Annotated in this window: 101 protein-coding genes, 1 riboswitch and 1 other annotated feature (1 of these 103 running past the window's edge); of the genes, 83 read left to right on the top strand and 18 right to left on the bottom strand. The window is 40.1% G+C overall.

Features of this window, described 5'->3' with window-relative positions; genetic code table 11:
- The first annotated feature begins 200 nt into the window (after window positions 1–200).
- The 5 genes from CPRO_RS13005 (at window position 201) to CPRO_RS12985 (ending at window position 5,942) form a co-directional block, all read left to right on the top strand.
- Window positions 201–1,199, top strand: a complete 999-nt coding sequence (locus tag CPRO_RS13005; protein WP_066052708.1) for a peptidyl-prolyl cis-trans isomerase — start codon at window positions 201–203, stop codon at window positions 1,197–1,199.
- 141 nt (window positions 1,200–1,340) lie between these two features.
- On the top strand, window positions 1,341–2,162 hold the full coding sequence (locus CPRO_RS13000; protein ID WP_066052704.1) for a 4Fe-4S binding protein: 822 nt from the start codon (window positions 1,341–1,343) through the stop codon (window positions 2,160–2,162).
- Window positions 2,163–2,357: 195 nt separating this feature from the next.
- Complete coding sequence (locus CPRO_RS12995) at window positions 2,358–3,257, top strand: LysR family transcriptional regulator (RefSeq protein ID WP_066052701.1); 900 nt, start codon at window positions 2,358–2,360, stop codon at window positions 3,255–3,257.
- A gap of 79 nt (window positions 3,258–3,336) precedes the next feature.
- The gene (locus tag CPRO_RS12990; protein WP_066052699.1) at window positions 3,337–3,684 is read left to right on the top strand and encodes an ArsR/SmtB family transcription factor; all 348 of its coding nucleotides are present in this window, start codon (window positions 3,337–3,339) and stop codon (window positions 3,682–3,684) included.
- Between the two features lie 95 nt (window positions 3,685–3,779).
- A complete protein-coding gene (locus tag CPRO_RS12985) occupies window positions 3,780–5,942 on the top strand; it encodes a heavy metal translocating P-type ATPase (RefSeq protein ID WP_066052697.1) in 2,163 nt (720 codons plus the stop codon).
- A 306-nt stretch (window positions 5,943–6,248) separates the two neighbouring features.
- On the opposite strand, the gene CPRO_RS12980 is transcribed toward CPRO_RS12985, so the two are convergent.
- The 5 genes from CPRO_RS12980 to CPRO_RS12960 form a co-directional block, all read right to left on the bottom strand.
- Window positions 6,249–6,596, bottom strand: a complete 348-nt coding sequence (locus tag CPRO_RS12980) for a hypothetical protein (RefSeq protein WP_066052694.1) — start codon at window positions 6,594–6,596, stop codon at window positions 6,249–6,251.
- A 219-nt stretch (window positions 6,597–6,815) separates the two neighbouring features.
- Window positions 6,816–7,568 (bottom strand): YdcF family protein, encoded by a 753-nt coding sequence (locus CPRO_RS12975; RefSeq protein ID WP_066052692.1) that lies wholly within the window; start codon window positions 7,566–7,568, stop codon window positions 6,816–6,818.
- Window positions 7,569–7,791: 223 nt separating this feature from the next.
- On the bottom strand, window positions 7,792–7,986 hold the full coding sequence (locus CPRO_RS12970) for a DUF951 domain-containing protein (protein ID WP_066052689.1): 195 nt from the start codon (window positions 7,984–7,986) through the stop codon (window positions 7,792–7,794).
- A 2-nt stretch (window positions 7,987–7,988) separates the two neighbouring features.
- Window positions 7,989–8,849, bottom strand: a complete 861-nt coding sequence (locus CPRO_RS12965) for a mechanosensitive ion channel family protein (RefSeq protein ID WP_066052686.1) — start codon at window positions 8,847–8,849, stop codon at window positions 7,989–7,991.
- A complete protein-coding gene (locus CPRO_RS12960) occupies window positions 8,824–9,549 on the bottom strand; it encodes a gamma-glutamyl-gamma-aminobutyrate hydrolase family protein (protein WP_066052681.1) in 726 nt (241 codons plus the stop codon). Before CPRO_RS12960 ends, CPRO_RS12965 begins: the two co-directional genes overlap by 26 nt.
- A 184-nt stretch (window positions 9,550–9,733) precedes the next feature.
- Here CPRO_RS12960 and CPRO_RS12955 point away from each other — a divergent pair, with 184 nt between their 5' ends.
- From CPRO_RS12955 to CPRO_RS12875, 17 genes are all read left to right on the top strand, one after another.
- Window positions 9,734–10,432 (top strand): 5'-methylthioadenosine/adenosylhomocysteine nucleosidase, encoded by a 699-nt coding sequence (locus tag CPRO_RS12955; protein ID WP_066052679.1) that lies wholly within the window; start codon window positions 9,734–9,736, stop codon window positions 10,430–10,432.
- Between the two features lie 245 nt (window positions 10,433–10,677).
- Entirely contained in the window at window positions 10,678–11,133 is a 456-nt protein-coding gene (locus CPRO_RS12950; RefSeq protein ID WP_066052674.1) for a hypothetical protein, read from the top strand.
- A gap of 185 nt (window positions 11,134–11,318) precedes the next feature.
- Entirely contained in the window at window positions 11,319–11,873 is a 555-nt protein-coding gene (locus CPRO_RS12945) for a hypothetical protein (RefSeq protein WP_066052670.1), read from the top strand.
- Between the two features lie 11 nt (window positions 11,874–11,884).
- Complete coding sequence (locus CPRO_RS12940; protein ID WP_066052667.1) at window positions 11,885–12,676, top strand: HAD family hydrolase; 792 nt, start codon at window positions 11,885–11,887, stop codon at window positions 12,674–12,676.
- Window positions 12,677–12,700: 24 nt separating this feature from the next.
- Window positions 12,701–13,999 carry a tRNA (N(6)-L-threonylcarbamoyladenosine(37)-C(2))-methylthiotransferase MtaB gene (mtaB, locus tag CPRO_RS12935; protein ID WP_066052664.1) on the top strand — a complete coding sequence of 433 codons (1,299 nt, stop codon included), beginning with the start codon at window positions 12,701–12,703 and terminating at the stop codon, window positions 13,997–13,999.
- A gap of 104 nt (window positions 14,000–14,103) precedes the next feature.
- On the top strand, window positions 14,104–14,364 hold the full coding sequence (locus CPRO_RS12930; RefSeq protein ID WP_066052659.1) for an IreB family regulatory phosphoprotein: 261 nt from the start codon (window positions 14,104–14,106) through the stop codon (window positions 14,362–14,364).
- A gap of 15 nt (window positions 14,365–14,379) precedes the next feature.
- Complete coding sequence (gene ruvX, locus CPRO_RS12925) at window positions 14,380–14,808, top strand: Holliday junction resolvase RuvX (RefSeq protein WP_066052656.1); 429 nt, start codon at window positions 14,380–14,382, stop codon at window positions 14,806–14,808.
- A gap of 36 nt (window positions 14,809–14,844) precedes the next feature.
- Window positions 14,845–15,147, top strand: a complete 303-nt coding sequence (locus CPRO_RS12920) for a DUF1292 domain-containing protein (protein WP_082754366.1) — start codon at window positions 14,845–14,847, stop codon at window positions 15,145–15,147.
- Window positions 15,148–15,846: 699 nt separating this feature from the next.
- On the top strand, window positions 15,847–17,529 hold the full coding sequence (locus CPRO_RS12915) for a ribonuclease J (RefSeq protein WP_066052650.1): 1,683 nt from the start codon (window positions 15,847–15,849) through the stop codon (window positions 17,527–17,529).
- Between the two features lie 364 nt (window positions 17,530–17,893).
- Window positions 17,894–18,205: a DUF1622 domain-containing protein gene (locus CPRO_RS12910; protein WP_066052647.1), complete on the top strand. Its 312-nt coding sequence runs from the start codon at window positions 17,894–17,896 to the stop codon at window positions 18,203–18,205.
- A gap of 636 nt (window positions 18,206–18,841) precedes the next feature.
- Complete coding sequence (locus CPRO_RS12905; protein WP_066052644.1) at window positions 18,842–19,963, top strand: ribonuclease HII; 1,122 nt, start codon at window positions 18,842–18,844, stop codon at window positions 19,961–19,963.
- A gap of 10 nt (window positions 19,964–19,973) precedes the next feature.
- Window positions 19,974–20,783, top strand: a complete 810-nt coding sequence (gene pgeF / locus CPRO_RS12900) for a peptidoglycan editing factor PgeF (protein WP_066052642.1) — start codon at window positions 19,974–19,976, stop codon at window positions 20,781–20,783.
- Between the two features lie 132 nt (window positions 20,784–20,915).
- Window positions 20,916–22,241 carry a ribosome biogenesis GTPase Der gene (der, locus tag CPRO_RS12895; protein WP_066052640.1) on the top strand — a complete coding sequence of 442 codons (1,326 nt, stop codon included), beginning with the start codon at window positions 20,916–20,918 and terminating at the stop codon, window positions 22,239–22,241.
- Window position 22,242: 1 nt separating this feature from the next.
- Complete coding sequence (plsY, locus tag CPRO_RS12890) at window positions 22,243–22,857, top strand: glycerol-3-phosphate 1-O-acyltransferase PlsY (RefSeq protein ID WP_066052637.1); 615 nt, start codon at window positions 22,243–22,245, stop codon at window positions 22,855–22,857.
- A gap of 22 nt (window positions 22,858–22,879) precedes the next feature.
- Window positions 22,880–23,869 carry an NAD(P)H-dependent glycerol-3-phosphate dehydrogenase gene (locus CPRO_RS12885; RefSeq protein ID WP_096348658.1) on the top strand — a complete coding sequence of 330 codons (990 nt, stop codon included), beginning with the start codon at window positions 22,880–22,882 and terminating at the stop codon, window positions 23,867–23,869.
- A 301-nt stretch (window positions 23,870–24,170) separates the two neighbouring features.
- The gene (spoVT, locus tag CPRO_RS12880; protein ID WP_066052632.1) at window positions 24,171–24,716 is read left to right on the top strand and encodes a stage V sporulation protein T; all 546 of its coding nucleotides are present in this window, start codon (window positions 24,171–24,173) and stop codon (window positions 24,714–24,716) included.
- A gap of 433 nt (window positions 24,717–25,149) precedes the next feature.
- Window positions 25,150–25,365, top strand: a complete 216-nt coding sequence (locus tag CPRO_RS12875) for a DUF1653 domain-containing protein (protein WP_066052629.1) — start codon at window positions 25,150–25,152, stop codon at window positions 25,363–25,365.
- Window positions 25,366–25,421: 56 nt separating this feature from the next.
- Here CPRO_RS12875 and CPRO_RS12870 read toward each other — a convergent pair whose 3' ends face one another.
- Together CPRO_RS12870 and CPRO_RS12865 are read right to left on the bottom strand one after the other, a co-directional pair.
- Window positions 25,422–26,309: a type II CAAX endopeptidase family protein gene (locus CPRO_RS12870; protein WP_066052626.1), complete on the bottom strand. Its 888-nt coding sequence runs from the start codon at window positions 26,307–26,309 to the stop codon at window positions 25,422–25,424.
- A gap of 65 nt (window positions 26,310–26,374) precedes the next feature.
- A complete protein-coding gene (locus CPRO_RS12865) occupies window positions 26,375–27,595 on the bottom strand; it encodes an AI-2E family transporter (RefSeq protein WP_066052623.1) in 1,221 nt (406 codons plus the stop codon).
- Window positions 27,596–27,970: 375 nt separating this feature from the next.
- Here CPRO_RS12865 and CPRO_RS12860 point away from each other — a divergent pair, with 375 nt between their 5' ends.
- From CPRO_RS12860 to mgtE, 7 genes are all read left to right on the top strand, one after another.
- Complete coding sequence (locus tag CPRO_RS12860; protein WP_066052620.1) at window positions 27,971–28,936, top strand: AAA family ATPase; 966 nt, start codon at window positions 27,971–27,973, stop codon at window positions 28,934–28,936.
- The gene (locus tag CPRO_RS12855) at window positions 28,933–29,790 is read left to right on the top strand and encodes a DUF58 domain-containing protein (protein ID WP_066052617.1); all 858 of its coding nucleotides are present in this window, start codon (window positions 28,933–28,935) and stop codon (window positions 29,788–29,790) included. Before CPRO_RS12860 ends, CPRO_RS12855 begins: the two co-directional genes overlap by 4 nt.
- A gap of 270 nt (window positions 29,791–30,060) precedes the next feature.
- Window positions 30,061–30,369, top strand: coding sequence for a MazG-like family protein (locus CPRO_RS12850; RefSeq protein WP_066052613.1), 309 nt, complete (start codon window positions 30,061–30,063; stop codon window positions 30,367–30,369).
- Between the two features lie 30 nt (window positions 30,370–30,399).
- Window positions 30,400–32,370, top strand: a complete 1,971-nt coding sequence (locus CPRO_RS12845) for a DHH family phosphoesterase (protein WP_066052610.1) — start codon at window positions 30,400–30,402, stop codon at window positions 32,368–32,370.
- 1 nt (window position 32,371) lies between these two features.
- The gene (gene rplI / locus CPRO_RS12840) at window positions 32,372–32,818 is read left to right on the top strand and encodes a 50S ribosomal protein L9 (protein WP_066052607.1); all 447 of its coding nucleotides are present in this window, start codon (window positions 32,372–32,374) and stop codon (window positions 32,816–32,818) included.
- A 20-nt stretch (window positions 32,819–32,838) separates the two neighbouring features.
- Window positions 32,839–34,185 (top strand): replicative DNA helicase, encoded by a 1,347-nt coding sequence (dnaB, locus tag CPRO_RS12835; RefSeq protein WP_066052604.1) that lies wholly within the window; start codon window positions 32,839–32,841, stop codon window positions 34,183–34,185.
- A gap of 362 nt (window positions 34,186–34,547) precedes the next feature.
- Window positions 34,548–35,891: a magnesium transporter gene (gene mgtE, locus CPRO_RS12830; protein WP_066054062.1), complete on the top strand. Its 1,344-nt coding sequence runs from the start codon at window positions 34,548–34,550 to the stop codon at window positions 35,889–35,891.
- Window positions 35,892–36,124: 233 nt separating this feature from the next.
- Here the strand turns inward: mgtE and CPRO_RS12825 are convergent, their stop codons facing one another.
- Both CPRO_RS12825 and CPRO_RS12820 read right to left on the bottom strand, forming a co-directional pair.
- The gene (locus CPRO_RS12825; protein WP_066052601.1) at window positions 36,125–37,513 is read right to left on the bottom strand and encodes a sodium-dependent transporter; all 1,389 of its coding nucleotides are present in this window, start codon (window positions 37,511–37,513) and stop codon (window positions 36,125–36,127) included.
- 525 nt (window positions 37,514–38,038) lie between these two features.
- Window positions 38,039–39,349 (bottom strand): LTA synthase family protein, encoded by a 1,311-nt coding sequence (locus CPRO_RS12820; RefSeq protein WP_162264911.1) that lies wholly within the window; start codon window positions 39,347–39,349, stop codon window positions 38,039–38,041.
- A gap of 211 nt (window positions 39,350–39,560) precedes the next feature.
- Between CPRO_RS12820 and CPRO_RS15430 the strand changes: the two genes are divergently transcribed.
- From CPRO_RS15430 to CPRO_RS12800, 5 genes are all read left to right on the top strand, one after another.
- Window positions 39,561–39,710: a hypothetical protein gene (locus tag CPRO_RS15430; RefSeq protein WP_157881684.1), complete on the top strand. Its 150-nt coding sequence runs from the start codon at window positions 39,561–39,563 to the stop codon at window positions 39,708–39,710.
- A gap of 639 nt (window positions 39,711–40,349) precedes the next feature.
- Window positions 40,350–41,531, top strand: a complete 1,182-nt coding sequence (locus CPRO_RS12815; protein ID WP_066052596.1) for an LCP family protein — start codon at window positions 40,350–40,352, stop codon at window positions 41,529–41,531.
- A 21-nt stretch (window positions 41,532–41,552) separates the two neighbouring features.
- Entirely contained in the window at window positions 41,553–42,887 is a 1,335-nt protein-coding gene (locus tag CPRO_RS12810) for an LCP family protein (RefSeq protein WP_066052593.1), read from the top strand.
- A 4-nt stretch (window positions 42,888–42,891) separates the two neighbouring features.
- Complete coding sequence (udk, locus tag CPRO_RS12805) at window positions 42,892–43,539, top strand: uridine kinase (protein WP_066052590.1); 648 nt, start codon at window positions 42,892–42,894, stop codon at window positions 43,537–43,539.
- Window positions 43,540–43,550: 11 nt separating this feature from the next.
- Window positions 43,551–43,736: a hypothetical protein gene (locus CPRO_RS12800; RefSeq protein ID WP_066052587.1), complete on the top strand. Its 186-nt coding sequence runs from the start codon at window positions 43,551–43,553 to the stop codon at window positions 43,734–43,736.
- A 142-nt stretch (window positions 43,737–43,878) separates the two neighbouring features.
- Here the strand turns inward: CPRO_RS12800 and CPRO_RS12795 are convergent, their stop codons facing one another.
- Window positions 43,879–44,256 (bottom strand): type II toxin-antitoxin system PemK/MazF family toxin, encoded by a 378-nt coding sequence (locus CPRO_RS12795; protein ID WP_066052583.1) that lies wholly within the window; start codon window positions 44,254–44,256, stop codon window positions 43,879–43,881.
- A gap of 111 nt (window positions 44,257–44,367) precedes the next feature.
- The gene (locus CPRO_RS12790) at window positions 44,368–44,994 is read right to left on the bottom strand and encodes a LolA family protein (RefSeq protein ID WP_066052580.1); all 627 of its coding nucleotides are present in this window, start codon (window positions 44,992–44,994) and stop codon (window positions 44,368–44,370) included.
- 395 nt (window positions 44,995–45,389) lie between these two features.
- Between CPRO_RS12790 and CPRO_RS12785 the strand changes: the two genes are divergently transcribed.
- The 14 genes from CPRO_RS12785 to gdhA all read left to right on the top strand — a co-directional run bounded on the left by CPRO_RS12785 (window position 45,390) and on the right by gdhA (window position 64,567).
- Window positions 45,390–47,741: a phosphodiester glycosidase family protein gene (locus tag CPRO_RS12785; protein WP_066052578.1), complete on the top strand. Its 2,352-nt coding sequence runs from the start codon at window positions 45,390–45,392 to the stop codon at window positions 47,739–47,741.
- Window positions 47,742–47,882: 141 nt separating this feature from the next.
- Window positions 47,883–51,020, top strand: coding sequence for a murein biosynthesis integral membrane protein MurJ (gene murJ, locus CPRO_RS12780; RefSeq protein WP_066052575.1), 3,138 nt, complete (start codon window positions 47,883–47,885; stop codon window positions 51,018–51,020).
- Complete coding sequence (locus CPRO_RS12775) at window positions 51,002–52,114, top strand: glycosyltransferase (protein ID WP_066052573.1); 1,113 nt, start codon at window positions 51,002–51,004, stop codon at window positions 52,112–52,114. The genes murJ and CPRO_RS12775 overlap by 19 nt, the downstream gene beginning before the upstream one ends.
- Complete coding sequence (locus tag CPRO_RS12770; RefSeq protein WP_066052570.1) at window positions 52,111–52,596, top strand: DUF4330 domain-containing protein; 486 nt, start codon at window positions 52,111–52,113, stop codon at window positions 52,594–52,596. The genes CPRO_RS12775 and CPRO_RS12770 overlap by 4 nt, the downstream gene beginning before the upstream one ends.
- 2 nt (window positions 52,597–52,598) lie before the next feature.
- Window positions 52,599–53,075, top strand: coding sequence for a DUF4330 family protein (locus CPRO_RS12765; protein ID WP_066052567.1), 477 nt, complete (start codon window positions 52,599–52,601; stop codon window positions 53,073–53,075).
- 14 nt (window positions 53,076–53,089) lie between these two features.
- On the top strand, window positions 53,090–55,333 hold the full coding sequence (gene csaB / locus CPRO_RS15070) for a polysaccharide pyruvyl transferase CsaB (protein ID WP_082754364.1): 2,244 nt from the start codon (window positions 53,090–53,092) through the stop codon (window positions 55,331–55,333).
- On the top strand, window positions 55,330–56,061 hold the full coding sequence (locus tag CPRO_RS12755; RefSeq protein WP_066052564.1) for a WecB/TagA/CpsF family glycosyltransferase: 732 nt from the start codon (window positions 55,330–55,332) through the stop codon (window positions 56,059–56,061). The genes csaB and CPRO_RS12755 overlap by 4 nt, the downstream gene beginning before the upstream one ends.
- Window positions 56,062–56,065: 4 nt before the next feature.
- Complete coding sequence (locus CPRO_RS12750; RefSeq protein WP_066052561.1) at window positions 56,066–56,920, top strand: YitT family protein; 855 nt, start codon at window positions 56,066–56,068, stop codon at window positions 56,918–56,920.
- Between the two features lie 301 nt (window positions 56,921–57,221).
- Entirely contained in the window at window positions 57,222–58,313 is a 1,092-nt protein-coding gene (locus tag CPRO_RS12745; protein WP_066052558.1) for a PucR family transcriptional regulator, read from the top strand.
- Window positions 58,314–58,623: 310 nt separating this feature from the next.
- On the top strand, window positions 58,624–59,310 hold the full coding sequence (gene ftsE / locus CPRO_RS12740) for a cell division ATP-binding protein FtsE (protein ID WP_066052554.1): 687 nt from the start codon (window positions 58,624–58,626) through the stop codon (window positions 59,308–59,310).
- Window positions 59,300–60,199: a permease-like cell division protein FtsX gene (gene ftsX / locus CPRO_RS12735; RefSeq protein WP_066052552.1), complete on the top strand. Its 900-nt coding sequence runs from the start codon at window positions 59,300–59,302 to the stop codon at window positions 60,197–60,199. The genes ftsE and ftsX overlap by 11 nt, the downstream gene beginning before the upstream one ends.
- Before the next feature lie 185 nt (window positions 60,200–60,384).
- Window positions 60,385–61,575, top strand: a complete 1,191-nt coding sequence (locus CPRO_RS12730; RefSeq protein WP_066052550.1) for a S41 family peptidase — start codon at window positions 60,385–60,387, stop codon at window positions 61,573–61,575.
- A 109-nt stretch (window positions 61,576–61,684) separates the two neighbouring features.
- Window positions 61,685–62,728, top strand: coding sequence for a rod shape-determining protein MreB (mreB, locus tag CPRO_RS12725; protein ID WP_066052547.1), 1,044 nt, complete (start codon window positions 61,685–61,687; stop codon window positions 62,726–62,728).
- 492 nt (window positions 62,729–63,220) lie between these two features.
- Entirely contained in the window at window positions 63,221–64,567 is a 1,347-nt protein-coding gene (gdhA, locus tag CPRO_RS12720) for an NADP-specific glutamate dehydrogenase (protein ID WP_066052544.1), read from the top strand.
- Window positions 64,568–65,287: 720 nt separating this feature from the next.
- On the opposite strand, the gene CPRO_RS12715 is transcribed toward gdhA, so the two are convergent.
- Complete coding sequence (locus CPRO_RS12715; RefSeq protein WP_066052542.1) at window positions 65,288–65,458, bottom strand: 4Fe-4S binding protein; 171 nt, start codon at window positions 65,456–65,458, stop codon at window positions 65,288–65,290.
- Window positions 65,459–65,987: 529 nt separating this feature from the next.
- Here CPRO_RS12715 and CPRO_RS12710 point away from each other — a divergent pair.
- The 8 genes from CPRO_RS12710 (at window position 65,988) to rplL (ending at window position 69,825) form a co-directional block, all read left to right on the top strand.
- A complete protein-coding gene (locus CPRO_RS12710) occupies window positions 65,988–66,239 on the top strand; it encodes a TIGR03905 family TSCPD domain-containing protein (protein WP_066052540.1) in 252 nt (83 codons plus the stop codon).
- A gap of 141 nt (window positions 66,240–66,380) precedes the next feature.
- Window positions 66,381–66,545, top strand: coding sequence for a 50S ribosomal protein L33 (gene rpmG / locus CPRO_RS12705; RefSeq protein WP_256149453.1), 165 nt, complete (start codon window positions 66,381–66,383; stop codon window positions 66,543–66,545).
- 32 nt (window positions 66,546–66,577) lie between these two features.
- Window positions 66,578–66,835 carry a preprotein translocase subunit SecE gene (secE, locus tag CPRO_RS12700; RefSeq protein WP_082754363.1) on the top strand — a complete coding sequence of 86 codons (258 nt, stop codon included), beginning with the start codon at window positions 66,578–66,580 and terminating at the stop codon, window positions 66,833–66,835.
- Window positions 66,836–66,864: 29 nt separating this feature from the next.
- Window positions 66,865–67,419 (top strand): transcription termination/antitermination protein NusG, encoded by a 555-nt coding sequence (gene nusG, locus CPRO_RS12695; RefSeq protein ID WP_066052535.1) that lies wholly within the window; start codon window positions 66,865–66,867, stop codon window positions 67,417–67,419.
- 82 nt (window positions 67,420–67,501) lie between these two features.
- Window positions 67,502–67,927, top strand: coding sequence for a 50S ribosomal protein L11 (gene rplK, locus CPRO_RS12690; protein ID WP_066052532.1), 426 nt, complete (start codon window positions 67,502–67,504; stop codon window positions 67,925–67,927).
- 70 nt (window positions 67,928–67,997) lie between these two features.
- On the top strand, window positions 67,998–68,693 hold the full coding sequence (gene rplA, locus CPRO_RS12685; RefSeq protein WP_066052529.1) for a 50S ribosomal protein L1: 696 nt from the start codon (window positions 67,998–68,000) through the stop codon (window positions 68,691–68,693).
- A 57-nt stretch (window positions 68,694–68,750) separates the two neighbouring features.
- Window positions 68,751–68,872: a sequence feature (ribosomal protein L10 leader region), on the top strand.
- Between the two features lie 21 nt (window positions 68,873–68,893).
- Window positions 68,894–69,388, top strand: coding sequence for a 50S ribosomal protein L10 (gene rplJ, locus CPRO_RS12680; RefSeq protein WP_066052526.1), 495 nt, complete (start codon window positions 68,894–68,896; stop codon window positions 69,386–69,388).
- Window positions 69,389–69,465: 77 nt separating this feature from the next.
- Window positions 69,466–69,825 (top strand): 50S ribosomal protein L7/L12, encoded by a 360-nt coding sequence (rplL, locus tag CPRO_RS12675; protein WP_066054056.1) that lies wholly within the window; start codon window positions 69,466–69,468, stop codon window positions 69,823–69,825.
- A gap of 272 nt (window positions 69,826–70,097) precedes the next feature.
- Here rplL and CPRO_RS12670 read toward each other — a convergent pair whose 3' ends face one another.
- Both CPRO_RS12670 and CPRO_RS12665 read right to left on the bottom strand, forming a co-directional pair.
- Window positions 70,098–71,003: a DMT family transporter gene (locus CPRO_RS12670; RefSeq protein ID WP_066052524.1), complete on the bottom strand. Its 906-nt coding sequence runs from the start codon at window positions 71,001–71,003 to the stop codon at window positions 70,098–70,100.
- 22 nt (window positions 71,004–71,025) lie between these two features.
- Window positions 71,026–71,685, bottom strand: coding sequence for an epoxyqueuosine reductase QueH (locus tag CPRO_RS12665; RefSeq protein ID WP_066052521.1), 660 nt, complete (start codon window positions 71,683–71,685; stop codon window positions 71,026–71,028).
- 737 nt (window positions 71,686–72,422) lie between these two features.
- Here CPRO_RS12665 and rpoB point away from each other — a divergent pair.
- The 19 genes from rpoB to CPRO_RS12570 all read left to right on the top strand — a co-directional run bounded on the left by rpoB (window position 72,423) and on the right by CPRO_RS12570 (window position 101,101).
- Window positions 72,423–76,295: a DNA-directed RNA polymerase subunit beta gene (gene rpoB, locus CPRO_RS12660; protein ID WP_066052519.1), complete on the top strand. Its 3,873-nt coding sequence runs from the start codon at window positions 72,423–72,425 to the stop codon at window positions 76,293–76,295.
- A 17-nt stretch (window positions 76,296–76,312) separates the two neighbouring features.
- Entirely contained in the window at window positions 76,313–79,954 is a 3,642-nt protein-coding gene (gene rpoC / locus CPRO_RS12655; RefSeq protein ID WP_066052516.1) for a DNA-directed RNA polymerase subunit beta', read from the top strand.
- A gap of 214 nt (window positions 79,955–80,168) precedes the next feature.
- On the top strand, window positions 80,169–80,816 hold the full coding sequence (locus CPRO_RS12650; RefSeq protein WP_066052513.1) for a TetR/AcrR family transcriptional regulator: 648 nt from the start codon (window positions 80,169–80,171) through the stop codon (window positions 80,814–80,816).
- 90 nt (window positions 80,817–80,906) lie between these two features.
- Complete coding sequence (locus tag CPRO_RS12645; RefSeq protein ID WP_066052510.1) at window positions 80,907–83,228, top strand: ABC transporter permease; 2,322 nt, start codon at window positions 80,907–80,909, stop codon at window positions 83,226–83,228.
- A 4-nt stretch (window positions 83,229–83,232) separates the two neighbouring features.
- Window positions 83,233–83,991 (top strand): ABC transporter ATP-binding protein, encoded by a 759-nt coding sequence (locus tag CPRO_RS12640; RefSeq protein ID WP_066052507.1) that lies wholly within the window; start codon window positions 83,233–83,235, stop codon window positions 83,989–83,991.
- A 375-nt stretch (window positions 83,992–84,366) separates the two neighbouring features.
- Window positions 84,367–84,801 (top strand): 30S ribosomal protein S12, encoded by a 435-nt coding sequence (gene rpsL, locus CPRO_RS12635; protein ID WP_066052505.1) that lies wholly within the window; start codon window positions 84,367–84,369, stop codon window positions 84,799–84,801.
- 148 nt (window positions 84,802–84,949) lie between these two features.
- On the top strand, window positions 84,950–85,420 hold the full coding sequence (gene rpsG / locus CPRO_RS12630; RefSeq protein WP_066052503.1) for a 30S ribosomal protein S7: 471 nt from the start codon (window positions 84,950–84,952) through the stop codon (window positions 85,418–85,420).
- 124 nt (window positions 85,421–85,544) lie between these two features.
- On the top strand, window positions 85,545–87,629 hold the full coding sequence (fusA, locus tag CPRO_RS12625) for an elongation factor G (protein ID WP_066052500.1): 2,085 nt from the start codon (window positions 85,545–85,547) through the stop codon (window positions 87,627–87,629).
- 180 nt (window positions 87,630–87,809) lie between these two features.
- Entirely contained in the window at window positions 87,810–89,003 is a 1,194-nt protein-coding gene (gene tuf, locus CPRO_RS12620; protein WP_066052497.1) for an elongation factor Tu, read from the top strand.
- Between the two features lie 745 nt (window positions 89,004–89,748).
- Window positions 89,749–91,413 (top strand): S16 family serine protease, encoded by a 1,665-nt coding sequence (locus CPRO_RS12615; RefSeq protein WP_236782353.1) that lies wholly within the window; start codon window positions 89,749–89,751, stop codon window positions 91,411–91,413.
- Between the two features lie 458 nt (window positions 91,414–91,871).
- Window positions 91,872–94,214: an endopeptidase La gene (lon, locus tag CPRO_RS12610; protein WP_066052494.1), complete on the top strand. Its 2,343-nt coding sequence runs from the start codon at window positions 91,872–91,874 to the stop codon at window positions 94,212–94,214.
- Entirely contained in the window at window positions 94,205–94,813 is a 609-nt protein-coding gene (gene yihA, locus CPRO_RS12605) for a ribosome biogenesis GTP-binding protein YihA/YsxC (RefSeq protein WP_066052491.1), read from the top strand. The genes lon and yihA overlap by 10 nt, the downstream gene beginning before the upstream one ends.
- A 330-nt stretch (window positions 94,814–95,143) precedes the next feature.
- Window positions 95,144–95,701 (top strand): hypothetical protein, encoded by a 558-nt coding sequence (locus CPRO_RS12600; RefSeq protein WP_066052488.1) that lies wholly within the window; start codon window positions 95,144–95,146, stop codon window positions 95,699–95,701.
- Window positions 95,702–95,938: 237 nt separating this feature from the next.
- Window positions 95,939–96,778: a DegV family protein gene (locus CPRO_RS12595; RefSeq protein ID WP_066052485.1), complete on the top strand. Its 840-nt coding sequence runs from the start codon at window positions 95,939–95,941 to the stop codon at window positions 96,776–96,778.
- Between the two features lie 268 nt (window positions 96,779–97,046).
- Window positions 97,047–98,213: an alanyl-tRNA editing protein gene (locus tag CPRO_RS12590; RefSeq protein WP_066052482.1), complete on the top strand. Its 1,167-nt coding sequence runs from the start codon at window positions 97,047–97,049 to the stop codon at window positions 98,211–98,213.
- A 206-nt stretch (window positions 98,214–98,419) separates the two neighbouring features.
- On the top strand, window positions 98,420–99,664 hold the full coding sequence (locus tag CPRO_RS12585) for an aminopeptidase P family protein (protein ID WP_066054049.1): 1,245 nt from the start codon (window positions 98,420–98,422) through the stop codon (window positions 99,662–99,664).
- Window positions 99,665–99,666: 2 nt separating this feature from the next.
- Entirely contained in the window at window positions 99,667–100,383 is a 717-nt protein-coding gene (locus CPRO_RS12580; protein ID WP_066052479.1) for a DUF2161 domain-containing phosphodiesterase, read from the top strand.
- Entirely contained in the window at window positions 100,380–100,754 is a 375-nt protein-coding gene (locus CPRO_RS12575) for a YccF domain-containing protein (protein ID WP_066052476.1), read from the top strand. The genes CPRO_RS12580 and CPRO_RS12575 overlap by 4 nt, the downstream gene beginning before the upstream one ends.
- A 26-nt stretch (window positions 100,755–100,780) precedes the next feature.
- On the top strand, window positions 100,781–101,101 hold the full coding sequence (locus CPRO_RS12570; RefSeq protein WP_066052474.1) for a putative heavy metal-binding protein: 321 nt from the start codon (window positions 100,781–100,783) through the stop codon (window positions 101,099–101,101).
- Between the two features lie 288 nt (window positions 101,102–101,389).
- Here CPRO_RS12570 and CPRO_RS12565 read toward each other — a convergent pair whose 3' ends face one another.
- Window positions 101,390–101,851 carry a DUF6773 family protein gene (locus CPRO_RS12565; protein WP_066052471.1) on the bottom strand — a complete coding sequence of 154 codons (462 nt, stop codon included), beginning with the start codon at window positions 101,849–101,851 and terminating at the stop codon, window positions 101,390–101,392.
- Complete coding sequence (locus CPRO_RS12560) at window positions 101,832–102,053, bottom strand: helix-turn-helix transcriptional regulator (protein WP_066052470.1); 222 nt, start codon at window positions 102,051–102,053, stop codon at window positions 101,832–101,834. Before CPRO_RS12560 ends, CPRO_RS12565 begins: the two co-directional genes overlap by 20 nt.
- 338 nt (window positions 102,054–102,391) lie before the next feature.
- Here CPRO_RS12560 and CPRO_RS12555 point away from each other — a divergent pair, with 338 nt between their 5' ends.
- Both CPRO_RS12555 and dpaL read left to right on the top strand, forming a co-directional pair.
- A complete protein-coding gene (locus CPRO_RS12555) occupies window positions 102,392–103,684 on the top strand; it encodes a hypothetical protein (RefSeq protein ID WP_066052467.1) in 1,293 nt (430 codons plus the stop codon).
- Between the two features lie 143 nt (window positions 103,685–103,827).
- Window positions 103,828–105,033 carry a diaminopropionate ammonia-lyase gene (gene dpaL / locus CPRO_RS12550; protein WP_066052464.1) on the top strand — a complete coding sequence of 402 codons (1,206 nt, stop codon included), beginning with the start codon at window positions 103,828–103,830 and terminating at the stop codon, window positions 105,031–105,033.
- A gap of 255 nt (window positions 105,034–105,288) precedes the next feature.
- Here the strand turns inward: dpaL and CPRO_RS12545 are convergent, their stop codons facing one another.
- Entirely contained in the window at window positions 105,289–107,166 is a 1,878-nt protein-coding gene (locus tag CPRO_RS12545; protein WP_066052461.1) for an LTA synthase family protein, read from the bottom strand.
- 138 nt (window positions 107,167–107,304) lie between these two features.
- On the opposite strand from CPRO_RS12545, the gene hemW reads away from it, so the two are divergent.
- The 6 genes from hemW to CPRO_RS12515 all read left to right on the top strand — a co-directional run bounded on the left by hemW (window position 107,305) and on the right by CPRO_RS12515 (window position 114,524).
- The gene (hemW, locus tag CPRO_RS12540) at window positions 107,305–108,447 is read left to right on the top strand and encodes a radical SAM family heme chaperone HemW (RefSeq protein ID WP_066052458.1); all 1,143 of its coding nucleotides are present in this window, start codon (window positions 107,305–107,307) and stop codon (window positions 108,445–108,447) included.
- A 150-nt stretch (window positions 108,448–108,597) separates the two neighbouring features.
- On the top strand, window positions 108,598–109,656 hold the full coding sequence (hrcA, locus tag CPRO_RS12535) for a heat-inducible transcriptional repressor HrcA (RefSeq protein ID WP_066052456.1): 1,059 nt from the start codon (window positions 108,598–108,600) through the stop codon (window positions 109,654–109,656).
- Window positions 109,657–109,673: 17 nt separating this feature from the next.
- The gene (gene grpE, locus CPRO_RS12530; protein ID WP_066052452.1) at window positions 109,674–110,267 is read left to right on the top strand and encodes a nucleotide exchange factor GrpE; all 594 of its coding nucleotides are present in this window, start codon (window positions 109,674–109,676) and stop codon (window positions 110,265–110,267) included.
- 39 nt (window positions 110,268–110,306) lie between these two features.
- Window positions 110,307–112,139 carry a molecular chaperone DnaK gene (gene dnaK, locus CPRO_RS12525; RefSeq protein ID WP_066052450.1) on the top strand — a complete coding sequence of 611 codons (1,833 nt, stop codon included), beginning with the start codon at window positions 110,307–110,309 and terminating at the stop codon, window positions 112,137–112,139.
- Window positions 112,140–112,225: 86 nt separating this feature from the next.
- On the top strand, window positions 112,226–113,383 hold the full coding sequence (gene dnaJ, locus CPRO_RS12520) for a molecular chaperone DnaJ (RefSeq protein WP_066052447.1): 1,158 nt from the start codon (window positions 112,226–112,228) through the stop codon (window positions 113,381–113,383).
- 57 nt (window positions 113,384–113,440) lie between these two features.
- Window positions 113,441–113,520, top strand: a riboswitch (NiCo riboswitch).
- A gap of 131 nt (window positions 113,521–113,651) precedes the next feature.
- On the top strand, window positions 113,652–114,524 hold the full coding sequence (locus CPRO_RS12515; protein ID WP_200777662.1) for a cation diffusion facilitator family transporter: 873 nt from the start codon (window positions 113,652–113,654) through the stop codon (window positions 114,522–114,524).
- Window positions 114,525–114,666: 142 nt separating this feature from the next.
- Here CPRO_RS12515 and CPRO_RS12510 read toward each other — a convergent pair whose 3' ends face one another.
- Window positions 114,667–115,343, bottom strand: the 3' portion of a protein-coding gene (locus CPRO_RS12510) for an aminotransferase-like domain-containing protein (protein WP_066052441.1). The gene runs 736 nt beyond the window's last position; the window shows 677 of its 1,413 coding nt (coding positions 737–1,413); its start codon lies beyond the right edge, outside the window — the gene reads right to left on this strand; its stop codon occupies window positions 114,667–114,669.

The raw sequence follows: 115,343 nt of genomic DNA, 5'->3' as shown, positions 1-115,343 counted from the left end.
AGTGTGTCTAAGTCCCTCGGGGTAGAGGATAATAGCCAGAGTGAAGGGCGTTATCAATGACGTAATAAGGGAAGCAAAAGAATATTCATGGAGACATTTTTAAATAGATTTTACTTTTTTGAGTAGGTATTTTTGATTATTATACAAATGAAAAATACTTCCTGAAATATTTTAAAAAAGAGAAGAAAGAGGGATGAAGCATGAAGAAAAAAGGACTTCTTTGTCTGTTGGCTGCTGGTGTAATGGCCCTTTCTGCCTGTAGTGCAGATACTGGAAAAACCAGCAAATTTAATGATGAGGTTGTCATGAAGGTTGACGGCAGAGAAATCATGAAATCAGAATATATGGTATATTTATATACAACCACAAAGAGCTTTACTGCTGTAGGCGGTGACGATATTTGGACTATGGATTTTGATGGACAGACGGCGGATGAATTGGTGGCAGAGCGCACACTGAACACCTTACAAAGTGTCATTGCCGCAATGAAGTATGCAGAGGAAAATAAAATTGCCTTAACGAAGGAGCAAAAAGAAGCGGCGGCTAAGGCGTCAGAGCAGTTTGTTACAAATGTGCCGGCAGAGGATATTCAGAAAATGGGAATCGATGCTAAAAAATTGACTCCATTTATGGAAGGTTCCTATTTATATTCCATGGTATATCAAGCCTTAGCGGCTGAATGCGAGGTTGATGATGGAGAAAAGGCGCAATACTATGAGCAGAACAAGGCACAGATGAAGGATGACTATACCACACTGGAGATTGACACCATTGTTTTAAACGATTTGGATAAAGCAAATGAGGTCGTAAAGAAGGCGAGAGCCGGTGAGGACTTCAACAGCTTGTTTAAAGAATACGATGTAGATGAAAATGCAAAAAAGGAGGCGGATGGTGGCAAAATGTCTGTGTATAAAGCCCAGTTTTTGTCTTCCTTTGCCATGGAAACTGTACCGGAAGTAGGCCAGGTTGGCGAACCAGTTAAGATGGATAATAATTACTTTGTTGTGCGTGTGAATAAGGTTACAGTGCCTGAGGACAGTGAGGTAAAGAAAATGGCAGAAACCGCATTTGTAAATCAGAAGCAGGCGGAATATAGCGATGCAAGATTTGCAGAAATGATTGCTGCACAAAAGGTTGAATATGTGGATAAGGTTTATAACAGCCTTGAAAAGTTCCACGATACTAACGTTACGAAATAGTTGTTTGGAGGAGTTTTTCAATCAGAAATGATTGAGAAGCTCTTCTTTTTCTTTATTGAAAAATAAATTGGGATAGAGTATCATAAAAGAAGAGGTTTAGGAAGGGAGGAAGGGTGCATCAAACGAAAGCATCCGCAGCAGATGGAGATTAAAAAGGTATGGGCAGTATTTTTTAGTCCTACAGGGGGGACGGAAAAGGTAGCAACAACTGTTGCACAAGTAGCAGCAAAAGCACTCTGTGCGGCATATGATACTTATGATTTTACACTACCACAGGGCAGAGAAAATGAGGTTGTGTTTGGAGAAGGCGACTTGGTGGTTTTGGGAACCCCTGTTATTGCAGGACGGGTTCCTAATCTTTTGTTGCCCTATTTAAAGGAAAAAATAAAGGGTACAGGTGCAATTGGTGTTCCTGTTGTATCCTTTGGAAATAGAGATTATGATGATGCGTTAATGGAGCTACGCAATATCATGGAGGATAGAGGATTTCAAACGGTTGCAGGTGGGGCATTTGTGAGTGAACACTCCTTTTCCCGCAAGCTCGGTGCAGGCAGACCGGATGAAAAAGACCACGCTTTGCTGACCGAGTTTGGTGAAAAAATCGGAGAGAAAATAAAACAGGGCTGGGTATATAGCCAACCGGCATATGTAAAAGGGGAAGAACCTATCCGCCCCTATTTTACTCCTCGGGATAGGCATGAAGGTGCAATCGATATCCGTAAGGTGAAGCCTGTTACCGGCGAGAGTTGCTGTAATTGCGGAATTTGTGCAGAGGTCTGTCCTATGGGTGCTATTTCAAGGGATGATTATTCTCTTATTCCTGGGATTTGTATGAAGTGCTGTGCCTGTGTGAAAAAATGTCCCACAGGAGCAAAGTATTTTGATGATGGGGGCTTTATTTATCACAAGGAAGAGCTGGAGGAGCTTTACGAAAGAAGGGCTGAGCCTGAATTTTTTGTATAATTAAGGAAGTTTGTATCATATAGGGAACTTGTGCAAAGGTAAATAATGAAAATGTAATTATATTGTTTTTGAATTTGGGTGTGAAAGCTTAGGAAATAACGGAAAATAGTATTTGCCGCACCATTATTCGTATAAGGGTGCTTTCTATTGTACAACCTGTTTCAAGTATAATAAACGATGAAAGGGGTGTTTTGCATGAAGGTTGATATTTCGTTGGATTTGTACCGTATTTTTTGTGCTGTAGTGCGTAGCGGGAATATGTCTGCTGCTGCGAGAGAGCTTTATATTTCTCAACCAGCGGTGAGTATGGCAATTCGTCAATTGGAGGATCGCATGGGAAGCCCTCTTTTGATTCGTACGGCAAAAGGGGTGTATCCCACTGCGGAAGGAAAGCTTCTATATACTTATTTGGAGCAGGCTTTGGGGTTGATTCACGCCGCAGAAGAAAAATATTTTCAAATGGTAAATATGGAGATGGGGGAGTTGAAAATTGGTGCCAGTGATACAGTCATTGCAAATTTTTTGCTGCCCTATTTGGAAAAATATCATAAGCTTTATCCTGATATCAATATTAAAGTGACAAATAAAACAACTTATGAGTCCTTACGTTTATTGAAAAACGGAAGCGTGGATGTATGCTTTATCAATCTACCCATCAACGATGATGGAGATTTGGAGATAAGTCCTTGCATTGAAATTCATGATATTCTGGTTGGTGGAGAGCGGTACAAGCGCCTGTCTGAGGTTGGGCTGGAACTTAAGGATTTGCCCGGCTACCCGTTGCTGCTTTTGGAGGATTTGAGCAATTCCAGAAAATATATAGACCGTTATGCCGAGGAAAACGGAGTCATTTTAAACCCCATTTTGGAACTGGGCAGCAGTGATTTGTTGATCAGCTTTGCCCAAATTAATTTAGGACTGACCTATGTTATTAAAGAGTTTACAGAAGAAGCGCTAAAGGAGAAACGTCTTTTTGAAATACCCATTACGCCGCCATTGCCAAAACGCAATATTGGCATGGTTCATTTAAAGAATGTAACTCTGCCACACGCTGTAAGAGGTTTTATTCAACTAATTGAATTTCAAGAAAGTTGAAATTACCGTTGACAGAAATAGTTGCTCGTGATAATATATGAATAGTTATTCAATCATTCAAATGAATTGAGGTGGTTCTATGAAACATGATACCATTACGCCTGGCGATATTCATGTACTTGATGAAATAGAGCAGGATTATTTACGAGATGTTGCAGAGTTTTTTAAGGTTTTTGGGGATGTTACAAGAATCAGATTATTGCAAAGCCTTTTAGCCGGAGAAAAAAATGTTGGAGAATTGGCTGATTGTTTAGAAATGTCCCAGTCTGCTGTGAGCCATCAATTGCGAGTATTGCGTCAAAATCTGTTGGTGAAATACCGCAAAGAAGGAAAGACGGTTTTCTATTCTTTGGATGATGAACATGTTCAAACAATTTTAGAGCAAGGCATGACTCATATTCAGCATAAACGTGGTTATACTGAGTAAGGAATAAGGCTGTTAAAAGAGATATTTTGACAGCCTATTTTAAAAAATAATATATGAACAAATAATCATATGAACATTTATGGAGGTGTTTTGGTGTGAAAGTATATTTAAAAGGATTAACCTGTGCCAACTGTGCAGGTAAGATTGAAACAGCGGTGAATGCTCTGAGTGAAACCCGTCAAGCGGAAATTAACCTAGTAAAGCAAACGATGGAGGTTTCTCTATCTGAGGGGACCGAAGAACTGGGTGTTTTGCAGAAAATTGAGAAAATTGTACATAAATTTGAACCTGATGTGGTGGTAGCCATGGAAAACAGTAGAGCTGTAGAGACTGCCGGTTGTTCCTGTTCCCATTGCCATGAAGGTAGCCGCGAACATGAAGATAGTCATGCGCTTGAGGATGACCACGGACACGACCATGGTAACGGAGAAGAAGGAGAAGGGAAAAAACTTCTGATTCGTTTTGGTCTGGGAGGTATTTTGTTTTTAGCAGCATTCTTCATGAGTGAGACCACTTGGACCGTTCCTTTATTTTTGATTTCTTATGGGATTTTTGGCTATGATGTTTTGCTAAGAGCCATTAAAAACATCGCAAGAGGTCAAGTTTTTGATGAAAATTTTTTAATGTCTATCTCTACCGTAGGTGCCATTGCCATTGGAGAAATGCCGGAAGCGGTATTTGTTATGATGTTTTATCAGATTGGTGAGGCTTTTCAGGATTATGCAGTACGCAGATCCAGAAAATCTATCACTGCGCTATTAGATATTCGCCCGGATTCAGCGGAAGTTATTACGGAAAGCGGAGTCAAACGAGTACATCCCGAAGAGGTACAAATTGGTGATATTATCTTGGTGAAGGCGGGGGAAAGAATTCCTCTGGATGGCAGGGTTAAGGAAGGCCATGCCAATTTAGATACAGCGGCTTTGACAGGGGAAGCTTTACCCAGAGGGGTAGAACCAGGCAGTGATGTTTTAAGCGGTTGCATTAATTTGGACGGTAATTTGAAGGTAGAAGTAACAAGACCGTTTAAAGATTCCACGGTTATGAAGATTTTGGAAATGGTTGAAAATGCCTCAGGAAAAAAATCCAAAACAGAACGTTTTATTACACGCTTTGCAAGGGTTTATACCCCTGTTGTAGTTGGTTTGGCTGTGGCTTTGGCGGTACTACCTCCGGTATTGGGCTTTGGTGAATTCCAGATGTGGTTTGGGCGTGCTTTGATTTTCTTGGTAGTATCTTGCCCATGTGCTTTAGTGCTCTCGGTACCATTAAGCTATTTTGCCGGCATTGGTGCATCCTCCAAGAATGGCATTTTAGTAAAAGGTGGAGGGGACTTGGATACCCTTTGTCATGTATCTCAGCTTGTTTTTGATAAGACTGGCACCTTAACCAAAGGTAAATTTTCTGTAGTAGAAATAGAAGGGCAAGAAAAAGAGGAACTTATGTATTTGGCAGCTTTGGGTGAGGCCAACAGTAATCATCCCATTGCAGAAGCAATTGTTCAGGAGTATAAAAAGACAAAGGAAATCTCTGCGGATTCGGCAGTGGATTATAAGGAGTTGGGTGGCTTTGGTGTCTCTTACAGCTTAAATGGAGAACAGGTCTTATTGGGAAATCACCGATTAATGGAGCGAGAGAAAATTTCCTTCAAGCCTTACCAGGGTGTTGGATCTGTGGTTTATGTTGCTAAAGATGGAATGTATATGGGTTATATCGTGGTGGCCGATACCCTTAAGGATAACTGCAAGGAGGCATTGTCTTCACTACGGAGCATGGGTGTGCACACCATGACGATGCTCACTGGGGATAGGAAAGAAAATGCTCAGGTTATGGCGAAAGAATTGGGGATTGATCAATTCTATGCAGAACTGTTGCCCGAGGATAAGGTTCGTATTTTAGATGAAATCAAAGGGAAAGAAACAGGCGGAAAGGTTGCCTTTGTTGGGGATGGCATTAATGATGCTCCCGTATTGGCAGGAGCGGATTTGGGTGTTGCCATGGGAGGCATTGGTTCGGATGCGGCCATTGAGGCGGCGGATGTGGTACTGATGGATGATGATATTGGAAAATTATCTGTGGGTATTCGTATTGCAAAAAACACACGGGTTATCGTAAGACAAAACATTGCCTTTGCATTAGGTATCAAAGCATTGGTTTTGGTATTGAGTGCTGTTGGTATGGCAACCATGTGGATGGCAGTTTTTGCGGATGTTGGTGTGGCAGTATTAGCAATTTTGAATGCCATGAGAAAGAAATAATTGTTATAAGGTTTTTAAGTTATCACAAAAGAAACATTGAAAAGTTTTGTTTTTGATATGATAAATGTTAGGCAGGGAACGCAGTTTTCAGTATTTTGAAAAGGCACTCTCTGCCGTTTTTGTGTTTATGGTTGGAGTATGATGCTTTTATAAATGTCGTTTACAAAATGGTAAGGGGATAATTATGAGTCATGAAAAGAGAATTCTCCATCTTATCATCAAGAGAAGAGACTTTTTATTACAATTCTCCCACTGGATTGAATAAATAATTTTTTTAGAGAATCAGGCACTTTGTGAGAGAGGGGATCATGATTGGATTTCAGAATTCTTAGATTCTTTCATATATTTCTTTGCAAGACTTTTATATTCCTGATAAAGGTCATTGTTTACATAGGCAGATATATACCGTTCTATTCTTCCGTCAGAAAGGGTGACTCTACGAATGTTAGGTTCTAATTCATTGCAGCTGATGCCGAAAGTTGTTACTGCATTTTCAGAAACTATATCAAATTCATAGCCACCGCCGCCATAAACAGTGTACTTGATTGAGGGTGGATCTATGTTTGGATTCATATATTGAATCTGGGATACAATCTGCAATAATGTTTCATAATCAGAAGGATCAATCTGGGTATAGTTCTCTTTTTCTGCCATGCAACCCCGTTCATAGACATAGCCTGTACGCTATTTTCAGGAAATTTATAAAACCCTCTTATCCGTTGATAGTCTATCGAAAAGTAATAAAATAGGCCAATAATTGCAATTACAACGCAAACAAAAACTATTTTTAATTTTTTCATAGTTCCCTCCGTGGTAAGTTTTAGCCTTCCAATCAAAGAAAAAACGTACCAACATTTTTTAATGTTGGTTCAGCTACTGTCTTAGTATTATAAGTTTTATAAGGGCTAAGACCTCCCGTATATAGTTTACAGGAGCGATATACCATTGTATTTTTGCATGCAGATAGTTACTATTGATTCCTACAATTTTAGATAACTCGTTTGCTCTAAATAGATGAAAATCATTTGTTATAAAAACTGACTTGTATTCGTTTTTAAAATGAGTATCTAATAGCTTTTTGGATAAAAGAAAGTTTTCATAGGTGCTTGTAGAATTATCTTCCTTTATTATCTTATTTTCGGGAATTCCTTTTGAAAGCAAGTATCTTTCCATTGCCAGGGCTTCCGTTATGGTTTCGTTGCGGCCTTGTCCACCAGATACAACGATCATTGCGTTTGGATTTGCATTGAAATACTCTATGCTTTTTTCCAGTCTATAATAAAGGGGTAGTGTAATCTTATCCCCATTCAGTCCTGCGCCAAGAACAATGACAGCATCCTCTTTATAAGTTGCAGTGTCTATTTGACCAAAGACAGCAATAAATAGAATAGCCGAAATCATAATTGTATTACCTATTAAGAATAAATTTTTTAGCCACTTAACAACGCCTTTTTTTGAAAGAAGTTGAATCCCTTCATAATAAAAACCATAGATGAAATAGACAGCACCCACCATAAATGTTGCTATAACACCGATATTAAAACTAATTACCAGTGACAAAATGAATGCATCACATGCTAAATATAACCCAAGAATAATAAATAAAGATTTAATAAATCTTTTCAATGTTTACCCCACCTCTTGATTTTTTAATAGTCAATAATACCTCATAGGACAAGGCAATATCTAAAATTTTACAATTATATTTAAAGAATAGCAATTGTTTTGAAAAATGGTACTAATTATTTAAGAAATTTGTAGGAACCTTGTAAAAAAAGCCTTTCCATTAACGCCCCAAATGATGCTGCGGGTGCTTGGAAAGGCTTTTTGTTATATGTTTAACCAAAAATTATTTTTCTTCCTTGCTTTCGGATACAATTTTTTTCACATTCTTTTCAAACTTTACTCTAGGCAGCATAACCATATGGCCACAGCCGCAGCACTTAATACGAAAATCAATGCCTACACGAAGAATTTCCCACTGGCTGGAGCCGCAGGGGTGGGTCTTCTTCATCTGCACAATATCTCCAACTGAAAAAACCATATTTATGCCTCCTCCTTTTCTTTTACAATATGAACGATACGCTGTGGAAAAGGAATTTCAATTCCCTCTTGATCGAAACGGTTTTTGATACGTCTGCGCAGTTCTACTTCCACGGCGAAATTGGTTTTTACCATGCATTTTGCAACAATACGAATGGTAACGGCGGATTCATCCAAGCCAACTACACCGAGGATAACAGGTGTTTCCAAAATGCTCTCCATATCTGAGGTTTTCTTCATTTCATCCTGAAGAATCAATAATACATGGTCAATATTCTCTTCGTATGCCACACCTACATTTACGATTGCATTGATAAATTCACTGGACATATTTGTTACAATACCAACGGAACCATTGGGAATGATGTGAACTTTTCCCTGAGCATCCCTTATTGTTGTATAGCGTAAGGTGACACTCTCTACGGTACCTGTGATATTTTGAATGGTAACCACATCGCCAACAGCAAAGTGGTCTTCAAAAAAAATGAAAAATCCCTCTAGCATATCAGTGACAACGCTCTGTGCGCCCAAGCCGATGGCAACAGAACCGGCACTTGCAATAACCAATAAGGATTTGGGGTCTACTCCCAGCAAATTCAAAATTGTGAACAATCCAATAAAGTAGACCACATATTTCAACACGCTGGAAGTAATTGTATTCAACGTGTTTGCCTTTCTCTCAGACATAGCCAAACGTTGTTTTTGTGTTTGCTTTTGGAAGAACTTTTGCGTTACACGATTGACGATACGGATGATAATCCAACAGAGGAGTAAGGTTCCTCCGACTTCAAGAATTTTTATACCAACGGCGGCACCGGTTTCCATCAAAGCTTCAAAGCTAAGAATTCCTTGCAATTTTCCCATTGTTACCTCCTGTTTCCTTAAATTTTTCTGCGGCAGTTAAAAAAGCAGAAAAAAGCTTCTTTTGTTCTTTTGTGCCCATTGCTTCGGGATGCCACTGGACCCCTAAGACAAAGAGATTCTGAGTATGCTCAATGGCTTCGATTAGGCCGTCGAGACTTTTTGCCGAAACACGCAGTCCGTCACCCAAAAGAGCAACTGCCTGATGATGGAAGGAATTTACCGTAACTTTTTCCTTACCCAACAAGGTAGAAAGCAGAGAGTCATTTTCAATGAGAATACTATGGGTTCCATATTCACGGGGTGCCTGCTGACTATGCTTTAGTTTACTGCCCGTTTGAACGGAAATATCCTGGTAAATTGTTCCGCCCAAGGCAATATTAATCACCTGCATGCCACGGCAAATTCCTAATATAGGAATGTTTTTGTCCACGGCTTCACGGCACAAAGAAATTTCATATTCATCCCTCAATGGGGAAATTTCGCCGCTTTGTGCCAAGGGCTCCTCTTGGAACAGCAATGGATCAATGTCACCTCCGCCGCTGAATACAATTCCGTCAAGAAAGGGCGGAATTTCAGCATGGGGAAACAACAAAATTGGGAGAGCACCAGCGGAAGAAATGGCGGAAATATAATCTTGGTGTATTTTATATCTATTGATGCTGCTATCATAGTCTGGAGTAATGCCGATTACCGGTTGCATAGAACCCTTCCTTTTTATAAACTTTCCTAATAGTATACAAAAGATGAGAGAGTTTTGCAATGGAGGACAAGGAGAAATATGTTCTCTTGTAAAACAGCAGGGTATTGTGCTATGATTAAAATACAGATAATTGGGCGAAGATGTAACCGTCCAACAAACATTACACAGAGTGGAGATGACAAAAATGAAAACCATTGGAATTATTGGGGCAATGGAGGAAGAAATTCTTTGTTTAAAAGAGAAAATCGAAATTGTTACGACAAAAAATGTTGTTGGCCTGTCTTTTTTTATTGGCAGATATAAAGGGAATAATATCGTTTTGGTAAGAAGCGGAATTGGCAAGGTGAATGCGGCTATTTGCACCCAAGCCATGATTGATTTATTTGGTGTGGATTATATTCTGGTGCTGGGTGTTGCGGGAGCACTGGTTGAGGAATTGAAAATCGGAGATATCGTGATTTCCACCGATGCGGTACAGCATGATATGGATACATCAGCCTTAGGAGACCCAATTGGGATGATTCCTCGTATGGCAGAGAGCTATTTTAAGGCTGACGAGGAATTGATTCGCTTGGCGCAAGCTTCGGCAGCGGAAATTGCCGATGGCTATCGGGTTATCACTGGGCGTATTGCCAGTGGTGATCAATTTATTTGTACAAAGGAAGGTAAGGCGACCATCCGTAAGAATGTGCAAGGGACATGTGCGGAGATGGAAGGTGCGGCCATTGCCCATGCATGTTGGTTAAATCGCATTCCATTTTTGATTGTTCGTGCCATTTCCGATGGTGCAGGCGAAGAAGCTACGATTTCCTTTGAAAAATTCAGCATCATGGCAGCAAAGCGTTGCAGTGAGCTGGTGGAAAAAATACTAGAAAAATTATAAAATTTGCATATAATAGCATGGGGAAAAACATAGAGGACAAAAACGTCATTCGCATCCATATATTTGGTATTTTATTGTAATATATGGATAAAAAAGTGCCTAAAAATGACCTTGATTTTTTTCTAATGATTCTGCGGTATTGCTCTTGTCAGAGCTGTTTTGTTACTGTATAATGCAATCATAAAGAGATATTTCGCACACAAACTATTTTTTGACACGAGAGAGCCTAGAAAGGAGCGCCATCTATGACAGCAAAAACTCATGGATATATTACAAAAGAAATAGAACTGGAACAGCTTTATCAGTTTGTTTTAAAATATTTCGACCCCAGTGCAAAAATAAACCGCTATGAAAATCGTTTCGGCGAAAGCAATGAAATGGCAGTTTATTTCACATACAAGGGCGAGGAAAGACGACTTTTTACAATGGTTTACAAAAGCCGAAAATTTTCCAAAAATGGAGAGAAAAATCGTATGATTTTCCTTGACTTGGATTATTGGGGTCATAGCGTTGAAATTATGCGTTCAATTTTGTCCTTCTTCGGTGGTTGGCTTGATGAAAACGATTGTGACAATGAGGAACCTTATTTCATTGAAGCCCAAGCAGACGGTGTTACCCCTAACATCATTAAAATTTCCAGAAGCGAGCTAAACAGACGTTTAGGCGGTATGGTTGTAATTATTGAGGATGATGAGGTTTAAGAAAACAGAAAGCGTTTTGGGTGTCGTTAATTCGACACCCTTTGAAAAAAATTGAGAGTTTTTCCTTTGGGAAAGGCTCTTTTCCTTTTATGGGAAGCCTTGCAAAGACGTTTCGATTTATGATATACTGAAAAAATACAGGAGAATACGAGGGTGGATATAGTTCTGGAAAGGATGGGGTCTTTATGGATGAAAAAGATTTTTGTCGCAAGCTGGATGAAGATATTGACCGCAGTCTTGAAACTTGGGATGCCTACTCGTATGATGAGGAGAAAATGTCTGTTTTATTCCGCTATTTGATGAGTACTTATGGGGAAATCATAGAGGGCTTTTGTGATGAGCTTAGGGTGATTCAACCCTACGAAAAAACTGCATTGCAGGCGGAGGCATATCGTGAAAATGTAAGGAAAATGCTGGAACGACTGGAAGGCTTTCGTCAGAACGGTTATAAAAACGAAGGTTTGTTGGAATATTATTTGAGGCAGGAGCAAAATGACATCATTATGGATGTTGATTTTACGCAATTGCGTTTGGAAATTGGATTTATGGAAGCCTTATCAAAGCATGAAAAGGATGAAATTATCGAAAAATTAGGAGAGATGGAAGAAATTTGTTCACAAGTATTGTTAAAACGCCAGAAGTGGGATCAATTACGCAAATATTTGGTTTGGCTTTCAGGTAAGGATGTGAATATTGCATTAAAGATACTTCCCATTTTTTTTAAAATAAGCAAAGTGTAAGAGGGAATAAAATGATTAAATTAATTGTTTCGGATATGGATGGCACACTGCTCAATGATGAAAAGAGTATTGATTCAGAAATCTATAATATTTTGCCTAGGCTAAAGGAAAAGGGGATTCGCTTTGTAGTTGCCAGTGGCAGGCAATACCCAAGCCTGAAAAAGCATTTTCATGAGCATATAAATGATGTTGTTGTAATTGCAGAAAATGGTGCCTTTGTGGTGGATGATGGAAAAGAGCTTGTGGTTGAGCCCATGGCAAAACACGAAGTGGCTCACTGTTTGGAGAATATATTTATGCTCAAAGATGTAGAACCTTTGCTTTGTGCAAAATATTGCAGTTATACCAGAAGCCCTGAGCTTTTGGATTATTTGTCATCACCCTTATTTCATTATGAAATGAGGCTGGCAGAGGATTTATTCCAAGTGAAAGATGACATTTTTAAAGTATCCATGATTTCTCATGGAGGAAAAAGTGCAGAAAACTGCTATGAAAGATTACGCCCAAAACTGGATAACAGTTTAAATCTTGTGATTTCCGGCGATGCTTGTTTAGACACAGGGTTAAGGGATGTTACAAAAGGAACGGCAGTTGCGGCTTTGCAAAAAATGTGGAACATAACCCCGCAAGAAACCGTAGTTTTTGGGGATCAGTATAATGATGTTGAGATGCTAAAACAGGCTTATTACAGCTATGCCATGGAAGGTGCATCCAGCGGTGTGAAAAAATTCGCCCGTTTTCAGGCGGGGAGTAACAATAAAGGTGGGGTAGTCAAAGCCATTCGAGAGTTGACTGGGCTTTGAAACCGAGAAGGAACGGAGAGAAACATGAAAAGAGCAGCAAGTTATGCCCTTGGGTGCAAGGTAAACCAATACGAAAGCGAAGCCATTGCTGAGCTGTTTGCCGAAAAGGGTTATGAAATTGTAGGTATAGATGAAGCGGCAGATGTATATGTAATTAATACCTGCACGGTTACCAATTTTGGGGATAAAAAATCAAGACAATTGATACGTAAGGTAAAACGGCAGAATGAAAATGCTGTGGTTGCTGTGGTGGGATGCTATGCCCAGACAGCACCTGAGGAGATTATGTCTGTTGAAGGTGTAAATTTGGTTATTGGAACCAAAGACCGCGGGCAGATTGTGGAAATGGTGGAACAGTATCAACCTCAAAACGGCGTGGAAAACTATGTGACTGATATTATGAAGGAGCGGGTGTTTGAGCCCCTTTCTATTCAAAAACTCGCAAATCGTACCCGGGCATATTTAAAAATTCAGGATGGATGCAGTCAATATTGTTCATACTGCATTATTCCTTACGCACGTGGGCCAATCCGCAGTCGTGAGCCCAAAGATGTTGTGGATGAGGTTGCTCGTTTGGCAGAAAATGGATTCCAAGAAATTGTCTTGGCAGGAATTCATGTGGCGAGCTATGGGAAGGATAGGACTGATACGAACCTTCTGGGAATTTTACGAAAGGTTCACGAAGTTGAGGGCATTCGCCGTATTCGCTTTAGCTCTATTGAGCCCAATGTGGTGACGGAAGAGTTTGCAAAAACCATGGCAGAGCTGCCAAAGGTGTGCCATCACTTTCATCTTTCCTTGCAAAGTGGGTGCGACAGAACTCTGAAAGAAATGAACCGTAAGTATGATACGCAAAAATACCGTGAAGCGGCAACGCTTTTAAGAAAGTATTTGCCTGATGTGGCATTAACCACGGATATCATTGTGGGTTTCCCCGGAGAAACAGAAGAAGATTTCAAGGCTTCCTATGCTTTTGCAGAGGAAATCTGCTTTGCGAAAATTCATGTATTTCCTTATTCACCCAAGAATGGAACTCCGGCGGCAGAAAGAAAAGATCAGCTGCCAAGTAACATAAAAACAGATAGAAGCCATCAATTGCTCGCTTTAAGCGATAAAATGAGTGGGGAATTTCTAAGTAAGTATGTTGACAAAACCGTGGAGGTTCTGTATGAAAGATCTGTAGAAGCGGGAATCTATGAAGGGCATACTTCAAATTACATGAAGGTGCTGACAAATAGCGATGTAGACTTATCCAATCGGCTGGTTTTCACAAAAATTGTTCAAGTGCAAGGAGAAAATGCTTTTGGCGAGGCAATTTTGTAATTATTCTGTAAAGATAATATAGTTGCAATCCGCTTTGGTTTATATTATGATGAAGTAAGATAATAAGAAGAGCGAATGGATCAAGTGGGTGGGGAGTGAGAAGTATGAGTAATATCAACGAAACACAATATTTTGGTAGAGTAGAAAAAGAACCCGAGAATGAAGCAAAAAAGATCCTCATCGCTGTTAGTACGGCTTTGAAGGAAAAAGGATATAACCCCGTAAATCAGATTGTCGGATATATTTTATCCGGAGATCCTACCTATATCACCAGCTATATGAATGCCCGTGTAATGATTCGTAAATTGGAGCGAGATGAACTGCTGGAAGAATTGGTAAAGGACTACATGAATCGTAATGAATAAGAAAGAGGAACCTATTTGCGAATTTTAGGATTAGATTATGGCGATAAAACCATTGGGGTTGCGGTGAGTGATCCCTTGGGGTGGACAGCGCAGGGTGTGGAAATTATCCGTAGGGATAACCCTGGCGAATATAAGAAGAGCTTAAAGCGTTTGTCAGAATTGGCAGAGGAGTATCAGCCTGAGGTTATTGTTATGGGCTATCCCAAAAACTTGGATAACTCCGAAGGAGAACGCTGTATTAAGACCAAGGCTTTTGCAGAGCGCATTGAGAGACGTTTTCCCAATATAGAACTTGTTTTATGGGATGAACGCTTTAGTACCATTGCCGCTGAGCGGGCGTTGCGTGAGGCGGCGCTAAGCCATGAGAAGCGAAAAAGTGTGATTGATAAGATGGCTGCTGTGCATATCCTTCAAGGCTATTTGGATAGCAGAAACAGAGGATAAGCCTGTGGCAGACGGAATGTAAAGGAGCTAGATTAAATGGCAGATATTTTTGAAGAAGTAAATGAATATGAGTTTGAAACCGTGACAATGACCGCTGAAGATGGTTCTGAAGTTGAGTTTTCTATTATCGATAATGTAGCTTGTGGTGGCGAGCGTTATTTACTGGTTGTTGAAACGGAATTGATTGATGATGATGAGGCAGAAGCCCTGATTTTGAAGGAAACTTCAATTAATACAGATGATGTTACCTACGAAATGGTTGAGGATGATGCAGAATTTGACCGTGTGGCAGACCTATTCGCACAAAAGGGCGACGACTACGAAGTGGAAATTGACTAAGTTGATGTTGTATAATAAAGAACAAGTGAGTTAATTTTGCGTGAAGCAGGGAGAGTGTGATTGGAATCAGGATTTCCAGACCTATCTCTTGTGAAAGCTCCTTTTATATGAAAGAATGATACTTTTCAATAGGTATTTTTTTAACAAAACTTTACATGCATTCCTTTTTCAGGAGGAATGCTTATAAGTAATGCCTTTTATGTTAGTAAAAGCTTGATGAAAAAGGTGATTTTCTCCCCTTACTATATGAGCAGCATACAATAAATAATATATATGGGAGCTTTATTGGTAAACTCCGTTTATTTGGACAGGGGTTTAGGAGAAATGCAGTTTATTTTAATGGCAGCTTTATGCTGATTAAAATGGCACTGCAAAAAAAATTATATAACAATTTGATCTAAGACGCTACGAAATTTGCGTTTACGATAGATGAAAGGCTTACTGCCGAATCATCATGTGCGTGAAAAGAAAGAGAACAATCTACATAGGATTTGGCAGAGCCTCTAGGGAGAAAGCGTGTAGCGAGAGAGATGCTTTCAAAAAAATGCTGGTGACTGCCCTTTTTATGTATACCCAAAATACAAATTAAAAGCTTTTTATTTGTATAGGGTTTTGTTTTTGCGGTTTAAACTCCGCTTTTTTGCGGCATAATTAAGAAATAAGGAAAACGGAAAATGAAATGAAAAGGAGGTGTGTTTTTTGGCAGGAAGAAAACCAAAACCCAAGGCAAAGCTTAAGATTGCCGCATTGGGTGGGTTAGAAGAAATCGGGAAAAATATGACCATGCTTGAATATGGTAATGATATTATGGTCATTGACTGTGGTCTGGCATTCCCTGAGGATGACATGCTGGGAATTGACTTGGTTATCCCCGATGTAACTTATCTGATCAAAAACATAGACAAAGTAAGGGGTATTGTACTGACCCATGGTCATGAGGATCATATTGGTGCATTACCTTATATTCTGAAACAGCTGAATGTACCTGTATTTGGTACGCTATTAACCTTAGGGCTGTTGGAAAACAAACTAAGAGAACACAAAATGCTGGATAAAACTGTTTTGCATACCGTTGTTCCAAGAGAGCGGGTGAATTTGGGTCAGTTTAATGTGGAATTCATCCACACCAATCACTCCATTGCTGATTCCGTGGCGCTGGCAATTCATACACCCATCGGAACGGTTGTGCACACGGGAGATTTCAAGGTGGATTATACACCCATTGATGGGGAAATTATTGACCTACAGCGTTTTGGAGAGTTAGGAAAAGAAGGCGTTCTTCTGTTAATGAGTGATAGTACCAATGCGGAAAGAAAAGGCTTCACTATGTCTGAAAAGAACGTTGGTAAGGTTTTTGAGAAAATTTTTGAGGATACTCCCAAAAACCGCATTATGGTTGCAACATTCTCGTCCAACATCCATCGAATACAGCAGGTGGTAAACGCTGCTTATATGTATGGACGTAAGGTTGCCATTATCGGCAGAAGTATGGTCAATGCAGTGAAAACTGCTTCCGAGTTAGAATATTTGGCCATTCCCCCTCGCACACTGATTGATATTGGCGAAATTAAAAACTATAAAGATGAACAGCTTGTGATTATCACCACCGGCAGTCAGGGTGAAACCATGTCTGCCCTCACCAGAATTGCGATGAATGAGCATAAGCAGGTAAACGTGAAGCCTGAAGATAAAATTATCATCAGTGCATCGGCAATACCCGGTAATGAAAAGAATGTTACCCGTGTTATAAATGAGCTTTTGAAGAAGGGCGCAAATGTAATTTACGGAGATATGGAAGAAATCCACGTTTCCGGTCATGCGAGACAAGAGGAGCTTAAGTTGATGCTTGCGTTAACAAAACCCAAATTCTTTATGCCTGTGCATGGTGAATTTATGCATCTTTCATGCCATAAGGATTTAGCGCTTTCCATGGGCTTAGATAAAAATAACATCTTCATTATGAAATTGGGTGAAGTGTTGGAAGTGACACGCAATGAGGCCAAGGTTAACGGTACAGTACCTGCCGGTCGTGTTATGGTAGATGGGCTGGGTGTTGGTGATGTTGGTAACATTGTATTGCGAGACAGAAAGCACTTATCTCAGGACGGTTTGATGGTGGTAGTTGTCACCTTGGATCGGGAGAGTGGTACCATTGTTGCTGGGCCCGATATTATTTCCAGAGGTTTTGTATACGTTCGTGTAGCGGAGGACCTGATGGATGAAGCGAAAAAAGTGGTGCTGGAAGCATTACTGGATTGCGAAGAAAAGAATATAACCAGTTGGAATTATATTAAGGGTGTCATTAAAGATACACTGAAAAATTTCCTCTGGCAGAAAACAAAAAGAAGCCCCATGATTTTACCAATTATCATGGACGTATAAAAGAAAGCCCCCCGAGGATGCGTATGTAGCATTTTCGGGGGGCTTTTTTTGGAAAAAGGAAGGGGAACAGATTCAAAATTCGTTGGTAGTTATGGAACACCTTTCTTTTTTCGATTAATAAAGATATAAGCAACCTCAAAGAGTATTTTTCATGGATTCATTATGTCAACTAAAATTGGAATTATTTTGAAAAGTAAACTTATTTTTTTTGTGCAAAATGTCGATTTAAAGCTGGTGATTTGGTAAATATTTTTATTATTTTTGTGAAAAATAAAGGAAATTTTAAAAAATGCACGAAAAAAGTAGATTTTTGACGTGAATAATGATACACTTATGAAAAATTTTTTAAAAAGGAGTTGTTGCAATGATATTTTTGCGAGAATATTTAATTATGCTTACGGAATCGGCGATTTTAATGTTCGAGTTTGTTGGTGTGGGAATCATGATTATAGCTGGTGCCAGGGGGATATATAATTACATTCGTCGAGACCCCCATACCCGCCTAAATCTCTCAAGAGGAATGGCCATGGCACTTGAGTTCAAGCTTGGGGGAGAAATTTTACGTACAGTTATTGTCCATGATTTCTCCGAAATTCTAATTATTGGCGGTATTATTATACTGCGAGCAGCCCTAGCCTTTATGATTCATTGGGCGATTAAAAACGAAGAACACTGAATATCCTGTGGGGAGATATCCATAGAAGATGTTGCTTGAAGTTTTCGTTTTTAAAGGAAACAAAAATTTTCTTGTCTTTAAAATTTGAGGCAATAGCAGCAGATTTTCCAATATTCCGGTTTTAGACCATTCTAAGTAAACTTGCTGAACAGAAGATTAACTTAAAACAGCACTGTTTTCCAGTCAAATACAATGAATAATGTTACAGCACTTGTCTTTTATAATTATCACTTTTGATTTAAATGAGTGTACAGAGGAGGTGGCCCCCTATGATATGCGGACACCTCTTTTTGTGTATTTTCTTGCTCCTGATATGATTTGAAATTTTTTAACCAATGTACTTTCATTGACGAAATAATAATATCATAAGGGAATATTATTTTGTTTCCTAGTTATCCATTTCTACCAAGAGTTTTTATTTAAACTCTTCACATTCATTCACAGCCCACTTCTTATCGTAAAATTTCTCTGCTGACATAAGGCGTCAAGCTGAAAATATAGGGTAAAAAGATATTTTGTCACTGGAAAAAGAGAGCACTCTACCATTTATATTGTGGCCTGAAATTTTCACCATAGGGCTTTACCGCATCTGTCCTATTTTATGGTATAATGATTTTAGGAAAGGCGGGACGGATGATGCAATCAATAAAGGAAATCAAAGAATATTTAGAGCAATGCCCCTTGGAGGAATTACATCAAGCTGTAGGAGCATTTGAAACAGATGAGAGAAAGGGAGTCCAATTGGTCGTTGCTTCGGCCTTGAAAAGAAGAGCCGCCTTTGAAAAAGAGCAATTGCGTTTGGATGCCTTATTGGAATATGAAAGGGCTTGTTATGCCCAGGGGTTTGATTTGGTCGCCGGAGTGGACGAGGTTGGCCGTGGTTCATTGGCGGGGCCTGTTGTTGCGGCAGCGGTAATTTTACCTAAAAACTGTTTGATTGAGGGTGTGGATGATTCTAAAAAGCTTTCTGCAAAAAAACGAGAAAGTCTTTATGAAGAGATTTTAGAAAAAGCAGTTTCTTATGGAATTGGTGTGGTTTCTTGGGAGAGAATCGATGAAATCAATATTTTGCAGGCAACTTATGAGGCAATGCGAGAGGCACTTACTCAGTTAAACCCTGTGCCAAGGTTTATTTTGGCAGATGCGGTGACGATTCCTGAAATTTTTATTCCACAAAAGGGCATTATAAAAGGGGATGCAAAAAGTCTTTCCATTGGTGCGGCAAGCATTGTTGCGAAGGTATACCGTGATAGGCTGATGGAAGCTTATGAGGCGCTGTATCCTGGGTATGGTTTTGCTTCCAATAAAGGATATGGATCAACGGAGCATATTGCAGGCATTCGTGTTCATGGCCTTTGCCCCATACATCGAAAGAGCTTCGTAAAAAATTTTGCGAATCCTGAAGATAATCAAACCAAAGGTGCCATTGGTGAGGAAATGGCAGTCAAAGAGATGCGCCGTCTGGGGTATGAAATTTTGGCTAGAAATTATCGTATCCAAGGGGGAGAAATTGATATTATTGCAAAAAAGGATACATACATCATCTTTACCGAAGTAAAATATAGGGCGGGACGAAAAAAGGGTGAGCCTTGCGAGGCGGTGAATCAACGTAAGCAGGAGCATATCATTCGCACAGCAAAGGCATATATCGCAGAATATGCCTTAGATGGTGATTTTCGTTTTGATGTTGCAGAGGTCTTAGAGGAGAATGGAAAAACGTTTTTTCGTTATACGGAGAATGCGTTTTGGATAGCATAAGGAGTGGGCTATGAAAATAGAAAAATTGGGAGAAGTGGAAGTCGTAATTTTTGACAATCTGAATCAAACGGATATGGTAAAGCATTGTTTTACAACGAGGCGTGGCGGAGTAAGCAAGGGTTTTTATGCTACGATGAATATGGGCTTAACCAGAGGTGAGGACAAAGAGCTGGTTTTGAAAAATTATGAGATTCTTGGGGATGTTATGGGTTTTTCCAAAGAGAACTATGTGACCTCCCAACAGACCCATACCACAAACGTGCGACAAATTACAGCGGGAGACAGAGGCAAGGGTGTTTTGCGGGAACGGGAATATTTCGATGTGGACGGATTGATTACCAATGAGCCCAATATCCCATTGGTGATTTTTGGGGCGGATTGTGTTCCTGTTTTTTTGTTGGATATTAAGGGAAAAGCCATCGGAATGGCACATTGCGGGTGGATGGGCACAGGAAACCGCATGGCGGAGCATACCTTACAAGCAATGATAGATGCATTTGGGACAGAACCTGAAAATGTGGTTGCGGCAATTGGCCCATCCATTGGGAAATGCTGTTTTCAGGTGGATGCTCCAGTGGTGGAGCTGTTTCGCAAAAACATAGCCTTTGCTGAGGAAATTATCTTTGATGACCCCAAGGAAGATGGGAAATATCGCATTGATCTTTGGGAGACAAACCGTCGTTTGTTGGAGAACATGGGTGTGAAAAACATTGAAATTGCGGGACTTTGTACCATGTGTGACACAGAGCGTTTTTATTCCCACAGAAAGATGAGAGAAGACAGGGGTGTAATGGCAGGTATTATGGAGCTTAAGGGCTGAAAACAAGAGATGTGCTATTGTATTTGGAAAGAATACTGTGGTATAATCCTAAAGTGGCTTTTAAGGCTGAATTTACCTAATTAATGCAAAAAAGAATTTATTTGCGATAGAGAGAAATATGGAGGAATCATTATGAGTAGACCAATCGTAGCAGTGGTTGGCCGTCCCAATGTAGGGAAATCTACATTGTTTAACCGCTTAGCTGGAGAAAGAATCTCCATTGTGCAAGATACACCCGGTGTAACCCGTGACCGTATCTATGCGGATGTGGAATGGCTGAACTATAAATTTACTTTGATAGATACCGGTGGTATGGAAATCGGTTCTGAAGAAATTATTCAAAAACAGATTTTACAGCAGGCAGAAATCGCTATTGAAACTGCCGATGTTGTTTTATTTGTTACTGATGTAAAAACAGGCGTAACAGATGATGACCGTCAGGTGGCAAATCTGCTGCGCCGCACCAAGAAGCCTGTGGTATTGGCAGTAAATAAGGTGGACAGCACTAAGCGAGACACTTTGGATATTTATGAATTTTATGAGTTGGGTATTGGTGATCCTATGCCTATTTCAGCTGGACAGGCTTTGGGACTTGGAGACATGCTGGATCAGGTTGTGGAGCATTTTCCTGATGCTTCAGGCATGGGAGAAGAGGAAGATGCCATTCGTGTTGCAATCATTGGAAAGCCAAACGTAGGGAAGTCTTCTTTGATTAACAAAATTCTTGGAGAAGATCGCTTAATTGTAAGCAATATTCCCGGAACAACCAGAGACGCCATTGATACGCCCATTACTATTGATGGTAAAAAGTATATCTTTATTGATACAGCGGGAATGCGCCGCAAGAGCAAAATCAAAGAAGAAATTGAGCGTTTCAGCATTATTCGTGCCGTTGCGGCGGTGGAGCGCTGTGATGTGGCGATCTTGGTGATTGATGCAAACGAGGGTATTACCGATCAGGATACCAAAATTGCAGGAATTGCCCACGAAAGAGGCAAGGCTGCCATTGTTGCGGTAAATAAGTGGGATTCCATTGAAAAAGATGATAAAACCATGAACAGCTATTTAAAGGATATTGGTAATGAGTTAGCTTATATGCCTTATGCACCAAGGGTATTTATATCTGCCCTAAATGGCCAGAGAATCAATAAAATGCTGGAATTAATCCAAATGGTTCACGAAAATCACGCTTTGCGCATCAGCACAGGCGTGTTAAATGAGGTATTGATTGAGGCGATGGCGATGCAACAACCTCCAGCAGATAAGGGACGTCAGTTAAAGCTTTATTATATGACTCAGGTTTCGGTGAAGCCGCCAACCTTTGTTATTTTTGTAAATGAAAAGGAATTATTCCATTTTTCCTATCGTAGATATATAGAAAATCAATTGAGAGATGCTTTTGGCTTTGTTGGCACACCGATTCATTTTATAGCGAGGGAAAAAGGGGAAAAGGATTGATATGTTTAGACTCATTAGTTTGCTAATCGGGTATTTTATTGGCTGCATTTCCATGGGATTTATTGTTGGAAAGCTTACTAAAACAGATTTGCGCAAAAAAGGAAGCGGGAATTTGGGTACAACCAATGCCTTGCGTGTGCTGGGGTTTCGTGCAGGGCTGGCAACTTTTCTTGGGGATATTCTGAAGGGTGTTGTGGCATTCTTTCTTTGTAGACTGATTTTTCCCGATGATAGTTTGTTGGCGGGTATTTATGCAGGTACCGGAACCATTTTAGGCCATGACTTTCCATTTTATCTAAAATTTAAAGGAGGCAAGGGCATTGCTTCCACCATTGGCTTTGTGCTATCCTTGACATTTGTATTTTCCCCATTCTTTGGTGTGATTACCATAGCTATAGGAATTATGGGTGTTGCTTTTTCAGGTTTTATTTCTATGGGATCTATCTTATTTTCAATTTCTATACCAATCAGTGCCTATTTTCTAGGAATGCCTACAGAAGCAGTGGTGATTTTTACTGCATTGGCGGTTTTGGCAACTTGGCTCCATAGGGCAAATATAAAACGGTTAATATCCGGCACGGAAAATAAATTTACACTGCATAAAAATGTGCAGTAGGAGTATATTGGAGGTGGCAACAGTGAAAAAAGTTGCAGTAATCGGTTCTGGTAGTTGGGGAACAGCTTTGGCAGTGATGCTTCAAAAACATGGACATGACGTTGTGATTTGGTCCAGACGGCAGGACGCAGTGGAACAAATGGAAAAAGAGAGAGAAAATAAAGAATATTTGCCCGGTGTATTATTACCGGAGGGCTTAAGTTTTACTGCTGAGCGAGAGAAAGCAGTGAAGGATGCGGAAATCATTATACTTTCGGTGCCTTCCAAGGCTGTACGCCAAACAGCCATAGATTTTTCTCCATATTTGAATTCAAATCAGGTTTTGGTGAACGTTGCCAAGGGGCTGGAGGAGATCAGCTTAAAACGCCTTTCTCAAGTGATTCAGGAATGCGCACCTCAGTGTCAGGTTTGTGTTCTATCGGGGCCAAGCCATGCGGAAGAGGTAGCAAGAGAGATTCCAACAACCTGCTTAATTGCCTCTGAAAATGCAGAAACGGCAAAAATGGTACAAGAGGAATTTATGAACCCAAGATTTCGCCTTTACACCAATACAGACATGGTTGGGGTAGAGATGGGCGCGGCATTGAAGAATGTCATGGCCCTTGCTGCAGGTATTTCTGATGGACTGGGCTTTGGTGATAACACGAAGGCTGCGATTATGACCCGAGGTATTGCGGAAATGAGCCGCCTTGGAATTGAGATGGGCGGAAAGCTTGAAACCTTTGCAGGCCTATCCGGAATTGGAGATTTAATTGTAACCTGTACCAGTATGCACTCAAGAAACCGCAGAGCGGGTATTTTGTTAGGAAAAGGGAAAAGCCTTGCTGAGACCCTGGCGGAGATTAAAATGGTCGTAGAGGGCGTAAATACTGTGCAGGCGGCGTATACACTGGCAAAAGAGCATAATGTGGAAATGCCTATTACCAATGCAATTTATGAAGTGCTGTTCCAAGGTAAGAATGCGGAGCAGGCTGTTCTAGATTTGATGAGCAGACATGGTAAGGCAGAATGAAAATAATGATGCTCCGATTTTATAAATTGGGGCATTTTTTTTGTGCCATTTTGGTTATACTTTCAAAAGAAATTGTTTAAAAATCAGTTAATTTTTGACGAAAAAATGGATGTAAATGCGATTATTCTTCCTGGGCTTTCATCTACAGATTGTTTCCATATACAGATTTTATGAGAAGTTATATCGAAACTTTATTTTTTATTCTACATGAGGAGTAGGTATATTTTCTTTTCTTTTACAAATAATACAAGCACAAGGAAATCAAATGTAACAACCTTATTTGTAAACGGAGGTATTTTCTATGAAAGCGACGGGAATCGTAAGAAGAATAGATGATTTAGGAAGGGTGGTTATCCCAAAGGAAATTCGACGCACATTGCGCATTAGAGAAGGAGATCCATTGGAAATATTCACCGACAGAGAGGGTGAAATTATTTTAAAGAAATATTCACCTATTGGTGAACTGGGGACGTTTGCCAAAGAATATGCAGAGAGCTTGGCACAAACTGCCGGACATGTAACCTGTATTGTTGATAAGGATCAGATTATCGCCGTTTCCGGCGGCTCTAAAAGAGAACTGTATGAAAAGCACATTAGTCCAGAGATGGAAAAGTGTATTAACCGAAGAACAACGTTAATTGCCGATAAAAACGACAGCAATTTTGTGCCAATTTTGGATGACGACAGCATGGAGGGTTATAATCATCAGTTGATTACTCCTATTATTGCTGAAGGTGATGCAATGGGTGCTATTATTTTCCTCTCCAAGGATAAAAAAATGGGTGAGGTTGAGGGCAAACTTGCTCAAACAGCAGCGGGATTTTTGGGCAGGCAGATGGAACAGTAAGCGTTCAGCTATATTCAATGAATAAACTACCCTTTAATTTGAATTTGAAGTATAAAAGCGGTATCCGTAAGCAGAACGGATGCCGTTTTTCAATGAGACTTTCTTGTCTTGAAAGGGTGGGGAAAATATGATAGGCTGAAGAAGTTATTAACCAAATGGGATACAAAGCTAAAACCTTATTTTATCATAAACGCAAAAGTAAAAGCAGGTGACGGAAAGGGCAAGCAATAGCTACATGGGGAATTTCAGAGGCTTTGTTTGTGAGCAGGTGCGAGGAGGGTGCGTTGCATGTGGTCAGCATTGCAGAAATAGAAGCAATAATGGTGAAATCATTCGTTTTTTATCTAAGGATACAAATGTTACATAAGACAATGGGATTTATGAGACCCTGTGGATGCAACGTGTGACGTAAATGAGAAAGGAAAAGGTCAAAATGGATATTATAATTGGCGGAATTTATGAACACTATAAAGGCAAAAAATACTGTGTTGTGGGAGTTGCAAAACATTCTGAAACGCTAGAAGAAATGGTGGTATATCGTCAACTTTATGGTGAGTATGGTCTTTGGGTGCGACCAAAGGAAATGTTTTTGGAAATGGTAATAATAGAAGGGCAAGAGATGCCTCGCTTTCGTTTGGCACAGGAATAAGGAGTTGATCAATTGAAAAGGCACGCTCCCCACAAAAGGAAGTGTGCCAAATTAGTTTAAAATAAGTAATCCAGATATGGTAGGATGCCAAATATTAGAAACAGACCAAATACACAGAAAATCGGAATAGAGAGAAAGCGCTCTTTTGTTCCATCCTTTGGTACGTAGGAATTTCTTACAGGGTTGATTTTTAAAAACTGATAGAGAATCAGTCCTAAAAATGGCAGTGAAATAAATGCACCTACGCCGGTATAAAGGAGAAGAATCGTGTTGCTGGGCATATCCATGTTAGCAACATCCTCAGCCATAGGGAGGTACATACTGATTACATTTGTGGCATTAATAATAAAATGGGGGATAATGGAGGCCCAAATGGAGCCCGTTCTCTCCACCAAAAAGCAGAAAAACAATCCTGCGAAGAATGCATATGGAAACTGCTGTGGATTCATATGCAAAAGCCCAAATAAAAGAGCAGTGCAGAAAATTGCTTTCCAAGTTCCCAAACGTCGGTAGCCTGAAAGGAATACACCCCGCAAGGAGAGTTCCTCTAAAAATGCCGGTAAAATTGCCATGGTAATCAAGGTTCCAATAAAGCTTGTTCCATCCAATGCATCTGCAAATTCTTGGGCAACATTCGGGAAAAACATGGAGGTGAAGAAGGATAGAAAACGCATAAGCGGCTGTATGGCAAAGCCAAAGGCAATAATCAATAATAGGTTTTTCCATCCCAAGGGGTATAAACGAAAAACCTCCTTAGGATTTTTTTTTGTCCATATAAAGTAACCAAGAATGGGAACGGAGCAATATATAATTTGCACGATGCTTGAAAACCAGACATAAGGGATTTTTTGCATCACTGGTATGAGATACAAAAGCTGTCCGCTTACAATAAAAAAGACAAAAAAGATTAGAGCAAATAAATTTGTTTGTTTGGTTTGATTCATTTTTTTCCTCCGAAAAGTCCTTAGGACAGTCTTTGAAAAGTCTGGTCCTTCTTTTATGTTCAGGCTTACGCCTCGGGCGGGGATTCTTGCTCATGGCTTTCCAGAGCAAGGGGATCATCTTCAGCATATTTATCTTGATATTTATGATTAATATATTCTGTTAAGAACATTTTAATGGTTGCCAAAACCGGTACACCGATAAACATGCCGATAGGACCCATCAATGCGCCACCTAAGACTACTGCCAGAATAATCCAGATTGGGCTGATGTCTAAAGAGTTTCCTAAAATTTTAGGGCCTAAAAAGTTTCCGTCAAATTGCTGCAAAGCAAGAATGAACAATGCAACCCAAATTGCCGTTGTGGGATTCACCAAAAGTGAAATGATAATAGCAGGAATTGCACCAATAAATGGCCCGAAATATGGAATCATATTCGTTACACCCACAATTAAGCTCAGAATCAAAGGGAAAGGTGCATTCAGCAGGGAGAAACCAATGAAGGCAAGAATTCCAATGATCAGAGAGTCTACTGCTTTGCCAACAATAAAGTTCTGGAAGATTCGATTGATTCGTTGAGCATTATAAAATAGGTGTTCTGCACTTTTACGGCTTGAAATAGCATAAACGATTTTTAATGCATGGTTTCTGAAATTCTCCTTATCATACAGCATATAAAAAGAGATAAAGATGGCCATGATAATATCCACTGTAATTTTTCCCACAGAATAAAGATTTGTAAGAATATTGGTAATCAAAGCCGGAACATTTTGGAATGCCCCCATAATTGGAGCCAGCAATTTATTTAAGATATTGTTTACATCCTCTGCGTTGATAAAATGAATACGGTCGAAAAGGTCCGTGGTGGATTCATTTAGCTGTGCTGAGTAAGTTGAAAGCTGTGACACAAAGGAGACAACGGAACCCTTAAGTTCAGGAACAAGATAAATGAAAATCCAGAAAATACCCCCGATAATAATAATGTAATTGATTAGAATACAGAAAATTCGTGTAACTTTTTTGTGAGTTTGGGCCTTTGGTATAAATTTTAGGAACAACCTTTCGAAGAACTTCATAAAGGGGTTCATAACATATGCGATTGCGAAGCCAAGAAAGAACGGAGAACCCAAGCGTAATGTTGTAATGAGGCAGGTATGGATTACATTTCCTAAATTGGGAAGGTGCCCAATAATTTTTTCAAATAAAATAATGGCTGCCGCAACAGCAAATAGATATAACGATATTTTTAGATAGGATTTATCCAAGTTTTTAAAATTAATTTTTTTCATAGATATTCCCCTTAAGCTCATTTGTAAAATTTTATCTTACATAAAATATAATACTATGAATTTCACAATATTTCCATAACATTTACGTTAAAAATAAAGTGTTTCGAATCTTCTCTTGAATTTTGAAATAGAAAAGGTGTTCAAAAACCCTTCATAATTGAGTTTTGTAGATAAGTATGAAGTATGCATTCACATAAAAATTCAATATCCTTTTCTTTATCAGTCTTTAAATATAAGGTTTTCTGATAGTATACATGCCCTTTTTTAAGAAAAACAAAACAAATTCCTTATATTTCTTTACGTTTTTCCCCATTGATTGACGGGGGAAGTCCAAAGACCGTATAATGTAATCATGGAAAAAAGGAGGTTTGCGAAATGAATGAGGAAAAGATTCGTCAGTTTGGGGCGGAACTTCAGAAAATAGAAGCGGAAATAGGCACCGTGATTATTGGACAGAAGGATTTGATTCGAGGTGTCCTAACATCTATGATTGCCGGAGGTAATGTTTTGCTGGAAGGATTGCCCGGACTTGGCAAGACACAGCTGGTTAAAACCATTGGAAAGGTTTTGGATTTGGAATTTTCAAGAATTCAGTTTACCCCTGACCTGATGCCTGCCGATGTTACGGGAACCTCGGTGATGACCAAAAATTCCAAGGGAGAAATGGGGCTGGAGTTTCGAAAGGGACCTATTTTTTCAAATATCGTTTTGGCGGATGAAATCAACAGAGCAACACCGAAAACCCAGAGTGCTTTGCTGGAAGCAATGCAGGAGCACACAGTAACCAGCGGAAACACCACGTATACATTGCCCGAGCCTTTCTTTGTGTTGGCAACACAGAATCCATTGGAATCAGAGGGAACTTATCCTTTACCGGAAGCCCAGATGGATCGTTTTTTATTTAAGCTTGATGTGGCATTTCCCACAAAGGCAGAACTTTTGGAGATTGTAACCTCTACCACTATGGGAAGTCCAAGGGAAGCAAACAAAATTTGCAGTCAGGAACAGCTTTTGGAGATGCGGGGGATTGCCAAGGAAGTGCCTGTGGCCACACCTGTTGCAGAATATATTATGGACGTTGTTTTAAAAAGCCATCCTGATTATGCAGATGCTCCGGAGATGGTGAAGAAATATGTACGTTATGGTGCCAGCCCCAGAGGGGCACAGGCGATTATGATGACAGCAAGGGTTTATGCCCTAATGGCGGGGCGTTACAATATAGCATATGAAGATGTGAAGGCAGTGGCAAAGGCAGCATTGCGTCATCGTATTTTCCTGAATTTTGAGGGTATGGCAGATGGCATTACAGCAGATCAAATCATTGAGGCGTTGTTGATATGAGAACGTTACAGGATATATTTTCAAAGGAATATTTATTGCAGCTTGAAAAGCTCTCTGTTACCCTACGCCAAAGGTTAAGCGTTGATGGCTACAGTGGTGCCAGAAAGTCCCATGCAAAAGGCAGCTCTTTAGAGTTTTCTGATTTTCGTGATTATATCATGGGGGACGATCTCCGAAGGGTGGACTGGAACAGTTATGGGCGCTTTGACAAGCTTTACGTAAAGGTTTTTATGGAGGAGAAGCAGGCAGAAATCAATCTTTTTTTGGATTGCAGCACTTCCATGGAAAAAGGGGAGAAGTTTTTACAGGCAAAGGCAATCACTGCATCCTTGGCTTACATCAGCCTTTGCAGTGGCGACCGTGTGAATTTATTTCTTTGGAATGATTCAATCATTCTGGAAAAGCGAGGGGCTGCACAGAAAAGCGGGTTTTTTGAACTCTTAAATCTGCTGGATAAAGCCGAAAGTGGTGGCGGATCTAATCTTTTACGAGCTGGGCTTTACAGTGGCAAGTTGGGACGGGGCATTTCCTTTGTTATTTCTGATTTTTTTACGGAGGCTCCGTTGGAGGAAGCTTTGCGTGTTTTGCAGGGAAAAAAGCAGCAGGTTTGTTTGGTACAGGTTTTAGCCTCTGAGGAAGAGCAGCCGAAAGAAGGACAAGCGGTGCGTTTTGTGGATTCTGAATCGGGAGAAACTTGCGATTTGGAATTAACCCCCTCTGTCCTTAAGGCATATGATAAGGCATTGAAGGAACATAGGGCTGCATTAGGTGAGCTTTGCCATCGATCTGGGGCGGTATTTTACGGAATGAAGGAAGATACACCTCTTTTTACTGCAATGAGAGAAGTTTTATGATAGATTAAGCTGTAATGGTTTTAAAACTGTTTCAGCTTTTTTTATTTATAAACAATATTACGTTGCCCTGTTGAGCCTCAAAACAGAAGTTTTACGAGGGGCCGGCGTAGGATTTATAAGAAAATAGGACATGATTTGTTGAAATCAGGCGAACCATTAGAGTTTTAAAATGTCACCGGGGTACTTTCATGTTGAGATAGACAAAAATTTATGCTATAATATATTATTGCATATAATAACCAAAACCATCTAATAGGAGGCGGTTTTTAAATGAACGGAAAGGATTTTGATGTTGCTAAGAATGTTAAGATGACAGAAAATTTGCAGTGTAGGATGCTGTCGTCAGTAGCTCAGTTTTATACGGCGATGCAGGAAAATGCGACAAAAGGGGAAAAAGCAGAAATATTGGCCGATTTGGAGATTGTGATGTATCTTTTAGCGGCAAGAATGGGCATTTCGAAACAATCCCTTGATGAAAAGGCTACAGCAAAGCTAAAGCTTGGTCTTTTGGAGGAGGAAAGACCTGAATGGAAAACCCCTCTATTGGAATTGCTCCGAGAGCTAGGGCAAAAGGCGTAAAGGAAACCATTGGGTTTTGGAGGCGTATAAATGTTTAAATCAAAAAAACGCGACAACGTAATACTTGCTATTGCATTGATTGTAGTTGTTGTTTTTGTGTGTACCATGGTGGATATTTATTTGGGAATTGGCACATTAATTGGTGGTGCTGCTGTTTTTTTCGGCTGGCCTGTCTTAAAAGAGCTTTATGTGCCCTTTGAGGGAGCCAAGGAGGAGACCCTCTCCTTTTTGGATACCGCAGTTTTGCAGGAAAATTTTCAAATACCTCATAATCTACCAATTCCATATGCTGTTTTGGACATTCGGGGACACATATTAATGTATAATGAAAAATTTGCTGAAGTGTTTACTGAAATTGAAGATGCAAAGCCCATTGTTGAAAAATTATTAAAAAACAGTGGTGGTGGGAAAAAAATATTAATTCCTTTTGGTGATAAAAGTTTTGATGCGGCTTTGGATCATTGTGATATCATTGAGGAAAATGGTGCCATTGGTACGGTTTTGACCATGACCTTGGTAGATGTTACAGAACGACAGCAGCTTTCTGTATGCTTAGCAGAGCAGCAAACGGTTGTAGGTATGATTTTCTTAGATAACTATGAAGAAGTTGTGGACAACCTGGATGAAAGCCGTTGGCCCATTTTGTCAGCATTGATTGACAGAAAGTTAAATCAACTGGCACAAGATTTGGATGGCGTAATCCGAAAGCTGGAGAAGGATCGATACTTCTTTTTGCTGAAAAAGGGTATGCTGATGCAATTGAAAGAAAAGAAATTTGATATTTTAAACGATATTCGGGAAATTAGCGTGGGAGACCATATTCCTGTAACTGTCAGCATGGGCATAGGCATTGGCGGTAATTCTTTGGATGAAGCCATGCAGAATGCAAAAGCTGCCATCGACTTAGCCTTGGGCAGAGGCGGTGACCAGGTTGTTGTGAAGGAGGGCGAGAGCTTTCTTTTCTACGGTGGTAAGTCAGGAGAGATGGGGCGTAATGCCCGCATTCGTGCCAGAGTAAAGGCAGATGCTCTTTGGGAACTCATGGGTGAGTCTTCGGGAATTTTGGTTATGGGTCATAAAAATGGAGATTTGGACAGTATGGGTGCTTGTTTGGGCATTTGCGCCATTGCAAGAGCCATGGACAAACGGTGCAATATTGTAATGGACGAGGTGGGCGTTGGTATACGCAGACTTTGGGATAAAATGATGACCAATGGAGGTCATTTGAATCTAACGATGAAAACAGCGGAAGCCTTAAAAACCATGGACGCAAAAACCTTGGTCATTGTGGTGGATACCCACCGCAAAAGTATGGTGGAAAGTCCCCAAGTGTTAGAGGCGGCAAAAAGAATTGTTCTATTTGATCACCATAGAAAAAGTGCAGATGCCATTGATCAGGCTGTTTTGGTTTATCATGAGGCCTATGCATCCTCAACGGCAGAGCTGATCACTGAGATGATTCAGCATATTGGAAAAAAAGTCAAACTTACCAGTGTTGAGGCGGATGCCCTTTTGGCGGGTATTACCGTTGACACAAAGAATTTTTGCGTAAAAACCGGAGCGATTACCTTTGAAGCCGCAGGTTTTTTACGTCGTAACGGGGCAGACAGCATTCGTGTAAGGCTGTTATTCCAAAATGATATGGATGCTTATAAAGCGAAGGCTTCCACAGTAAAGGATGCGGAGCTTTTTATGGGCAATATCGCCATATCTGTTTGCCCTGCTAATGTGGAGAATTCAACGCTTACGGCAGCCCAAGCGGCGGATGAATTGATGAATGTAACAGGGGTAAAGGCGTCCTTTGTATGCTGCAAGGTGGGGGATACGGTTTATATCAGCGCCCGCAGCTTTGGCGATATCAACGTACAAAGAATTATGGAAAGATTAGGTGGTGGCGGACATCTTACGGTTTCTGGAGCACAGCTTCAAAATGTTACTACAGAAGAAGCAAAAGAGGCCATTCGCCATGCCATTGAAGAATATTTGAAGGAGGAAGCGTAATATGAAAGTGATTTTATTACAAGATGTGAAAAGTGTTGGTAAAAAAGGTGAATTAGTGAATGCAAGCGAAGGCTATGCAAAAAATTTCTTGTTCCCCAAAAAGCTTGCAGTGGAAGCTACTAAGTCTAATTTAAATGACTTTGAATTAAAGCAGAAATCCGAAGAAAAGAGAAAACAGGAGGAGCTGGAAAGCGCCCAAAAGATTGCAGAAAATTTGAAGGATCAGGTTGTTACGATAAAGGTGAAAACAGGCGGAAATGGAAAATTATTCGGTTCTGTTACAAATAAAGAAGTTGCTGATGCAATCGTGGAGCAAACGAAGCAGGATATTGATAAAAAGAAGGTTTCTATCGGCGACCCTATTAAAATGGTTGGGGAAAGAACGGCAACCATTAAGCTGCATCCTAAGGTTACCGCAGAAGTTACCATTAAGATTGTAGAGGTTTAATATAAGCGGAGGCGGAATACATGGAACAGCAAAAACAAAATGAAAATATCCGTGGCGTGCCGCCCCACGATGAAACAGCGGAACAGGCCGTATTGGGCTCAATGTTTTTGGACAGAGAGGCAGCTTCGGTTGCCCTTGAGATTCTTTCGGGAGAGGATTTTTACCGCCCTGACCATAGAATGGTTTTTGAGGCAGCAGAAGAATTGTATCGTCAAGCATCGCCCATTGATGTGGTTACAGTGAAAAATAAGCTGGAAGAAAAGGGCGTATTTGAGCAGGTGGGCGGTGTGCCTTTTTTGGCAACCCTATCCACTGCCGTGGGCAGTTCTGTTAATGTGCGTCACTATGCGGCAATTGTTGAAGAAAAATCTGTTTTGCGCCGCTTGATTCGGACGGCGGGAAATCTCTCTCAAATGAGCTTTGAGGGAAAAGAATCTATCAACAGTATTATGGATCAGGCAGAAAAAAGTATCTTTGATATCATGCAGAAACGCCATTCTGAGGAGTTTCACCATATTCGAGATATTGCTGTTGATTCCATTGAAAAAATTGAGGATATTTACCGCTCTAAGGGTAAGCTCACAGGGGTCCCTACGGGATTTGTTGATTTTGATGCAAAAACTGCGGGACTGCAAAAGTCAGATTTGGTGCTCCTTGCCGCCCGCCCTTCTATGGGCAAAACTGCCTTTGCATTGAATATCATTCAAAATGCAGCAATTCGAGGAAACGTACCCGTAGCTGTATTTTCATTGGAAATGAGTCGAGAACAGTTGGTAAACCGTATGCTTTGCTCAGAAGCAATGCTGGATGCGCAAAAGCTTAGAACCGGAGAATTGAACGATAAGGATTGGGAAGATTTGATTCGTGCCATGGGACCTCTTTCCCAAGCACCAATTTATATTGATGACACCCCCGGTATTTCTCCTATGGACGTGCGCTCAAAATGCCGCCGTTTAAAGGTGGAAAAGGGCTTGGGGCTGATCGTAATTGATTACTTACAGTTAATGAGTGGCAACGGCAGAACGGACTCAAGACAACAAGAAATTTCGGAAATTTCTCGTAATTTAAAGGCAATTGCCCGTGAGATGGAATCACCTGTGATTGCATTATCTCAGTTAAGCCGTGCTTGTGAGCAAAGAAGTGACCATAGACCCATGCTATCAGACTTGCGTGAATCCGGTGCCATTGAGCAGGATGCTGACGTTGTGGCTTTTCTTTATCGAGATGAATATTACTTTCCTGAAACGGAGAAAAAAAATCAAGCTGAATTGATTATTGCAAAGCAAAGAAATGGCCCAACGGGTACCGTTGATTTGACTTGGTTAGGTCAATATACTAAGTTTGGAAACTTTCTGAAGAGATACTAACTATCATTAAGACTATGGAAAAATGTCAGCCTGAATGACGAATTTTGTTGATGAAGTTTGAAAGTTTTCAAAGAAATTTCTCATATGGTGTTGACGTTAAATTTTTTGAAGCATATACTAAGTATATATTAATTTTTTTATGAAAGCTGAGGTGGATTTGAATGGACGGCAAAAGCGAAAGTATACCTTTAGAACCTGAGAGTTATCGAACGTATCAGTTAAATATTGCCGTGTATTTGGGTTTACCTTATGACTTGGACTAGACCCTTCGATTCTTACGCCTTTTTTCGGATAATACACGGCTAATTTGAAAAAAATAAGTCGTGTTTTTTTATTGGAACGGGGTGAAGATTATGGAGGAAATGCAGGAATTATTTGATTTCTTAAATAAATTAATGGAATCAGGGGAATATGCTCGATTAAAAGAGGAATTGAACTCAGAACAGCCTGCCAATGTGGCAGAGTATTTTGAAGAATTGACTGCGGAAAAACAGCTTTTTGTTTTCCGTTTGCTTACCAAAGATATGGCGGCAGAGGTTTTTTCTTATATGGATAGTGATACACAGGAGCACATTGTTCATTCAATAACAGATAGAGAAGTTCGGAACATTGTGGACGAGATGTTCTTGGATGATACGGTGGACTTTTTGGAAGAGGCACCTGCAAATCTTGTAAAAAAGATTTTGCGTAACACAGATGCGGAAACAAGAAAGCTGATTAACCGATTTTTGAATTATCCTGAAAATTCGGCAGGAAGCTTGATGACCATAGAGTTTGTGAGGCTGCACAGTAGCATGACAGTGGGAAATGCCATGAAGCAGATTAAGCGAACGGGGACGGATAAGGAAACAATTTATACTTGTTATGTCATCGATGATCAGAGAAAGCTAATTGGTGTTGTTCCATTGAGAACACTAATTTGTGCGGCGGATGACAATACCATTGATGAACTGATGCAGGATGATGTTGTATCTGTTCTAACCACGGACGATCAGGAAGAGGTAGCTAACATCTTTAAAAAATACAACTGGATGGCTCTGCCTGTTACGGATACAGAAGGACGTTTGGTGGGCATTATTACCGTTGACGATATCGTTGATGTTATTGAGCAGGAAACAACGGAAGATATGGAAAAGATGGCAGCATTGATCCCATCTGATGAAGAATATCTTAAAACTCCTGTCATGGTATTGGCGAAAAACAGAATTGTATGGCTTTCGGTTTTAATGATTTCCGGAACGTTAAGCAGTTTTGTCATTGGCCACTTCAATAGTCTTTTGGAGGTGGCTGTGGTACTTTCTGGGTTTATCCCTATTATTACAGGTACGGGCGGAAATGCAGGCTCACAAGCTTCCACAATGATTATTCGTGGTATGGCCTTGGGAGAAATTGAGATAAGAGATGCATTAAAGGTTGTTTGGAAGGAAATTCGTGTTGGCGTTTTATGTGGCGTTGCATTAGGATTAATTAATATACTGAAAATGACTTTGGTAAATCGAGATACAGGTTTTTGGATTAATTTTTCTGTATCGTTAAGTATGGCAGCAGTGGTTGTTTTAGCAAAAACCATCGGTTGTTTGCTTCCAATTTTAGCAAAGTCTTTAAAACTAGACCCGGCAATGATGGCAGGACCATTGATTTCTACTGTGGTTGATGCTGTTGCATTGGTAATTTACTTTAGTATTGCAACTGCCTTGGTTTTATAAGTTTTCTGTAGGCAAATTTTAATTGTTTTAAGAGCGGCGGCAAAAGAAATTTTGTTGTCGCTTTTTTAATAATGAGATGGATTAAATAAGCCCGAAAGAATCTATTGAGATTGTATAATCAATCGGTTCTCTAAGGATATTGGTGGAATACATATTGAGTATGAAATTTATAAAAGGGTGTCGACGAAGTCGACACCCTTTGGAGATTATCATTTCATTGTTTCTTTTTAATATTAGGAAATAGACATACCTAACAATAAGCCTGCTACAATAATACACAAGATAGCAACAGGTGCTGCAAATTTTACAAGGAATGCCCAAAGGGGAGCAAGACCGAATTTAAATTTGCCATCGGAGGTTGCTTCCTTAATTGCGTTATCGGTGCCCCAAATCCAGCCAACGAATACAGTTGTAAAGAATGCACCAAAAGGCAACAGCAAACGATCAGTCAGGTATTCCATAAAGTCACCGAAGATAGGGAATTCAATACCGCTCAATGACCACCAAACACCCTTGATAGGCAGATATGCCTGAGACAGTGTGTAGAAAATACCGATGATGAACAGTACAACGGAAACATAAACAACAGTCTTCTTACGTTCCATACCTTTTTCTTCAACCAGAAAGGCTACGGTGCCTTCCAGAATGGAAATGGAGGATGTAATTGCGGCAAAGAACAATAATGCATAGAATAACAAACCGAAAATTGTACCACCGGGAATTGACATAAATACACCAGCAAGTGTTGCGAAAGCGAAACCGCCGCCCATACCGGGGTCAATACCTGTTGCAAATACAGCTGGGATAATCATAAAGCCTGCAAACAATGCAACACAAGTATCCAATACACAAACTACGCCTGTATTTGTTACCAAGTTATCATCTTTGCTCAAGTAGGAAGCATAAGTAATCATAACGCCCATACCTAAGGAAAGGGAGAAGAATGCCTGACCAAGTGCTACAAGGAAAGAGTTACCGTTGATTGTGGAAGGATCAAAGTGGAGCATATAAGCAACACCTTCGCCTGCGCCAGGCAATGTACAAGCACGAATCATTAAGCCTAACAACAAGATAAACAGCAATGGCATAAGGAACTTACTGAGTTTTTCAATACCTTCAGCAACACCACGGCTGATAATGAAAGATGTCAGTCCAAGGAAGATGAGAGGGTAAATGATTGCGCCTTCCAGAGGGAACCCGTTTACACCAAGCATGTTCAAGAAGTAAGCTGTTGGGTCAGCGTATACTGTTGTAGATTCTGTAAGATAAGCAATAATATATTTGATGGTCCAGCCACCAACCTGACAGTAATAACAAAGAATAATAAAACCTGTTAAAATTCCTAAACCACCAACCCAGGAATATTTTGCGTTAAGTTCACGTAAAGCACCAACTGCGTTCTTTTGCGTTTTACGACCAAGTGTAAATTCTGCAAGCATTACGGTTGTACCGATTAAAGCTACCATAAGTATGTAGATTACCAGGAAAGATCCACCGCCATTATTATATGCTTTGCCAGGGAATTTCCATATGTTACCAAGACCTACTGCAGATCCAGCCGCAGAAAGGATAAAGCCTAGTTTGGAGCCAAATTGACCGCGGTTTTCTAATGATGCTGACATATAATTCCTCCTTAAAAAAATGAATAATTTCGTTTTGACTAAAATCTAGTCAAATCCATCCAGCAACTACTCGTCACAAAAAGTTTCGTGTGACGACAAAATGCTACATCTTAAGCCCTCCCTCCAAGTAGTATTGCATTTTTTTGCCTTGTGACATCATTGTGACACTAGGCGGCTCACATACAATTTCCATAAACTCCAGATGGTGATGGATCGCTTTTATTTTACATGAAAAGTTAATCAAATTCAATAAAAAAATAAAAAATAAATATTTTTTTTTGTGCGTTATAATATTAGATTTAATAAAATACGTTTTAAGACTAAGGAATATAACTAAAAAATGGTTTAAAATCATACATATTTAAAAATTCATTCATGATTTTTTATTCAGTATTTTGATGAAAAAAACGTTATTTTGTATAATTATGTAGCGGTATCTTTGAAATTTTATTATCTTAAACTGTAAAAAATTTCATAGAAAGAAAAAAGCAGTGAAATATTTCTCACTGCGAAAATTTATGGTGGTTATTTTAATGTTGTTTGATCAAAAAGTTTATAGTATTGCCAATCACGAAGGCGATGTATCACATCCAGCTGTTCCTTAGTTGCTATGTCTGAAAAACTGCCCTTGCTATCAACAAAGATGTTGTTTGTACCTGCAGGAAGAACTTGGCGAGCTTCGTTTGCGTAATCAAAAAGGGGAGAAACCCCTTTCATATCTAACAGCTGTGTCAAAAGGGCACCTAGATAATGGGCATTGATTACTCCGGATGCAGGCAGTTTTGCCTTCTCCGCTGTTTCGTTAAATTGAGATTCTTTTTTTGCAGCATCATTTTGCCAAATGAGAAAAGGTGTTTCATATAAAGCAAGGCGCTCCTCCAATGTGCCATTTGGATCTATTTGATAATTCAAGAGGTCAAAGAATTCCATACCATTAGAGAAACCCGGAAGGTGGTCTCCAAAATATACAATAACAATGGGTTCGGTGCTTTCTTGTGCATAATCTCTTAACCGACCCAACTCATGGTCTGCATCGCGGATTCCTTTAAAATATTGAGTCAGTAAGTCTTTTTGGGTATCTGTCAATGGAATATCCGTATCAAAACTTTTCGGCAGAGTGCCATAATGACCACCATAAGGCCCGTGGTTTTGTATGGTCACAGTAAAAGAAAATAGTGGTGTATCCTTCGTTTTAATGTGGTTATCTAAGTTCTTTATAATGCTGTCCATGGCTGCCTTGTCGCTAACATATCCACCGATTCCTTGGGTCGCCAAGTCAAAGGAGGTTTCCAGAAAGTAGCTGTTTTCAAAGCCTAAATTTGGATAGACATTTTTACGGTTATAGAACCACTGATAACCGGGATGAATGGCTTGGGTTTCGTATCCCATTTGTGCCAATCTTCGAGGCAGTGCGTCAAAGGGTTGGTGGATAAAATTATAGGAAGGCAATGGATTGTTTAAAAATCTGGTGGGGCATGCCGTTAAAACGTCGTACTCAGTGTTTGAGGTACCGCCGCCAAAGCCGGGCACTACAATTTTACCACTCACTGCGTTCTTGCTGCTTGCCATCTCCTTAAAGTTTTCCAATGGGTCTTGATAATTGGAAAAGTCTAAATTGGGATTATCACTTAAGTCAGAAAAAGCCTCTCCCATAATCATGATAATATGAGGCTTATTGTTTGCTGTGGTTACGGTCTCGGCGCCTTCCAGCTCATCAAAAAAGGCCTTGTTGTAACCCTGAGGCGATGTGATCCTTGTAATGTTAAATTGATGGAAGAAGGAATAGATCAACCCTTTGGAGTTATATTGATTCACTTGAAAATAGGGGTTTCCCATGACGGGGTATCTATTATATAAGTTAACATTGGCATACAATAATGCATTAGCACCATACCCGATCATAAGAAAGACGAGAAACCCTATTATTCGGAATTTCCATAGGGGCTTTTCTCCTTTAGATAAATAGAAGGCTGAAGCCAAAAGAACGATGAGTGCCATAAAGGATAAGCCAACAAGGATAAGCTGAGGGCGTGGAAAGTTTTTGACGATGGCCCATACTTCTTTCACCAAGGTTAAGTCTGAGGGTAGCAATGGCTCTTGTCGCATGGTTATTTTCATTTTATCAACAAAAGATAATAGAAGAAAAACAGCTGCACCCCATGTGGCAGAAAAGGCTGCTCTGCCGGATATAAAATAGACGAGCACTATTAATAGGAATACAGGTAAGATATTCAAGATGAATAATGCAGGATTATGTAAAAAATTGATGAAGAGTAAATACAGATGATTGGAAGTGATGAGAAAGACTCCACCTGTTATGAAAACCGAGGCTGCGATTAAAAAAATCCATATTCTATATTTTTTTAGGAATAAGAAAAATTTATTATCTTTATCATTTAGGTTTGTTTCTGACATATGCAAGACCTCCGAAAAATTTCATTGCTTGCATTATACGGGCTTTTTCAATAAAAGTAAAGAAATTGCAACATAATGTCGAATTATAATTAAGAAAATTGTAGAATTTAACATTGAAAAATCCTGTATAATCTAATTATGGGCAAAAATTCCTTATTTACCCTAAAAAAGAGGTTTTTATAGGGTTTAAGTTAAAATAATTTAAAGTTTGAAAAAGAACACAACATGCATTGTATGAATGAAACTTGACCGATAACCATTTTTTTTGCGTGTGCTATAACGTGAAAGGTGCTGAAATTGTAGAAAAACAGCTTTGATTCAGAAATACTGCTATTTTTTATTGTCAGTTTTTGCATGCTTTGGTATAATAAATAAGTTGTAGAATTGTCAGTTTAGGCTGACGTTTGAGGAGAAACGTAGAATGCGAAGAAAAAGAATAGATTATGAGTATCGGGATAGACGTGACGAGATAAACATAAAAAGGCAGGTGGCTCGACGGCAAGAAGTAAGAGGACAGCGAAAAAGGGTTGAGCAAAAACCAATTGCAAGGGTATACAAAGAGGCACCACCCAAAGCGCCCCAAGGAAAACGAAATGTGAGGCGCAGGAGATTAGCGCAAAAAAGGAGGATGCAAGGATTTTTTATGGTTTTTGGCATTCTTTTTTTTCTGGGGTTGGTATATGGTGGTTCTAAGGCATATGTGGCACTGCAAAAATGGGAAGGAAAGGCTGAGAAACCTACATTTAAGGTATCAGCTTCTTCACCCTCTGAAATTGAGGATGAAATTATCAATTTGGCGATTTTAGGGACAGATGAGGATGGATTCCGCGCCGATGTGAGCATGATAGCCAGCTTTAATACCAGAACAAAGGCACTCAGCTTAATCGGGGTTCCCAGAGATACAAGGGTGATAATGACCAATGAAATGACTTCCATTTTGGAAAAGAATGGACGAACTGTTCCGAAAAGAGACGGTGTTTATGGAGAATGTAAGCTGACGGAATTGCATGCCTATGCAGGAGAGGACAACCGTTGTGCTTTTTCCGTTAAGATGATGGAGGAAATTCTTGGAATACAGGTTGATTACTATGTTAAGGTAGATTTAACTGCATTTCGTGATATTGTAGATGCCATTGGCGGTGTGGACATGGAAGTGAAGGACAGGCTTTATTATGTTGATCCTTATCAGGATTTGTATATTGACCTTCAACCAGGGTTCCAACACTTGGATGGAAAAAAAGCGGAACAATTGGTGCGCTTTCGAGAGGGATATGCCCAAAAGGATCTGAAAAGAATACAAGTTCAACAGGATTTTATGCGTGCATTTTTGGCGAAAGTTTGTAGTACAGAATCAATTATGAAAAATATGAGCAGTCTAATTCAAGTTGCTTTGGACAAGACGGAAAGTGATATCACTCTTTCTGAGGCACTGAAATATGTGAAGTATTTAAAAGAAATTGATCCTGCAAAAATGACAACAGTTACCATTCCCGGTGAAGGTGGCAGATTCTTTGATATGGATGAAGCGGGAACAAAGGCTTTGATTCAAAGTTTAATTTATGGTATTGAAACCCCGGAATCGGAGCAAAATATGGCAGAATAAAAAAGACAGATAGGTGAGAAGATGAGCGGAAAACAAAGAAAGCCTGTACGGCAAGCGGAACGAATCGCACCAAAGAAAAAGGGATTTAATCCAGTGAGGGTGTTCTTTAAAATAGTAGTTTCTATTGTTTTGGCATTTGTGATGCTTGCCGGTGGGGCTTGCTTTGCATATTACAAAATAACGGGAAATCCTCCTTTTGCAGATAAAGGAGTGGTACGCAACAATGCGTCGGATACCAGTCTTTTGGATGCTTTTCTAAAACGAAATATTAAAATGAATGTTGCGGTATTTGGCGTGGATAAGGATGGAACCCGTACGGACGTTATTTTTGTTGTCCATTATGATAGTGCGGCAGAGAGCCTTAAACTGGTTTCCTTACCGAGAGATACCAGAGTTTCCCTTACAGATGAAGTTAAGGCTAATATAAAAGCTGAGGGTCATTCTTACAATCAGGTCACAAAGTTAAATGCAGTGCACGCTTACAGTGGTGAAAAGATGGGATGTCAGAATACAGTTTTGGAAATAGAAGACCTATTGGGGATTAAAATTGACCACTATGTTAAAATAGATTTGGAAGCATTTCGTGCCATTGTGGATGCCATCGGCGGTGTGGATATGTACGTGCCTCAGGATATGTATTGGGACATGAGAGATACCGGGGATCCTTTGATTAATCTTAAAAAAGGTGATCAACATTTAGATGGAGAAAAGGCTGAGCAGTTAGTTCGCTTCCGTCGTTATGTTGAGGGGGACGTGGCGCGTATCCAAACACAGCAGTTATTTTTAAAAGCTTTGGCAGAAAAGGTTTTAAGCACGGAAACAATATTGAAAAACCTGCCTGACTTGATTTCTGTGATGTACAAATATATTGATACAGATATTTCTATGGCAGATGCATTAAAATATGTAAATTATGTAGATAAAATAAATATGGGCAATGTCTCCATGGAAACCCTTCCCGGTGTTGGGCAATATGTTGGCAGCGTATCTTATTTTATTCATGATGCAGAAGCAACCAGAGAGATGGTTGACCGTGTATTTTATAGTGCTGCGGCAACAGATACCCAAGGAGCTGCCGCAGACAGCAAAGCTCTTTTGATAGAGGTTGCCAACGGCGGGGACATAAACGGTCTAGCTGCAACCTATAGCAAAAAGCTGGAGGACGCGGGGTATCGTGTAGGTTCACCCTCTAATTACACGGGACAGCACAACACCTATACAAGGATTCAAGTAAAAAACGAGGGGGTTGGTACCGATTTAGTATCCTTTTTCAATGATGCAAAGGTGGAGGTTGCACCAAACGAGATTGGTGCAAATGCGGATATCAGAATTATATTGGGGACAAAGGAGCAGTAGGAAGATGAAAGGGGAGGCAAAATCAGTGGATGACATAATGATTATCGGTATTGCCGGTGGAACGGGAAGCGGGAAAACAACACTGACAAATAGGCTTAAGGAACGCTTTGGTGATGATGTAACTGTTGTATATCATGATAATTATTATAAGCGTCATGATGATATGTCCTATGAGGAACGCAGCTTATTAAATTACGACCATCCTGATGCTTTTGATACCCAGCTGATGATTGAACATATTCAAAAGCTTAGACAAGGCATTCAAATTGAATGTCCGATTTATGATTTTGCAGACCACAACCGTTCTGATGAAACTATGGTGATTCATCCTACAAAGGTTATTGTCATAGAGGGTATTTTGATTTTTGAGAATGAAATTTTACGCAATCTTATGGATATTAAAATTTTTGTGGATACGGATGCGGATGTTAGAATTTTGCGCCGTATTTTGAGGGATGTTCAGGAAAGAGGCAGAAGTCTGGATTCTGTGGTCAATCAATATCTGACGACGGTTAAGCCGATGCACGAGCAGTTTGTTGAACCCAGCAAGCGATCGTCAGATATTATTGTACTAGAAGGCGGTAATAACGTGGTTGCTCTGGATATATTAATCCAGAGGATACATAACCATGTACGTGGTACCATGGTTTAAGGGGATAAGGTATGAATTGGTTTGATATATTCAAAAAGGCTTTTGGAATGGGCATACTTTCCACGCTAGTCTATCATGGCACACTTCTGATGATAGGTCAGCCTGTTACGTTAAAAAACGTAATCTTATTTACTGTTGTTTTTATTGGACTATATTTTTTATGGCTTTTATTGGCTTCCAAAGGCAGAAAGGGCTAGATTAAGATATAATCAACGTTTTCTGAAAAAGTTTATAATAAAAAGCAATGATATAATTTTCATTTATCATTGCTTTTTTATGTTTTAATTGAATCATATGAACAAGGCGGCTTCTCTGAATGGAAGCCGCCTTGTGTTCTCTTTATTCATTTGAAACCCCTTTATGTTGCGAAGCTTGCTGTAAACCAAGGCTGACCAATAAGCTTTGGTTTACCCGCTGCATCATTTCCGTGTCCAAGCGGCATACTTTTTCTTTCAGTCTTTGTTTATCAATGGTGCGGATTTGCTCCAACAAAATGACAGAATCCTTAGGTAAGTCATATTCCGCGGCGGATAGGGGGATGTGTGTTGGAAGCTTTGCTTTATTCATCTGCGATGTGATGGCGGCACAGATGACAGTGGGGCTATATTTATTGCCTACATCGTTTTGTATGATTAGTACAGGGCGTATTCCCCCTTGTTCACTGCCCACAACAGGGCTTAGGTCTGCAAAAAAAATATCTCCTCTTCTAACGATCATAGGCTCACGCTCCGCTGAAAAATTCATCAGGCAGCAGCGGCATAGAAATATGTAATGTTAAGATTTGGCTTCTGTCCTGACTGCTACCATTATTGCCACGAAAAGGAGCCTTTATTCTTTAATTTGAAAAAGATTTTCTTCGAAATCAGGATTATAAACAAATTCATCATAATCCAGACGATAACGCTCCTGACCTTGGCTGTCATATAAAACAAGCCGTTTGGGTAAATAGGTTTCTCGGTCTACCCAAAGTTTTTCTGAGGACAAAGCACCGTCTGTTCCAGGAATTACGGCTTCCATTACAATGCATTTGGACTCATCCAAGGCGGCGGCTTCCACACCTACTCCTTCAGACTGCATATAGTTTTTAATAAACTGCCCTAAAAATAATTCGTTTCTGTGCTGTGATGCAGGAACATCCTTTATCAGTTGGTTATTCAGCCTGGGGTTATACTGACAGATTTTTTGACCGTCAAATATCGTATAGTTTCCCGCAACGTTTTCGGGCGAAGTCAATTCTAGACGATATTCCCCTGTTGATTTGGCATATTGCTTGGTGCCGTAGGTGGTCTCCCCTTTGTTGGAGATGCGGGTGAGGGAAGCGGTACAGTAATACCCATCCATTTCGTTTAGTTGCTTTTGTATTGTCTCCAGTTCTGATAAAGGCTCTTCTTTTTTGCATCCGCCAAGGCCAAAAAGTAGGAGCAAACTAAGACAAACGGCTACTGCTTTCTTCATATTATAAATACCTCCTAATTTGTATCAGTATTATTTTATGAAAAGGACAAATTTTCTATGAAAAGAAGGTTGGCAAAAAGAAGATATCCCATCACAAATTGGGAGAAGGCAGATGAAAAGCGGAAAGAGAAATCATCAAGCGCCACTTCATCCATAAAAGAGTGCAGCTTTTGCCCATGAAAAAAAGGAAGGACGTCAATTGGAAGCATTATACTGAAATATTACATATATATTAAATTTTTTGAATTAAGAAGAAATCTACAAGGAAAAGTGCTAGAATGAAAGTCGTAAGTTGACAGATTACGTCTTTTTTGGGAAATCTCCGAAAAAAATCTGGGAACAAAAACCAAAGGAGCACGTCTAAATAGTAATTATGGAATAAAGGAGATTGGGCAATGAAGTATCAATTAGGAAAAATGAGACGACTGATGGGAGCTTTGCTGGCGGTAGCACTGACTGTTTCGGTTACCACTACATGGGCTTTTGGTGCCACTACATATTATGACCAAAAGACAGAGCAGACAGTAACCCGTGGGGTTGTGTACGAAAAAAGCAGCCGTATGACAGATGCGGGGATTCAGAATCTGCATGTTTTAAAGGTGGATTTGACGGAAAGTACACTGGAATTCAAAGAAGTAGAAAGTACTGTTGAGTACGGCCTAAAGGAAACAGTGAAAAAGCTTTTGACCGATAACGGAGCCCTTGCCGGAGTGAATTCCGACTTTTTTGGCATGTCCGGTAGTTATTCAGCACCTTTTGGAGCAGTTATGAGGGATGGAGAACTGGTTTCGGCTGGTACTTCTTTAAATCATGATGGGGATTTGTACGCTTCCTTTTTCATGGATGAAAACAATAATCCCTTTTTTGATTATTTTAAAATGACTGCAACCTTTGCCAATAGTCAGAAAGCCATTGAGCTTGCTTCCATGAACAAAGTAACTGCCATGGTTTATCCTATTTATTTTGATAAGCAGGCGGCGAAAAGTACAGCAGATTTGGACAAACGTTTTCCTGAGCTTGTAAAATTTGTGGTGGTGGGTGACATGATTACCTATATTTCACAACCGGGAGAAACTGTAGCTGTTCCCGAGGATGGCTATTTGATTGTGATGAGTAAGGATTATCGTAACAATGCAGCTAATGTATTTCAGGTGAATGACTCTATCACCTTAAATATTAACAGCTCAGTTGATTTTGAAAATAAAGAATTTGCTTTTGGTGGTGGCGGAAAGCTTCTAATTGATGGAGCTGAGGCACCTGCTACTGCGATTGTAGCAACAGGACGTCAGCCCAGAACAGCATTCGGTATTTCTCAAGACGGCAAAACTGCTATTTTTATGGTGGTTGATGGTCGTGGTGACAGCGTTGGCGTAACCCATAGCGAAATGGCCAACTATATGAGAGAATACGGCGCTTATAATGCCATGCACTTAGACGGCGGTGGTTCCTCTACAATGGCAGTAAAAACTGTGGATGATTCAGCGGTAACGGTGAAAAACACGGTTTCTGACGGTTCCGAAAGAAAGGTAATTAATGCTGTAGGCATTTTCCAGAAGGCACAAGCAGGTGAAATTGAGAAAATCGCCATAACCCCATCCTTGGTGCGCACTCTTCCCAATAAGACCATTACATTTAAAGTTTATGGCTTAGATGAGTATTATAATCGAATAGAAATTCCCGCAAATGAGGTTACCATGCAAGCAGTTGGCGTGGAGGGCACTTGGAATGGATATGATTTTATTCCTTCTCAAAAGGGTACTTTTGAAGTTACAGCTCTTTACAAGGATAAGACAGCTTCACAGGCTGGGGTTGTTTCAGCGACAACAAGCAAATTGAAGCCTGCTTCAAACAGTATTAAGCTGAAAAAGGCAGGGGAAACGGCAACCATTGCTATGCAAGTGGTTGATACAGACGGTTTCAATCATTGGGTATCCACGACTACAAATTACGAGGTGGCAGACACTTCTATTGGCACCATGAAGTCCAACGTTTTTACTGCAACAAAAGCGGGTTCAACGTATATCAAATGTACCAGGGATGGGCAAACTGCTTATATTTCAGTAACCGTTGGGGACTGCAAGGCGGTGACAACACCAAATGCCACCACAGCGGCAGATCCTTTGCAAAAGAAGATTACTAAAGCAAATGATGGTGCTTTTTATTTGAATATTTCAGGTACTGTGGCTTATAACGGCACAGGGAAGATTAATGATACTACTTATGCAGATGTGAGAACAAGGGTAAGAGATGCGGTGGATTCCAATGCAGAGGTAGCAATTTACGGCGGCGCAAGCGATATTAAAACAGCACCCAAGCTGGATACTCTGAGCTGGAATGGAGGGTATCGTTTCTTAAGCAGAAGTGGCACAAGCATAGCCATGGTTTCTGCCTCAGGGGGAGGCATTCGTGCCACAAACCCTACCCAGTATGCAAGCTTAACCAGAGATTTGGATGCTTCAAATAATGACACAATTGTAATTATTATGGATAAAACACCGGGAGAATTTAAATCTGCGGCTGAGACTTCGTATTTCCGTGGGATTTTGAATAAATATGTTGCCCAAGGCAAAACGGTATTTGTGGTATCCTGTTGTGGTACTGCCCAGTGGACATCTGCAAAGGACGGTGTGCGTTATATCAATCTTCCCAATCTTTGGAAGACGGATGGCGGTGTAAATGGCAGCTTTAGCATGTTGAAATTACGTGTTCAAGGTCAGGATATTTCATATGAAATAGGCAAGGTATAATAATCTTTCAAATTTACAGTATTTATTGTAAAATTGGGCAAAATAAGGTAAGATTAGGTGGGTGGAGATTAATCTCTACCCATCTTGTGTGTTTGCAAAAAATTTTGCTTCCTTAGGAAGCTTGTCAACAGGAGAACAATTATGTCACAAAAAGGCAATCAGGCAGTGAAAGCTGTCAGCTTTATGATGATGATAACATTAGTGGGGAAGGTTCTTGGCTTGATGCGAGAGCAATTTCTTGCTGCAAATTATGGCTTGGGTATGGAGGCAGTGGCATTTTTGCTTGCCAGCCGCATCCCCAGGACTTTTTTCGATGCTGTTTTTGCTTCGGCAATTTCTGCAAGTTTTATTCCTATCTTTAACGAGTATTTACAAAAAAAAGGGAAGGATGAAGCCTTTTCTCTTGCCAACCGTTTTGTTACCCTTATTACAGTAGTAACCTTTGTTTTAATGGTATTTGGCATTATTTTTGCCGAACAGTTTGTATGGCTGTTTGCAGTTGGCTTTGATAACGAAACGGCACAGCTGTGTGCCTCCCTTGCCCGTATGCTTTTTCCTACCATTCTATTTACTGCTATTGCTTTCTCCTTTGTGGGAATTCTACAATCATTAGACGAATTTAATGTGCCTGCGGCAATCAGCGTGGCTTCCAACGCAATTATTATCTTATATTATGTTTTTTTTAATAAAAAATATGGAATATATGGATTAACTGCGGCTTTTTTAATTGGATGGGCGATGCAGGCATTTATTCAAATCCCTTCTTTGCAGAAAAAAGGGTATTGGTATCGACCGGATTTCCATTTTCGAGATGAGGGCTTGAAAAAAATCGGTAAGTTGATGTTGCCTGTTATGATTGCCACATGGGCACAACCCATCAATTTTATGATTAACTGCCGTTTTGCTTCGCAGCTTTCCAATGGCGATCAAAGCATTTCGGTATTGGAGTATGCCAATAACTTATACACCATTATTGTGGGTGTGTTTGTTTTAGCCATTGCCAATCTAATTTTCCCCAAGCTTTCTCGTATTTCCAGTGGAGAGAATCAGGAGGAGTTTGGCAGTACTGTAAAGGCCACGCTACGCTCTATGATGTTTTTACTAATTCCTATGATGGTTGGTATCATGGCATTGAGTCATCCCTTAGTTGCCTTGATTTATGAAAGAGGGGCTTTCGATGCTGAAGGTACCCGTCTAACCTCCACAGCTCTATTCTTTTTCTCCCTTGGGATAATCGGCTATGGCATACAGACTATTTTGAGTAGGGCATTTTATGCCAATCAGGATGGAAAAAGACCGTTTTATTCAGGGGTTGTATCGGTTGCGGTGAATGCTATTCTGTGCAAACTATTATTAGAGCCTATGGGCGTTGGCGGTTTGGCACTGGCAGCAGCTGCTTCATCAACAGTGGCGGCGGTGATGCTTTTGGTGCCGACAGTAAAACATTACCCTGAAATAATTGATAAAAAACTGATTACTAGCCTTGGTAAGATGGCATTGAGTGCCGGGATCATGCTGGTTTTTGTTTTGGGGAGCTTTCGCTTCCTTGAACCCAGAGTGGGTACGGGATTAATCGGTCGGATTTTAGTTTTAGGTATTCCTGTAGCAATTGGAGGGGCATCTTATATGTTACTTTCCTTTGCCTTGGGTATTGAGGAAGGTAAAATGGTATTTTCGCTTTTAGGAAAGTTTAGGAACAGAGGAAAAACCGATTTCCAGAACAACCATAATGGAAGAAAAAAAGAACAGAGAGGATATATTCGCATGTTCCAAAGTATTTCTTGGATAATTGAAGATAGTTTTTGCTTCCGTGTACTGGAAAGAATCATAACAGCTGTGGTTCATCTTTGGACGGAAAGCATGGTTTATGCTTGCTACCGCAAAATAAGCCTAGTCATAGGAGATGCATTTTGGCAAAGCGGCATTCTCGGGTTTTTTCGTGAAAATTGGGATGCATCTTTAGGAACATGGCATGGAGTGATACCGAGAACATGGCACAGGCTGACAATTCTTTCAGGTAAGGCTGTGAAAGAAAAGAGAAATGCCCTTGCAATAGTCTTTGGAGAAAGCTTTTTCCTTCGAGTATTTAATCAGAATTTTTTGATTTTATGTTTATGCGCCATTGTGTTTGCTATTCCCATTTTGCCCACAATGCTTTTGGCTCTACTTTGTCTTGGGACTTTAGGATTGTATGGAATTAACCTTTTCTTAGGACGTATTCGTGTACAACGGACAAGCTTGGTTAGTATATTTTTGGGACTGTTTGGTGTTTGTTTAATATATGGAAGCTTTACCAGCTATCATTTTCCCAGAGCGTTACAAGTCATGGCAATTTTCTTACTGTTTATGTCAATGTTTTTTGTTGCCAAGGACTGTATAGACACTGAGGAGAAATTGGATTTTGTCATTTTTGTCATGATTTCAACGGGTGTTTTGATTGCCCTTTATGCGGTTTATCAATATGTTGTTGGAGTTGACATGGATGCGGCTTGGGTAGACGCAGAAAGCTTTAATATCCAAACGCGAGCATATGGAACCTTCAATAACCCCAATGTTTTAGGGGAATATTTGATATTAATCGGCTCCCTTGCGGCAGGCATGCTTTGGAAGGTACGAAATTGGCTGGGAAGATTTTTATATTTAGGCTGTTTTGGTGTGATTTGCTTAGGTCTGCTTGCGACAAACTCACGAGGGGCGATGCTTGGATTAATGCTTTCCGCAGGACTTTTTGTGCTTTTGGCGGAGCGGAGGTTAATCCCTCTGGGATTGGCAGGACTTTTGGCTATGCCTTTTGTATTACCTGCGTCTCTTTGGGCCAGATTGGCAAGTTCCATAACCATGAGCGATTCCTCTTCTCAATATCGGTTGTCAATCTATCGGGCAGGTGGGGAGATTGTAAAGCACTATTGGGCAACGGGAATTGGTGTGGATGCTTTTAATCAGGTTTATCCACTGTTTTCCTTTGAAGCGGCTAATGCTTACCATGTGCATAATTTATTTTTACAGGAATTTATCGAGCTTGGCATATTAGGTTTTGTGATTTTGATTATATTATTTCTGTTCTTTTTCCAAAAGCTTTATGGCAGCATGATAAGAGTTCCTAAGCGGTTTCATATGCTTTTGGCGGCCTTTTTTGGCGGCTTTGCGGGATTACTATTACAGGGAATGACAGACCATATTTGGTTTGATTATAGTATCGTTTTGCTATTCTGGTGCTTTATGGGTATTGGGATGGCAAGCGTGAGAGTGGGTGAAAAGCAGTGGCAGAGAGAAAAATAAAAGTATTTCATGTTTTGACTGATCGCAATATCGGCGGGGCAGGAAGATGGCTACTGAATTATTTGAAGCATCATAATCGGGATAGGTTTGACGTTTGGGTGGTTTTGCCTGACGACAGCGCTCTTTACGCTGCAGTGACTGCATTGGATGTGGCAGTGATTCCCATGAAAGAAATGGAGGACAAGTCCTTTGATAAAAAAGCACAGAGTTCACTCTATGAACTATTTAAGGAAGAAAAGCCTGATATTGTTCACACCCATGCCAGCCTCACCGCAAGAATAGCGGCGAAGCATGCCAAGGTTCCTAAGATTATTAATACAAAGCATTGCATGGAAGGGGAACCAGGCTCGCTGGCAAAAAAAATCGCAAGAAGAACGCTGAATAAGTTGTTCAGCGATACCATTATTGCTGTCAGCAAGGCAGTTAAGCATAGTATGATTGCCGGTGGAACGGACCCCAAGCAGATTGTGGTTATTTATAATGGCATTGACGCTATTGAACCGATTTCTTCTGGGGAAAGATGGGAAATCCTTTCATCCTTTGGGGGTGATCCCCTGAAAAAGGCTGTTGGCATTGTAGCAAGACTGGAAGAGGTGAAGGACCATAAGACTTTTTTGCTGGCGGTTCAGGAAATTTTAAATCATCGACAGGATTTTGCTTTTTATATTATTGGTGATGGCAGTTTGAGAACCTCCTTGGAGGATGAAGCAAGGGAATTGGGAATTATAGACCACGTTTTTTTTACAGGATTTGTAAAGGATGTGGAAAAAATAGAGGCTGCGCTTGATTTGAATGTAATTACGTCAAAGCATGAGGCGCTCTGCCTATCGGTGATTGAATCGATGAGCGTGGGAATACCTGCTGTGGGTACGGACAGTGGCGGCGTGAATGAAGTAATCCACCATGGTGAAAATGGTTATCTTGTTTCCGTGGGGGATTGGAAGGCCTTGGCAGATCGGATTACAGAGGTTTTTGAGGACGAAGAAAATTATCAAAAGCTTGCTATTCATGCTAAAGCTTGGGCAAGAGAAAATTTTACTGCACGGAAAATGACGTCGAGAATTGAGCGGCTTTATTTGGAGGAAAAAAAATGAAGAAAAACAGAAAGCTATTTGGGATATTCAATATTGTGGATATCATTTTGATTCTGCTTATCATTATTGCAGGAGTAGTTGGAGTTAAGCTGTTTATGGGCGGTGGAAAACAGGACACTTCTGCTAAAAAAGCGTATACCTACGTTGTAGAGGGACGGGAAGTATTGACGGAAACTGCAGAGGCACCTATTATCGGAGGTAAGGTTTTTAACAGCTCCACCGGGGCATATTTAGGTGTTGCCAAAGAAGTAGCCTCAGAACCCTATACCGAGGTGATTTTCAGCAAGGAAACAGGAGCGTATCAGAAATTGCCTGTGGAAGGATATAGTAATATCACTTTAACCGTGGAAGGAAACGGTACGGAAACGGAGAAGGATATTACTGTGGAAGGCACAACGGTAAAGGTTGGTATGGAGCTAAATGTAAAGGGCAAGGGGTACGCATTTAAGGGTATTGTTGTCGAAGTAAGGGACGGTGAATAAGAATGGCCAAAAGAAGACCAAATATTGTTGATATACTGATTATACTAACTTTAGTGGCTGTGGTTGCTTTAGCCGTTCTAAAGACAGGTGTTATTAATCGGGTTGAATCCTCTGGGGTTGATGAAGAGGCTGAGAAAACCACATATACCGCTTTTATTGATAAGGTGCGTATGCCTACGGTGAAAGCACTTCATGAAGGTGATTTAATATTTGATGATAAGACGGGAATTTGCATCGGTGAAATCAAGGGAATAGAGTACTCCCCTTTGTTTTATAATTTGCCTGATGGCAATGGCGGTATGGTTCGTGCCCAATATCCTGATTATTATAGAGTGAAAATGACTATTGATGGCTCTGTGATGGAAAAAGAAGATGGATATTTTGTGGACGGTGTGGTTGAGCTTAAGGTAAACTCGGAAATGGATGTCTTTACAAAGTATGCGAAGCCGACAATCAAGGTTACAAATATTGAAATGTGACAGGCGGGGTGGATATGAATTACAAAATATTAATGGCTTTAATGGGCTTGGAAATCGGCGGGGCGGAAACCCATGTGGTTGAGCTGTCAAAGGAATTGAAAAAGCAAGGGTATGATATTATTGTGGCTTCAAACGGCGGTGTTTATGAGAAAGAGCTGGAAGAGGTTGGAATTAAGCATTATAAAGTACCCATGCATCAACGAAATGTATTTAAGATGATAAAATCCTACTTTTTGCTTAAAAAAATTATTCGCAAGGAGAAAGTAGATATTGTTCATTCCCATGCAAGAATTCCTGGCTTTATCTGCGGGTTGCTCTTTAAAAAACAGAAATTTACCTTTGTGACATCAGCGCACTGGGTTTTTTATACAGGGATGGGCTTGAAGTATTTGACCAACTGGGGACAGAAGGTTGTTGCAGTCAGTGAGGATATTCGCAGATATTTAATTGAAAATTACCATGTGCGTAATGAAGATATATTTGTTACCATCAATGGGATTGATACAGAAAAATTTTCTCCCAATACGGATGGCAGTAAAGTACGCAAGGAATTTTCCTTAAAGGAGGAAGACACTACTTTAGTTTATGTAAGTCGTATGGATGAAAGCCGAGCTTTGGTTGCAAGACAGCTCATATCCCTTGCACCACAGCTTGCTAAAGCAATACCCGGGCTTCGTATGATTATTGTTGGCGGCGGCGATGTTTATAATGAATTGTTGGAAAAAAGCAAAGAAGCGAATATACAGATTGGGAAAAACTGTATCACCATGACAGGCGCCAGAACAGATATTAATGAGCTGGTAGCTGTTGGGGATGTATTTGTGGGTGTCAGCCGTGCGGCATTGGAAGCCATGGCTGGGGAAAAAACCACAATCGTTGCGGGTAACGAGGGTTATATTGGTATTTTCGGTCGAGATAAGCTAGAGCTCGCCCAAGAAAACAATTTCTGCTGTCGTGGATGTGAATTGTCTACAGAAAAGCAATTGTATCAAGATGTGGTTTATGCCTTTAACCAGATGACTCCAGAACAGCGTCAGCAGGCGGGGGCTTACGGTAGGGAGGTTATTTTCCAATACTATTCCGTTACAAAAATGGCCTTGGATTGTGTGAAGGCTTATGAAAGAGCTTGGAAAGAAATGCACACACCTCAGTATCATGTGGTTATGAGCGGTTATTACGGCTTTAACAATACAGGCGATGAGGCTATCATGATTTCCATGCACAAAAATATTCAGCAAATGGGTGATAACTACCACATTACCGTGCTTTCCAATAATCCTGTTGGCACCAGAGAAAAATACGGTATTGAAGCTGTGTACCGTTTTGGATTTTGGGAGGTTTTGCGTGCAGTGCGAGACTGTGATGTTTTGTTAAGCGGTGGTGGATCCCTATTGCAGGACAGCACCAGTACCCGCTCCTTAATGTATTATCTTTCCATTACCGTTGCAGCAAAGCTTATGAGAAAAAGAGTGATGCTTTATGCCAACGGCATCGGCCCTGTTTCAGGAAAAAGAAACAGGCGGTTGGTGAAACAGGTGGTAAATCGTGCGGATTTGATTACCCTCAGAGAGGAAAACTCCTATGATGAACTTCTTTCCATGGGTGTAAATCCGAAAAAGTGCTTTGTGACAGCTGACCCTGTATTTACCATGGAGAGCATTACAAAGGAAGACGCAAAAAGTCTTCTGGAGGCAGAAGGTATTCCGTTGGACAAACCCCTTGTTGTGGTTTCTGTGCGCAACTGGCGGGAGATGGATCGGTTTATTGACCGTTTTGCCAAGCTTTGCGATACCATTATTGAAAAATACGATAGAACCATTGTCTTTTTGGCAATGCAGATGCCTAATGATATTACGGTAAGTGAAAAGGTTCGCAAAAAGATGAAACAAAATGCTTATATTCTCCATAATAACTATTCTCCCTATGAAGTGATGGGAATCATTAGTTTATCGAATTTTATTCTCAGTATGCGTCTACACACACTGATATTTGCGGCACGGCAAAAGGTGCCCTTGATTGGGTTTATTTATGACCCTAAAATTGAATATTATTTGGAGAAGCTGGAAATGCCCAGTGGCGGAAAGCTAAAAGAATTTGATATGGATAAAACACTGGAAATGGTGGATGATATTATCCATAATAGAGAAAAATATATTGAGATTTTAGAAGAGAAAGAGGCATTGCTGGAAGGGCAGGCGCACCAGAATGAACAGTATCTTGCGAAGCTTTTGCGGCACGGAAGAGGGCGAAAAAAATGAGGAAATTGACACAGGTTTTAAATGTACCCTTTGATGCGGTGACCATGAAAGAAGCCATTGCAAGGGTAAAAATTCTTTTGAATACCGAGGGGCAGCATTTTATCTGTACACCAAACCCTGAGATTGTGATGGAGGCCCAGAAGAATCAGGAGCTGATGTCCATTTTGAGGGAAGCAGATATGGTTGTGCCTGACGGAATCGGTGTAGTTTGGGCATCAAAATACAGCTCTATTCGGTTGAAGGAACGTGTAGCGGGTTATGACTTAACGCAAAATCTTTTCTCTGAATTGGCAGGAACGGATCATACCTTCTATTTTTTTGGCGGAGCCCCCGGCGTTGCAGCGGAAGCCGCAAGAAGAATGACAAGGAAATATCCTGGTTTAAAAATTGTTGGGATACACAACGGATATTTTGATGGGAAAGAAGAAAAAAAGATAATTCATGACATAAAAAAGCTATCTCCGTCCATACTGTTAGTAGGACTGGGAGCGCCTAAACAAGAAAAATGGATATACGAAAATATGCGTCTTTTTGGAGCCAGAGTTTCCATTGGCGTGGGCGGCAGCTTTGATGTAATGGCAGGAAATGTGAAGCGGGCACCGAAGCTATTTCAAAAGCTTGGTTTGGAATGGTTTTACCGCCTAATTACACAGCCCACCAGATGGCGCAGAATGATGCGTTTACCTATTTTTGCTTTCACAGTCCTGAAAATGAGGAAGCGGAGATAATGTTATGTATGAAAAGAAAATAGAGGATATTGTATTAAGTATTTGCGGAACACTGCTGATGGCCATTGGCATTCAATGCTTTTTAGAGCCGGCCCATTTGGTTGCCGGAGGTGTAACAGGTATCGGTATTATGCTCAATGCTTTTACTTCGGCACAGCTTGGGTTTCCCACACCCCTTTGGTTGGTGAATGCTGTATTGAACTTTCCTCTTTTTCTTGCTGCTTGGAAGATGCAGGGAGGTCGATTTGTTGGAAAAACAATTTTGACCTCTCTTTTATTTTCATTGATGCTCTTTTTGGTGCAGGATATTACCTTTTACACAGGGGATTATATGATATCATCGGTGTACGGTGGTGCATTGGTGGGCATTGGAATTGGTTTGGTTTTACGCTGTGGTGGAACAACGGGGGGGGTTGATCTAGCCGCATACTTGATGCAAAAGATTTGGCCTAGACCCTCTATTTCCAAAAAAATATTCATTATGGATGCAGTGGTTATTTCGGCAGGTATGCTCATGTTTGGCGGAATTAGCGGCTTATATGCAATACTCTCTGTTTTTATTACCGAAAGATGTACAAAATGGGTATTAGAAGGCGGTGATGTTGTAAGAGCTGCAATTGTTATTTCTGAGAATGCACAAGATATTGCAAGCATATTAAACCTAAGATTGGCAAGAGATGCCGCCAAATTCTGTGGAGAAGGAAACCTTGGTGCCGACGAAAGGGGAATTCTTTTTTGTATCTTTTCCCAAAAAGAGATCCAAGGAGCCAAAAGTATTATCATGAATATTGACCGAAATGCAATTTTCCTTGTCACTGATATTCGGGAAGTTTTAGGGGAAGATATGATGCAAAAGTAAAAAATAACAGTATAAATTTGTTTTTATTGTATCTGATTCGGAACAAAAATTGAGCGTCTCAGACAGTTTAAATAAAAAAAACTGCTTCTTTTTATGAAAAATTTAAATACAAAGAGATTTTGTATGTTTTTTTTGCAATTTCTCTTTATTTTTTTGTGATTATGTTATAAAATAGGATTAGGCTATTTTATCAATAGATGAAATGGTATCTTTTCGGCATATTTTACAGTCTTTATATTACCCAAAGGCTGATGTTTCAGGATAAAGAGAAATAAAAATACTAATTTGAGGAGAGAGGGCAATGATTTCCAATCAGATTTTGCAAAGCACAATTGATGGTTTAAAAAACATCACCCGTAAGGAACTAAGCGTGGTGGAAAAAGAAGGAAAAGTAATCGCCACAACCGAGGAAAACATGATTGGACGGCAGATTGATGCTGTGGAGAATTTTATTAGCTCCCCTGCAGAAAGTCAGTTGATTTTGGGCTATCAATATTTCAAAATCTATGACAATGGTGTGCCCGAGTATGTAATTCAGGTAAAGGGTGAGGATGAGGCCGGTTACCAGATTGGTAAAATTGCCTCTTTTCAAATTCAGAGCTTGTTGGTGGCATACAAAGAGAGATACGATAAAGACAATTTTATCAAGAACTTGTTGCTCGATAATCTGCTTTTGGTAGATATCTACAGCCGTGCCAAAAAGCTACATATCGAAAACAATGTTCACCGTATTGTATATTTGATCGAAACAAATATCGATAAGGAAATGAATGTGGTTGAGATTGTGAGAAGCGTTTTCCCTGCTAAGACTAAGGATTTTGTTACAGCTGTGGATGAGCACAGTATTATTTTGGTAAAAGAATTGAAAGACAAGGAATCTGCTGATGATATTGACCGCTTTGCCAAGAGCATTGAGGAAACCTTAAACGCCGAAACAAACAGCCGTGTTTATATTTCCAGCGGTACCATTGTTGGTGATTTAAAAGATGTTTCCCGTTCTTATAAAGAAGCAAAAATGGCTTTGGAAGTAGGCAAAATCTTTGAGACCGATAAGTTTATTGTAAATTATGAGAAGCTTGGAATTGGCCGTCTGATTTATCAGCTGCCACTGCCCCTTTGCCGTATGTTTATTAAGGAAGTTCTCCATGGTTTAACAATGGATGATTTTGATGACGAAACTTTGGCAACGGTGAACAAATTCTTCGAAAACAACCTGAATGTCTCTGAAACAAGTCGTCAGCTGTATATTCATAGAAACACTTTGGTTTACAGATTAGATAAGCTTCAGAAGATGACAGGGTTGGATTTAAGAAATTTCGATGATGCAATTATTTTCAAGATTACCTTAATGGTAAGCAAATATATGATTTATATGGATAAGATGGTTTATTGATGAATTAAAAATATACTCGGAATGAAGAGCAGATAATTTTCCATTGGAGACGTTGGAAAACTATCTGCTTTTTTATTTTTGGAAGGAACTGTCTATTTTGGGTTAAGTTATAAATTCTAGGTCAATCGGTGGGTTGAAAATTACTAATTAACAAATATTTAATAATTTCCAAGAAGTCGAATGGTGGTTTAGGGTTGTTCGTATAGGTGTTTTATGCTATACTTTAGAATGCATTGTAAGGAAAAATGACGAAATATGAAATATTTGTTCATATTTTTTAAAATTTACTGGAAGAAAGGAAGATACGTTAATGATATGGCTCAATAACGTAACGAAAACATATCCAAACGGCTCCCGTGGAGTTGAAAATTTAAACCTACATATTGAAAAAGGTGATTTTGTGTTTATTGTGGGCTCAAGTGGCTCCGGGAAATCCACCCTGATTAAGCTGCTTTTAAAAGAACTGGAACCCTCAACAGGAGATATTACCATTAACCGTGTGAAAACAAACGAACTGAGCAGGAACCAAGTTCCTTATCTTCGTCGTAATTTAGGGGTAGTGTTTCAAGATTTCCGATTGCTGCCCAATAAAACTGTATATGAAAATGTTGCATTTGCCATGCGGGTAATTGAGGCACCCAGCCGCATTATTCGCAGAAATGTTCCTGCAGTATTGGCATTGGTAGGCCTTGGGAAAAAGGGAAGAAGTTATCCCAATCAGCTTTCCGGTGGAGAACAGCAAAGGACCGCATTGGCAAGAGCAATCGTAAATAATCCTCCGATTTTGATTTGTGATGAACCTACGGGTAACCTTGACCCTGAGACAGCTTGGGGCATTATGCAGTTATTGGATGATATCAATAAGCGGGGAACTACTATTGTAATGGCAACCCATGCAAGAGATATTGTGGATGATATGCAAAAGCGGGTTGTTACCTTAAAACAAGGACAAATTGTCAGAGATATTAAAAAAGGTGGGTATAGCGATGAGGCCTAGTACAATTAAATATTTTTTAAAAGAAGGCCTTAGCGGATTGAAGAAAAATTTGCTGATGACAGTGGCTTCCATTGTAGCGGTAATGGCCTGTATTTCCATAATGTCCTTCTCTTACTGCGTTGCATCGAATTTGCAGCATATTTTACAGCAGATGGAAGATTCCATTGGCATTTCTGTTTTCTTGGGGGGCAATCCAACCAGCCAGGAAATTGAGGAAATGAAAACAAAAATTTCTAAGATAGATCACGTTTTAGATGTGCAATATATTTCTCCCGGTGATGCACTGGAAGCCTTAAAGAAGGATTGGGGCGCAGATGAGGATATTTTTGAAGGGTTGGATGAAACAAATAACCCCTTATCCCATTCGTTCCAAATTACTTTGGAAAGCATTGATAATCAGGGTAGTGTATTGGCGGCGCTGAAAGGCATAGATGGTATCGACAATATTCGCCATGGTCAGACGGAAACGGAGCTGATTATGAAGGCCAACAAGGTATTTAATATTGCCAGTATTTTAGTCATGCTGATTTTGGGCGTTATATCTGTAATGATTATTATGAATACTATCCGAATTTCTGTGGTAAACAGAAGGGTTGAAATTAACATCATGAAATATGTGGGTGCAACAGATTGGTTTATCAGATGGCCGTTTATCATTGAGGGCGTAATTATTGGCTTAGTTGGGGCAGTCATTCCGTTATTAATAGGAATGCCCATTTACGCAAAGGTTATCAGCTCTCTGTATAGCTATTTCCCTGTAATTAAGATGATACAATTTTTACTTACAGGTGATGTTTTTATCGTATTATTCCCAGTGGCGTTGGTCTTTGGCGTTCTTTTAGGTGTAATTGGCAGTGTGACCTCCATTCGTAAGCATTTACAGGTATAAAAAATCGGAAACCATCCGGGCGGAAAAGCTTTTTGGGAAGGGCAGAGCGATGGCAATGCATTTGCGGAGCACTTTTCAAAAAAGAACGAGGCAGGATGGTTTTTTCATGAGAGTGATAGGGTATGTTTTTCACAGGCAATTCATAGGATAAAAGAAAGTCGTAGGAAAACGAGGCGAATGAATGAATGAAAAAGGATTTTTGGAAAGGGTTTGGCGCTGCGGTAGCGGTGATGTTAGTATGTTCCATGGTGGGAAGAACTGCCCTTGTTCAACAGTGGGTACCCTGGCAGTATCTGCCTTTTGACATCGGCATGTCTAAGGCAGCGAAAATGGATGTGATTGAAGATTTTTTAGATAGATATTATGTGGATGACTTGGATAAGGATATGCTGGATGAGGGCATGTTTGCAGGCATGGTTGCCGGTGTTGGAGACAGGTATACATATTATATGACAAAGGATTATTTAGAAAAATATCTGCAAAACACAGGTGGGCATTTTGAGGGCATTGGCGTAACGGTGTATCAATCGGAAGATGGAGGCGTCGTTGTTTATTCCTTAATGGAGGGATACCCTGCCCAAAAGGCGGGTGTTTTGGCTGGAGATATCATTAAAAAAATTGATGGTGAGGATGTAACCAGCCTTACTTTGAATGATGTTGCGGAAAAGATGCGGGGACCTGTGGGAAGTACAGTAAAAATAGATGTTTTTAGACCCTCCAATGGGGCTACCCAGACATTTACCCTGAAACGAGAAGACGTTATAATGAAAAGTGTTGAAAGTAGAATGCTGGATAAGGAAAAAGGATATATATGTATCAGTGGTTTTAAAGAAAACACTTACGACCAGTTTATGGCGGCTTTAAAGGAATTGCAAGGGCAAGGAATGAAGGGGCTGGTTCTGGATTTGAGAAACAACCCGGGCGGTTTGGTTCGTTCTGTCTATTTGATTGGGGATGAACTTTTACCCAAGGGTCTTATGGTTTATACAGAGGATAAAGAAGGAAAACGAGAAGAGCTTATTTGTGATGATAAATATTTGGATATTCCCATGGTTGTTTTGGTAAATGGCAACAGTGCCAGCGCATCGGAAATTTTTGCGGGGGCAGCAAAGGATATGGGAGCTGCCACATTGGTTGGAACACAAACCTTTGGCAAAGGCTTAGTGCAACGGTTATTTACCTTGCCTGATGGTTCAGGACTAAACATTACCATTCAAAAATATTTTACACCTAACGGAACTTCTATCCACGGTACAGGAATTACGCCGGATAAGGTAGTTGAACTGCCTGAGGGGTATGAAGATGCGAAGGAAATACCTGTGGCTGAAGATACCCAGCTAAAAGAAGGGATTTCAGTATTGGATGAGAAAATTTAGAGAAAAGGTAAAATAATGGTTTTTTTGTAAAAATACATCTTTTCAGAACAGTATGTTTCCAGTATACTGTAAGAATACAGAGAGTTTAGAGGGACAAAGGAGCGTCATCATGTTCAATTTTATGAGTTTTGGCGATAACATAGGGATAGACTTGGGTACAGCCAGCGTGCTGGTATATATCAAGGGTCAGGGAATTGTAATTCGTGAACCTTCAGTGGTTGCCATTGATAAAGATTCCAACAGCATTTTAGCGGTTGGGGAAGAAGCGAGACGAATGCTGGGGAGAACTCCGGGTAATATAGTTGCGATTCGTCCTTTAAGAGAAGGCGTTATATCTAATTTTGATGTAACGGAAAAAATGTTGCAATATTTTATAGAAAAAGCCTTGGGAAAACGTTCTTTTGTAAAACCGACCATCGCAGTATGCGTACCAAGCAGTGCAACCGAGGTAGAAAAACGTGCAGTTGAGGATGCAACAAGACAGGCGGGGGCGAGAAGGGTTCATATTATTGAAGAACCCATTGCCGCAGCCATTGGTTCTGGCATCGATATTTCCAGAGCATGCGGAAGTATGGTGGTAGATATTGGCGGTGGAACAACAGATATTGCTGTAATTTCTTTAGGCGGGGCAGTAGTAAGCTACTCCTTGAAGATTGCTGGTGATAATTTTGATGATGCAATCATTCGTTATATGAGGAAAAAACATAACGTATTGATTGGTGAAAGAACAGCGGAAGATTTAAAAATTGAGATAGGTACAGTCTTTGAACGTTCTATGCCTGTAAGCATGGATGTGAGAGGACGAAATTTAATTACAGGTTTACCCAAAAATATAACGGTTACCTCAGATGAGATGATGGAAGCGTTGCTGGAATCTGCATTGGCAATTTCTGATGCGGTACATGGCGTTTTGGAGCGCACACCACCTGAATTGGCAGCTGATATTTTCGAACGGGGAATTGTTATGACCGGGGGCGGTAGCTTATTATACGGCTTGGATAAACTGATTCAAAGTAAGACCGGCATTAATGCTATGGTAGCTGAGGATGCGGTTAGCTGTGTTGCAATTGGCACAGGAAGGTATATTGAGTTTATGGCCGATACAATGGGCGAAGAAAGCAAAGGAAAAATGGGTTTTTTCAATAAAAAATAAAAAGTTGTGCAATTATAAGATTTTTTCTTATAATTGCACTTTTTTGTGGAAATGATAACAGAAGAGGGGAAAAAAATAAAGCGCTTCTCAAACAACAGGGATGATATGTTAGTAAGAGAAAGGCATTGTTTTCTTAAAAAAACAGGGGTAGTATAATATGCATATAAATTTCATTAAATTTAAACGTTTTTTGTGTATTTTTATGTCAGAAAAGGCGAATTATATCAAAATAAATATTAAACGTTTTTTTGCATAATTCTAGGGCATAAAATTTGTGTAAAAATAAAGATAAAACTTCAAAAAAGTCCTACACAAAAGAAAAAAGTATGTTATAATATCAACGTAAAACAAGGTAATGGATGCTTTGTTGTTAAAATAAAAGAAGAAATTGCCAAGTTTTTTATGGAAAGATGCTTCAATGGCGAAGTGTTTTTTTAGGTCTTAGCGATAAAACAAAGTTAAAGAAAAGACAAATGTAGGAGGCAATGAGTTATGAACGCTTATATGGCAAGTGTAATCGAACAGGTTAAAAAACGTAATGCTGGTGAGCCCGAATTCATCCAGACAGTAGAAGAAGTATTTCACTCTATTGAGAAAGTAGTAGAAACACATCCTGAATATGAAAAAACAGGTTTGTTGGAAAGAATCGTAGAGCCTGAAAGAGCTATTTCTTTTAGAGTAACATGGGTTGATGACGCTGGCAAAGTGCAGGTTAACCGTGGTTTCAGAGTACAGTTTAATAGTGCAATTGGTCCTTACAAGGGCGGTCTTCGTTTCCATCCTTCCGTATACATTGGTATCATCAAGTTCCTTGGTTTTGAACAGATCTTCAAAAACAGCTTGACAGGTTTGCCTATCGGTGGCGGTAAAGGTGGTTCCGACTTCGATCCTAGAGGTAAGAGCGACATGGAAATCATGAGATTCTGCCAGGCTTTCATGACAGAACTTTACAGACATATTGGACCTGACGTTGACGTTCCTGCTGGCGATATCGGTGTTGGCGGTAGAGAAATCGGTTTCCTTTACGGTCAGTATAAGAGAATCAAAGGCGTTTGGGAAAACGGCGTTCTCACAGGTAAGAACATGGAATTCGGTGGTTCTTTGATTAGACCTGAAGCTACAGGCTTTGGTGCTACTTACTATGTAAATGAAGTATTGACTCACTTGGGCGATACAATGAAGGGCAAAACAGTTGCAATTTCCGGTTTCGGTAACGTTGCTTGGGGTGTTTGCCAGAAAGTAGCTGAATTGGGCGGTAAAGTTGTAACAATTTCCGGTCCTGACGGCTATGTATATGATCCCGATGGTGTTGTAACACCTGAAAAGATTGACTTCTTAGTTGAAATGAGAGTTTCCGGCCGTGACCGCGCTCAGGATTATGCTGATAAATTTGGCTGCAAGTTTGTTGCTAAAACAAAACCTTGGGAAGTTAAAGTTGATATCTGCATGCCTTGTGCAACACAGAATGAAATCAACATGGACGAAGCTCAGAAGATCATTGACAATGGCACAAAGTACTACATCGAAGTTGCAAATATGCCTACAACAAACGAAGCATTGACATACATCCAGAGCAAGGGCTTGGTTGTTGGTCCTTCTAAGGCTGTAAATGCTGGTGGTGTAGCAGTTTCCGCATTGGAAATGGCTCAGAACTCCATGAGATACAACTGGTCTGCTGAAGAAGTAGATGAAAAGTTGAAAGGTATTATGAAAAATATTCACGCTGTATCCGTAGAAGCAGCTGAAGAATATGGCTTAGGCTATGACTTGGTAGCAGGCGCTAACATTGCAGGTTTCAAGAAAGTTGCTGCTGCTATGATGGCTCAAGGTTTGGTATAATAACCAAACAATCGACGAGATGACAAGGGCGTCATTTCTGAGATGTAACAATTTAAATCTGTTTATTTAAGGGTTAAACAGATGGGGAAGATGAAAAAATAGGTTGGTTCCTAATAGATTACCCCCTGCAAAAATGCAGGGGGGTTTTTTGTGTGTTAATATATCTCGAAATTTTATATTTTTAAAGTAAACGATGGTAATATGTTTGATGCAGAATCAAAATACTATGTATAAAAATGAATAAAAATACGATATCTGCTAGTCGGGGATAGGTGCCTGCATGATTAAATCAAGTGAAGTGTTTAAAAAGGTTAGTTTTTATGTTTTTGAGTAAAGATTATAGAAAAGTGATCGTGGAAAAAAATATGGTCAGCTATAAATTGAAAGACATTATATCTTACGGCTGAGCTGACACAAACACCTGATTTATTTCATGGTATATAAAATAGGAATTCTTTCTGATGAATAATCTCTAATATCTGGGATAATTCATTTCAAAATGCATCCTAAAATATTTTAGAAAGGAGCCTATAAAAATGATAAAAAATTCTCAAATTACTTTCTCGTTAGAAAGGCATCTTATTGGGGAAAATATGAACGCAGGGAAATAAAAAAATCTATGAAAAACTATAAGTTTGCTTTTCAAAAATCAGTTTCGTTAAATGATTATATCAGTTTAAAATAAAAAAGTGGACAAAAGCCCACTTTTCTAAGTAAAAATTATTCGGGTTTAATTGCACCTGTAGGACAGGCACCAACACATGTACCGCAATCAATGCAATCAGCAGCTTTAATTTCAAAAACACCGCCAGCGTCAACGATACAGCTTGTAGGACATTCGCCAGCACAAGCGCCACAACCGATACATTCAGGTCCGATTTTGTGAGCCATTATAAAACACCTCCTTCTTCATTCTACAAAGCCTATTGTATATCAAAATATTACAATGTGCAAGGGATATTTAAAATTTGCAGAGAAAAAAACATAAAAAAATGTAATATTATACAATAAATTTGAATTTACTTATGCTCAGAGTATTCTGAAATAATAGGGATGTCTCAAATTTTATCGACAAAATCTTTGCTTGCTGTTTGATTCGATACTTTTGCCCAAAAGTCTGATTGGTAGAAATTTTCACCTCGGGGAAGTAGCGTGATGAGGCTGAATTCGATGTCTTTCTACCTATAATAATGGCATTTTAAATTTTAATAAGTTTCTCGCAAACCAAAGTGAGTTTTTTGCTCTCTAAAAGGGTAAAATCAAACTTTAATGGGAACCCAAGTGGGATTTAGATAACGGCATTAGCAAGAAAGAGGCTTTTTAAACCAGTTTAAGCCAAGAGGGGATGCTGAAAAATATTGAATTATGCCGGATTGTGTGATATGCTGTTACAGTATTCGAAAAGCAAGGGGGATAAAGGATGCATTATAGCTTTAATACGAAAGGGATTTGTGCCACGAAGTTGGAATTTGATGTGGAAGATGGTGTGGTGAAAAACGTATCCTTTATTGGCGGCTGTGATGGCAACCATAAGGGCTTGGCAGCATTGGCTGAGGGCATGACGCCGGACGAGGCTTCAAAGAGATTAAAGGGAATTTCTTGTGGGATGAGAAAAAGCAGCTGTCCCGATCAGTTGGCAGAGGCTTTAGAGGAGTTTATAAACAATCAATAACATATTTTTGCAATTACTGCTTATTTTGCAGAAAAAAGTTGCATTTTCCATGAATTGTTGTTGACAATTGAAATAGACTTGTGTTATTCTGAACTAGAAGACGCAGGTCTTTTTTTTATGTACAAAAAAATATCATCAGCAATGGAGGTGGAGAGCTTGAGAACAAGAATTACCTTAGCCTGCACAGAGTGCAAACAAAGAAATTACAGCACTACCAAGGACAAGAAAACTATGCCTGACAGAATGGAAATCAAAAAGTATTGTAAGTTCTGTAAAGCCCATACATTACACAAGGAAACAAAGTAAGTAGGGGAAATTCCGACAAAGGAAGTGAACGTATGGAAGAAAAGCAAAACATTAACCAAACGAGCGAAACGAAACAAGCAAAGCCGAAGCAAGTAAAGAAAAACAGTGACAGAGATGGCTTCGCGGAGTACAAGGCTGAATTTAAAAAAATTATTTGGCCCGGCCGTCCTGAAATTGCGAAGAAAACGTTTACCGTTATTGTTACTTCCCTAATTCTCGGTGTTCTCATTTTTTGTATGGATTCGGTATTCTCAGCCGGATACAGTGCGATTATCGGACTTTTGGGTTAAGACAAATCGAGTAGAAAAAGGATGGTATTATGTCTGAAGAAATCAACAAGCCAGAAGAAATCAAAATATCTGCCGAATCAAAATGGTACGTTGTACATACCTACTCTGGGTATGAAAACAAAGTAAAAGCCAATATTGAAAAAACGGTTGAAAACAGAGGCATGCAGGATCAAATTCATGAGATCAGTGTACCTTTGCAGGATGTTGTGGAGATTAAGGACGGACAGAAAAAAACTGTTCAGCGCAAGGTCTTTCCCGGCTATGTGCTGATAAAAATGATTATGAACGATGAAACATGGTATGTAGTCAGAAACACAAGAGGCGTTACAAGTTTTGTTGGCCCCGGTTCCAAGCCTGTGCCTTTGACCGATATGGAAGTAAGAGCAATGGGTATTGGTGGCGAGGTGGAAAATCTGGATATAGCATTGGGCGAGCCTGTCCGTGTTGTTTCCGGACCTTTTGCGGATTCTGTTGGTCAGATTAAAGAAATCAATACCAATAAGAAAATCGTTGTGGTCAGTCTTTCCATCTTCGGCAGAGAAACACCGGTTGAGCTTGATTTCACTCAGATTACCAAGATTTAAAGTCAACGTTTCATAAGGCGGTAAGCCGCCAGGTGGGAGGGAAAATCCCCGCTAATTACCACATTTATAGGAGGTGCCAATCATGGCAAAGAAGGTAACAGGTTATATCAAATTACAGATTCCAGCAGCGAAGGCAACACCCGCTCCTCCTGTTGGTCCTGCGTTAGGTCAGCATGGTGTAAACATCATGGGCTTTTGTAAAGAATTTAATGAAAGAACAGCTTCTCAGGCAGGTTTAATTATCCCTGTTGTTATTACTGTATATCAGGATAGAAGCTATACTTTTATTACAAAAACACCCCCTGCAGCAGTTCTTTTGAAGAAGGCTTGCGGTATTGAATCCGGTTCCGGTGTACCTAACAAAACAAAAGTTGCTAAGGTTTCCAAAGCTAAGGTTATGGAAATTGCAGAGCTGAAAATGCCTGACTTGAATGCAGCCAATATTGATACTGCATACAGCATGATTTGCGGTACAGCAAGAAGCATGGGTATCGTTGTTGAAGAATAATAGCCGACTGATTTGACGGCAGAAGTGGGAGGGAATTCTCCCGATATTACCACATAAGGAGGTCACGAAAGTGAAAAGAGGAAAAAAATATAACGAGGTTACAAAACTCGTTGATAAGGCAATGCTTTACGATACAAATGACGCAATCGATTTGGTTCAGAAAACATCTGTTACAAAGTTCGATGCAACAGTAGAAGCGCATATTCGTTTGGGTGTTGACAGCAGACATGCTGATCAGCAGGTTCGTGGTGCTGTTGTTCTTCCACACGGTACAGGCAAAACAGTTCGTGTATTGGTATTCGCAAAAGGTGATAAAGCAGAAGAAGCTTTAGCAGCTGGCGCAGATTTCGTAGGAGCAGAAGATTTGATCCCCAAAATCCAGAATGATAACTGGTTTGGATTCGATGTTGCTGTTGCAACACCTGACATGATGGGTGTTGTTGGTCGTTTAGGCCGTGTTTTGGGTCCCAAAGGCTTGATGCCTAACCCCAAGGCTGGTACTGTAACTATGGACGTTACAAAGGCTATTAACGATATTAAAGCAGGTAAGATTGAATACCGTTTGGACAAGACAAATATCATTCATGTTCCCGTAGGCAAGGTATCTTTTGGTTCCGAGAAGCTGGAAGAAAACTTCCAGACGCTGATGAGTGCTATCATAAAAGCAAAACCTTCCGCAGCAAAGGGTCAGTATTTAAAGAGTGTAGTTTTATCTACAACAATGGGCCCTGGTGTAAAGGTTAACCCTGCGAAAATTTCTGAGTAATCTCGAAGAAAGCTCTTGACGGATGCTTGGTTATTTAGTATAATAAACAAGTTGAAAAGAAAAAACCGAATAGTGCCGTAGACAGCAGGTGCATTTTGCATAAATCCTGCCGAGGAGATTGCTGAAATTGAGCTATAAGCCTCTTTGTCTATGTGCAAAGAGGCTTTCTTTATCTATAAAGGATTTAAGGAGGTGTAAACATGGCAAAGATTGAACAAAAACAGGTTGTCGTTAATGAAATCAAAGAAAAGCTGGAAAAAGCGGCTTCCGTAGTTATGGTAGACGCAAGAGGCTTGACTGTTGATCAGGACACAGTTCTTAGAAAGCAGTTGAGAGAAGCAGGTGTTGACTATAAAGTTTACAAAAACACAATGGTGCACTTTGCAATTCAAGGTACACAGTTTGAAGGTTTGGATCAGTATCTGTCCGGCCCTAGTGCATTCGCATTCAGCTATGGCGAAGCAACTGCAGCAGCAGCAATCCTGAATAAGGTTGCGAAAGATGCAAAAGCTTTGGAATTTAAAGCTGGTGTAATTGAAGGCGTTGTATATGACGCTGAAGGCATGAAGCTTGTTGCTGATATCCCTTCCAAAGAAGTGTTGCTTTCCAAGCTTTTGGGCAGCTTCAAGAGCCCTATGTCCTCTTTCGCACGCGTTATCGATCAGATCGCAAAGAAAGATGCGGCAGCAGAATAATCTAACAAAAAAAATTACCTATTTAATAAAATCAGGTATATACAAAAATTAATCGGAGGTGCTTTAAAATGGCAAAATTGACAATTGAAGAAATTATTGCAGCTGTAAAAGAACTTACAGTATTAGAACTGAATGACTTGGTAAAGGCAGCAGAAGAAGAATTCGGCGTATCCGCAGCAGCTGGTGTAGCAGTAGCAGCTGGCCCTGCAGCAGCAGCTGAAGAAAAAACAGAATTCGACGTTGAATTGACAGACGTTGGCGCTGAAAAGATCAAAGTTATTAAGGTTGTTCGTGAAGTAACAGGTCTTGGCTTGAAAGAAGCTAAGGAAGCTGTAGACGGCGCTCCTAAGGTTCTGAAAGAACAGGCTTCCAAAGAAGAAGCTGAAGCTATCAAAGCTAAGTTGGAAGAAGTAGGCGCAAAGGTTACATTGAAGTAATTAAACGCTTGAATGAAAACCCCGAAAGCATTATGTTTTCGGGGTTTTTTGTTGTGTTATGGATTAAGAGGATATCGAAATAATATTATTTTGAATGCTTACTTTATTTAGATCTATGACTTCCAAATGTAATTATACAGAATAAAGTGTCTCAAAATAAGGAAGAAATAGAGATTATAGTTATAGAAAAGAAAAGTGCACAGCAGATATTAAAAATATCTAGAAGTGCACTTAAATATCAAAAATAGATTCTCCAATGGAAAGATGCTTTACTATTTAGTAAGGACTTCCTTACTTTTATGAAAATGCTCGTTTAAATACAAAAACATTGCCAAGGCTGTGCCACAAATAATGAAATAGCCAAACCAACTATATAAATCGGGTATTTGACCGAAAAAAACAAAACCCAATAAAGCGGCAAAGGGAATTTGTGAGTAGTCAAAAACAGAGATTTCCTTTGCAGGTGCGTAGCAATAAGCGGCAGTGATACCAAATTGCCCGCCTGTTGCAGCAAGTCCTGTAAGAAGCAGCATGACTGTTTGGTAAAGGCTCATGGGATGGAATTGAAAGACTAAGTAAGGCAATGTAACCAAACAGGAGAAGGTGGAAAAAAAGAATACGATTACGGGCCCCTGTACACCTCTTTGACCCATGGCCCGCACGAAGGTGTAAGCGGCTCCTGCACAAATACCCCCGAATAGACCAACCAAAGCTGGAAGGGTGTTTAGGTTTGCTGGAAGGGTGTTTAGGTTTATGCCAGTTGGCTTAATCACAAACAGTGCGCCGATAAAAGCAAAAATAATTGAAAATAGTTGAAATAAATTGATTTTTTCCTTCAAAAATAATATTGCAAATAAAACAGAAAAAAACGGTGACATCTTATTTAGTAAAGATGCATCTGAGAGTAACATATGGTCAACGGCATAAAAATTACATACGATGCCAATGGTACCAAATACAGAACGGTAGATTAAATATCTCTTGGACTCTTTGTCTAAAGAGACAACGGGCTTTTCCTTAAGTAAGATTGCAAGGGCAAATAGCATTGCGATAAAATTTCGGAAAAAGCTCTTTTGAATTGAGGGCAATTCCCCTGCCATATGAACAAAAAGATTCATCATGGCGAAAGAAAAGGAGGACAGGATGATGCACAAGATGCCCTTTTGACGTTGACTCATATTTACAGATCCTTTCTATGTTTCAATTATGGGAATTCTGGTTAGAATTACCATGACGTAGATCTGCCTCCAGTTTTGAATAGGGGCAGCCGCAATAATTCTGTCGGTAAAGACCATATATTTCAGATAATTGACAGGAACGACGATAGCCATCTCGTTTTTTGAAGTCTGAAAATAAATAAGGTATATCATATTCTTCTGATAATTCCTTGCCGATTTGGTTCAGTGATTGGGCGTCCTTGTGGGGGCTGATGCTAAGGGTAGTGGTGAAGTAATCAAAGCCTTCCTTTTTAGCTTCTTCTGCAGTTTTGCGCAGACGAAGTTTGTAGCATGCTTTACAGCGAAGCCCGCCTTCAGGTTCATTCTCGTGTCCCTTCGCCAATTCGAAGAAGGCGGCAGAGTCATACGTCCCTAATAAAAAGGAGGCGGGAGAAGCTAAGGAGATCTCTTTTAATAGCTTTTGCTGCTCCTCAGCACGAAAAGTGAATTCTTCGAAAGGAGCAATATTGGGGTTGTAATAAAAGATAGTAATATCGAAATAAGTAGACAGATATTCCAAAACGTAAGAGGAGCATGGGCCGCAACAGCTATGCAACAATAGCCTCGGTCGTTTCTTTGTCTGCTCTAATTGTTTTAAGGTCTTTTCTAATATATGCTGATAATTTTCTTTGGTCACAATCATTCACCTCATTCAAAACTATATAACTTTTTAGAACTTTTTGCAATAAAAGTAAGGAAGATATGAGGGGGAATAAGAATGTATTTAAAAAAGTACAATATTTTCTCACAAAAATGATATTTTTTAAGGGATATGAAACAAAAAATATTAACAAACATTTATTTAAATTTATCATAGAATTTGTGCGAATTCAAATTTTGAGTTGATTCGACAGAAAAATCGGAGATAAAATAGAATGGAAAAAAGCTCAGGATTTATGACATTGATAAAAAGCAGAAAATCCTTGAAAAAGCCAATAAAAAAGGGGCTTGACAGCAAGCCGCAAAAATGGTAAAATATTTCACACATTGGCGAATATGGACAATGTCCCAACTTAAAAGCAGTATAACACAATGGAAATTAAAGTTCAACAGATTTTTGGTATCCGATTGATTTTTGGTTGAATTTGCCTATTTTACTGGGTAAACTAAACTGTTTTATGATTTATGGGGGGTTGTTTTTTGTTCAATATATACGAGGGTAAGGCGTTTTTTGGCCTAATACTCAATGGTAAGGATTAGAATTTCTTAAAGAAAGAGGCTTTTGTCATGGCCGCTGATCAAAGGCGGAGCAGGCAAAGGTCTAGCTTTGTTTAAGCAGTTCTAAATTTTTTGTGTCCAGACAGGGGGATAACCCTTTTCGCTTGCTTATATGGAAGCGGTGTTTATGTCGATGCAATCATTATTTCGAGAGGTGACAAGATGGAAAAAAACAGAATTCATGCACTCCGTTTGGGCGACACAACCAGATTGAGCTATTCCAGAATCAATGAGGTTTTGGAAATGCCCAATTTGATTGAAGTGCAGAAAAACAGCTACCAGTGGTTTTTAAGTGAGGGGCTGAAGGAAGTATTTGAGGATGTTTCACCAATTACAGACTTTAGCGGCAATCTTGTATTGGAATTCATTGATTTTTCACTGGATTCCGAGCCTAAATTCTCCATTGAAGAATGTAAAGAGCGGGATGCAACCTTTGCGGCAGCCCTTAAGGTGAAGGCCAGACTTTACAATAGAGAAATGGATGAATTAAAGGAACAGGAAATTTTTATGGGGGATTTCCCTTTAATGACCGAAACCGGTACCTTTATTATAAATGGTGCGGAACGTGTTATTGTTAGCCAGCTTGTTCGTTCTCCCGGCATTTACTATGCTTCTGATTATGATAAGGTCGGCAAAAAGCTGATCTCTGCCACGGTCATCCCCAATAGAGGTGCGTGGCTGGAATATGAAACAGATTCTAATGATGTTTTTTATGTTCGTGTGGATCGTACCAGAAAGGTACCCGTTACTGTTTTGATTCGTGCAATGGGTCTTGGTACAGATGCTGAAATTCTTGAAATGTTTGGTGAAGAGCCTAAAATCTTGGCTACCTTGGAAAAAGATATTTCCAAGAACCATGAAGAAGGCTTAATTGAAATTTATAAAAAACTTCGTCCCGGTGAGCCTCCTACTGTAGAAAGCTCCAAGTCCTTGTTGGATGGTATGTTCTTTGATCCTAAGCGTTATGATTTGGCGAAGGTTGGACGCTACAAATTCAATAAGAAACTTGCTCTGAAAAACCGAATTCGTGGTGCAAAGCTTGCTCAAAACATTGTTGACCCTATGACAGGTGAAGTGGTTGCTGAAGCAGGTACCATTTTAACAATGGATATGTGTGAAGAAATTCAGAACACAGGCGTTCGCAGCGTATATGTTGAAGTTGAAGATAGAACGCTGAAGGTTTTGAGTAATCAGGCTGTTGAAATTGATGGCTACATTGAAGAGTTTGGCTTGAAGGCAGAGGATTTGGGCATCAGAGAGATGGTATACTATCCATTGTTGATGCGCATTTTGGAAGAATACCAGAGCCCAGAGGAAGTTGCCGCTGCGATTAAGGAAAACATTCATGAATTGATTCCAAAGCATATTACATTGGAAGATATCTTTGCATCGATTAACTATGTATTACATTTGGATTATGCATATGGAAATGTGGATGATATTGACCACTTAGGCAACAGACGTATTCGCTCCGTTGGCGAATTGCTGCAAAACCAATTCCGTATCGGTCTTTCCAGAATGGAGAGAGTGGTAAGGGAAAGAATGACAACCCAGGATTTGGCTGTAGTTACACCGCAGGCGTTGGTAAACGTTCGTCCTGTAACGGCTGCCATTAAAGAGTTCTTCGGCAGCTCTCAGTTATCTCAGTTTATGGATCAGAATAACCCTCTTTCCGAATTGACACATAAGCGTCGTTTATCCGCTTTGGGACCCGGTGGTTTGTCAAGAGAAAGAGCGGGCTTCGAGGTTCGAGACGTTCACCATTCTCATTATGGCAGAATGTGCCCCATTGAGACCCCAGAAGGCCCTAACATCGGTTTGATTAATACCCTTGCTACCTTTGCAAGAATTAACGAATATGGTTTCATCGAAGCACCTTACAGAAAGGTGGATAACAGTGGTGATGAACCTCGTGTTACAGAGGAATTTATTTATGTAACTGCTGATGAAGAAGAAAACTATAACGTTGCTCAGGCGAATGAGCCTTTAGATGATGAAGGTCACTTTGTTCATAAAAAGGTAACCGGTCGTCACAAAGAGGAAATTATCGAGGTTGACCAAAATCAAATTCACTTGATGGACGTTTCTCCCAAGCAGATGGTTTCTGTTGCTACAGCCCTGATTCCTTTCTTGGAAAATGACGATGCGAACCGTGCGCTGATGGGTTCCAACATGCAGCGTCAGGCTGTGCCTTTGATGGTGACAGATTCTCCTATTGTTGGTACAGGTATGGAATATAAAACCGCAAAGGATTCCGGTATTTGTGTAATTGCAAAAAATGGCGGTGTGGTTGAGAGAATTTCCGCAGATGAAATTGTTGTACGTAACGATGCATCTCAAAGAGACAGATACAAAATGGTAAAATATCAAAGAAGTAACCAGAGCACTTGCTTAAACCAGAAGCCTATTATCAATGTGGGCGACAGGGTAGAGCCGGGCATGATTATTGCCGATGGTGCATCCACATGTCAGGGTGAATTGGCTTTAGGCAAAAACCCCCTTATCGGATTTATGACATGGGAAGGTTACAACTACGAGGATGCTGTTTTGCTTAGCGAAAGACTGGTTCAGGAAGACGTTTATACCTCTGTTCATATCAGTGAATTTGAAGCTGACGCCAGAGACACGAAGCTGGGACCTGAAGAAATCACAAGAGATATTCCTAACGTTGGTGATGATGCGCTGAAAGATTTGGATGAAAGAGGTATCGTTCGTATTGGTGCTGAAGTTCGCCCCAACGATATTTTGGTTGGTAAGGTTACACCTAAGGGTGAAACAGAGCTGACAGCGGAAGAAAGACTCCTTCGTGCCATTTTCGGTGAAAAGGCAAGAGAGGTTAGAGATACCTCCCTGCGTGTGCCCCACGGTGAAACAGGTATCATTGTTGATGTAAAAATCTTTACAAGAGAAAACGGCGACGATGTAGGTCCCGGTGTAAACCAGTTGGTTCGTGTTTATATTGCCCAGAAGAGAAAAATTTCTGTTGGTGATAAAATGGCGGGTCGTCATGGTAACAAGGGTGTTGTTTCCCGCGTACTCCCTGTAGAAGATATGCCTTTTCTTCCAAACGGAAGACCTTTGGATATCGTTTTGAACCCTCTGGGTATTCCTTCTCGTATGAATATCGGTCAGGTTTTGGAAACCCACCTTTCCTTAGCGGCAAAGGCTTTGGGCTGGAAAATCAGTACACCTGTATTTGACGGTGCAAACGAAATTGACATTATGGATACGTTGGAAATGGCCAACGACTATGTAAATACAAGCTGGGAAGAATTCTCCGAAAAATGGAAGCCCTTATTGCAAGGTGACGTGCTTGATGAGCTCTATGCAAACAGAGATCACAGAGAAGAGTGGAAGGGTGTTGCGCTTTCCAGAGACGGTAAGGTTTCCTTGCGTGACGGTCGTACCGGTGAATTTTTCGATAACCGTGTAACCATCGGTTTCATGCACTACTTGAAGCTTCACCATTTGGTTGATGATAAGATTCATGCTCGTTCCACAGGCCCTTACTCCTTAGTTACACAGCAGCCTTTGGGCGGTAAGGCACAGTTTGGCGGTCAGCGTTTCGGTGAAATGGAAGTTTGGGCGCTGGAAGCATACGGCGCAGCTTATACCCTTCAGGAAATCTTGACTGTGAAATCTGACGATATTGTTGGTCGTGTTAAGACTTACGAATCTATTGTTAAGGGTGAAAATATCCCTGAACCCGGTGTGCCTGAATCCTTCAAGGTATTGTTGAAGGAATTGCAGTCCTTGGCGTTGGATATTCGTGTTCTGCGTGAAGACCAGACTGAGGTTGAAATCAAAGAATCCATCGAGGATGTGGATGACCTGAATGTGAATATTGATGGGTTTGATGCAGAAGAACAAGACTATCGTCGTCCCAGACCTTTAACAGCGGAAGAAGAGTTGGTTGATTTCCTCTTTGACGGCGAAGAAGGTGTTGAAGCCGAAGTGGAAACTGAAACCGATGATTTGGTTGAGGATGAGTTCGAAGAAGACTTGCTGGAAGACGAATTTTTGGATGAGGAGTAAGAAAGGAGAACACAGCCATGAATGCACAGAATAATGAACAGGGAATCGTTTTTGATTCCATTAAGATTGGTTTGGCGTCTCCCGAAAAAATCCGTGAGTGGTCAAGAGGCGAGGTTAAAAAACCTGAAACAATTAACTACAGAACATTAAAGCCTGAAAAGGACGGTCTTTTTTGTGAAAGAATTTTCGGACCTACGAAGGACTGGGAATGCCACTGTGGTAAATATAAAAGAATTCGTTACAAAGGCGTTATTTGCGATCGCTGTGGGGTTGAGGTAACCAAGGCGAAGGTAAGACGTGAAAGAATGGGTCATATCGAATTGGCGGCACCTGTTTCTCATATCTGGTACTTCAAGGGTATCCCTTCCAGAATGGGCTTAATTCTTGCCATGAGCCCCAGAGCTTTGGAGAAAATTTTGTATTTTGCTTCCTACGTTGTACTGGATGCCGGCAATACAGAATTGCAGTATAAACAGCTTTTGAGCGAAAGAGAATACAGAGAAGCATATGATAAGTTTGGTAACACATTTGTGGCTGCTATGGGTGCAGAAGCAGTAAAGCAGCTGTTGATGGATATTGATTTGGAAAAGGAATCTGTTGAACTGAAAAGGGATTTGGAAACTACAGCAGGACAGAAGAGAGTTCGTATTATCAAAAAGCTGGAGGTAATCGAAAGCTTCAGAATTTCCGGTAACAAACCTGAGTGGATGATTCTGGATGTTATTCCTGTCATTCCTCCTGATATCCGTCCTATGGTTCAGCTGGATGGCGGACGTTTTGCCACAAGTGACTTAAATGATTTGTACAGACGTGTTATTAATAGAAATAACCGTTTGAAGAGACTTTTGGATTTGGGTGCACCTGATATTATTGTTAGAAACGAAAAGAGAATGCTGCAAGAAGCCGTGGATGCTTTGATTGACAACGGCAGACGTGGTAGACCTGTAACAGGCCCCGGTAACCGTGCATTGAAATCTCTTTCCGATATGCTCAAAGGTAAGCAGGGTCGTTTCCGTCAGAATCTTTTGGGTAAGCGTGTTGACTACTCAGGACGTTCCGTTATCGTTGTTGGCCCTGAGCTGAAAATTTTCCAGTGCGGCTTGCCAAAGGAAATGGCTATCGAATTGTTTAAGCCTTTCGTTATGAAAAAGCTGGTGGAAGATGGCTTGGCACACAACATCAAATCCGCAAAAAGAATGGTAGAAAGATTGCAAACTGAGGTTTGGGATATATTGGAGGATGTTATCAAAGAGCATCCCGTTATGTTGAACCGTGCCCCAACACTGCATAGATTAGGTATTCAGGCCTTTGAGCCTGTTTTGGTAGAGGGTCGTGCAATTAAGCTGCATCCTTTGGTATGTACTGCTTATAATGCCGATTTTGACGGTGACCAGATGGCTGTTCACGTTCCTCTTTCTGTAGAGGCTCAGGCAGAATGCCGTTTCTTACTGCTTTCTCCAAACAACCTCTTGAAGCCTTCTGATGGTGCCCCTGTTACAGTGCCTTCTCAGGATATGATTTTGGGTATGTACTATCTGACACTTGAAAGAGAAGATTTAAATCACCGTTATGAAGAGGATTTGTTGGATGAGGCAGGCAATGTAATCAAGGCTAAGGGCGATTTGATTATGAAAGCCTTTAAGGATGAAAAAGAAGCAATTCTTGCTTATGACAATCATCAGATTACGTTGCATGAAGCCATTCGTGTAAAGAAAGTTTTGACTTTTGGTGGAGTAAAAGAATCTCGTATGGTTCGTACCACGGTTGGTAGAATTATTTTCAACGAAGCAATCCCTCAAAATTTAGGTTATGTGGATAGAACCAGCGAAGCAGATAAGTTCCGTTATGAAATTGACTTCTTGGTAGACAAAAAGCAGATTGGTAAAATCATCAACAGGTGTATCAATCGTTGTGGTTCCACTGAAACCGCAGCAGTTTTGGATAAAATAAAATCATTAGGTTACAAGTTTTCCACAAAAGCTGCTTTAACCGTATCCGTATCTGATATGGAAATTCCTAAGGAAAAACCTGCATTCTTGGCTGAGGCAGAGGAAAAGGTTGAATTGATTACCAGAAAGTTCAGACGTGGTTTGATGACTGATGAAGAACGTCACAATAAGGTTATTGAAGCATGGAATATTGCTAACGAGAAAATTACTGTAGCACTATTGGCTGGTCTGGGTAAATATAACAACATCTATATGATGGCAAACTCCGGTGCCCGTGGTTCCAACAGCCAGATTAAACAGTTGGCAGGTATGCGTGGTTTGATGGCGAACCCCTCCGGTGGTATTATTGAATTGCCTATTAAGTCAAACTTCCGTGAAGGCTTATCTGTATTGGAGTACTTTATCTCCGCCCATGGTGCGAGAAAGGGCTTGACAGATACCGCTCTCAGAACAGCCGATTCCGGTTACTTGACTCGTCGTTTGGTAGACGTTTCTCAGGATATTATTATTCGTGAATGGGATTGTTGTGAAGACAGCGATAGGGAGGCACCCGGTTTATGGGTATCCGCATTTATGGATGGTAACGAAGTAATCGAGGGCTTGCAGGAAAGAATCCGTGGTAGATGGTCCGTTCTTGATATCATCCATCCCGAAACAGGTGATTTGATTGTTCCTCAGGATACTATGATAACATTTGACCAAGCAGAGCAGGTGGAAAAGGCAGGCATTAAGAAGGTATTAATCCGTACGGTATTGACTTGCCGTTCTAATATCGGTATTTGTGCTAAGTGTTATGGTGCCAATATGGCCAGCGGCAGATATGTACGTATCGGTGAATCCGTTGGTATTATTGCGGCGCAGTCCATCGGCGAGCCCGGTACACAGTTGACCATGCGTACGTTCCATACCGGTGGTATTGCCGGTGATGACATCACCCAGGGGCTTCCTCGTGTCGAGGAATTATTTGAGGCGAGAAAGCCAAAGGGCCTTGCAATTATTGCAGAATTCGGCGGTCGTATCACTTTGAAGGATACAAAGAAAAAGAGAGAAGTTACCATTGAAAGCCGTGAAACAGGAGAAATTAAGGATTATTTGATTCCTTACGGCTCCAGAATTAAGGTTTATGACGGTGATATGGTTGAAGCCGGTGACGAAATCACAGAAGGTAGCGTAAACCCCCATGACATCTTGAAAATCAAGGGTCTGCGCGGCGTTCAGGATTATATGATTCAGGAAGTTCAGCGTGTATACCGCTTGCAGGGTGTAGAAATCAACGATAAGCATATTGAGGTTATTGTTCGTCAGATGCTCAAGCGTGTGAAAATCGAAGAAAACGGAGATACAGAATTCTTACCCGGTAGCTTGGTTGACTGGCTTGTTTTCGAGAATACCAACGCTGCATTGGAGGAAGAAGGAAAGACACCTGCCAATGGTGCCCGTGTACTTCTGGGTATCACAAAGGCTTCCTTGGCAACAGACTCCTTCTTGTCTGCGGCATCCTTCCAGGAAACAACAAGAGTTCTGACGGAAGCTGCAATCAAGGGCAAGATTGATCCATTGATTGGTCTGAAGGAAAACGTTATTATCGGTAAGCTGATTCCAGCAGGTACCGGTATGCCTAGATACCGCAATATAGAAATTCAACCGGATGGTGGCGAAAGCGATTATCAGGATGATGAAATCTATATGGATGAAGAAGATATGATTTAATGAATATCTGAAAGCCCCGCCTATTGGCGGGGCTTTTCTAATTTATAGCTATAAGAAGTAGAATATGCAAATTTTAGTATTCGTATATTTATATTCATACGATGAGAATGAATTTACAAACATCGGACTACTCAATAAAAAAATGTATTGACAAAAAACAATGCATCTTATAAAATTATTAGACTGACGTTCAGTCTAATTGGAGGCAATAAATATGCGAATCATTAAAGAAGCCGATGTGCGTAAAAATGAGATACTAGATGCCGCAGAGGAGCTGTTTAACATAGACGGCTTTGACGGTACTACAATCAGTGCGATTATAGAAAAGGCGGGAATCGCAAGAGGGACAGTATATTATCATTTTAAATCAAAAGAAGATGTTTTAGATGCGCTTATAGAGCGACATTGCGAAAAACTTTTGGAAGAAGCAAAACAGATTGCTAAAAATAGAAATATTCCGGTAATGAAACGATTAATTCAGACGTTAATGGCAATGAATGCTGATAAAGATGGAAAGCCAGGGGTTCTTATCCAGCAGATGCATAGACCTCAGAATGCTTTAATGCATCAGAAAACACATGAGACAATGCTGGAAGGCATACCACCTATCCTGATGGATATTATTGAGGATGGTATGAAAGAGGGAATATTTCATACACCTTATCCTTATGAGAGCTTAGAAATGGTAGTGGCTCATGTTAACACTGTTTTTGATGACTATTCCGAAAAGCTTACTGGTGAAGATTTATTAAAAAGAGTTAGAGCCTTTATCTTTAATCTGGAACGACTTTTTGGGGCTGCGCCAGGGTGTTTTGACAGTGTAATTACGTTGTTTCATATAAACAAAAAGGATACTGAGTAATTTTTTCAATTGATTCATTGGCTTTTACGTATCAATTAGAAGAGGCATGCTCTTTTTTTGGACTAAGACAACTTAGAATTGAGGTGAACTATGTATCGAAAACTGATTTTGAATGATATAAAGAAAAGTAAGCTTATCACCATTACCATTACCGTATTTATTCTGTTAGCGGCAATGCTTACTTCTATGGCGGCAATACTTTCTGTGAGCCTTTTTTCCTCTATTGAAGGTATGATGGAAAAAGCGAAAACACCTCACTTTTTGCAGATGCATTCCGGCAAGATAAATTTGCAGGAACTCTTAAATTTCGTAGAGGGACAGGAAAATATTAAAGATTTTCAAGTCACATCCTTTTTAAATATAGAGGGGTCTGAGTTGATGATTGGCGAAAATTCTCTAGCTGGTTCTATCCAGGATAATGGCCTTTCTGTGCAAAGCCAACACTTTGACTTTCTTCTAAATCTTGATGGAGAGATTACTACACCCGCCAAAGGAGAGATTTATGTTCCTATTTATTATATGAAAAGTGGTCAGGCAAACATCGGGGATAGTGTTGTGATTCACGGTGTGCATTTTACAGTTGCCGGTTTTGTACGGGATTCCCAAATGAACCCTTCAATGATTTCTTCCAAACGTTTTCTTGTGAACCAGGCTGATTTTGATTTGATTAGGGATTCTGGAAAGCTAGAGTATCTCATTGAGTTTCGTTTCACCGACCCTTCTAAGGCGTCCGCTTTTGAAGCAGAATATCTTTCTAAGGGTCTTCCGTCCAACGGGCCTCCTGCTATTACCTATTCCTTGTTCAAAATGGCAAACGCAATTGACGATGGTATTATGATTGCAGTGCTAATACTCATTAGTGTACTTGTAATCATCGTTAGTTTCTTGTGTATCCGATTCACACTGCTGGCAAAAATAGAGGAGGATTACCGAGAAATAGGTGTGCTGAAAGCAATTGGACTGAGAACACATAGCATTCGGCAGTTGTATCTGGCTAAATACGGTGTCCTTGGAGGAATTGCCTGCATTGGAGGCTTTGTACTTTCCTTGTTTGCAAAAGAGCCTTTTTTAGCAAATATGCGTTTATATATGGGAGAGACCGGTGGCTCTGATCTGGGTATGTTGTTTGGAATGCTGAGTGTCTTAATTATCTTTTTTGTTGTGATGCTGTACGTGAATGGTGTTTTACGCCGTTTCAAAAATATTTCTGCGGCGGAGGCCATCCGTTTCGGGGCACCACAGGAAAAATCAAAAGTAGGAAGAGGCTTTCGACTGTCTGACGTTAGAGTGCTTTCCCCCAATATTTTTCTTGGTCTTAAGGATGTTTTGATAAGGAAAAAGCTTTATGTCACAATGCTTTTGGTACTAGTTATTTCCTGTTTTCTAATCATTGTACCACAAAATATCTACAATACCATTTCTCAGCGTAACTTTATGACCTATATGGGCATAGGGGAATGTGATATGCGAATGGATATTCAGCAACAGGATAATATTGGTATAAGAGCTGAGAAGATAGCAAGCTTTATGGCAAAGGATTCAGAGATAGAAGAATACACGGTGCTAACAAGCTATATGTTTGATATGCCTAAGCCAGATGGTACGCTTGGGAAGCTTAAGGTAGAGTTGGGGGACCATTCAATTTTTCCTATCAAATATTCGTCCGGCAAGGCACCTGAGCGTGAATCTGAGATTGCTATCTCCCGATTTGTCGCAGATGATTTGAAAATAGGTATGAATGATTCCATTAAACTGATTGTTGATGGACGAGAAAAGACCCTTACCATATGCGGGATATATTCAGATATTACAAATGGAGGCAAAACTGCCAAGGCTATTTTTCAAACGAAGGAAGGCAAGATTCTTTGGAGCATTATTCCTGTGAGGCTCCAAAGAGGAGTGGAGGCTTCCCAAAAAGTAGCTATATATAAGGAGCAGTTTTCCTATGCAAAGGTAGCGGATATTGATGAGTATGTTAAGCAGTCATTTGGCGGAATTATTGATGCAGTACAAAAGGTTTCCTATGCAGCCATTGCTATCGCTGTTATGCTTACTATACTGGTGACGGTTCTGTTTATGAAAATGCTTCTGACAAAGGAGCGCTATTCTATTGCTGTGATGAAATCCCTTGGATTCAAAACATCTGAGTTTCTTATTCAATATATGGCCAGAGCGTACACCGTACTATTTTTGGGTATATTGATTGGTACAATTTTAGCAAATACATTGGGAGAACTGTTAGGTGGAGGACTAATTGCATCCTTTGGTGCATCCACATTCCGTTTTGTGATTAATCCTGTGTTTGCGTACCTATTTTCACCGTTGCTTATGGCAGCTAGTGTTGGTGTTGCAACACGGCTAGGTATCTGGGGTATTTCCTCATTTAAAATACCGGATTATATTAAGGAGTAGGCTTATGAAGAAAATAATCAGTGGTAAAAGTATTGTTAAGACCTATGGTAAAGGGCAGGAAAAGTCAACTGCATTAAATAATGTAGATATAGAAATAACAGATGGAGAGTTTGTAGGAGTGATGGGGCCGTCAGGCTGTGGGAAATCCACACTGCTTTTTGCTTTGAGTGGTACCGATACCATTGATAGCGGAGGGATTGAATTTGATGGTCAAGCGTTATCACAGCTAAGCGAGAATGCCCTTGCTGATATGCGCAGGACAAAGATGGGTTTTGTATTTCAGCAGCCAACCATGCTTAAAAATTTGAATGTCCTTGATAATATCATTCTTCCCAGCTTACAAAACAACAAAAAAGATGCTAAAAACATAATAGCAAAAGCAAAAGGGCTCCTGAAAGACACAGGTCTATTTAATTTGGAAAATAGGGGTATCACTGAGATATCTGGTGGTCAGTTACAACGTGCCGGTATTTGCCGTGCACTAATGAATGACCCCCAAATTTTGTTTGCAGATGAGCCTACTGGTGCACTTAACTCCAAATCTTCAGAAGAAATTATGGAGTTATTTTTAGATATTCATAAAAAAGGTACCGCTATTATGCTGGTAACCCATGATGCGAAGGTTGCGTCTAGGGCGGAAAGAGTTTTGTTTATGAAAGACGGAAAAATTGAATCTCAGCTTCTTTTAGGGAAGTATGATGGGATTAGTATGGAGAGCAGAATAAATCAAATAGTTTTAAAAATGCGGGATTTTGATATATAGTATCTTTCTTATATAGTAATATAGAAGAAAGTATGAATAAAAGCTTTCTATATTAACTATCTGTTGCAGAAGGGGGTAAGAAAATAGCAACCCTTACCATATGGAGTTCATGTAACTGGATGAATTTTATAGCTACAAAATAATAATTTTTCTTATTTTTAAAGACATTTACCCTCAAAAATAGAAAATCATGTTTAAAGAGTGGGAAAAATGGTTAGCTTTTCAGAAAAACCTTGACTTTTCAGAATCCGGATGATAAAATTTCCTAGTGTCTACAACTATGGGCTTTTCTAAGCGTGCCTGTATTTGTACACTTTAAAGGCAAAATTATTGCAAGAGCAGATCGTATTTATTTTTTATAAGGAGGTGCAATTAATGCCTACGTTTAATCAGTTAGTAAGAAAAGGCAGACAGACTATTGAGAAAAAATCAACAGCACCCGCATTGCAGAAAGGCTTGAACTCTCTGCAGAAGAAAGCAACAGATGTTTCTTCTCCTCAGAAACGTGGTGTATGTACAGCAGTTAAGACTTCCACACCAAAGAAGCCTAACTCCGCGCTCAGAAAGATCGCCAGAGTTCGTCTTTCCAATGGTATTGAAGTAACAGCTTATATCCCCGGTGAAGGCCACAACCTTCAGGAGCATAGCGTTGTTTTGATCAGAGGCGGTAGAGTAAAGGACCTTCCCGGTGTGCGTTATCACATCGTCAGAGGTACATTGGATACAGCAGGCGTTGCAAAGAGAATGCAGGCTAGATCCAAATATGGCGCAAAACGCCCCAAAGCAGGCAAAACAGCGGCAAAGAAGTAATTACAATAAAATGAGAAATGCCTTATACAGATCAATACAATCTGCGATTGCTTAGACGAGATATACATTGAATGTTAAGGCATGAAAACACGGGTATCACACCCGTGAAGTACCGAGAATATGATTATTCATTAAGGAGGGAAGAATCGTGCCAAGAAAAGGACATGTTGCGAAAAGAGAGGTTTTAGCAGACCCTGTTTACAATAGCAAGCTTGTAACAAAGCTTATCAACAGCATTATGTTGGATGGTAAAAAAGGTGTTGCTGAAAAGATCGTTTATGGTGCATTCGACAAAGTAGCAGAAAAGACAGGTAAAGAAGCTTTAGAAGCTTTCGAAGAAGCTTTGGGCAATATCATGCCTGTATTGGAAGTTAAAGCACGCCGTGTAGGTGGTGCAACTTACCAGGTTCCTATGGAAGTTAGACCTGAAAGACGCCAGACTCTGGGTCTTCGTTGGTTAACCATTTATTCCAGAAAACGTGGCGAAAAGACCATGGTTGACCGTTTGGCCAACGAGCTCATCGATGCATTAAGCAATGCAGGTGGCGCTTGCAAGAAGAAAGACGAAACACACAAAATGGCAGATGCAAACAAAGCGTTCTCCCATTTCAAGTGGTAATAAATTGGAATGGATACGAAGGGTTTTGGAAATACTATTCTTTGGGCGCATTTTTTATAAGATGTGCCTAAACCCTTTCGTTTGGTTTTTGGTTTAGTGAAGGATAACAAAGGAGGAGTAAAGCGTGGCAAACAGAGAATACCCGCTTGCTAGAACCAGAAATATTGGTATCATGGCACATATTGACGCTGGTAAGACCACTCTTACAGAGCGTATTCTGTTTTATACCGGCCGTAACTACAAAATCGGCGATACCCACGAAGGTACTGCTACCATGGACTGGATGGAGCAGGAACAGGAAAGAGGTATTACAATTACCTCCGCTGCAACAACTTGTCATTGGAATGAAAACAGAATCAACATTATTGATACACCTGGACACGTTGACTTTACAGTAGAAGTAGAACGTTCCCTGCGTGTATTAGATGGTGCTGTTTGTGTTTTGGATGCAAAGGGCGGCGTTGAACCTCAGACAGAAACAGTTTGGAGACAGGCTGATAACTACATGGTACCTCGTATGATTTTCGTTAATAAAATGGATATCATGGGTGCTGATTTCCTGGGTTCTATGAAGTCTATCGTAGACAGACTGGGTTGCCATCCAGTAGCTGTTACTCTGCCTATTGGTGCAGAGAACGATTTCAAAGGCATCATTGATCTGATGAAGATGAAAGCCTACTTCTATGAAAATGCAACAGGTACAGAAGTAGATGAAGAGGAAATTCCTGCTGATTACGCAGATTTAGCAGAAGAGCACAGAGCAATTATGGTTGAAACCATCTGCGAAACAGACGAAGAGTTGATGGAAAAGTTCTTTGCTGAGGAAGAAATCTCCGAAGAAGAACTCAAGGGTGCACTGCGTAAGGCTTGTATCGCTTGCGAGTTGGTGCCTGTTATGTGTGGTTCTGCATACAGAAATAAAGGTGTTCAGAAGCTTCTGGATGGCGTTATTGATTATATGCCAGCACCCACTGACATTGCTTCAATCAAGGGTATTGACCCTGACACAGGAGAAGAAATTGAAAGACATTCTTCCGATGAAGAACCCTTCTCTGCTTTGGCATTTAAAATTATGAATGACCCCTTCGTAGGTAAGCTGGCATTCTTCCGTGTGTATTCCGGTACCTTGGATTCCGGCACATATGTTTACAACTCTACAAAGGGTAAAAAAGAACGTGTTGGCCGTATCCTGCAGATGCATGCTAACCATAGAGAAGAAATCGACAAGGTTTATTCTGGTGATATTGCGGCAGCTGTTGGCTTCAAGTTGACAACAACAGGTGATACAATTTGTCATGAGGATAACGAAGTTATTTTGGAATCCATGGTATTCCCTGAACCCGTTATCGAAGTTGCGATTGAACCTAAAACAAAAGCAGGTAGAGATAAAATGGGTATTGCATTGGCAAAATTGGCTGAAGAAGATCCCACATTTAAGACATACACAAACCCTGAAACAGGACAGACAATCATTGCAGGTATGGGCGAGTTGCACTTGGAAATTATCGTTGACCGTCTCTTGAGAGAATTCAAGGTTGAGGCAAACGTTGGTGCTCCTCAGGTATCCTATAAGGAAACCTTCCGTAAGGCTGTTGATGTTGAAGGTAAATTCGTACGTCAGTCCGGCGGTCGTGGTCAGTATGGTCACTGTAAGGTTCGTTTCTATCCTATTGGTACAGATGCAGAACACAATTATGAATTTGTAAATGCAACAGTTGGTGGTTCTATTCCTAAGGAATATATCCCCGCAATTGATAAAGGTATTCAGCAGGCAATGCAGAGCGGTATCTTAGGCGGCTACCCAGTTTTGGGTGTTAAGGCAGAAGTTTACGATGGTTCTTACCATGACGTTGACTCCTCTGAAACAGCTTATCAGGTAGCAGGTTCCATGGCTTTCAAGGAAGCTATGAGAAAAGGTGACGCAGTTCTGCTGGAGCCTATCATGAAGGTTACAGTAACTGTACCCGAGGACTATATGGGTGATGTTATCGGTGATATTAACTCTCGTCGTGGTCGTATTGATGGTATGGAAGCTAGATCTAACGCACAGATCATTCATTCCTTCGTGCCTTTGGCTGAAATGTTCGGTTACTCCACAGACCTTCGCTCCAAGACACAGGGTCGTGGTAACTATGTAATGGAAGTAGACCATTATGAACCTTGCCCTAAATCCGTTCAGGAGAAGGTTTTGGAAGGTAAAAAACAGTAATAAAATCAGTGATATATCAAGATTGATTTCGATTAGAAAAAGTACCAAAATATCCATTGTGTGGCTATTTTAGTATTGCAAAAATAAGGGAAGTCTAATATAATTGTAGTCGATAGGTGCATTCCAGTAAATGTGCTAAACTCAATAGATTTCCACAAACCTAAAGGAGGATAATTTAAAATGGCAAAGCAAAAATTTGAAAGAACCAAACCTCATGTAAATATTGGTACAATCGGTCACGTTGACCACGGCAAAACAACTCTTACAGCAGCGATTACAAAAACACTGTTCGAAAGATACAAACTGGGACAAGAAGTTGCTTTTGATAATATCGATAAGGCTCCCGAAGAAAGAGAACGTGGTATCACAATTTCCACATCTCACGTTGAATATGAAACACCTGTTAGACACTACGCTCACGTTGACTGCCCCGGACATGCTGACTATGTAAAGAACATGATCACAGGTGCTGCTCAGATGGACGGTGCTATCCTTGTTGTTGCTGCAACTGATGGTCCTATGGCTCAGACAAGAGAGCACATTTTGCTTTCCCGTCAGGTAGGCGTTCCCTACATTGTTGTATTTATGAACAAGTGCGACATGGTAGATGACGAAGAACTTCTTGACTTGGTTGAAATGGAAATCAGAGACCTTCTTTCCGAGTATGAATTCCCCGGTGATGATATTCCTATCATCAGAGGTTCTGCTTTACAGGCTCTTCAGGATCCTGCTGGCCCTTGGGGCGACAAGATCGTTGATTTGTTCAACGAAATCGAAGGCTATATCCCTAACCCTAAGCGTGATGTAGATAAGCCTTTCTTGATGCCTGTCGAAGACGTATTCTCCATCACTGGCCGTGGTACTGTTGCAACTGGTAGAGTTGAAAGCGGTGTTGTTAAGGTTCAGGAAGAAGTTGAAATCGTTGGTTTGGCTGAAGAAACAAGAAAAGTTGTTGTAACTGGCGTTGAAATGTTCCGTAAACTTTTGGATCAGGCTGAAGCTGGCGACAACATCGGTGTTCTTCTTCGTGGTGTTCAGAGAACAGATATCGAAAGAGGACAGGTATTGGCTAAACCCGGTTCCATTACACCTCACACAAAGTTCAAAGCTCAGGTTTACGTATTGAGCAAAGAAGAAGGTGGCCGTCATACTCCTTTCTTCAACAACTACAGACCTCAGTTCTACTTCAGAACAACTGACGTTACAGGCGTTATCTCTTTGCCCGCTGGTATTGAAATGTGTATGCCTGGCGACAACGTAGAAATGCAGATTGAATTGATTACTCCCGTAGCTATGGCTCAGGGTCTTCGTTTCGCTATCCGTGAAGGTGGTAGAACAGTAGGCGCTGGTTCCGTAGTAGAAATCTCCGAGTAAGATTCATTCAAATTGAATGGTATTGGTATGCTTTTTCCTTAGGGGATAAGCGTAGCAAGTGTGCCTTAAGTGTACCCACTTCAATGGATTCTGGGCATAGCCCAATTAGTAATAGAACATTTATCCTTAAATTTTAAGGGTATTTAGAAAGTGCACCCCAAATATTCAATATTTGGTGGTGCACTTTTTTTGTGCCATTAGCATGAGGAAGTCAGTCACAGCGCAGATGGTATGGATGTTACCTTCTTTCAGAAGGATTATATTATTTTTTGACATAAAATATTAGAAAAACAGTTTCTGTATCAAGAGCAATTGTTAAAGGTGTTATTGCAATACACTCTAAGGCATTGAAAGTAGCTGCCCTTTATAGTAGTAGGAAAAACATCAGTTGATGGAGTGGGTTGTGAGGGCGAGGTGAAAATGAAAATGCACTTAGTATATAATTCTAGGTTAACTGAGAGTATTATGTTTACTAATTTGTCAAAAAACTGATAACTGAATAGGGGTTTCGCTTGTATGGGTATCAGGAAAAATAAGATGAAAAAGCTAAGAATGATTACCGTGAAACAAAAGATTATGTGGAATTTAAGCTGATTATTTAGGGAAGATTTGTATAGGGATTACATAAATTTTAGCATTTTTTTCGTAAAGATTATACAAAGTGTGTGGTTTTTACTTCCTATGGCATAGACTTTTCATTTTTCGGAATACTAATATCAGGAAAATCGAAAAGGGAGAGGATTTTGTGAACGGATGGAACGTTTTGACCATAGTGCAAATACTGTTTTTCGGAATGGGTGCCTACTATTTTTTTACAAGAGTTCAGAAAAAACAGTTAAAGGGTGAATTTTCACCAGCAGAAAATACGAGACAGCTGGAAGAGCTGGATGGTATGCGGCAGCAAAAGTTGACTGTTCCTTTAGCGGAGCAGACACGTCCAAAGGATTTGGCAGAAATTATTGGTCAGGAAAAGGCAATTAAGGCCCTAAGGGCTGCTCTATGCGGACCGAATCCCCAGCACATTTTAATTTATGGACCACCTGGTGTGGGAAAAACTGCTGCCGCTCGTTTAATTTTAGAGGAAGCTAAGGAAAAAGAGGGTAGTCCATTTTCGGAAAAAGCAAAGTTTGTTGAAATAGATGCGACTACCCTTCAGTTTGACGAAAGAAATATAGCAGACCCTTTAATGGGGTCTGTGCATGATCCCATTTATCAAGGAGCAGGTGTATTTGGACAGATGGGTGTGCCACAGCCTCGTCCCGGTGCCATTTGTGAAGCCAATGGAGGTGTATTGTTTATCGATGAAATCGGTGAGCTCCATCCAGTTCAAATGAATAAGCTTCTTAAGGTATTAGAGGATAGAATTGCTCGTTTTCAGAGCAGCTATTATAACAGGGAAAACAAAAACATACCACCTTATATTCACGAAATGTTTCAAAAAGGAATTCCTGCTGATTTTCGTCTGATTGGGGCAACCACAAGGAACCCCGCTGATATTCCTCCGGCGCTTAGGTCACGTTGCACAGAAATATTTTTTGAGGGGTTGGATGAAAAAGCAGTGGAACAAATTGCAAGAAACAGCTTGAACAGAGGTGGTTTTCCCTATGAAGAAGGCCTTAGTAAAAAAATCGCATGCTATGCTAGAGGGGGACGAGACACGGTAAATATTGTTCAATCCTTAACATCCCTGGCGGCTATGGAGGGAAACAGAAAAATTACATTTGCCGATATGGAATGGGTGGCGGAAACGGGGAGGTATCAACCGATTTTGCGAAGAAAAGTAAGTAAGAAGGCTCAAATTGGGGTAGTTAACGGAATGGCTGTTCAAGGCGGCGGTGGCGGTGCACTTCTAGCCATAGAAGCAACTGTTTTAAAAGCCGAAAAAGGGTTGTTGACAGTAACGGGTATTGTGGAAGAAGAAGAAATAAAGGGCAGACAGCGTTCTAGCCGACGGAAAAGTAATGCCCGCAGTTCTGCAGAAAATGTACTCACTGTCTTGGAGAAGTATGGTTTTAAAAAAGATGAGTATCAAGTTCACATTAATTTTCCGGGAGGAACTCCTGTGGACGGTCCGTCGGCAGGTGTTGCCATGTTTTTAGCGGTGTATTCTGCTTTTACTGGTGCCGCAGTAGATGGGGAGATTGCACTGACAGGAGAAATTGGACTGAGAGGACAAGTATTACCTGTTGGTGGTGTTTCGGATAAACTTGCCGCAGCTATGGAGGCGGGCGTACAAAGAGCCTTTATTCCTAAAGAAAATTGGAGAGATGCTTTTACAAAGTTGAGTATCTCTGTAGAGCCTTTAGAAAATGTAGATGAGCTTTTAGAAAAGATTTTCCGAAAAGGCGAAAACAACGGGTATGTGGATGAAAGCGGAATTTTGACAGCCCAAGAGGGTAATTCATGGTAAATTTGGTGAAAAGTCACTTGGTTATTTGACCGAAGCGCCAATTTAGGGTATAATATGTAAAGTTTTAGCGGAGAACCTCGAATTTGAGCGGCTTGTTTCATTTGGGTTTAAAGGGGTACCTATTTCTAATAGAAGTAGGTACCTAAAGATAAATTGGAATAAAAGAAAAGATTTAAGCTGTCTGATTATATATTTCGTTATATTCGTAACCGTTTATCAAAATACTTATTGACCGTTTTTAAATTATGATTGAAAGTTTCCATTGGAAACGATGTGTATTTGGGAAATTTGGAATAAAAGACACACAAATTGTGTTTTTGAATCTGCACATAAATTTTGATTAGAGAGACTTTCATTTTCAAGATTGAAAGAAATGAAGGACTTATATTTTTAACTGGATTTTCGCTTATCTTTAAAGCAGAATATACCCTATTAGGTTAGAAAACAGAGGTGAAAGAATGGAGAAAAAAGAAACGATTAAAATACCCATAATTGCTTTAAGAGGATTGACTGTTTTCCCCCATATGGCAATCAGCTTTCCTGTTAACAGGACGAGATCTTTAGATTCCGTTGCTGAAGCGGAGAAAAATGGTGGTCAAGTGTTTTTGGCTACACAAATTAACCCTCAAACACCCAATCCCGAGCAAGAGGATTTATATACAATTGGTACTTTATGTGTAATAAAGCAAGTACTTAAGCTTCCCGGTAACATGACTCACGTTATTGTAGAGGGAAAGGAAAGAGGAAGGCTGGAGAGTATTTGGACAAAAACTTCTTCAGATTATGCAGAAATAACACTTTTGGAACAAGATTTGCCAGAAGAGCCTGATGACTATTTGAAGGCTTACATGCGTGTGGCAATTCAAAATTATGAGGAATACACCAAATATGTACCCAACAGTACCGCCACAGATCTTTTAAGCAGTGTAGAAGCTGCTTCGAAGCCAGGGAAACTGGCAGATTTGATTGCAGCAGGGCTTGAAATATCTTATGAGCGTAAGCAAAGAATTCTTGAGATGCTAAATCCCATGGAGCGCTTGGAAGCGGTATTGGAGATTATGCAGAACGAAAAAGATATTCTAACAATTAAGAAAGAAATTGAAAGTAAAACAAAAACTCGCATTGAGCAAAACCAAAGAGAATATTATCTTCGGGAAGAAATGAAGGTAATTCAAGAGGAGTTAGGTGATAAGGACGGAATTGGTGCTGACGCCGAGAAATACCGCAAGCAACTGGAGAAAAAGAATCCGCCTGAGATTGTAAGAACAGCAATTGAAAAAGAAATTACCAGAATGCTTCGGATTCCTGTTACATCTCCGGAATCCAATGTGTCCAGAAACTATATTGAAACACTATTGAGCCTGCCTTGGATAGAAACAACCCAAGAGAGCTTTGATTTGGCTGAGGCAGAGCAGATTTTAAACGAAGACCATTATGGACTGGAAAAAGTAAAGGAACGTATCTTGGAGTATTTGGCAGTGAGAAAAAATGTTCCTGAGGAGAGACCCACAATTCTTTGTTTGGTTGGACCTCCGGGAATTGGAAAAACCTCCATTGCTCGCTCTGTTGCCAGAGCATTAGACCGTAAATATATCAGAATGTCTCTCGGTGGCGTAAAGGATGAGGCAGAAATAAGAGGGCACAGAAAAACCTATATTGGGGCAATGCCTGGCCGAATTATAAACGCTATGAAGCAAGCCGGCACAATAAATCCTTTAATGCTTTTGGATGAAATTGACAAGTTGGGTGTTTCCCATAACGGAGATCCTGCGGCGGCGTTGCTAGAAGTTTTGGATGGGGAGCAAAACAGCACTTTCCGTGATCATTTTATTGAATTGCCCTATGATCTTTCAAAAGTACTTTTTATGTGTACTGCCAATAGTTTGGATACCATACCAAAGCCACTTTTGGACAGAATGGAAGTCATTTCTCTGGGGAGCTATACATCTCAGGAGAAATTGCATATTGCAAAGGAGCATTTCATTGAAAAGCAGTGCAAACGAAACGGATTAAGCGCAGGACAAATAAAATTTAAAGATGATGCCTTAGAACAAATCATCGACGGGTACACAAGAGAGGCTGGCGTGAGACAGCTGGAGAGAGTAATCGGTGAGATTTGCAGAAAAACAGTAAAGAAGATTTTATCGGGCGAAGTAAAAAGTGTAACTGTTTCTGGAAAAACCTTGGAAAGCATTCTAGGAAAAAGAAAATATGGAAAAGATACAATTTACGTGAAACCTCAGGTTGGTATTGTTCGTGGCTTAGCCTGGACATCTGTGGGAGGAACCACTCTTTCCATTGAGGTGAATGCCATGGAAGGGGACGGGAAATTTAAGCTTACGGGGAACGTAGGCAAGGTGATGATGGAATCGGCGGAAGCCGCTATCAGCTATATCCGCTCACAAGCCAAAATCTTTGGATTAGAACCAGATTTTTATAAAAGGAATGATATCCATATACATATCCCCGAAGGGGCAACGCCAAAGGATGGTCCTTCTGCGGGTATTACCATGGCTACAGCTATTCTTTCTGCTTTAATCAAAGAAGAAGTGCATCACGATGTTGCCATGACAGGAGAGGTTACCATTCGAGGCAGAGTACTGCCCATTGGTGGATTACAAGAAAAGGTGCTTGCTGCAAAGAAGGTGGGCATAAAAACAGTAATTCTTCCATGGGAAAATGACAAAGACTTAACAGAAATTAATGACGAAATCAAAGATGGCATTGAATTCGTTTTGGCAAAAACTATGGAAGATGTATTAAAGGTTGCATTGGTGAAGGGAGTGAAGATATGGAAGTAAGAGAGACCTCTTTGGCGGCAATCGGAACAAATTTTTCCCACTATCCTGTGGATGGCAGATTGGAAATTGCCTTTGCCGGCAAATCAAATGTAGGAAAATCTACTTTGATTAATGCTATGCTAGGCCGCAGAGCGTTGGCGAGAACCAGTTCACAGCCAGGCAAAACAAGAACAATCAATTTTTATGATGTGAATGGGCAAATGTATATTGTGGATTTACCGGGATATGGTTATGCGAAAGCACCTAAAACGGAAATTGAAAAATGGGGCAAGATGATTGAAGAATATTTGGGCAAACGTGAAGAGCTCAAAGCTATTATACTTTTACTGGATCTGCGTCATGAACCGGGCAAAAATGATGTGATGATGTATGAATGGTTAAAGCATTATGGTTATGACATTATTATTGCGGCGACCAAATCCGATAAATTGAATCGCAGTCAGATTCCCAAGCAGTTATCTGTGATTCGCAAAGCATTGAATCTTGGCCCCGAGGATGTTTTAATACCCTTTTCAGGAGAGAAAAAAACAGGAGTCGATGAGCTTTGGGCAGTGATTGAAAAATTTCTGGAGAATGATTCTGAAAAAAATTCTCAATGATAAGTTAGGTATGAAAGCATGGGCTAATCATGAACAATGCTCTTTCTCTATGTAAGAAGAAATCAGGAGCTGGCTAAAGTAAAAATGTACACTTGCTTTTTATTAAAGTTCTCAAAACTTTGAAACCCGCATGCCAATTGGGGGTTTCAATAGTTATGAGAGAAACTGCTAGATTTCCACATAGTATTTGGGTGACACTTACTGAAAAGTAAGTGTTTTTTATTAAGATTTATAGAATCTTAATAAAGTGTAAAAAAAATACAAAGAAGAAGGAGTTATACTATGATTAAATAAAAGAAATCATAAAGAATTATTTGGAGGTAATTTATAATGAAAAACAAAAAAAGTCCTTTTTTTACTTTTTGCTGTTCTCTGGTGCCGGGAGCAGGTGAAATGTATATGGGTCTCTACAAACAGGGAATCAGCTTAATGATTCTGTTTTTTGGAGTGGGAGCCATTGGTGGTTGGACGGGAGTAGAGGTTCTTTGGGCAATTGCACCGGTTGTTTGGTTTTTTAGCTTTTTTCATACCCACAATCTGCGGAGTATGCCAGAAGAGGAGTTCTTAGAGGAAAAAGACCGTTATTTCCTCTTTCAAGATTTTGATATGGCAAATGCAGATGACTTTTTGAAAAGAAACAAAAAGATTATTGCAATAGCCTTGATTCTTTGGGGTATCTGTATGCTGGTTCAAATTTGTATGAACCTGTTAGATCCTTTCTTCGGTGGGTTTTTATGGGAGTTGGCATGGCGGATGAACGGCAATACAGGACGGATTATTGTAGCTGTAGCTATGCTGTTGTGTGGTTTTTACTTATTGAAAAGAAGGAACGATGAAATCACTGAAGAAGAAAAGACAGAAGAAATGATAGAAGAAATAATTGAATAAATAAAAGCTGTTTTGTTTCAGCCCTAGAATGAAAAAATTTTAGGGCTTTTTTCATGGGTTTTGTTTTGCAGAACAGGGATTTACATTTGGCAGGTGTAGCTGCTTATTCCAAAATATCCCCAGATTCATTATTAAAAAACAGTTGACGCGGTTTTAAAAACTATTATAATTAATATGAAGAAAACATATTAATTTATGCTATTTACGTTTTATACGTTTTATAAAAGGAGGAGAAATATGGTACAGATTATTACGGATAGTACTTGTGATTTACCTCATAAGAGATTAGAGGAAATTGGTGTTATATGCGTGCCTTTAACTGTGCATTTTGGAGAAGAAACATTTATTGATGGAGAAAACCTCACAGCAGAGGAATTTTATCAACATCTTCGTACGAATCCTGAGATTCCCACAACAGCACAGCCTACACCGCATTCCTTTGAAAAAGCTTTTCAAGGAGCCTTAGATAAAGGCGATGACATCCTTTGCATTTTAATTGGCAGTAAATTGAGCGGGACTGTGCAGTCAGCCAATATCGCCAAGGCTACTATTGGAAGTGATAGAATTTGGATTGTAGATACCAATCAGGTATGCAGTTCTTTGGGTCTTTTGGTTGAAATAGCGGCGAAGTGGGCAAAAGAGGGAGCAACAGCAGAGGAATTGTTTGAAGAAATCAGTGAATTGTCCTGCAGGGCCAGAATTTATGCCGCAATAGAAACCCTGAAATATATTAGAAAAGGCGGACGATTATCCGGTGCCGCGGCAGTTGTGGGCACGATGCTAAATTTGCACCCTATCTTAACGGTTGAGAACGGTTTGGTAATCAATTCAGCAAAAGCAAAGGGAAAGAAAAAAATGATTACCATGATGAAAGAGCTTGCTATGACCCATGGTGTAGATGAAAATTATCCTATTATGTTTTGTCATGGTGCTGCAGAAGAAAATTTGACTGTTTTAAAGGACTGTTTTGCCGAGGATTATGATATATCTAATTCCCTTGACGGCTTTATAGGACCAGTGGTAGGCACGTATTCTGGGCCGGGTACAGTTGCCATTGGATTTATTATAAAAAAATAAACTTTCAAGATGTAAAGCAGGCATTGTTCCAGAGAACAGTACCTGCTTTTTTTGTACACTGAACTGGAAGGATTATGTTTCGACAAAAAGCTAAGGGATTTTCACAAACGATAGGCAAGAAAAAATTACTATTAATTTAGTGGTTCTGATTGCATTTTTCACTCTGGTTGGTGAACTTCATTACGAAAATAATCCTTGGGATTGACCGGTCTTTTCTTGAGGATAAAAGCGTGATATACTGTGGTAAAGTATGACAGGAGGCAAAAAAATGACTGAAAAATTATTTTATCTGAATGGTTATAGCACCGAATTTAAGGGGACTGTGCTTTCTTGTGAAAAAAGCAAAGAGAGCTATCATATTGTATTAAATCAAACGCTGTTTTATCCTGAAGGAGGGGGACAACCCGCAGATAAAGGAACTTTGGGCGGTGTTGCCGTATTTGATGTACATGAGAAAAATGGAGAAATTATTCATTATGCTGAAGCCCCCTTGGCTGTTGGGATTGAAGTAGAGGGTAAAATTGATTGGGCGCACCGTTTTGATTTGATGCAGAACCATTCAGGAGAGCATATTCTATCGGGAATTATCTGCAAAAAATATCATTGTGATAATATTGGTTTTCATATGGGGCGAGAAGGAATCACCATTGATTTTAATGCCAAAATTCCCGAGGAGGACTTAGGTTGGCTGGAAGAGAGGGCAAATCAGGCAATCTGGAAGAATACACCCATTGACATTACTTATCCTGAAAAAGAGGAATTGGAAGAATTAGACTATCGCAGTAAGATTGAGCTGACGGGCGAAGTTCGTATTGTCAAGGCGGGAGAATATGACTGCTGTGCCTGCTGTGGAACCCACGTGAAGTTAGCAGGAGAAATTGGGATAATTAAAATCGTCGGTGTGCAGAATTATAAAGGTGGTACTCGATTGGAACTGCTTTGTGGGAAAAGAGGATTGGCTTATTACCAGAAAATTCATCAAGCCGCCAAAGAAGTAGGCAGGGCACTATCTGTACAAGAGGAGAAAATCAGCCTTAGTGTACAAAAGCTTTTGTTGGAAAAGGATGGATATATTCAAGAATTGAAAAAGTGGAAATGGCAGGTATTCATGCACCGAATTGAAAAACTGCCCCAGGATGTAGAGGATATATTGATAATTGAGGATGAACTCAGCGGAAAAGATATGACTGCCTTGGCGGATTTGGCAGTGGAAAAAATTGACGGACGTGCCATTGTAATGACACCTTCTGAGGATGGATTTGCTTTTGTACTGGTTAGCCGAAAAATGGATGCCAGAAAAATTGTAGAGATATTGAAAAAAACCTTTGATTGTAAGGGAGGTGGCAAAGATGGCGCAGTGCAGGGGAAACTAACGGGAGATAGAGGGGAAATCATATCTTTTTTACAGGAAGCGGGTTATTATTTTGCAGAATAGTATTACCTTAAAACTGAGAGATGCCCTCTTAATACCTAGGTGAAGGAGTTCTTTGTGTTTCTCACCTTGGTGGTGAAAATTCTCTGATGGATAATGAATTCTTGGGAAAATAAAGCTTAATAAAATCTTTCGTTTTTTAACTGGTTTTCTTAGAAGCTGTTTTGATAAAATGTGATAAAATAAAGGAGAAAGGCTTGGTGTTTCAAATGGGAGGCTTTCAGAAGAATAGAGATAAATTGATAGAACGTTTGACAGAGAACAGTGTTGCAGTGGTTTTTGCGGGGCAAGCACCCTACAAGAGAGGTGATGAGCAGTATCCCTTTTCCCCTGACAGAAATTTTTATTATGTTACGGGAATAGAGCGGGAAAACTGTGTTTTCTTTCTGGCAAAGACATCCGCAGGTATAACAACTACCCTATACATTCCCAGAGATAACGGAATTATGGCAAAGTGGGTGGGGGCAAATATGACAGCTGAGGAAGCAAGAGAGATATCTGAAATTCAAAATATAGAATTTATTGATAGCTTTCGAAAGGATTTTGCAGAGTTCATTTTTAAGCATAACATCAAAATGGTTTATCTGGACTTAGAAAATAGAGATTGGAATGCCTTGCCCAGTGCTGCCCTTTCTTTTGCAAAGGAGATGAGAGAGCAGTATCCTGCTGTTGATATGGGTAATCTTTATCCCATTTTTAGCGATTTACGTTTGATAAAAGAGGAATGGGAATTGGAGCGCATGCGTAAGGCAATGGCGATTACCCAAGAGGGCTTTCTTGCAATGATGGAGCATGCTCGTGAAGGGATGATGGAATATGAAATTGAGGCATATTATGATTTTGTCCTGACTAAAAGAGGTGTGCGGCATAAGGCTTTTCAGACCATTGCGGCGGCAGGGAGAAGAGGAACCATCCTTCATTATGTTTCAAACAATGAAAAAACCAAAGATGGCGACTTGATTTTGGTGGATGCAGGTGCTCAGATGGATTGGTATAGTGGAGACATAACCCGTACCTTCCCTGTGAACGGAAAATTTACCGAAAGGCAAAAAGAAGTTTACAACATTGTTTTGGCAGGACATCAAAAAGTGATTGATACCATTGGACCTGGTGTGCCTTTTACACGGTTAAATGAGGTTTTAAAAGAGCACTATCTTGTGGAACTCAAAAAAATTGGGTTAGTGGAAACCATGGAAGATGTAGCAAAATATTATTATCATGGAGTAAGCCATTATTTAGGAGCGGAAACCCACGATATCGGACGATATCTGGACAGAAATTTACAGGCGGGTATGGTGCTGACTGTGGAGCCTGGGTTATATATTGAGGAGTGGGAAATCGGTATTCGTATTGAGGATGATGTTTTGGTAACAGAAGGTGGTTGTGAAGTTATGACAAAAGATCTGATAAGAAGCGTTGCCGATATTGAAGCATTTATGGCTAAAGGAAGATAGGAATGAATATAAAAGAAACGGATTTATATGAGCCCATTCGGATTTTTTTGGAGAATCAAGGTTTTCAGGTGCAGGCAGAAGTAAAGCATTGCGATATTGCCGCAATAAAGGAAGGGCAAACCGTTATTATAGAGCTGAAAAAAAGCTTTAACTTAAAGTTGGTTTATCAGGCTTTGGAGCGGCAAAGTCTAACGGATGAAGTTTTTGTTGCCATTCCTCGACCCCAAAAGGGACAGAGAGAGCGAGCATGGAAGGATATGCTGAGGCTATTAAAGCGATTGGAGCTTGGACTGATTACTGTTGCGTTAGATAGCCCAATGCAATCTGTTGATGTTATTTTAGAGCCAGCTGACAGCATGATTCGGAAAAGCCGCAAGAAGCAGGAGCGGTTCATGGCAGAGCTGGAAAATCGCCATGTGGCTGAAAATGTGGGTGGTATGAACCGGAAAAAGATCATGACTGCTTATCGGGAGAAAGCCATTGAGCTTTGCTGTATGATAGAAGCTTTTGGGCAGATTTCTCTAAAAGCGTTGCGAGAGTTGGGGAAGGACGATAAGTACGCCTCTAATCTTAGGAGCAATGCCTATCAATGGTTTGAAAGAGTTGAAAAGGGTGTGTATGAGCTTACAGAGGCAGGTCATGAAGTGCTTACATCCCTAGATTATGAAAAAGCCGTTGACTATTATAGAGCGTTTTATAGAAAGGAAAAAGAACAATGAGCGTGTTGGGGAATATTCTTTGGCTGATATTTGGCGGACTTCTTACTGCAATTGGTTGGTTCTTAGCGGGAATTGTTTGCTGTATCACAATCATAGGAATACCCATTGGATTGCAGTGTTTTAAATTTGCAGAGATGGTAATTTGGCCCTTTGGGACTGAAATACATTATGGTAATTTAAACTCAGGCTCAATTATTCTAAATGTAATTTGGATTTTGTTGTGTGGTCTTGAGTTAGCAATGGGTTCTTTGGCATTAGGTATTGCATGTTGTGTGACCATAATTGGGATTCCCTTTGGCATTCAGCATTTTAAATTTGCAGGACTTGCTTTAATGCCCTTTGGGGCACAAATGCGCAGGGTGATTTACTAAAAAAGAGAAAAGAGAGGGATAATAGAATGATTATTACAACGACAAATAGTATTGAAGGAAAAGAAATTTTATCTTATCAGGGCATTGTTTTTGGCGAGGTTGTTGCAGGTGTGAACTTCGTAAAGGATATGGTTGCCGGTTTAAGCAATTTTTTTGGCGGTAGATCCGGTACTTATGAGGACGAATTAATCAATGCAAGGGAGCAAGCCATTGCAGAGATGATGAAAAGAGCCAATGCTATGGGGGCAAATGCCATAGTGGGTGTAGATGTTGATTACGAAGTTTTAGGAGCTGACAATGGGATGCTGATGGTTAGTGTTTCCGGCACAGCAGTGGTTTGTAAATAATAATTCAGTGATTGTATTGTAAAGTGAAAATGAGAGAAATTTTGGATTTCAAATGTCAGGGTTCTATTAAACAAACTTATAATCTAATTGAAGGTAAAAGCCCGTATACTTTGAAATTATCTTGGTATACGGGCTTTTTTATATCTGTAAGTCAATTATGCACGAACTCTAAAATCTTGAAAAAGGTGCTTAATTGTTTCGGAAAAAGCAAGTGTAGATAAACTTGAGTTTATAAGCTTTTTTGTTCAAAACACATAGAGCTGTTTTTGTTTAAAGCTTCGATCAAAATCAATCTTCACAATTGGTTTCCATTTTACTTATTTTTTTATGATACATCTTTACAGATATACTTAAAGTTAAAAAGGTGATAGCGAATATGAAAATGAACATAAAAACACCTGTTGCTATGGAGCCCATTAAAGCATTGTATTTCAAATAAGAGGAAATGGAAAAAATCAGGGCACAAACCAGGCCTGAAACCAGACTTAAAACAGCATTGTATTTTCCCGTAGGTTTCAGTCGTCTATCCCAAATTCCGTTTTTCATACTGCCGATGGACATATAAAGGGAAAGACAAAACAGAATAATCCATTCACCGGCGACGGAGCGAATAACATCTTCATCGAATATAAGTATTTGCACTAATATCGCTATAAGGAGACCCCAAAAGGCCAGCCAGCACCCTTTATGTTCAATTTCCAAAAGTTTTTTTTCTTGCATTTCATCTAAGTTATTGTTTTGCAGTTTCATTGTTATCATCCTCTCCAAAAAGTTCGTCTAAAGTTTTGCCAAGAACCTTACAGATTGCTCGGCATAATTTTATAGTGGGGTTATATTCCCCCTGTTCGATGGCATTCATTGTCTGCCGTGAAATAGCCACTTTTTCTGCAAGCTGTTTTTGCGTCATATCTAACTGGGCGCGAGCAACCTTAATTGCAATATTTCTTCCCATAACATCACCTCTTTGACATATATTGAAACAAAAATTACTTAATGTCAAGTATATACGACACTAATTAAAATAAATTAAAGTTTTTTGTTTGAGGAGTAATATTTTTATTTTAAGAAAGCTTTTAATTTCCATAAAATATGCTAAAATAAAAGAAAAAGAAAAGTAGGGATAGAATGAGACTGACCATTGTATTTTCTCCATGCAAAGTCATTTTAGAAATTGTTTGCATGGAGTAGATATTTGAAGATGACTTTGCACTTTTATAATTAAGAAAACGTTATAGCTTACCCTAGATGAAAAGGGTTACTAACTTAATGAAAATAAAGGAGTAAAGTATAATGAAGAATCAAAGATTAAGCGAAACAAATGATGTAGTTCATTTTGCATATGAGGAAGTGGATATCACACCTCAGGAACCTATGCAGACCATTGGCTTTGGTCGTGAGGACGAGGAATCCAGAGGGGTGATGGACAGGCTATTGGCTCAGGTTTCCTTATGGAAATATCAGAAAGAGATATGCTGCTTGATTGCCATTGACCATATCGGTTTTTCTAAGGTGCATGGAGATATTTTGCGTAGGGCTATTGGCAAAGTGTTAGGCGTAGAGCAAGAAAAGGTAATGCTTTGTTTTTCCCATACCCATTCGGCACCCAATGACACCATAGAAAAGGAATACGCAGAATTTGTGGACAACCAAATAATGAAAGCTGTTGGGTTGGCATTAAAGAAGTTTATGCCTATGAAAGGGGCATGGGGAAATGCTTATGGGGATATTGGCTTAAACCGTAGATGGGACAACGATGCCTTGGATCGAAGAATTGGTTTTTTTAAGGTAATTGATGCCGAAAGCGGCGATTTAAAGCTGTTGTTATTGAGGCTAACTGCCCACGCAAATGTTTTGAAGGGGGATAATTATTTGATTTCTCCTGATTATTTTGGTACTGTTCGAGATGCCTTACAACAAAGATTTGGGTGCCCCGTTATGGTAACCCAAGGTGCATCTGGCGATGTAGCGCCGAAATATTTTAATTCAAAGCTAACCCCTCCGGATGCGGGAGATGATCGATTTGTTCGGTCTGAGAAGGCATTAAGTCTGATGGCTCAAGAGGTATTGAAGCAGATTTCAGCGGTAATTGATAACATTGCACCAGCTGCTTTCAAAGGATTGGGGATGTATTCCGTGGAGCTTGATTTATTTGCAGATATGCTTCCTTATGAGCGAGCTTTGAAAATTGCCAAAGAGGCGAAACAGTTTGCAGGAATTGACGGTACCTTGTGGTTGGCTGAGGTTTTACAATTGCAGAAAAGTGGTATTAAAACTCAAAAGGAGACCATCGAAATTCAGTATTTTTCTATTGGAAATGGTTGCTTGTGCGGTGTAGCAAATGAAATCATGTGTGAATTTGCTTTGCATGCCCTAGAATTAACTGGAAATGAATATTTTTATTTTGGTGGTTATACCAATGGTTGTACAGGGTATTTTCCTACAGAGGCTGAGTATGACAAAGGGGGATTTGAGGTTTATTGGTCTATGCTGATTTATTATATCTATTTTAATCGGGTATTTCCGCTGAACCGAGATGCTTTCACTTTGCTGATTCAAGGTGCAGTAGAGAACGCACCGCTTTAAAATAATAACATTAAGATGAAATAGTGTGAAAGATGGCGCGGCATTATACAAGGCTGCGCTTTTTCAATTTCTTCTTATATTGCGTGAAAAGGAAAAAATTAGTATACTAAAATAATAAAAAGTTGGCCAGAGGAGGGTTTATATTGAAAGAAGAGTTTAAACTTGTGCAATATCAACGGTTGGGCAGACAAAAGGGTGATTTAAGCCAATTTTGTTTGGAAAAGGCAAAGAGAGTGCAGGAATTTCATAACAGCTTTCCTATTTATCAAAAAACACCTTTGGTTTCTTTTCAAAATACTGCAAAGGAATTGGGATTAGGGAATATTTTCATAAAAGATGAATCCTTTCGATTTGGCTTGAATGCTTTTAAAGTGTTGGGAGGCAGTTTTGCCATAGGAAATTTCATGGCACAAAAAATGGGCAGAGGCATAGATGCTTTTACATACAATGATTTGATTTCTGAGGAAACAAGAAATGTTTTAGGAGAGATGACCTTTGTTACGACCACGGATGGAAATCACGGCAGAGGGGTTGCTTGGACTGCAAAAACCCTAAAGCAAAAGGCTGTGGTTTATATGCCCAAGGGTAGTGCAATTGAGCGTTTGGAAAACATTTTGGCGGAGGGAGCAGAGGCTTCCATTACAAATATGAATTATGATGATGCTGTTCGTTTTGCCCATAGGCAAGCAGAGGAAAAAGGCTGGATCATGGTGCAGGATACAGCATGGAAAGGCTATGAGGATATTCCTTTATGGATTATGCAAGGGTATGGAACCATGGCTTACGAGGCATATACCCAGATGTCGGAAAAGCCAACTCATATTTTTTTGCAAGCCGGTGTGGGTTCTATGGCTGGGGCAGTAACAGCTTTTTTTGCCGCAATATATAAAGAAGACTGTCCCATCATAACCATTGTTGAGCCAAATAAGGCAGATTGCATTTATCGTACCGCAGAGGCAAGGGATGGAAAACTCCACTATGTGACAGGTGAGATGGACACTATTATGGCAGGTTTGGCCTGTGGCGAGCCTTGCAGTATTGGATGGGAAATCTTGAAGGAGTATGGAGACAATTTTATCTCCTGTCCTGATTATGTAGCAGCACAGGGAATGCGTATTTTGGGAAACCCTACAAAGGGGGATGGACGTATTATTTCAGGAGAAAGCGGTGCAGTAACCTTTGGGATTGTTGGGGAAATTATGAGAAATCCCCATTTGAGAGAGTGGAGAGAGAAATTAAAACTTGATGAAAATGCCAAGATATTGTGCTTTAGTACCGAAGGGGACACAGATAGAGAAGGGTATCAATCCGTTGTATGGGATGGTGCGTTTTCAAGAATAAAGAGATAAAAAATCTTTGCTTTATATCACAACTTCACGTTATGAAAAGAGTGGCAATAGCGTTCTATGTTTTCAAGTTGAAGATCATAATATTATATAAAATTCATATGCTTATGAGGGTCAGATGGTTTTAAATAGAAGAGACAAAAGCATTGCGAAAGGAGTGTTTCTAGCATTAGAAAACACTCTTTTTTGCATGAAAAACCCTATGCTCTGAGATATGGATTTTCTTTAAAGCATAGGGGTGGATTCTGTGAAAATAGGTTACTTTATTTCTGAAATATAGTTTTTGCCAATGAGCATATCATAAGTCATGAGTTCATGAAGCTCCCGTATTTGTTCCCGCTTGGTTTTATCGGCATTGGGGGAGTAGAAGTTATAATATTTACTCATAATAGGGCATGTACGATACAATTCCAATAAGAAATTTGTTTGCAGGCACTGGGGAGCATCTATGTAGTCTGCCATAAGAGCAGGCAACAGAAAGGGCGAAACAGATTGGTTGTCTGCCAAATATGCTCTTCCTGTATCATAATTTGTGAAAATCAAATAGGGGGTAGAAAACATGATATGCTTCTCCTCCTCCGACCACTGTGCCGCTGTTGGGCAGGAAATGGTATCGGTCGCCAGATAGGGATCAAAATCATCCCCCAGCGTTGGCAGATGGTCTCCATACCACAGTACAATTGTGGGTTTCTCTCGGCTCATAACATAATCATAAATTGCTTTTAATGCACGATCAGAATCTCTCACACCTGCGGCATAGTTTTCCAAGGTCAAAATCTGCTGGGAAGTAAGGTTATCACCACTCACTTTAATAACCTTATCCTTTTCATCGAATTTATTTTGATACATGCTGTGATTTTCCATAGTAATTGCCATTACAAATACCCCTACATCATGGGGTTGTTCCAACTGATATACAATCTCCTCAGCAATGGTTTCATCGGTAATATATGGTCCGCTGTTCCAATGCTGTTCCGCATGAAGGTCATATTCCCCTAAAAAATCATCGAAACCCATAAGGGGATATGCTTTAGCGCGATCATAAAAGGTTTTTTGATAGGTATGTAGGCCGATTGTATCATAGCCAAGATTTTTATAAACTCTGGGGTATGAGAAAATATCCTTTTTTACATACTGCTGATAAGGAATGTTTCCCGGGGGCAAAGCGCTGGTGGACATGCCTGTCAAAATCTCAAATTCAGGACGAACGGTGCCACCACCAAAGGTTGGGGAAATCATTTTACCGCTTGGGTTTGATTTCGTAATTTTTCTAAAATTTTTTAAAGGGTCATCAGAGAAGGTAACGCCATTTAAAACAGTAGGATCCCAAAAAGCCTCGGAAAGCACTACAACAATATCGGGGTTTTGAAAGGTTTCTCCGCTGTTCTGATTAGGCAGATATTTTTCAAAGGCGTTCTTTATATAACTTTTGCTATAATTTTGCGGTACATTTGTATTTTGAACACTGCCAAAGTTTAGGCAAAAGGCAGTTAGAAAGCCATGCTCAGCGTAAAACGTATTTTGATCTGCTGGTTTTTCAGATGAGATTCCTAAAAAAGGAGACAAACCTTGCTGAACGGTATGGTTCGTCATAAGCAGAATAAAACCCACAAAAAATAAAGGGGAGGTCAATACACGAAATCTCCATTTCATAGAGATTTTGGGAGCTAACAGAAAAAGTAAGATACAATAAAATAATGTGCTGAAAAGAATCTCCCAAAGGGATTCAGGTATCACAATGGTACTTAGAAACTCTCCAAAACTTGAAGCATTTCGTGCCAGATAAATATCCCACGGGAAAAAATGGACTTCTAAAATAGCAAATTTAAAATAATCAACTAAGGAAAAACTAATAAATAGAATGGCGGTGACCAGTGCCGCTAAGGATAAATTAGGTATCACTGCGGCAAAAAAGAGAAAGGCCAACCAAACCAATAGTAAGCCAAAGGCAAAGGAACCTATATCTTTCGTAAATAGTGTATACAATTGTGTTGTATTTCCAAAGGACAGATAGTTTACTGCTAAGGTAAGATACAATGGGAATAAAATTACACTGATCCATTTAAAAAGTTTAAGAACCAGATTGCGATTAAAAAATGCTGTTATCTCCTCTTTCATTTCATGAAAAGCACTCATAGGAAAGACCTCGCAGTTTCAGAATTTATCGATAAAATATATTGATTTATTTTCCACAATTAAAAATTATAGCACAAATTCTCCTTTTTTTTCAAGGAAAGCCTATGCTATGATATGGGAAAGAAAGGATGAGCTATGATGAAAAATATAGGGATATATGTGCATATTCCCTTTTGCAAAAGAAAGTGTCTTTACTGCGATTTTCCTTCCTTTGGAAACATGGAGGATAAATTTGAAGCATACGTCTATGCATTGGAGCAGGAAATAGAAAAGCGTGGAGAAAAAACCAGGGGTTTTCAAGTTTCATCTATTTTTTTTGGCGGTGGAACACCCACAGTGCTTTCTGAAGATTTACTCGAAAGACTGCTGACAAAGATAAACGCTTCTTTTACCATTGTTGAGGATGCAGAGATCACCATTGAAGCCAATCCCGGTACCATCCATGGTAAAATGGGTGAGGCATTGCGAAAAATGGGCTTTAATCGCTTAAGCATGGGCGTTCAGGCATGGCAAAACCGACTGTTATCCACTTTAGGACGCATCCATACCATAGAAGAATTTGTGGATAATTTTCAAAATGCAAGAAAAGCAGGTTTTGACGATATTAATGTTGATCTTATGTTTGCTTTGCCAACGCAAACCTTTACGGATTGGAAGGAGACTCTTGAGAAAATTACGGATTTGAATCCGGAACATATTTCGGCATACAGCCTAATCATTGAAGAAGGAACACCTTTTTATGAAAGATTTGAAAAAGGCGAGCTTGTGGAAACAGAGGAAGTGCTGGACAGAGAGATGTATCATTATGCGGTGGCTTTTTTAGCTGAAAAAGGCTATTATCAATATGAAATTTCAAATTTTTCCAAATTGGGGCGAGAGAGCAGGCATAACAAAATATATTGGCAGACCACACCCTATTTAGGCATGGGTTTAGGTGCCCATTCCTATTTTCAAGGAAGCCGTTTCCACAATACCTATGATTTGGACAAATATATTCTGGCGGATGGGGAAATAAATAGATTAGAAGAAGAACGGGAAATGGTATTAAAAAAGGCCGCCATGGAGGAATTTATGTTTCTGGGGCTTCGCTTGACAGAGGGGGTATCGTTCAAAGTATTTTTTGAGCGCTTTGGCGTGGAGATGACAGAGGTTTATAGTAAGGTGATTTCAGATTTTTTAGAAAGTGATTTATTAAGACAAACAGAAGAGGGAATCGCACTGACGCAAAGAGGAATTGACTTAAGTAATCAGGTTTTTGCAGAGTTTTTATTGGATGAATAAAGAAAATAAATCTTAATATTTTTCTTTGGTAAAATTATAATAAATTTACAATTTGCGCTTGACATATAAGGTGTCAAGTGCTATCTTATGTATATGAATTAGCACTCGTGCTAAGTGAGTGCTAACAATGTAAAAGAGGAGGCGGCTCAGATGTCGTTGAATGACAGAAAAATTCAGATATTACAGGCAATTATCAATGACTATATTGAAACGGCGGAACCAGTCGGCTCCAGAACTATAGCAAAAAAATATAACCTTGGTATCAGTTCTGCAACAATTCGCAATGAAATGAGCGATTTGGAGGAGATGGGCTTTATTATGCAGCCTCATGCTTCCTCGGGGCGTATCCCCTCAGATTTGGGATATAGGCTTTATGTGGATCACTTGATGCAAAAACGAGAATTAAGCTTAGATGAACAAGGTTATTTACAAAGTGTTATTTCCAGAGATATCAGCCAAATTGATTATCTTATGGAGGAAACAGCAAAGGTGCTTTCCGCTTTGACAAACTACACCACCTTTATTTCCGAGCCTGTGGGACAAAGGGCAAGAATTAAACAAATACGGTTGCTGCCCCTGGATATGGCTTCTGTGCTTTTGGTTATTGTAACAGAAGATAATTTTATGAAAAACCATGTAATTAAAGTGGGAACAGCGCCGGATGACGATATTATATTTCAAATTGGAACGTATCTAAACAGGGCTTTTCAAGGCTGTGCATTACAGCAGATTGATCAAGGGGTCATCCAGCGTTTGCAAATTGAGCTGGGAGACTATAAGGGTCTGCTAGGGCCAATCTTAAGAGCTTTGGAGAATACCATGCAAGCGGCGGAAAAGGTTCAAGTTCATATGAGTGGTGCAAAAAATATGTTAGCCTTTCCCGAGTTTTCAGATATCAGCAAGGCCAAGTCGTTATTCCAGACTTTAGAGGAAAAGGATGTTTTGGTTACCTTGCTGGAAGAAAGCAAATGCAATGATCTGCAAATATTAATTGGCAGTGAAAATACTGTGCAAGGCATGAAGGATTGCAGTGTAATTACGGCAACTTATAAGCTGAGTGATGATACCAGAGGTACCATCGGCATTGTTGGACCAACTAGAATGGATTACTCCCAAGTGGTTTCCGTTTTAAACGGAATGGTGAAAAATATTGAGAGAGTATTGCGAAATCTGACGGATAATAATAATAAAGACAATAAAGATGGTTAGAGAAAAGAGGGAATGAAGTGGCAGAAAATAAAGACAGAGAAGAGGCCTTGAAAGAAGAGGTATTACAGGAAGAAATTTTACAGGAAGAAATGGTTGAAACCACAGAACAAGAAGAACAGGAATCAGAAGTGACAGAAGGCGAAATCGTTGACGATACTTCAGAAAAGATTGCGAAACTGGAACAGCAGGCGGCGGAGAATTTTGATAAGTACCAGCGAAGCTTGGCTGAATTTGATAACTTCCGCAAACGCACCATGAAGGAAAAAGCAACAATGTATGATGATGGTGTGAGAGATACAGTAGAAAAGCTTTTAAGTGTAGTTGATAATTTAGAAAGAGCTGTTGCAGCACAAGAAGGCAAGGCGGAAGAAAACGATAGTTTCTTGAAAGGTGTACAAATGATCTTAAAGCAATTTCAGGAGATTTTACATGGTTTGGGCGTAGAAGAAATTAAAGCCTTGGGTGAAAAATTTGACCCCAACTTACATGCGGCGGTAGCCCATGAAGATGATGAAAACTATGGAGAAAATGAGATTATTCTGGAAATGCTAAAGGGTTATCAATATAAAGACAAAGTCATACGCCATAGTATGGTGAAGGTCGCTAACTAAAAAAATAAGAGATTAATTGATTAATAGGAGGATAAGGTTATGGGAAAAATTATTGGTATTGACTTAGGAACAACCAACTCTTGCGTTGCAGTTATGGAAGGCGGTCAGCCTGTTGTTATTGTAAACAGTGATGGTGCAAGAACAACTCCTTCCGTTGTTGGTTTTGCAAAAAACGGTGAAAGACTGGTTGGTGAGACTGCAAAGCGTCAGGCGATTACAAACCCTGATAATACAATCAGCTCTATCAAAAGAAGAATGGGCGAAAACTACAAAGTAGATATTGAAGGAAAAGGCTATTCTCCTCAGGAGATTTCCGCAATGGTTTTGCAGAAATTAAAAGCGGATGCAGAAAGCTATTTGGGCGAAACTGTTTCTGAGGCGGTTATTACGGTTCCTGCTTATTTTAATGATGCTCAGAGACAGGCAACAAAGGATGCTGGTCGTATTGCGGGCTTGGAAGTAAAGCGTATTATCAACGAGCCTACATCTGCCGCATTGGCATACGGTTTGGATAACGAACATGAACAGAAAATTATGGTTTACGACTTGGGCGGCGGTACATTCGACGTTTCCATTATTGAAATTGGTGATGGCGTTATCGAGGTTCTTTCCACAAATGGTAACACTCGTTTGGGTGGCGATGATTTCGACCAGAGAGTCATTGACTTTTTAGTGGCTGAATTTAAAAAGGCTGAAGGCATGGATTTAAGCAAAGACAAAATGGCAATGCAGAGATTGAAAGAAGCTGCGGAAAAAGCGAAAAAAGAGCTTTCTACAGTAACCACAACCAACATCAACCTTCCTTTCATCACTATGAATCAGGATGGTCCTAAGCACTTGGATGTTACCCTTAGCAGAGCAAAATTTGATGAATTAACAGCTGACTTGGTTGATGGTACTATGGGCCCAGTTCGTCAGGCATTGTCTGATGCAGGACTTAACGCAAGTGAAATTGACAAGGTATTATTGGTTGGTGGTTCCACAAGAATGCCATCTGTACAGGATGCAGTGAAAAAATATACAGGAAAAGAGCCTTTCAAGGGCATTAACCCTGATGAGTGCGTTGCAGTTGGTGCGGCAATCCAGGGTGGTAAATTAGCAGGTGATGAGGGTGCAGGCAGTGTGCTTCTGTTAGACGTTACACCTCTATCCTTAGGTATTGAGACATTGGGTGGGGTTGCAACAAAGCTCATCGACAGAAATACTACAATCCCTACAAACAAAAAACAGGTTTTTTCCACAGCAGACGATAATCAAACAGCAGTTGATATCCACGTTGTACAGGGTGAAAGACCTTTGGCTAAGGATAATAAAACATTGGGACGCTTTAAACTGGATGGCATTGCTCCAGCAAGACGTGGTGTTCCTCAGATTGAAGTATCCTTCGATATTGATGCCAACGGTATTGTAAACGTTTCCGCTAAGGATTTGGGCACAGGCAAGGAACAGAAAATCACCATTACCGCAGGTTCTAACCTCAGCGATGATGAAATCGAAAAGGCAGTAAAAGAAGCAGAACAGTTTGCAGAAGATGACAGAAAGAGAAAAGAAGCAATTGATGCAAAAAATGAAGCAGATTCTTTGATCTTCCAGACAGAAAAGACACTGGGCGAGCTGGAAGGCAAGCTGAGTGATGAAGAAAAGAGCGCTGTAGAAGCTGAATTGAGCAAATTGAAAGATACAGCAAAGGATATGAACGCTGAAACAATGACAGAGGCTGATGTAGAGAGGCTGAAAGCCGCAACAGAAGCGTTGACCCAGGAATTCTACAAGATTTCTGAAAAGTTGTATCAGCAGGCACAGGCAGCTCAGGGTGCAGACCCTAACGGTGCGGACCCAAATGTGGTTGACGGCGAAGGCAAAGAACTGTAAAATAAAAGAGTTCTGCATGGCAAGGGCGGTTATCCGCCCCTGCTTTTGCTGTAAATAGACCTTGAAGGAATAAGGTGGTGAGGAAGTTGGCAGAGAAAAGAGATTATTATGAAATACTGGGGGTAGGCAAAGGCGCTTCTGACGCAGAGCTAAAAAAGGCTTATCGTAAAATGGCAGTGAAATATCATCCTGACCAAAACCCCGGAGATAAAGAGGCTGAGGCAAAGTTTAAAGAAGTCAATGAAGCCTATGAAGTTCTGAGCGATTCTCAAAAAAGAGCGCAATATGACCAGTTTGGCCATTCTGCTTTTGAACAGGGCGGTGCAGGCGGTGGATTTTATGGCCAAGGGTTTGATATGGGAGATTTGGGCGATATTTTCGGCAGCATGTTCGGCTTTGGTGGATTTAGCGGAAGCACCCGCAGAACCGGCCCAAGACGTGGGAATGATATAAATGTAAATATTCAGCTTAGCTTTGCAGAGGCGGCATTTGGCTGCACAAAGGAAATTTCCGTAAGTATATACGATGAATGTGAAACTTGCCATGGAACTGGAGCAAAGACTGGTACCCATGCAGAAAGCTGCCCGAAATGCAATGGCACAGGACAGGAGAGATTTGTTCAACAGTCCATGTTTGGTTCGGTTACCTCAGTGCGTACTTGCAGCCAATGTCAAGGTACCGGGAAGATTATTAAAGATCCATGTTCCACTTGCCGCGGTACAGGTAAGGTGAAGAAGAATAAGAAATATGAAGTGAACATTCCCAAGGGCATCGATAACGGTCAGACCATTCGTTTGGCAAACAAAGGGGAAATTGGTGAAAATGGCGGTGGCTACGGCGATTTACTGGTAACCGTTTATGTACAGCCAGACCCTATGTTTATCAGAAAGGGATTTGATGTGTATTGCGATGTGCCCATTACCTTTGTACAGGCGGCGTTAGGTGGCGAAATCACAATCAAAACCATTGACGGTGAGCAGAAATATAGCGTTAAGCCTGGAACACAACCGGAAACAGTAGTGACTTTAAGGGGTGTTGGTGTCCCCAATTTAAGAAATCCCAAGGTTCGTGGAAACCAGGTTGTAACTTTGAAGGTGCAGATTCCTATAGATTTGAATGAGAAACAGAAAGATTTGTTGCGTCAGTTTTATAAAGATGAGGCTGTAAATACCAATGAAAGTAAGAGTGCCTCCGAAGAAAAAAAATCTTTTTCAGAAAAAATGAAAGATCTGTTTAAGGAGTAAAAACAGGAAAGCATTATTTAAAAATAATACTTGAAAAAAACAGTTTCTTATATTAGAATGTTAAGAACTGATCAGGCAATGGCATAATAGCCATGTGGCCGGGCAAGCAGCAGCAGATAAACGCCTGCGGGACAGTAATATGTTCCTTGTGGGCGTTTTTTATATTATTTTCTCGCCTACATTTGGATAGAATAAAATAGAATTGAAAATGGAGGGTTTTATTTTGGAAGCAGAGAAAAGCAATGCTGAAGAAAATGAGAAAATTGTAATGAGCGTATCCGCAAAATCCATGATAGCAAATATTATTTTGTCCGTTGGCAAGGTGGCAGCAGGTGTGATCGCCAGTTCTGGCGCCATGATTTCTGACGGTATTCATTCTGCGTCAGATGTACTTAGTACCATTGTTGTCATGATAGGATACAAATTATCAGCCAAGGAGTCAGATGAGCATCATCAATATGGGCATGAGAGGATTGAATGCGTTGCGGCATTGATTCTAGCGGGCATTTTATGTGCAACAGGGATTGTCATTGGTTATGAAGGTGTTCTGAAAATCATTCATGCCAATGAGTTGAACTTGGCAATGCCGGGAATATTGGCTTTGATTGCGGCAATTGTATCCATCGTTGTGAAGGAAGGTATGTATTGGTATACCAGAGCTGCGGCAAACAAGGTGAATTCAGGCGCTTTGATGGCAGATGCATGGCATCATCGCTCTGATGCTATGTCCTCCATAGGGAGTATGGTTGGTATTATCGGTGCAAGATTAGGCTATCCTATATGTGACCCTTTGGCAAGCGTCATTATCTGTGTTTTTATTGTGAAGGCAGCTTATGATATTTTTATGGATGCTATTAATAAAATGCTGGATACTGCCTGTGACAATGAGACTGTGGAACGCATGCGTGACATTATTCTTTCCCAAGAAGGCGTAACGGGCATCGACCAAATGCAAACCCGCTTATTTGGCGCCAGAATCTATGTAGATGTGGAAATTGCCGCCAACAGACATATGACATTAAGCGAGGCTCATACCATTGCAGAGCAAGTACATGAAGCAATTGAAAATAATTTTCAAGAAGTTAAGCATTGTATGGTGCATGTGAACCCAGCAGAGGAAGATTTGGTAGGGCAGGAATAGAGAAAAAGGATTATTCTTCTTATTGGAATAATCCTTTTTTTGTGGAACTACATTCGTATTTATTTAAATAGATGAATCTTTAATTGCAGATATTATTTACACTTTTTTCTGAGGATAGAATATAAGAAAAATACTTATGTGATTAAATAATGATGGTAAAATCATTTACTTTACGTTCATCCTCAAACAAAAGTCTTTTTAGCTTTTCTAAGCCATATTCTAAATCCTCTTTTGTATCCGCAGAGGAAATGGCAATGCGAAGGAATTGCTCCTTAGGGGGCGTTCCTACTAAAAAACGATTTGAGTGAAACAAATGTATTCCTTCTTCCATAGCTAACTGCTCCATAGGCAAATCATAAAGAGCCTGGGGCAAGGGTAGCCAACGGCAAAAGGAGAGTGGTGTAGGGGAGATACTGGGAAAATATTGTTCGAAAATCAAATTTCTTTTGTAAGCCAGAGATTTCTTTTTTTCTATAATCTCCTCGGCTATGCCGGTATGAATCATATATGCCCCAGTTTCAATACTAATTGATGAGGTTTTCACATTGATATTAAAAATACCTCGGGCAATCAGGGCAGTAAAGCGATGGGGCACAGACATGATTGCAACCCGCAGCCCCGGGCAAATTGATTTTGATAGGCTAGCAATATAACAGCCCTCTTGGGGGCAGAATACCGAAAGGGGTACATAATCCGGCGGTGCCAGAAATGCATAAATATCATCTTCAATCAGGGTTAGGTGTTGGTTTCTGATGATTTTTGCCAAGGCCTCTTTTCGGGGGGTATCCATTAAGGTTCCCACGGGATTGCTATAGGTAG

The sequence above is a fragment of the Anaerotignum propionicum DSM 1682 genome, assembly GCF_001561955.1.
In the GTDB taxonomy this organism is placed as follows: Bacteria; Bacillota; Clostridia; order Lachnospirales; family Anaerotignaceae; genus Chakrabartyella; species Chakrabartyella propionicum.
Note: the sequence above shows the minus strand (reverse complement) of the source record. Positions and strands in the feature narration are given on the sequence as shown.

Bases quoted from the DNA above. Each gene is read 5' to 3' on its own strand.
- CPRO_RS13005 (WP_066052708.1), top strand. From the start codon at position 201: ATGAAGAAAAAAGGACTTCTTTGTCTGTTGGCTGCTGGTGTAATGGCC.
- CPRO_RS13000 (WP_066052704.1), top strand. From the start codon at position 1,341: ATGGAGATTAAAAAGGTATGGGCAGTATTTTTTAGTCCTACAGGGGGG.
- CPRO_RS12995 (WP_066052701.1), top strand. From the start codon at position 2,358: ATGAAGGTTGATATTTCGTTGGATTTGTACCGTATTTTTTGTGCTGTA.
- CPRO_RS12990 (WP_066052699.1), top strand. From the start codon at position 3,337: ATGAAACATGATACCATTACGCCTGGCGATATTCATGTACTTGATGAA.
- CPRO_RS12980 (WP_066052694.1), bottom strand. From the start codon at position 6,596: ATGGCAGAAAAAGAGAACTATACCCAGATTGATCCTTCTGATTATGAA.
- CPRO_RS12970 (WP_066052689.1), bottom strand. From the start codon at position 7,986: ATGGTTTTTTCAGTTGGAGATATTGTGCAGATGAAGAAGACCCACCCC.
- CPRO_RS12965 (WP_066052686.1), bottom strand. From the start codon at position 8,849: ATGGGAAAATTGCAAGGAATTCTTAGCTTTGAAGCTTTGATGGAAACC.
- CPRO_RS12960 (WP_066052681.1), bottom strand. From the start codon at position 9,549: ATGCAACCGGTAATCGGCATTACTCCAGACTATGATAGCAGCATCAAT.
- CPRO_RS12955 (WP_066052679.1), top strand. From the start codon at position 9,734: ATGAAAACCATTGGAATTATTGGGGCAATGGAGGAAGAAATTCTTTGT.
- CPRO_RS12950 (WP_066052674.1), top strand. From the start codon at position 10,678: ATGACAGCAAAAACTCATGGATATATTACAAAAGAAATAGAACTGGAA.
- CPRO_RS12945 (WP_066052670.1), top strand. From the start codon at position 11,319: ATGGATGAAAAAGATTTTTGTCGCAAGCTGGATGAAGATATTGACCGC.
- CPRO_RS12940 (WP_066052667.1), top strand. From the start codon at position 11,885: ATGATTAAATTAATTGTTTCGGATATGGATGGCACACTGCTCAATGAT.
- mtaB (WP_066052664.1), top strand. From the start codon at position 12,701: ATGAAAAGAGCAGCAAGTTATGCCCTTGGGTGCAAGGTAAACCAATAC.
- CPRO_RS12930 (WP_066052659.1), top strand. From the start codon at position 14,104: ATGAGTAATATCAACGAAACACAATATTTTGGTAGAGTAGAAAAAGAA.
- CPRO_RS12920 (WP_082754366.1), top strand. From the start codon at position 14,845: ATGGCAGATATTTTTGAAGAAGTAAATGAATATGAGTTTGAAACCGTG.
- CPRO_RS12910 (WP_066052647.1), top strand. From the start codon at position 17,894: ATGATATTTTTGCGAGAATATTTAATTATGCTTACGGAATCGGCGATT.
- CPRO_RS12905 (WP_066052644.1), top strand. From the start codon at position 18,842: ATGCAATCAATAAAGGAAATCAAAGAATATTTAGAGCAATGCCCCTTG.
- pgeF (WP_066052642.1), top strand. From the start codon at position 19,974: ATGAAAATAGAAAAATTGGGAGAAGTGGAAGTCGTAATTTTTGACAAT.
- der (WP_066052640.1), top strand. From the start codon at position 20,916: ATGAGTAGACCAATCGTAGCAGTGGTTGGCCGTCCCAATGTAGGGAAA.
- plsY (WP_066052637.1), top strand. From the start codon at position 22,243: ATGTTTAGACTCATTAGTTTGCTAATCGGGTATTTTATTGGCTGCATT.
- spoVT (WP_066052632.1), top strand. From the start codon at position 24,171: ATGAAAGCGACGGGAATCGTAAGAAGAATAGATGATTTAGGAAGGGTG.
- CPRO_RS12875 (WP_066052629.1), top strand. From the start codon at position 25,150: ATGGATATTATAATTGGCGGAATTTATGAACACTATAAAGGCAAAAAA.
- CPRO_RS12870 (WP_066052626.1), bottom strand. From the start codon at position 26,309: ATGAATCAAACCAAACAAACAAATTTATTTGCTCTAATCTTTTTTGTC.
- CPRO_RS12865 (WP_066052623.1), bottom strand. From the start codon at position 27,595: ATGAAAAAAATTAATTTTAAAAACTTGGATAAATCCTATCTAAAAATA.
- CPRO_RS12860 (WP_066052620.1), top strand. From the start codon at position 27,971: ATGAATGAGGAAAAGATTCGTCAGTTTGGGGCGGAACTTCAGAAAATA.
- CPRO_RS12855 (WP_066052617.1), top strand. From the start codon at position 28,933: ATGAGAACGTTACAGGATATATTTTCAAAGGAATATTTATTGCAGCTT.
- CPRO_RS12850 (WP_066052613.1), top strand. From the start codon at position 30,061: ATGAACGGAAAGGATTTTGATGTTGCTAAGAATGTTAAGATGACAGAA.
- CPRO_RS12845 (WP_066052610.1), top strand. From the start codon at position 30,400: ATGTTTAAATCAAAAAAACGCGACAACGTAATACTTGCTATTGCATTG.
- rplI (WP_066052607.1), top strand. From the start codon at position 32,372: ATGAAAGTGATTTTATTACAAGATGTGAAAAGTGTTGGTAAAAAAGGT.
- dnaB (WP_066052604.1), top strand. From the start codon at position 32,839: ATGGAACAGCAAAAACAAAATGAAAATATCCGTGGCGTGCCGCCCCAC.
- mgtE (WP_066054062.1), top strand. From the start codon at position 34,548: ATGCAGGAATTATTTGATTTCTTAAATAAATTAATGGAATCAGGGGAA.
- CPRO_RS12825 (WP_066052601.1), bottom strand. From the start codon at position 37,513: ATGTCAGCATCATTAGAAAACCGCGGTCAATTTGGCTCCAAACTAGGC.
- CPRO_RS12820 (WP_162264911.1), bottom strand. From the start codon at position 39,349: ATGGGAAACCCCTATTTTCAAGTGAATCAATATAACTCCAAAGGGTTG.
- CPRO_RS15430 (WP_157881684.1), top strand. From the start codon at position 39,561: ATGGCCCATACTTCTTTCACCAAGGTTAAGTCTGAGGGTAGCAATGGC.
- CPRO_RS12815 (WP_066052596.1), top strand. From the start codon at position 40,350: ATGCGAAGAAAAAGAATAGATTATGAGTATCGGGATAGACGTGACGAG.
- CPRO_RS12810 (WP_066052593.1), top strand. From the start codon at position 41,553: ATGAGCGGAAAACAAAGAAAGCCTGTACGGCAAGCGGAACGAATCGCA.
- udk (WP_066052590.1), top strand. From the start codon at position 42,892: ATGAAAGGGGAGGCAAAATCAGTGGATGACATAATGATTATCGGTATT.
- CPRO_RS12800 (WP_066052587.1), top strand. From the start codon at position 43,551: ATGAATTGGTTTGATATATTCAAAAAGGCTTTTGGAATGGGCATACTT.
- CPRO_RS12795 (WP_066052583.1), bottom strand. From the start codon at position 44,256: ATGATCGTTAGAAGAGGAGATATTTTTTTTGCAGACCTAAGCCCTGTT.
- CPRO_RS12790 (WP_066052580.1), bottom strand. From the start codon at position 44,994: ATGAAGAAAGCAGTAGCCGTTTGTCTTAGTTTGCTCCTACTTTTTGGC.
- CPRO_RS12785 (WP_066052578.1), top strand. From the start codon at position 45,390: ATGAAGTATCAATTAGGAAAAATGAGACGACTGATGGGAGCTTTGCTG.
- murJ (WP_066052575.1), top strand. From the start codon at position 47,883: ATGTCACAAAAAGGCAATCAGGCAGTGAAAGCTGTCAGCTTTATGATG.
- CPRO_RS12770 (WP_066052570.1), top strand. From the start codon at position 52,111: ATGAAGAAAAACAGAAAGCTATTTGGGATATTCAATATTGTGGATATC.
- CPRO_RS12765 (WP_066052567.1), top strand. From the start codon at position 52,599: ATGGCCAAAAGAAGACCAAATATTGTTGATATACTGATTATACTAACT.
- csaB (WP_082754364.1), top strand. From the start codon at position 53,090: ATGAATTACAAAATATTAATGGCTTTAATGGGCTTGGAAATCGGCGGG.
- CPRO_RS12755 (WP_066052564.1), top strand. From the start codon at position 55,330: ATGAGGAAATTGACACAGGTTTTAAATGTACCCTTTGATGCGGTGACC.
- CPRO_RS12750 (WP_066052561.1), top strand. From the start codon at position 56,066: ATGTATGAAAAGAAAATAGAGGATATTGTATTAAGTATTTGCGGAACA.
- CPRO_RS12745 (WP_066052558.1), top strand. From the start codon at position 57,222: ATGATTTCCAATCAGATTTTGCAAAGCACAATTGATGGTTTAAAAAAC.
- ftsE (WP_066052554.1), top strand. From the start codon at position 58,624: ATGATATGGCTCAATAACGTAACGAAAACATATCCAAACGGCTCCCGT.
- ftsX (WP_066052552.1), top strand. From the start codon at position 59,300: ATGAGGCCTAGTACAATTAAATATTTTTTAAAAGAAGGCCTTAGCGGA.
- CPRO_RS12730 (WP_066052550.1), top strand. From the start codon at position 60,385: ATGAAAAAGGATTTTTGGAAAGGGTTTGGCGCTGCGGTAGCGGTGATG.
- mreB (WP_066052547.1), top strand. From the start codon at position 61,685: ATGTTCAATTTTATGAGTTTTGGCGATAACATAGGGATAGACTTGGGT.
- gdhA (WP_066052544.1), top strand. From the start codon at position 63,221: ATGAACGCTTATATGGCAAGTGTAATCGAACAGGTTAAAAAACGTAAT.
- CPRO_RS12715 (WP_066052542.1), bottom strand. From the start codon at position 65,458: ATGGCTCACAAAATCGGACCTGAATGTATCGGTTGTGGCGCTTGTGCT.
- CPRO_RS12710 (WP_066052540.1), top strand. From the start codon at position 65,988: ATGCATTATAGCTTTAATACGAAAGGGATTTGTGCCACGAAGTTGGAA.
- rpmG (WP_256149453.1), top strand. From the start codon at position 66,381: ATGGAGGTGGAGAGCTTGAGAACAAGAATTACCTTAGCCTGCACAGAG.
- secE (WP_082754363.1), top strand. From the start codon at position 66,578: ATGGAAGAAAAGCAAAACATTAACCAAACGAGCGAAACGAAACAAGCA.
- nusG (WP_066052535.1), top strand. From the start codon at position 66,865: ATGTCTGAAGAAATCAACAAGCCAGAAGAAATCAAAATATCTGCCGAA.
- rplK (WP_066052532.1), top strand. From the start codon at position 67,502: ATGGCAAAGAAGGTAACAGGTTATATCAAATTACAGATTCCAGCAGCG.
- rplJ (WP_066052526.1), top strand. From the start codon at position 68,894: ATGGCAAAGATTGAACAAAAACAGGTTGTCGTTAATGAAATCAAAGAA.
- CPRO_RS12670 (WP_066052524.1), bottom strand. From the start codon at position 71,003: ATGAGTCAACGTCAAAAGGGCATCTTGTGCATCATCCTGTCCTCCTTT.
- CPRO_RS12665 (WP_066052521.1), bottom strand. From the start codon at position 71,685: ATGATTGTGACCAAAGAAAATTATCAGCATATATTAGAAAAGACCTTA.
- rpoB (WP_066052519.1), top strand. From the start codon at position 72,423: ATGGAAAAAAACAGAATTCATGCACTCCGTTTGGGCGACACAACCAGA.
- rpoC (WP_066052516.1), top strand. From the start codon at position 76,313: ATGAATGCACAGAATAATGAACAGGGAATCGTTTTTGATTCCATTAAG.
- CPRO_RS12650 (WP_066052513.1), top strand. From the start codon at position 80,169: ATGCGAATCATTAAAGAAGCCGATGTGCGTAAAAATGAGATACTAGAT.
- CPRO_RS12645 (WP_066052510.1), top strand. From the start codon at position 80,907: ATGTATCGAAAACTGATTTTGAATGATATAAAGAAAAGTAAGCTTATC.
- CPRO_RS12640 (WP_066052507.1), top strand. From the start codon at position 83,233: ATGAAGAAAATAATCAGTGGTAAAAGTATTGTTAAGACCTATGGTAAA.
- rpsL (WP_066052505.1), top strand. From the start codon at position 84,367: ATGCCTACGTTTAATCAGTTAGTAAGAAAAGGCAGACAGACTATTGAG.
- tuf (WP_066052497.1), top strand. From the start codon at position 87,810: ATGGCAAAGCAAAAATTTGAAAGAACCAAACCTCATGTAAATATTGGT.
- lon (WP_066052494.1), top strand. From the start codon at position 91,872: ATGGAGAAAAAAGAAACGATTAAAATACCCATAATTGCTTTAAGAGGA.
- yihA (WP_066052491.1), top strand. From the start codon at position 94,205: ATGGAAGTAAGAGAGACCTCTTTGGCGGCAATCGGAACAAATTTTTCC.
- CPRO_RS12600 (WP_066052488.1), top strand. From the start codon at position 95,144: ATGAAAAACAAAAAAAGTCCTTTTTTTACTTTTTGCTGTTCTCTGGTG.
- CPRO_RS12595 (WP_066052485.1), top strand. From the start codon at position 95,939: ATGGTACAGATTATTACGGATAGTACTTGTGATTTACCTCATAAGAGA.
- CPRO_RS12590 (WP_066052482.1), top strand. From the start codon at position 97,047: ATGACTGAAAAATTATTTTATCTGAATGGTTATAGCACCGAATTTAAG.
- CPRO_RS12585 (WP_066054049.1), top strand. From the start codon at position 98,420: ATGGGAGGCTTTCAGAAGAATAGAGATAAATTGATAGAACGTTTGACA.
- CPRO_RS12580 (WP_066052479.1), top strand. From the start codon at position 99,667: ATGAATATAAAAGAAACGGATTTATATGAGCCCATTCGGATTTTTTTG.
- CPRO_RS12575 (WP_066052476.1), top strand. From the start codon at position 100,380: ATGAGCGTGTTGGGGAATATTCTTTGGCTGATATTTGGCGGACTTCTT.
- CPRO_RS12570 (WP_066052474.1), top strand. From the start codon at position 100,781: ATGATTATTACAACGACAAATAGTATTGAAGGAAAAGAAATTTTATCT.
- CPRO_RS12565 (WP_066052471.1), bottom strand. From the start codon at position 101,851: ATGAAACTGCAAAACAATAACTTAGATGAAATGCAAGAAAAAAAACTT.
- CPRO_RS12560 (WP_066052470.1), bottom strand. From the start codon at position 102,053: ATGGGAAGAAATATTGCAATTAAGGTTGCTCGCGCCCAGTTAGATATG.
- CPRO_RS12555 (WP_066052467.1), top strand. From the start codon at position 102,392: ATGAAGAATCAAAGATTAAGCGAAACAAATGATGTAGTTCATTTTGCA.
- CPRO_RS12545 (WP_066052461.1), bottom strand. From the start codon at position 107,166: ATGAGTGCTTTTCATGAAATGAAAGAGGAGATAACAGCATTTTTTAAT.
- hemW (WP_066052458.1), top strand. From the start codon at position 107,305: ATGAAAAATATAGGGATATATGTGCATATTCCCTTTTGCAAAAGAAAG.
- hrcA (WP_066052456.1), top strand. From the start codon at position 108,598: ATGTCGTTGAATGACAGAAAAATTCAGATATTACAGGCAATTATCAAT.
- dnaK (WP_066052450.1), top strand. From the start codon at position 110,307: ATGGGAAAAATTATTGGTATTGACTTAGGAACAACCAACTCTTGCGTT.
- CPRO_RS12515 (WP_200777662.1), top strand. From the start codon at position 113,652: ATGAGCGTATCCGCAAAATCCATGATAGCAAATATTATTTTGTCCGTT.